Genomic DNA, 115343 nt, shown 5'->3' on the forward strand with positions numbered 1-115343 from the left:
ATCTGAATCTAATTATTTATAAATAATTAGATTCAGATAAATATGTAATATTAAAAATAACAATGAATATATAATAAATAGATTTAAAAATTAGTTTGAAATAGCTTATCTTTAATAGTATAGTTATCTTTCTTGCAGATGCATATATAATAATTTTAATAAAAATAAAATGTAGACGCATATAAAATATAGTGTAGAATAAAATATTATTCATTATTATACAAATAAACTGAAAAATCATTTTAAATTAAAACAATGATAATAAATGTAAAATTATGTTTCCACAAACATAATTACATATTGTGAATTAAAATCAATTTAATAATTAATACCATTTCTTTACACATGCTGTTAAAAGAATGAAATGTATAAATATAGAATTATACATAGTTAAATAATTGATGTTCATTATCAATTGAAATGCAATTGACTGGGATAGGGCAGAAATTTAAAATTCAACTATGCTCCAAACTGCTAGCTAAACTATATATACTAAGGTATACTATTCTTAGCGGTTTTATATATGTTAGCTATAGTGAAGAATCTATATAAAAATACAGATAATACTTATGAGTTATATATCTATATAACAAAACTTATAATATTAATAAAAAAAAGAAGGATTTTACCCCTTTTATATAGAATATTATAATCGCGAAATATAAATTTCGCGAAGTTGTTGTTATTTTTAGGCTAAGGAGGTACATATTTTCAATGAAATATAATATTCAACAATTATATGATCCTAATCTTCCTCAAAGATTAAATGATTTTTTAAATTATCTTAGAACTATAAAAGGAAAATCAGAAAATACAATTGAAAGTTATAAATTGGATTTGATTATGTTTTTTAGATTTTTAAAATTATACAAAGGTATGGTTCCTGGAGAAACAGAATTTAATGATATAGAAATAAGCAATATAAGTGATGAAGACATTAAGAATATATCATTAACGGATTTGTTCGCTTTTGTATCCTTTGCAGAGAATTATAGAAATAATGGTAGCTATGCTAAAGCTAGAAAAGTAGCTACATTAAGATCTTTCTTTAAATTTTTACAAGGTAAAGTTAAAATCATAAAGGAAAATCCAGCCCTAGAGTTGGAAAGTCCTAAAATAAGTAAAAGAAATCCTGTATATTTAACATTAGATGAGAGTAAAAGACTATTATCTTCTATAGATGGTAAGTTTAAAGAAAGAGATTTATGTATAGTAACTATGTTCTTAAATTGCGGGTTAAGACTTTCAGAATTATGTGGTATAAACATATCTAATATTAAAAATGATGTTTTAACTGTTATAGGTAAAGGAAACAAAGAAAGAACTGTTTACCTTAATAAAGCCTGCATTAAAACTTTGAATGATTATTTAAGCGTAAGAAAAGAAATGGGAGAAAAAATAGTTGACAAGGATGCTCTATTTTTAAGTAAAAATTATACAAGGATAAATAAACGTTCTGTAGAGATGTTAGTAAAGAAGTATGTAAAAAAATCAGGCTTAGATGGAGAAAAATATTCTCCTCATAAATTAAGGCACACGGCTGCTACATTAATGTACAAGCATGGTGGTGTTGATATAAGAAGCTTACAAATGATATTAGGCCATGAAAACATATCTACAACCCAAATTTATACTCATGTAGATAGTGATAGATTAAGAGAAGCAGTTAAATCTAATCCTTTAAGTGATGAATAAAGCAAACTTTATAAAGCACTTTAAAACCTTGTATTATATAGGTATTTTAAAGTGCTTTATCTTAGATTTTACAATTCCAACATCCCTTCTTCTACTGTTGTATAAGAAGCTCTTGTTTTTCTATTTATTTTCTCTAATTTTTATAAGCCCTGGAAATTCTTCATAGGCTACCTTTTTCAATCTAGATTCATCCTCCATCAGTTCACTTAATCCATCTACATCTTCTATATATTCTATTTGTACTCCATCTACATTTTCTATGGCATATAGTCCCTGCTCTTTAAAATTTTCATCATAGTCCCTTAGTAATTCTGTATCCTGTAGGATTTCATTTTCTAGATCCTGCTCAAATTTTTTTGAGGATTCTAACTCCTCTTCATCTTCTTTTAGTACCTTCTTTAAGGCTTCTTTATCTACAAAGTTTTTATCCTCTTTTATTTCATCAATCTTTATAGCTTGAGTATCTATTCCTTCTCTTTGTAAGCATTCTCCGCAATTATCGCATTTTTTATTTGTGTTCAAATCACAAATTTCACATTCACCACAGTCAGTACATTTTTTAGTATAATTAAAAATACAAGTTTCTCTGTTCATATATTTACACTCTACCTTTCTTTATGGTATCTTATTACAAATTATAAATTTATTATATTGGTTATTATTATACTTAAAAGTTATTCCTCATAATAAAAACACTTATTATTATGAGAAATTTATATCTTCTATAAAAACACTCTTACTATTATAGCAAAAATATAGTTTATATGCATTAAAAAACCCTTTATAATCATAAGCTATATTATAAATTATTTGAACATTAGTTTGCAGCTTTCCATTTTTATGGTATAATTTAATTATTATTTAAGTAATGAGGTGTGATTATGAATAAAAGCCGAATTGACAAACAAAATGAAGTTTATAACTTTATAAAATTACAAATTAAAGAAAAAGGCTATCCTCCTTCTGTAAGAGAAATTTGCAAGGCTGTAGGTTTAAGTTCAACTTCATCAGTGCATTTTCATCTTAAAAGATTAGAAAAAGAAGGTTTGATAAAAAGAGATAGCAGCAAAACTAGAGCCATAGAAATTGTTGATCCTACCTCAAAAAAAGAAGTTATAAATGTACCTATTGTAGGAACTATAACTGCAGGAAATCCTATTTTGGCTATAGAGAATATAGAAGATGTATTTCCATTACCTATTGATTATGTAAAAAACACAAAGGATTTATTTATGTTAAAGGTATCTGGAGAAAGTATGATAGAAGCTGGAATATTAGATGGTGATTTAGCTATTATTGAAAAAACCGATTCTGCAAATAATGGAGATATTGTGGTTGCTCTAATAGACAACGACGCTACTTTAAAAAGATTTTTTAAAGAAAGTTCTTATATAAGACTTCAACCTGAAAATAAAAGTATGAAACCTATAATTTTAGAGGATTGTAAAGTTCTTGGAAGATTAGTAGGAATATATAGAAAGTATTAATAACATTGTTATTTTGATAAATAAATGTGTATTAAAAATAAATTGCTTTTAAAAAGGATTGTTAATAAAAATAATTCCTAGAAGTATTAAGTAAATAACTTCTGGGAACTATTTTTATATTAATTCTGCTTTTTCTATTATATTAAACTTATATATTAAACTTAATATCCCCAAGGTAATTCTGGTTAATTTACATGTTAAAATTTATTATTTTAATATTTTTGATAGAGAAATTAAAATACCTATTTTAGCATGATCAAAAGTAAGTCCACCCTGTAGATATGCTATAAAAGGATCTCTTATAGGTGCATCTGCAGATAATTCTATGGAAGACCCTTGAATAAATGCTCCTGCAGCCATAATTACTTGATCTTTATAGCCTGGCATATCCCACGGCTCACAAGAAACAAAGGAATCTACAGGAGAACCTTGTTGTATTCCCTTGCAAAAATTTATAAGCTTTTCTTTATCATTAAATTTAATAGCTTGAATTATATCGCTTCTATCATCATTATATTTTGGAAGCACTTCAAAACCAGCTAATTCCATTATCCTTGAACAAAATACCGCTCCTTTAACAGCCTCCATAGATATATGTGGTGCTAAAAATAGTCCTTGGTACATTTGCCTAACTACTCCAAAGGTAGAACCACATTCTCCTCCTATGCCAGGAGTGGTTAATCTATAGGCAGCTTGAGTTACATACTTTTCCCTGCCAGCTATATATCCACCAGTAGGTGCTATTCCTCCACCTATATTTTTTATTAAGGATCCTGCTACTAAATCTGCGCCTACATCCGTTGGTTCTTTAGTATCTATAAATTCACCATAACAGTTATCTACAAAACATATAACTTCTTTTTTTATGGATTTTACAAAAGAAATTAGTTTTTCTATTTCAGGTATAAGGAGAGCTTTTCTCCATCCATAACCTGTTGAACGTTGAATATGTATAAGTTTTATTGAAATATCCTCTTTTAATATCTTTTCTATTTCTTCATAGTTTATAGAGTGATCTTCTTTTAAATTTACTTGTTTATATTTAACTCCAAAATTTTTTAAAGAACCTATGTTCTCTTCCCCTTCTATGCCTATTATATTGTGTAATGTATCATAGGGTTTTCCACATACAGATAACATAGTATCCCCTGGTCTCAAATTTCCAAATAGAGCAGCTCCAATAGCGTGAGTGCCATTTACAAAATGTGGTCTTACTAAAGCGCTTTCTGTGTTAAATATCCTAGCATAAACTCTATCTAAGGTATCTCTTCCTATATCTCCATATCCATACCCTGTAGAATTTGTGAAATGAGATTCACTAACTCTTTCTTCCTGAAGAGCATTTAAAACTTTTAGTTGATTAAATTCTCTTATTTCATCATATTTTTGGAACTCATCTTTAATATCTTCTATAGCCTTTTCATATAAATTTAAAGCTTTAGGATTTATGTCATATATGTTTTTTAGAGTATCTTTTGTTATATGTAGCATTTCTATTTCCATCCTCCTCTATATGTAAGAAAAATAATAAGTATGTATTATTATCTAACATTGTATATATTAACATATAAAAAAAGAATAGGCAATTAACCTATTCTTTATCTTTATAATCATCTCCGTTAGGATTTTGTACAAATAATAAGGGCTTTGCTGGATTAATTGTAGATATAGCATGTTTGTATATCATCATTTGTTTACCATCTGAATCTAATATTACTGTAAAGTTATCAAAGCCTTTAACAAATCCTTTTAATTGAAATCCATTTGTTAAGTATATGGTAACAGGAATTCTATTTTTTCTAGCACCATTTAAAAATATATCTTGTAGATTATTAACAACTTTAGTCATATAACCTTTCCCTCCTAAAAAAATTACAAATAATTAGAAACTTATTCTTATATAATTCTATAAATAAATTAAAAATCCTTTTAATTTTATTTATATTTTACCATTTTTATAATTTTATCTACTATTTCCTCCTCAGATCTATATTTATCTTTATCTATCCATATAGATCTTTTATCTTTTCTAAACCAAGTTAGTTGTCTTTTAGCATAATTTCTGCTCCCTTTTTTTATTAAATAAATAGCTTCATCTAGTGAAATATCGCCCTTTAAATAAAATAGAATTTCTTTATAACCTATGCCTTTCATAGATTGCATATCTGGAGTATATCCCATAGATTCTAATTTTTTTACTTCTTCTATTAAGCCTTTATTCATCATTATATCCACTCTTTTGTTAATTCTTTCATATAGTACTTCTCTATTCATATTTAAAACAAAGTAGTTTATGTTATAAGGTATATTATACAATTTTTTTTCATTTTCTTTTGTATATTCACTTATAGATTTACCTGTGATTTTGTAAACTTCTAAGGCTCTAACAACTCTTTTTAAATCGTTAGGATATAATTTTTCATAGGATTTTCCATCTATATCTTTTAGCAGGCTATGAACATATTCTTTTCCTTTATCTTCTGATAATCTAATGAGATATTCTCTATAATCTTCGTCTCTATCTGCATCTGTAAAATCATAATTATAGATTAAAGAATTAATATATAAACCTGTGCCTCCTGCTATTATAGGAAGTTTCCCCCTACTCCATATATCTTTTATACATTTTTCTGCTAAAGTTTTAAAGGAGGATACATTAAATTCTTCATGAGGTGCTACTACATCTATAAGATGATGAGGTATACCCTTCATTTCCTCTTTGGTTATTTTAGCTGAACCTATATCCATGTATTTATAAATTTGCATAGAGTCAGCGGATATTATTTCTCCATTTAGTTTTTTTGCAAGTTTTATAGAGATATCTGTTTTCCCTACTGCTGTAGGACCTGCAAGTATTAATAAGTCTATCATTTTTACTTATCCCCCTTATTGTATTCTTTTAAATTTTTTTTCTAAATCTTTTAATGTAAATTTAATCATAGTAGGTCTTCCATGGGGACAAGTGTATGGATTATCTAATATAAGCATATCTTCTATTAATTTTTTTATTTCCTCCTCTTTCAAGGTGTCATTTGCTTTAACTGCGGATTTGCATGCTAGTGTAGCAATAGCATTGTATTTTATTGTAGAAGTTTCTTTAGATTTCATATTTTTTAAGTTATAAAGTATATCCATAAAAAGATTTTCTACATTGGGTTTACCTAAAATTAAAGGCACTTCTTTTATATTTATAGTATATTCTCCAAAAGCTTCCACTGAAAAACCTGAGTTTTTAAAAATATATTTGTTTTCTTCGTATATGTTAAATTCATCTTCTGATAGTTCTATAACTACAGGCGATAATAAAATTTGGCTTATTACATATCCCTTTTCTATTTCGGATTTAAATTTTTCAAATAGCACCTTTTCATGAGCTGCATGCTGATCTATTATATAAAGTTCTTTATCCCTTTCTATTAATATATATGTATTATTAAACTGTCCTATTATTTTCATATCTATATAAAAATTAGTAGGCTTATTTTCTTTAATATTTATAGATGAGGACGTTGTATCATTCTCATTTAGATATAGGGTATTGGGATTCTTATTATCTTGCTTTGATGAACTTTCTTCTTTGTTATTATTTGAATTTAAGTATTCAGTATTATTTTTGTTATAATATACTTCATCTTGTTTAGAAATAGAAGAATTATTATTAATTTCAAATATATTTTTTCCTTCAATGTTTTCATCTTTAGTAGGTTCTATATTGTTAGGTTTAGTTGAACTATTTATATTATTACCAAAAATATGAATTTTATTATTGTTATTTAAATCTATTGGTATTTGTACTTCTTCTTTTTCTGTTTTTATAGTTTCACCCATAGATTTTTCAGAATCATATATATTAATATCTTCTTTATTAAAGAAATTTGTAAATGATTCTTTTAATTCTTCTTTTATAGCTTCATGAACTGCATCAAATATAGCCTTAAACATAGCCCTCTCATCTTTAAATTTGACTTCTGATTTAGTAGGATGTACATTTACATCAATATATTCTGGGAAAATATCTATAAATATTACAAAGAAAGGGTAGCTATTTACTGTTAAAAAAGATTTAAAAGCGTTTTCTACCGCAGCAGTTATAAATTTACTTTTAACATATCGCTTATTTACAAATATACTTTGATTCGTTCTGCTTTTACGGCTTATTTCAGGCTTACCTATAAATCCATATACAGATATTATATCCTTATGACTTTCGAAGTTTATAAGATTTTCACTGATTGTTTTGTTGTATACACATCGTACGGAATCCTTTAGATTTCCGGTACCGTAACTTTTTATACTTTGCTTTCCTTTGTTTATTAAATTAAAAGATATATCTGGATGAGCTAATATAAACCTATTTACTATATCTGATATAGCAGTGCTATCGCTTCTTGTACTTTTCAAAAATTTAAGTCTTGCGGGTACATTATAAAATAAATCAGAAACCTCTATAGTTGTACCAACATTGCAACCTGTATCCTTTAAGTATTCTATTTTGCCACCTTCTATATATATTTCTTTACCAAAATTGTAGGAAGCAACCCTACTTTTAAGTTTAGTTTTTGATACGGAGGAAATACTAGCTAGTGCTTCACCTCTAAAGCCCATAGTACTTATTTTATATATATCTTCTATGGAATTTATTTTACTTGTAGCATGAGGAAGAAAAGCATTTTTTATATCAATAGGATAAATACCTTCTCCATCATCTATTATTTTTATAAGTTTTTGTCCCCCATCTTCTATTTCTATGGTTATATTTTTAGCATTGGCGTCTATACTATTTTCTACTAATTCTTTTACTACAGAAAAGGGCCTTTCTATAACTTCTCCTGCAGCTATCTTATTTGTAGTTTCTAAATCTAATAAATTTATTTTTCTCATTTAAATCACCACATAGCTTATATTTTATTATATAGATTAGTACCACTTATAAGTGGTACTAGGTTAGTAAAAATCTAAAGATCATGAGATTTTTGTATGTACTAATATATAGTTTTTTAAAATTTAATAATACAACTATCCTTTAATCTATATCTTTTGTTTTATTTATTATATCATATAATTTATTAAAACCTTCCATTGGAGTCATATTAAGTATATCTATATTTTTAATTTCTTCAATTACTTTATCTTTTTTTATATATTCAAAATTTATTTGAAAAGAATCCATTGCTACTTCTTTTTTTATAGACTTTTCATCATTTTTTTTATAGTTCATTTGTTTTTTATTACAAGAAGGATTCTCTTTAGTAATCTCATCCTCTATTATAGTAGTGGTATTAGTTTCAGATAAAGTATCATGTTGTATTCCACTCTCAAGATTATTTTTAGTACTTAAAGTATCCCTTGATGCTTCTATATAATCTTTGTTTTTATATTCTTTAGAAGGAGTAATATTAAGGGAGTTTTCTTCATTACTACCTTCAATATGTTGTAATATCTCCTTAGCTCTATTTATCACAGGAGAAGGTAAGCCAGCTAGTTTAGCAACTTCTATACCGTAGGATTGATCTGCTCCTCCTCTTATTATTTTTCTTAAAAACACTATTTCATTTTCTAATTCTGATACGGATACAGAATAATTTTTAACACCCTCAATATTGTCTTCAAGTTTTGTAAGTTCATGATAGTGAGTTGCAAATAGAGTTTTGCATCTTAAATTTTTATTATTACATATATATTCTATAACAGACCAGGCTATGCTTAAACCATCATAGGTGCTGGTTCCTCTACCCACTTCATCTAAAAGCACCAAACTTTTTGAGGTAGCATTTTTTAGTATATTAGAAACTTCCCACATCTCTACCATGAAAGTACTTTTACCTGCAGCTAAATCATCTGAGGCGCCTATTCTTGTAAATATCTTATCACATATAGAAATATTAGCCTTCTTAGCAGGAACAAAGCTACCTATTTGGGCCATAATTGTAATTAAGGCTACCTGTCTCATATAAGTAGATTTCCCTGCCATATTAGGACCAGTTATTAATATAAGTTGATTCTCTTTTGTATCTATTAAGCTATCATTAGATATAAATTCACCTTTAGGTATAACTTTTTCTACTACAGGATGTCTTCCCTCTTCTATAAGAATTTCATCTTTAGCATTTATGTTAGGCTTTATATAATTATTTTCTAAGGCTACAGTAGCTAATGAGCATAAGCAATCTATATCAGATATTATTCTTGCAGTTTTTTGCATTCTATCTATATTTTCTTCTATAAAATCTCTTATTTTAGTAAAAAGTTTATATTCTATATCTATAAGTTTTTCTTCTGCCCCTAATATTTTTTCTTCCATTTCTTTAAGCTCAGGAGTAATATATCTTTCAGCATTGGCTAGAGTTTGTTTTCTTATATATCTTCCCTCTGGCACTGAACTTAAATTTGCTTTTGTAATTTCTATAAAATAACCAAATACTTTATTATAACTAACCTTTAATGATTTTATACCTGTTTCTTCTTTTTCTTTTTGTTCTAAAGAAGCTATCCATTTTTTACCGTTGCTTTTTGCTTCCCTTAGGGAATCCACTTCTTCATTAAATCCTTCTTTTATTATATTGCCTTCTTTTACAGATAAAGATGGGCTATCTAATAAAGATTTGTCTAGCAATTCATGAATATCTTCTAAAGTATCTATATTTTGTTCCATATTTAAAAATAAATCGCTTTTAAAATTTGCTAAGTATTCTTTTATATAAGGAGTCTTACCTATAGAGCATTTTAAAGATATAAGTTCCTTTGCATTAACACTTTTAGAAGCTACTTTCCCTACTATTCTTTCTATATCATATATAGATCTTAGATCTTCTTTTAAATCTTCCTGAAGAGATATATTATTTAATAATTCTTCTACAGCATTTAATCTATCTTCTATAGGGTTTTTATTTATAAGTGGTTGTTCTATCCATCTTCTTAATTGCCTTCCACCCATAGCTGTATTAGTTTTATCTAATACCCATAAAAGAGATCCTTTTTTAGTTTTTTCTCTTAAATTTTCTGTTATCTCCAAATTTCTTCTTGAATTTACATCTATAGTTAAATAGTCTACTATGCTATAATAGTCTATTTTATTAATGTTAGATAATATATTCTTTTGGGTATGAAATATGTAATATAAAAGACCATTAGCGGATTTTTTTACTATGGTTTCATATTCATCTTCATTAAAATTACTAAATTGATCCTTTAAATTATTATCTATATTATAACTAAAATTTTCTTCTTTTATTTTGCTTATAGAGATATTAGGAAATCTTTCTTTTATAGTATGTATAAAGTCTTCCTCTGTATTTTCATCTAAAACTATTTCACGAGGAGCAAATTTTGATATTTCATCCAATACTACAGCTTCTTTAAAATTGCTATGAGTTGAGTTAAATTCACCTGTGGATATATCCGCAAAGCTCATAGAACACATATTATCATCTAAATAAAAGCTCATTATATAATTGTTTTTATTCTCTTCTAAAAATGAAGAATCAGTATAAGTTCCTGGTGTAATTATTTTTATAATTCCTCTTTTTACTATACCTTTAGAGGCGGAAGGATCCTCCAATTGTTCACAAATAGCTATTTTATAGCCTGCACTGACTAATCTACCTATATATGTATTAGCAGCATGATATGGAATACCACACATAGGAGCTCTTTCTTCTAGACCACAATCTCTTCCTGTTAATACTAGCTCTAGTTCTTTTGAGGCAACTTTAGCATCCTCAAAAAACATTTCATAAAAATCTCCTAATCTAAAGAACAATATACAATCTTTGCAGCTTTCTTTTACCTCTAAATATTGTTTCATCATTGGAGTTAATCCCATATTTTTTCCTCCTTAAAATATTTCTTTTAATTTAATCTTTTAAAAAAAGCTCTTATTAAGAGCTTTTTAATTTATATTTAAATTTCTTCTCCTGTTAATGAAAAAGAGTTTGCTTTTGTTATTTTAACATTAACAAGTTTTCCTATGGATTCTTTATTACCAATAAAGTTAACAAGTTTTCCTGCTCTTGTTCTACCCATTAGTTTATTTTCATCATTTTTACTAGTACCCTCTACTAAAACTTCTTCTATTTTTCCTTCATAGGCTTTGTTCTTTTTAGCACTTATTTCATTAACTACTTCTACTAATCTATTAAATCTTTTGTGTTTAACATCTTCAGGTACTTGATCGTCAAACTTAGCAGCTGGAGTTCCTTTTCTTATGGAATATAAGAAAGTAAAAGCAGAATCATATTCTACTGTCTTTACTAAGCTTAATGTTTCTTCAAAGTCTTTTTCAGTTTCTCCAGGGAATCCTACTATTATATCAGTAGAAAGAGCTACATTAGGTATAAGTTTTTTTATTTTAGATACCACATCTAAATATTTTTCTCTATCATAATGTCTATTCATTTTTTTCAGCATATCACTAGAGCCAGACTGTACAGGAAGATGTATTTGTTCACATAGTTTATCACATTTAGCAATAGCTTCTATAACATCATCAGTTAAGTCCTTTGGATGAGAAGTCATAAATCTTACTCTTTCTAATCCTTCTATAGTATTTACTCTTTTTAAAAGTTCTGCAAAAGTAACATTAGGTTCTAGATCCTTACCATAGGAATTTACATTCTGACCTAGTAAAGTTATTTCCTTATAACCTTTAGAAACTAAATTCTTTATTTCATCTTCTATGTTTTCAGGAGTTCTACTTCTTTCCCTTCCTCTTACATAGGGAACTATGCAATAAGTACAGAAATTATTGCAACCGTACATTATGGTAACAAAAGCCTTCATACTATTTTTTCTATCTATTGGCATGTTTTCTATTATACTATCTTCTTTTTCTTGTATTTTCAATACAGATGTATGTTTTTTCTTAACTTCATTTAAATAATTTGAAAAGTTATGAAGATTATGCGTTCCTATTATAATATCTACAAAAGGAAATTTCTTTTTAATAGTTTCTGCCATACCTGCTTGTTGCATCATGCAACCAGTTACAGCTATAATTAAATTAGGATTTTTAGCTTTTAAGCCTTTAAGTATCCCTAAATTGCCATATACTTTAAGCTCTGCATTTTCTCTAACACAACAGGTGTTAAATATAATTACATCTGCTTCTTCTCTTTCTTCAGTTCTTATATAATTTTCTCTTTTTAACATGCCTGAAAGTTTCTCTGAATCCTCTTCATTCATCTGGCAACCCCAGGTTTCTATGAAAAATTTTCCTATAATATTTATATCTTTTGTATTTAATATTTCATTCACTATTTATTCACCTCATAAATTTAAAAAATTTGACTTATATATTATACTWTATTTTATTAATAATTTCTAATGTGATACTATATAATATAAAGAAAGTTATATAAATTAAATTTATTGTAATAATAATTCAAATTATATGATAAATTTATAACATCTAAATTTTTTTTTGGAATTAATAAGTTATTTAACTTTATAATATATTATAAAAAATCAAAAAAATATTTATTATAGAATATATTTAGATTAAAATTCGCTACATTATAAATGATAAAAGAATCATTAAGTGTTATTTAATGACAAATTAAGACAAAATATTATGAGGAAATATGATAAAACTTTAACATCAATGGGTTTTTTTAAAAATTTTTTTGATTTTTTATATATTGAAAAGAAGGATATAATAAGTGTTTGTAGAATAGATATATCTATAAAGGTATTGATTAACCTATTATATTTTTGGAGGGATTTGCTAATGAATATACGTTTTTCAGAAAGAGCATCAGGATTAAAAGCATCAGAGATAAGAGAACTATTAAAATTAACTGAAATGCCAGAGATAATTTCCTTTGCAGGAGGATTACCAGCACCAGAATTATTCCCTGTAGAAGAAATGAAAGGTATAATGGAAGAAGTATTAGATACTCAAGGAAGAGCAGCATTACAATATAGCTCTACTGAAGGTTACAAACCATTAAGAGAAATCATAGCTAATGAAAGAATGAAACCAGCTGGTGTAAACGTTTCTTATGAAAACATTGCTATAACTAATGGTTCCCAACAAGGTATAGAATTTTCAGCTAAAATTTTCTTAAATGAAGGAGATATAGTTGTTTGCGAAAGTCCTAGTTATTTAGGTGCTATAAATGCGTTTAAATCCTATAGACCTAAATTTGTTGAAATACCTATGGACGATAATGGAATGATTATAGAGGAATTGGAAAAAGCTTTAGCAGAAAATAAAGGCAAAGTTAAAATGATATATACAATCCCTGATTTCCAAAATCCTACTGGGAGAACTATGCCAGATGATAGAAGAAAGAGAATAGCAGAATTAGCTGCAGAATATGAAATACCTGTAATAGAAGATAATCCATATGGAGATCTTATCTATGAAGGAGAAAGACATCCATCTATAAAGAGTTTTGATAAAGAAGGATGGGTTATTTATCTTGGGACTTTCTCTAAAAATTTCTGTCCTGGATTAAGACTTGCATGGGTTTGTGCTGAACCTGAAATATTAGATAAATATATAATTGTAAAACAAGGTGTTGATTTACAGGCTGGTACATTAGATCAAAGAGCAACAGCTTTATTCATGCAAAAATATGATTTAAATGAACATATTGAAAAAATTAAAAAAGTTTATGAGAAACGTAGAGATTTAATGCTAGATAGTATGAAAAAATACTTCCCAGCAGGCGTAAAATATACTCATCCTGTTGGAGGATTATTTACATGGGTTGAATTAAGAGAAGATTTAGATGCTAAAGAATTAATGAAAGATGCTTTAGCTGAAAATGTTGCTTATGTACCTGGTGGTTCTTTCTTCCCTAATGGAGGGCATGAAAACTACTTTAGATTAAACTATTCTTGCATGAGTGATGAAAAAATAGTTGAAGGTGTAAAAAGATTAGGTAAAGTTTTAGATAAATATTATAAATAACATTAAGTTATTTTAGTAGAATCTATTTAAATAAAATAAATTATCTCCTTTTAGGTTAAAATAAAACTAGAAGGAGATGATTTATGTGTATGATGTAAAGGTTTTAGAAGAACAGGATTATTCATATAATGATAGATTAAAATATGAATGCATTATAGATAGAAGTTACTACAATAAGATAGTAACAGAAAATACTTTAATTAACTTAAAATCAAGTTATGTTCCAAGAGAAAATATATTTTATTAAATTTTAAATATATTTATTAAATTTTAAACATTTATTAATGGGGGGTAAAAACAATGAAATTTTCAAAAAGAATATCTGACATGCAATTTTCACCAATAAGAAAGCTTGCACCTTATGCAACTGAAGCTAAAAATAAAGGTATCCATGTTTTTCATTTGAACATAGGACAACCAGATATTAAAACTCCAGAATGTTTCACTGAAGGTGTAAAATCTTATGAAGAACCTGTATTAAAATATTCTGACTCTAAAGGTATGGATCCTTTATTAGAAAGCTTTATAAAATATTATAAAGAATGGAATATAAATTTTGAAAAAGATGAATTACTAGTAACAAATGGTGGAAGTGAAGCTATCCAATTTGCATTAATGGCTTTATGTGATGTTGGAGATGAAATTATAATTCCAGAACCATTCTATACAAACTATAACGGTTTTGCTGAATCAGCTGGCGTTAATGTAGTTCCTTTCTTAACAAAAGCAGAGGAAGGATTCCATCTTCCAAAAAAAGAAGAAATAGTAAGCAAAATATCTGATAAAACAAGAGCTATATTAGTTTCAAATCCAGGAAATCCAACTGGTGTTGTTTATACTTATGAAGAATTAAGAATGCTTGCAGATATTGCTAAAGAAAACGATTTATTCTTAATTGCGGATGAAGTTTATAGAGAATTTGTATATGATGGATTAAAATATACATCAGCTATGTACTTAGAAGATGTACAAGACAGAGTTATAGTAATAGATAGTATATCTAAACGTTATAGTGCTTGTGGAGCTAGAATAGGACTTATAGCTTCTAAAAACAAAGAACTTATACATCAAATACTAAAATTATGTCAATCAAGATTATGCGTTCCTACAGTAGAACAAATAGGAGCAGCTAACTTAATAAATACTCCAGAAAGTTATTTTACAGAAGTAAAGGCTGAATATGAAAACAGACGTAATATAATGTTTGAAGGATTAAAAAATATTCCTGGAGTTGTATGCGAAAAACCAACAGGAGCTTTTTACATAGTAGCTAAACTTCCTGTAGATAACGCAGAAGAATTTACTAAATGGATGTTAACTGAATTCAGTCACAATAATAAAACTGTTATGGTAGCTCCAGCAGCTGGATTCTATGCAAGTGAAGGTTTAGGAGAAGATGAAATAAGACTTTCCTATTGCTTAAAGGGCGAAGATTTGAAAGAAGCTATGGAAATATTAAAATTAGCTATAGAAAAATATAATAGCAAATAAAAAATAACCCCTTTGGGGTTATTTTTTATTTGAAGTATTTATTATAAATACATGCTTTTCTTTATATAACAAAAAACCTAGAGATTCATAAAGATTTAATGCTACTTTATTTTCAGAACTTACCCTTATCATTACCTTTTTAAAACCTTTAATTTTTAATTTATTTAAAATATGATTTAAAAGTACTTTCCCATAGCCCTCTTCTCTAAAATTTGGTAATATTCCGAAATTCACAATAAAAGGTATATTATTTTCTAAGATAACTTGGCCATATCCTATATATTCATCATCCTCCTTTATAAAAAAGGATACATCTTTAAGATAATAATCTTGAGATTCATCAAAATATATATCTTCTTTGGTTAGAGGAACTCTATTATTGCTTTTAAAAACTTCATTTTGTATATAACATCTTATTTTTTCATGTTTGTTTATTATAGGATTTTCAAAATTAATATGTTCAGGAGTTTTTATATAATCATTAAACTTTTCCAGATCTAAATATAATTCTAGAACTCCCCTACCCTTTTTAAATCCTATATCCTCTAATATATTATAGTTATAACCGTTATGTTCACAATCATATTCTATAATTAAATTCTCACCTATAGATTTTATGAGATAAGTAGATACTTCCTTTAGATTATCTGTTTTTATAATGTTTAAGGCATTTATATGACATATGTTTTTTATAGTAGTATTTGTCCATATATATCCAATGCATTCTTCCTTTTTATATAGCAATTTTACTCTTTTTTTTAAAAATAATCTTTGTATAAAACTACAGTTATTATATAAAATAAAAAAATCTTCATTTAAAAGATTGAAATTTTTACTGTTTTTGTTTAATTCTTTGAATTTTATAATATTATCCTTATTTAAATTAATACATTTAAACATAATCAGCCTCTTTGTTAATTATTATAGTTACTTATATAGTATAAATCTTAATGAAATTTAAGTCAATTTATACTATATTATTCATACTGTTCTAGATATTTCAAATAACTTTCTAGAAATTCTCTTTGCATAACATCGTATTTTATAATTTTATTTAGTTTTTTCATATACCTAGTTTCTGGCCAATGTTTATGCTTTATATATCGTTTTTTTCCTAATTTCCAGAACTTATGAGGAAATATAATTAAAGATAACATAACTTCTAGATCTTGTTTAGTAAGTTTATTTTCAGAGCTATAAGCTTCTATTATTCTTTTGGCTTTTTCAAAATCCCATTGATAGCTTTTTTTAGTCATAAGTCTTCGTATATACTTTCCTAAATCATTTACTTGTAAATCTATTATTATGCTGTCTAGATCTATTATATAGTATTCTTTGCCCTTTTTAATTATATTTTGATAATAAAAACTATGATGACATAGACTTTTATTTTTTTCAGCTTCCTTAGATAATTTATAATAGTCTGATTTATTTAAAAAGGAAAGTGCTACCATAGCCCTTTCATAAAAACTATCTATATAATCCTTGTAAGTAATATCAAATTCATTTTTAATTTTTTTATTTTCTATATTATTTTTAAATCTATCCATATCAGATATTCTTTTATTAAATCTTTTAGGCCATTTTTTTAGATGACTTTTAACTTCTAGTCTATTTATATCAATTTCTTGGGTAGCTTTATGAAACTGAGCTAAAGTTTTGGCACAATTTTCTGCTTCTACTATATCATTTAGATCGCATTCATCACCATCTATCCATTCTGTAGCATAAAATACCCATTTTTTATATTTTATATAATTTCTATTATCTTTACTCTTATAATAGGAGGCTACATTGTTAAATCCTACATTTTTTAATTCTTCTACAAATATAAACCCATTCCTTATTTTATATTTCCCGTGTCTAGTTCTCTTTAAACATTTATTTCCTGTTGCAGTTTCAACTTTATATACACTTCTTACTTTAGAAAAATCTATAACATTAAAGTTGTATTTACTTAATACTTTATTAATCATTTGTCTTTCTTTTTTAGTAATGTGGCTTTCATCATAATTAATAACTCTTCTATTCCCCATCTAGATTCCTCCCTTAGTATATCTATTAAATTATATTAATAGATATAGGGAATATTACTAAAAATTATAAAACCTATTTAAAACCATGGGTAGAAAATTTAAAGCAAGAACTAATAAAGTTTATTTATATGTTTATTCTATATAGTAAAAATATCTCCATATAAAATAATAGATCATCTTTTAGGATGATCTATATGTTAAGACTTAATCTTTTTTTATATTAACAGGTCCATAGAAAACTCCTCTTTTTATTTCTGTAGCAGTCATATTTTTAGCATTAAGTTTTTCCGTCATGTAACTGCAAGCATCCCATGGATTTACAGTATCTCCACAGGTAAATACATCTACTGCTGCATAGCCTAACTCTGGCCAGGTGTGAATTGTAAGATGAGATTCTGAAATAATAACTACGCCGCTTACTCCTTGAGGATTAAATTTATGAAAAATTACTTCCCTTATTTCAGCACCAGATTTTAGCGCTGATTCTACCATTAAATTTTCTATATAATGTTTATCATTTAATAAGTTAGCTTTGCATCCATATATTTCTGCTAAAATATGACGCCCAAGTCCATTCATTGATTATTACCACCTTTACTAAATCAATAACAAGTAAATTTATTTGTTTAAATTTCTTTATTAGATCATTTTTATCTTTACTTTATACTTGTTTAAAAAAGTTAATTATATACTAATTTAAAATTATAAAAAAATAAAATATATGTATTAATATTTTCATCTAATACATATATTTTATACATTTAAAATAATATTGATTTTAAAAATAAATTTCTAAATAATATTAAAATTCTTCAACGTCTTTTATGCTTAATGCAATTCTTTTTTCAGCTGAATTAACTTCTAGTATTTTAGCTTTAACTTCTTTTCCTAAAGTTAACTCTTCTTCTGGTTTATCTATTCTTTTATTACTTATTTTTGATATATGCACTAGGCCATCTACACCTGGTTCCAATTCTATAAATGCTCCAAAGCTTGCAAATCTAACTACTTTTCCTAATACTATATTTCCTATTGGATATTTTAGCTCTACACTTTTCCAAGGATCTTCTATTAATTTTTTTATGCTTAAAGCTAGTTTTTTATTTTCCTTATCAATATCTAAAATATATACTTTTATTTTATCTCCAACTTTTAATGCATCTTCTGGCCTTTCTACCCTTCCCCAGGATATTTCGGAAACATGTAATAACCCATCTACTCCGTTAATTTCTACAAAAGCCCCAAAATTTGTAAATCTTTTTACTTCTCCTTCTACTATTGTATCTTTTTCTAAAGAGGCCCAGGTTTCTTCTATATGTTCATCTCTAATAGTTTTTAATATCTCTCTTCTTGAACCTACTATTTTAGTTTTATATCTATCTTTTATAAATTCAATAATATTAACTTCTAATTCTGATCCTTTATATTTTTCTAAGTTATCTACATGAGAAAGTTCTATATGAGAAGCAGGAATAAATACTCTAACACCATTATATATACATATTAATCCAGCATCAACGGCATCTTTTACAATAACTTTTATAGTTTGTTTATTTTCAAAGGTTTCTTTTAAATTTTTTAACGCTTTTTCACGATCTAATTCTTTTAAAGATAGTACTACATATCCGTCTTCATTTTTTATTCTAACTATTTTAGCTTCTATTTCATCTCCTACTTTAAATGCCTCTTTTAATATAGATTCTTCATTTAAAGTTACTTCTTCCTTAGGTATAATACCTTCAGATTTATAATTTAAATCAACAAATAATTCATTTTCATTTAAAGAAACTATAGTTCCTTTTACTACTTTTCCAACTACTATTTGTTGCTCTTTTTCATTCATATATTCAAGCATTTCATTTTTTGATACTTCTATTATATTATCATTATTATTCATTTTATTAACGGCCTCCTTTATAATCCAATCTGGTGTAGATGCTCCGGCAGTAACACCTATAATATTTGAGTTTTTATATATGTGCTCAGGTATTTCCTTTGCATTTTCAACATGTATTGTATTTTTGCAATTATTTTTACATATTTCATAAAGCTTAGTAGTATTAGAACTATTTTTACCACCTATAACTACCATACTATCTACTTTTTCAGATAATTTTTTTGCAGCTTGTTGGCGCACTTGTGTTGCATTACATATAGTATTAAAAGCTAATATCTCTCTAGATTTTTTTATTAATATATTAAGGACTTTTTCCCAATTTTCTTGTTTTTCTGTGGTTTGGCACAATACACAAACTTTTTTATCTAAGTTATTTATATTGGAACCATCCTTTGAGATAATAGCAGAATTATTACACCAACCATTTATCCCAATAACCTCTGGATGATTTTCATCTCCAACTATTACTATTTTGTAGCCTTCTTCATAATATTTTTTAGCTTTAATTTGTATATTAGCCACATGAGGGCAGGTTGTATTTATAACATTTAACCCTTTGTCTTTTAAATAGTTTATAGTTTGAAGTGGTACTCCATGTGATCTTATAATAATAGTATCATCTTTGTTAAGTTTATCTACATCCCCTATATTTATAGGTTCTATACCTTTGCCTTTTAAAAGATTAACTACATCATTATTATGTATCAAGGGCCCTAAAGTATAAATTTTACCTTTTAAATTTTCTTTGGTATTTATTGTTGTATCTAAAGCTCTTTTAACACCAAAGCAAAATCCTGCTTTATCTGCTAAAATTACATTCATCTTTTATTCTCCTAACTTTAATGTTTTTAATATTGTTTTTTTCATAGGATTAATAATTATTTCTTAATCTCTTTTTATTATGGTACATATTTTATCAACTACTTCTTCTATAGTAAAATTAGAAGTATCTATCAAAATAGCATCTTTACTTTGCTTTAAAGGATTAATTTTTCTATTGCTGTCTATATAATCTCTTTCTTTAATTTCCTTTAATACATCCTCAAAATCAATATTTATATGCTTTTCTTTTAATTCTTTTAATCTTCTTTTTGCTCTAACTTCCGCACTAGCTGTAATAAAAAATTTGTAAGGAGCATCTTTAAGAACTACTGTACCTATGTCTCGCCCATCCATTATCACATTATATTTTTTGCTTATATTTTGTTGCATGGAAACTAAAAGTTCTCTTACTTCTTCCACTGCTGCATATTTAGATACATTATTATTTATTATAGGCATTCTTATAGCCTCTTCTAAATCTTTTCCATTAACAATTATATTATTACCATTAAAACTTATGTCCATGGAATTAATTAAAGTCTTAAGGCTTTCTATATCAGAGGGTTCTATATTATTTTCTAATGCCATAAGGGTTACTGCTCTATACATGGAACCTGTATTTATGTACATTATATTTAATTTCTTTCCAATAATTTTTGCTATGGTGCTTTTCCCTGCTCCTGCAGGGCCATCTATGGCTATAGATATATTCAACATTATTCCGCCTTTCCTTAATGCATTTTATAATTAACACTATATAATTTTATATTCTATAAAATCTATAAAAATTCCTTTAATTTGGCGAAAACAAATCTTTTCTAAGAGTCTTTGCTCTGCCAAGATAAACATACTCTATATTTTCTTCAATATTTTTATTTTTTTTGTCTATTAGAATTAGAATTCTTATGCATAAAGGCATAGAACCCTCAACATACATTTCATTAAAATGCATTATAGCTACATTTTTTAAGTTAAAATTCTCTCTAATATATTTCCCTGGATAGTCCTTATCTATGTCCTTTGTACAGGATATAAATATAGATAATATATCTTCTATATTTATATTGTTTCTTATTAATATTTCTGAAAAAAGTTTTATTGAAGCTTCTTTAATATATTTTACTTCATTTTTTTCTATAGTTATTGCCCCTCTTATAGACTGCATTAATTTTCACCTACCTTTAAACCGGCTAAATAGCCTGTAGATAGAGCTATTTGTATATTAAATCCACCAGTAAAGGCGTCTACATCTATTAATTCTCCTGCAAAATATAAATTATTTATTATTTTAGATTTCATAGTAGATGGGTCTATATTTAGCACATCAACACCTCCAGAGGTTACTATAGCTTCTTTTATAGATCTTTTTCCTTTTATAGTTAATGGTAAATTTTGTAGCAAATGTACTAAATTTTTTCTTTCTTCTTTTGTAATAGAGTTTACTTTTTTGTTCGGATCTATTTTACTTAAGTTTATTATAATATCTATAAGTCTTTTAGGTAATAAATCATTTAGAGAATTACTAAAATCTTTATTACAATATTTCTTAAAATCCTTTTGTATTCTCTCATCCAGATCATTAGGTGAGAGAGCAGGTTTTAAATTTATAAAAACTTTTAAATTATCTCTATCTATTACACTACTAGCTGTAAGTATAATAGGCCCTGATATGCCAAAATGAGTAAACAACATTTCTCCAAAATTTTTATATAATGTTTTATTTTCAGAATCTATAACTTTTATTTCTACATTTTTTAATGCCAGTCCTTGTAAGTCTCTTATCCACTCTTCTTTTGTCTCTAGGGGAACTAAAGATGGTTTTAATTTTTTTATATTATGGCCTAATTTTTCGGCTATTTTATGTCCATCACCTTCAGAACCTGTTTGAGGATAGGATACCCCACCAGTACATAATATAAAATAATCTCCCTTTATTTTTTCTCCTTTTTCTGTTTCCACATATTTTATGCATGAATCTTCTTTGTGAATTTTTGTTATTCTTTTATTAAGTAATATTTTTACATTTCTTTTTATAAGTTCTTTTTCTAAAGCATATATTATATCTGAAGATTTATCTGAAGAAGGAAATACTCTATCTCCTCTTTCTACTTTTAATTTAATATTTCTATCATTAAAAAATTTAATAGTATCTTCATTTGTAAAAGTATATAAAGGACTATATAAAAAATAAGGATTAGTTGGAATATAATCAAAAAATTCGCTTATATCTTTAGAATTTGTTACATTACATCTCCCTTTTCCAGTTATATATAATTTTTTACCCACCTTTTCATTTCTTTCTATTAATATAACATCATGTTTTTCTGCTGCTTTAATGGCTGCCATCATACCAGCAGGGCCACCACCTATTACTATAATTTTTGACACCTTATCACCTCTAAGTTTTATTTTCTAATACTTATTATATAATAAATTCATTACTATAAATATATATTTTATAATAAAAAGGTATTTATTTCATAGATAACTTTACAATTATAAATTAAGTTTTACTTTATTTTTATAGTACATTTATTTCACATATAGTATTATAATTTGTATATTTAAGAATAAATATTTAAGTATTTTTTAAATTAAAATTTATAAAAATATACTAAAAACGAAAAAAGAGGTTTGATAATTCAAACCTCTTTTTGTATATTTAAGATTAAGATTAATACCAACCTCTTAATTTCATAGCTCCTGCTACTTTCTTAATTGAGTGCATGTAAGCTGCTTCTCTCATTGTAACACTATATTCTTCTTTTATAGCCCAAATTGATTCAAAAGCTTTTACCATAGCTTCTTCTTCTTTAGCTTCTACTTCTGCTTCTGTCCAGTAGTAACCATATAAGTTTTGTACCCATTCGAAGTAAGAAACTGTAACACCACCAGCATTAGTTAATATGTCTGGAGTAACTGTTATTCCTTTTTCTTTTAATATAGCATCTGCATCTGGAGTTATAGGGCCGTTTGCAGCTTCACAAACAAGTTTTGCATTGATTGATGAAGCGTTTTCATGAGTTATAGCATTTTCTAATGCTGCTGGGATTAATATATCTACATTTAATGCCCAGAACTCATCTAAAGATATTTTTTTAGCTCCTGGATAACCTAATAGATTTCCGTTTTCTTTAACATATTCTATCATAGCGTTTCCATCTAAACCGTTTTCGTTATAGATAGCATAAGTTCCTTCTTCTTTGCACCATTCAGCTAAAGCTACAACTGTTCCACCTAATTTTTCGCAGTTTAATACTGTGTGACTTCCAACATTACCTATACCTTGGATAGCTAATTTAGCTTTTTTCATATCTATTCCTAATTTAGCAGCTGCTTCTCTCGCAGTTACTGCAACACCAAAACCTGTAGCTGCATTTCTTCCTAAAGAACCGCCAAATTCAACTGGTTTACCAGTTATAACGCCTATAGCACTTCTTCCTACTAATTTATTATACTCGTCTACCATCCAAGCCATTATTTGACCATTTGTGTTTACATCTGGAGCTGGGACATCTACTTTTTCACCTATTAATTTGTGAATACCGTCTATGTATCCTCTACTTAATCTTTCAAGTTCTCCTTTAGATAAAGTTTTTGGATCAACTATGATTCCACCTTTTCCACCACCATATGGAATTCCTGTTACTGAACATTTAAATGTCATCCAGATTGATAACGCTTTCACTTCATCTAAAGAAACATTTGGATGGAATCTTACTCCACCTTTTGTTGGACCTACTGCATCATTATGTTGAGATCTATAACCTTTGAAAACCTTTACTGAGCCGTCGTCCATTTTAACTGGAATTGAAACTTCAATTACTCTTTGAGGTTCTTTTAATAACTCATATACTGCTGGTTCCATACCTAATTTGTCACAAGCTGTTTTAACTTGTTTTTGTGCATTTTCAAATGGATTTAAATTTTCTTTTGCCATATTGATTACCTCCCAATAGTGAATATAATATTGCAACAAATTTTGCAATGTTACATTTAAAATTTATTTTTAATTACTTTTATATTATATGTATTCTATAAATTTTTAACTTTTCCTTCTTTAAAATAAAAAAATAATTAAATTTTTAGAAAAATAATAAAAAACAGAAAAAAGAGGTCTAAAAGAGATCTCTTTTTTACACAAGCCCTAAAAACAGCTTTTTTATGAATATTTTAGTATTTTTTATCTTTATTGTCCCTGTAAGAATAAACTTCATATTCTTGCCAAATATCTTCAAGGGTACTGAAGGTTGAAGATATTTTGTCTTTTTCTCTTAATCCTACTGCTATAATTAATGCATTTATTACACTAAGTGGGGCAACCAAAGAATCTACAAAGGAAGCCATATTACTTTGAGCTATTAATGTATAATCTGCTTTTGCAGCTAAAGGAGATAATAAACTATCTGTTATAGCCACAACTTTTGCTCCTCTATTTTGAGCAAAAGTTAGAGCTTCTATAGTTCTAGCTGCGTATCTTGGGAACCCTATACCTATAACTAAGTCATTTTCTGATACATTTATCATTTGTTCAAAAATATCACTAATTCCATAAGCAATTATATTTACATTATCTAATATTAAATTTAAATAGAATCCTAAAAACTCTGCTAAAGCAGTAGAACTTCTAAGCCCCAAAATGTAAATTCTTTTAGCTTTAAATATATTGTCCACTACATCTTGAAAAGTATTATGATTAATTTTTTCTAAAGTAGCTCTTATATTTTCCATATCAGATTTTAATACACCTTTTAAAGCAGACTCTTCACTTACATAATCATTTGAAAGTTCTATTCTTTGAACTGTTGTAAGTTTATTTTTTATAAGTTCTTGTAGAGCTTTTTGAAGTTTTGGATATCCAGTAAATCCGAGCTCATTTGCAAATCTAACCACAGTAGATTCACTAACCCCTACGCTTGTTCCAAGTTTTGCCGCAGTCATAAAAGCAGCCTTATCATAATGCTTTAATATAAACTCTGCTATTAATTTTTGACCTTTACTTAATCTTGGAAATTTAACTTGAATTATTCTCATTAAATCTTGTTTGTTTTCTTCCATATATAAATCAAATCCTTTCTTACAGGTAAAAAAAATTATGCATTATCTATTTCAGTTTATCATCTATTGAAAACTTTATCAATAGATGATGCAATTGTTTGTTAATTGAACTATTTAAAACAATTATTATTCGTATATATATATATTTATTTTCTTTGATGTGATATTTAGAATATAAACTTATAATAAATATTGAAGTTATTTTAAATAATCATTGAAACAGCTATTAAGAGTATAATTATAAGTATACTCTTAATCTTTTAAATAATATGAATTATAAGTGTTTTTACATAAAACTATATTTCTTTGAAACTATTTATGATTTTAAAAAATGAATCTTAAAAATATTTGAATGTATTATTGGTAAGTTTTTAACAACCTTATTTACTTTTAGATTTAATTTATATTTTAATTATATAATCTATTTCCTTCTTAGTTAAGTATCTCCACTCACCTAATTTCAAATCACCTTTTGATATATTACCTATAGAAATTCTATCTAAATCTATAACAGGATGACCTATAGATTTACACATTCTTCTTACTTGTCTATTTTTACCTTCGTGAATTTTTATTATTATTTCAGAAGTATCCTTATTTGTTTTAAAAATTTCTAATGCCGCTGGAGCTGTTATGTAATCCCCTATATCTATGCCTTTTTTAAATAACTCTATATGGTCTTTTTTCATAGTTCCTTTTACTTTAGCCTTATAAATCTTTATTTTTTCAAATTTAGGATGAATAATCTTATTGTATATTTCTCCATCATTGGTAAGTATTATTATACCTGATGTGTCCATATCTAACCTGCCTATAGGGTATATTCTTTCTTTAACTTTTACTAAATCTAAAATAGTTTTTCTGCCCTTTTCATCTTTAGCAGTACATAGATACCCTTTTGGTTTATTAAGTAAAATGTAAATTTTATTTTCTTCTGGTTTTATAATATTCCCATCTACTTTTATAATGTCTTTTCCAGATATAATTTTTGTGCCTACTTCTTTTATTTTAATGCCATTTACTTCTACTCGCCCTTCTAAAATAATATCTTCACATTTTCTTCTAGACGCAACGCCACAAGAGGCCATATACTTTTGTAATCTTTCTTCCATATAATCACCTTTATATTATATTTTATTGTAACAATACTAACAATACTATTGTATAGGTTTTATGTAAAAAGTCAAAATTTAAGGAAAGTGCGTTGCACTTTCCTTGTATTATACTAATTTAGGCAATGTATTAGCTCCATGTGGTAATACATAGGTTTTTAGGTGTTCCCCTTTTTCTTTTTTTACTATCTCTAAGGCCTCTTCTAAAGTTTTTACAACTTTAATTTTTGTATTTTTCATAATTTCAGGATCTATATTACTTACTAATATTAAGTTGAATTTTTCTGCTGTATCACAAGCTATATAACTTGTATGTTTAGATATACTATAGTTATCTCTAAGTTCTTTTTCTCTATCTAAGGCATTAGTAAAGTCTGTAAGCATCATTTTAACACCTTCGTCGCCACCTAGTCCTTCACTACATTCTGATAGTATTATAATTGTTCCATTTTCTTTGCAGGCTTCTCTTGAATTAACTATAGTTTTAGAAGATTGATAAAAATTTATATCTTTAGGGAATCCTCCAGCTGTAGATATAACTAAATCTGCTTTTTCTTTTATATCTACTCCATCTATTTTATCTACATATTCTCTCCCTTTATCATGAGCTTTTATGTAATTTCCAGATACTGCAGCGCCTATATTTCCATCTGGACCTATTATTACATTAAACATAAATGTAGGTCTTATAAAGCTTGCAGCTTCTAACATATCATTATGAATTGGATTTTCATATATATTACCTGCACGAACATTAGGATTTTCACCATCACCAAGGTTCCCACATAAGGATAGAGCATGATTAGCCATTACTGTTTCAAAACTACTTATACCTGGTAATATAGCTTTTTTACCGCCGGAATAACCTACTAAAAAGTGATATATTATTGCACCTGTAAGTATTACATGGTCACATTCTAATGCAAGTTTATTAATCATTACAGGAGTGTTGTAAGAGGTCTTACCAACGTAGACTAAATCTTCTTTTTTAGTGCTGATGTGGTCAACTACTTTATAGTTATTATATAATTTTTCACCTATAAGTATTTTATGTTCTTCCTCTGTTTGTTCTCTGTGAGTACCTGTAGAACTTAAGAAAATTATATCTTCATCCTTTACTCCACCTTTTTTAATTTCTTCTACTATATAAGGTAAATATACACTTGATCTTTGCCAAGCTCTAGTTATATCTGGTATAACAATACAAATTTTTTCTCCTTCATGAACAAGTTCCTTTAAAGGTGCACTGCATATAGGGTTTTCTATAGATTCTTTTATTATTTCTTCTTCTGTTTTATCTAAATTCCACTCATTACGATCTATTACCCCTAATAAATCTTCTTCAGATAATGAAAATTTTATAGAATCCTTCCCATATTTTAATCCTAATTGCTGCATAATTAAAACCTCCTTCAAATTATGACAAATTAATTTTAAATTTACACTTTTTATTTAAATGTGTCAAGAGTATGATGGGTAAAGAACATATTATAAAGAACAAAGTACAATAAATAGCGTATAATTGGAAATTACTATGATAACTTTTAAAGGTATAAAATAGAAAGTACTTTTAGGGGAAATTAGCATTTCTTATTTTTATAGCTATTTATTCACTAAAAGTACTTTTATTTTAATCTCTTACCTTTAAAACCTAGGATAATATAATTAATTTATTTTGAACATTCTATCATTATATTTAATATTTCTTTATCTGTTTCTACCATTCCAGGATAAGCTATTCTACCTATATTTTTCATTGTAGTTTCTATGGAATCTGAAACAATGCCACATTTATTTGGTATTACTATATTTTTAATGGCCATTTTAGCACTTAAGAAAGCTGCTTTCACACCAGTGTTCGCTTTTAGTGAACAGGCTGAATTTCCACCGGTACAAATCATTCCTGTAATATTAGAGGTCATATTTTTTATGGTGTTTTCTATTTCTTTTAAACCACCACCTAATAAGTAACAAATTCCGGCGCTAGCTCCAGTACCTGCAGCTACAGCACAGCCACAGAAAGCAGATAGTTTCCCGGAATATTCCTTTATATATATATTTATAATATAGCTCAAAGCTATGGATCTTGCTAGCATTTCATTATTTAAATTCTTCTTTTCTTTTATAGCCAGCAAAGGCAAGGTAGTTATTATACCATGATTGCCACTGCCTGTTATTGTCATAGCAGGTAAAGCAGCACCAGACACTCTAGCATCTATAGCACTGCAAGTAAGTGATTCAGCATATAATTCATAATTATTTTCATCACAGCTTTCTAAAATTAGTTTACCAAGGCCTATTCCTAAACCTTCTAATCCTTTTTTAGATAGTTTCTTGTTCATTTTAATTGATTCTAATAAAAATTCTATTTTTTTATAATTAACAGTATTTACAAAATGCACCATTTCATCTAATTTCATTTCAGTTATTTTTTTAGAGTTTACAGTTTTTCTTGAAAGCTCATTGTTTCTATTTAAAGGATCTTCCTTTTGATATAACACTTTATCATTTTTTTCTACTAAAATTATATTATCGTGTTTATATCTTATTATAGTTCTTCCTACTCCATTATTTGTAGTTACGATAGCTTCTACATAAAGTCCTTCTGTTTCAGATTTTAATTCTATATTAATTTTATCTAACATAGTTTTAGCTTTTTTTACATCTTTTTCTTTTATTTTTCTTAAAGACTCTAAACCGAAGGAAGCATCTCCACCAATAGCCCCTAATAAAGCAGCCATTTCATTACCAAATTCATTTGTTCCTGGAACTGTACAGGAAAAAGCATTTTTAAATAACCCAGGATCTGTTATTACTTTTATATTTTTTATTTCTCCGCCAATTACTTCATAGGCTTTAGCGGTTGATAAAGCTATAGAAGCTGGTTCAGTAACACCAAATCCTGGCACCATCTCTTTTTTTAATATATTTATTATAATATTTTCATCCATAATATCCCTCCAAATATAATATATAGTTTTGTACTAGTAGATTATAGTTCTAATCATATGAGAGTAATATTAGAGTTAAGCTTTCATTTATAAAAATAAAGTTATGTATTTTATATATAAGTTTATTAAATCAGGCTTATATAAATAAAAGCTTCTTAATTATTAATTTCTACAAAATAATGTTAATTTCCTTTGTTAATATTATTTTTAATAGAGAGCCTTTAAGATAGTGATATAGTTATTTTAAAATTCTATATATAAAGATACAGTCCCATATAAATTTTCTTTATATGGGACTGTATCTTTATGGTTTAATCCATTTCCTGTATGCTCATTTTTCTTATATGTTTTGTATGGCTCCATTCTTTATTATTTTTATTTAATATTCCTTGTATGGTTATTGGTATCCAAGTCAGAGTATATATTCCATACAATAAATACCATATAAACATTTTTAAGGATTTTTTTCTGTCTACTATATATAATAATAATATGAAAATGCTTAAATATATTACTGATAAAACAGCTACTTCATATAATTTGGGTTTATTACCTAAAATCAATCCGAATAAAAATACATTTAAAGAATAAGCTGAAAATGTCAAAAACATTCCTTTAGAAAGTTTCTTTTCTAAAAGCATAATAAGAGGAGTAAATAAAAATTGTATTATGCTAAACATCTTCCATATCCAAGGTGAAAATAAATAACTTATTACGAATATATTAGCTCCCCTAGAAGAATTATTTTGTATTAAGGTAAGGATAGCTGATAGTGCAAGTAAAAGAGTAACAAAAGGTTGCACCGTATATAAAGCACAATCTAGGGCAACAAAACTTTTTTCTTTAAAAGCTTTTTTAATAAGTTTTGTAAAAAATCTCGAAGATACATCCGCAAATCCTTGCATCCATCTTTTCCTTTGATTCCAAGATTGTTTTAAAGTAAGGGGTTTTTCATCATAAACTCTAGCATTATGTGCCCAGCCTACTTTGTGTCCATTTAAGACTAATTTGCAGGTAAATTCTAAATCCTCCGTTAAACAAGTAGCACCCCAACCTAATTCTTTTAGGGTTTTTGAATCCATACAGAAACCAGTACCACCTATTTGATTTGATAGTCCTAAATTTGCTCTTGCTAATTGAAATAATCTATTTGCTGTCCAAAAAGCTATAGAATAAGAACCGGTTATCCATGAATCATTAGGATTTTTGCTATCTATGTATCCTTGAACAACTTTATAACCTTTAAGCATTTTGTAATTCATTTCTTTTAAAAAGTTTTTAGAAACTAAATTATCTGCATCGAATATTGCTATAGCATCATAGTCTTTGTCCATATTAAACAATTTAGAAAACATCCATTCTAAAGCATAACCTTTTCCTCGTTTGTCTGGTACATTTCTTTCACAAACATATATTCCATCGTAAGTTTTAGCAATTTTAGCAGTATTATCAGTACAATTGTCCGCTATTATAAAAATATCATACATATTTTTAGGATAGTCTAGAGATTCTAAGCTCTCTATTATTTTGGCTATAACCATTTCTTCGTTATGAGCTGCTACTACTAGCGCAAAGTTTTTTTTAGGTGTGTAATTTTCAGCACCATTGTCCTTTTTTTTATATATACCAAATAAAGATAATATAAGGTAATATAGTGTTATAACAAATACAAAAATTTGAAAAATTAAAGTTAAATCAAAAATAAAATCCTTCATTAGTTTTACCCTTTCTATTTAAATATTTAATAATACTGTCCTTAATTTATTTTTAAAAATTATACCGTTATTCATGATAACACATTTTCGTATAGTTGTTAATCATTAAAAGTATTTTTTATTTCTTAAATTATTCATTTCAATTATATATTAGTCATATTATAAAGTAATATTATATGTAATTTCTGTATAGGATTATTTAAACATATATTTATTTTTATACATATTTATGTTGATCATATTGACTTTATACAGGCTATGTGCTATACTTTATATTGTAATATGATTGATAAACCTTTTGTGTAAATGTATACATAATATATAGTATACTCTATTGAGAATTTAACATTAAATTAAAGGAGTGTTTTTTATGAACAAAAACTTTAATAAAATTCCTAAAAATGTATTGGATCAAGTTGATAGCTTAATAGGTGATTCAGGAATGTCAAAAGAAGAATTTATAAAAAATTTAATTATGACCTATGGCATAAATTCCGAAGCTAATAACTATGCTGAACATTTAAAAGGTTACGATGCTTATTGTGATAGTTTTATAGGCTAATTTTAAAATATTAGCCTTTACCCTTAATATATATAATTATAAAACTAACAAAACAAAAATACCTGCTGTTTTTATAGCGGGTATTTTTGTTTTTTCTTTCCTCATTGAGTATAGAATACTATCTTATTTAACTGATATTAAATAACACTAATAATACAGATAGAGAAATAAGAAGTAATCTTTTATCCAATTTTAAATTTTTCTAGAAGGTAAGAATTCTAAGATTAGAATCAATAAAAAATTTCATGGTACAAAAAATATTATGGTATTTTTGCCTGTTTATAGTTTAAATTTTGATTTTCGTTTGATTTAAATTTAAAAAATCATTATAATATTATTACATAATGCTAAATTATGTAATAATATTTAGGGGGATTAATACAATGTTTACTAAAGAAAATTTTATAAAACTTAATTTTAAAAAGAAGATATTAATATCTTCTCTATCAATTTTTTTAATTTCAATGATTTTGTTAACGGGATTTACCTTTAAAATGGTAAGTGGTAAGTTCCAAAATCAAGTTCAAGAAGATGGCTTAAATCTAGCAAAGCAAGTAAGTTCTCAAATTACTTCATCACAAAGGGCTACAAAGGAAATAGACAAAATTTTAGCAGATAAAGTTTTATCTATTTCAAAAATGGCTATAGAAAACAAAAATATTTCTAATGAATATTTAACTAGCGTTGCTGTAAAGTGCAATATTCAAGAAATAAATGTAACAGATAAAAATGCTAAAATAATATATTCAAATATGCCAGAGAATATAAACTATGTATATCCTTTAGATTATTCTGGACAAGACATATTAAAGGGTAAAAAAGATCAAGTTATTGAAGAAATAAGACAAAATAAGGTAAATCATAATTATTATAAATATTGCGCGTTAGCTATGCCTAATGGTGGCTTAATACAAATAGGTATTAACGCAAATGAAATACATAATATTAATAAGTCAGTAGACCCGCAAATTATATTAGAAAAATTAACAAAAGATAGCAATATAAAATTTGCTTTAATTATGGATAATAAACTTAAAGTTACTCATCATAGTGATAAGAAGAGAGTCGGAAAAGTTTTAACTGATACTGGAAGTAAAAGTGTACTAGATACGGGTAAAAATTATACATCTACATATGATTATAATGGTGAAGAAGTTTATGATGTTATAATGCCTTTAAAAGATGAAACTGGTAAATTATTAGGTGCTATGGATATAGGAGTATCTTTGGCTACTCAAGAAACTGCTCTTAGAAATATACTAATAACTTCTATATTGATAACTTTAGTGACTTTTGTTTTAGCTGGATTAGTAATACTTTATATACTAAAGATGTCTTTAAAGCCACTAGATAATTTATCTAATATAGCTCAAAAGGTCTCCAATGGCGATTTAACAGAAAAGGTTGAAATTATTAATGAAGATGAAATTGGAGAGTTAAGCAAAATATTTAATACAATGATAGATAGTTTAAGAAAAATCACACAAAATATAAATAATTTTTCAGTACAGTTAGCTGGTTCCTCTCAGGAAATTTTATCCTCTGCAGAGCAAACTTCAGCAGTATCACAGGAAATTTCTAGTGCCACTGAAGAAATTGCTTCTGGAGCTGAAAATCAAGTAAAGGCTAGTAATGAATCCTCCCTACTAATGAATGATGTTATGGGAAATATGTATACTTTAAAAGATGAATTTGATGAAATAATATCTTTTTCCAATAATACAAATACATTAGCCTCAAAAGGACAAGAAAACATGTCTAGTATGGTTAGGCAAATGTCAACAATTAAAAACAGTGTGGTAAATTCTTCTAATATAATATATGATTTGCAAAAGAATTCAGAGGAAATAGGAAATATTGTAGAAATAATAAATACTATAGCAGATCAAACTAATTTATTAGCGTTAAATGCTTCTATTGAAGCCGCTAGAGCAGGAGAAGCAGGAAAAGGCTTTGCCGTAGTAGCAGATGAGGTTAGAAAACTTGCAGAAGAATCTATGAACTCTGCTAATAATATTAAAAATTTAATATTGAATACTCAGGATAAAACTAAAGCAGCTTTAAATTCTATAAAAGATGGAGCTTCACAATCAGAAAAAGGTGAAAATATAGTTGCTAACGTAAAAGAATCTTTAGAAGAAATTTTAACTTCATTCTCTAGTGTAAATCATAAGTTTGAAAGTGTAGATTCTATGATTGCAGCTTCCAATGATAGTATTACAACTATGGCATCAAAATTATATGATATAGAAACCATATCTAATACAGCCTCTGCAAATACAGAAGAAGTAGCTGCTTCTACAGAAGAGCAAAGCGCTACCATAGAAGAAATTACTGAATCTATAGAGAAGTTAGTTAGTATGGTAGAAAATTTAAAAGAAAGTGTATCTATATTTAAACTTTAACTAATATAAAATAGAACCTAGATTGAGAAATCTAGGTTCTATTTTATATTCCTATATATATTAGATAAAGTCCTATAGCCAATATAATTATTCCTAATATTATTTTTAATATATTATTTATTCTGTTTGCCTTAGAAGATCCGTTTATAGATTCAACAAATCCTAAGGAGGTTCCTGATAAAATTATTACAAAACAATGACCTATAGAGTATAAAAGTAACATTAAAAATCCTAATAATATATTACCTTTGCTTCCTACAAAAGCTAATATAGCTATTAATATAGGTGTAGAACAGGGAGAAGATAAAACCCCACCTAATATTCCTAAAAAAAAGGCTCCAAGTATTCCTTTTCTCTTTTTAGGCACTTTACACGACTTATTTTTAGATTCTATTACACCTATAAGTTGTAAACCTACGAAAAGCATTATAATTCCTAGTAATAAGTACCATAGCTTCCCTCCAGATGTAAATAATCTTCCTACCAAAGAAGAAATTATTCCTAAGAAGGTAAAGGTGATTATTATACCTAAAGAAAAAAACAAGGAATATTTAAAAGCAGTTTTTTTATCATTTTTGCCATATTTATTTACATAACCTATTATTAGAGGAAGTGAAGAAAGCACACAAGGACTAAAAGAAGAGATTATGCCACCTAAAAAGGATATTATCAAGGCTAAAAAAATATTATTACCCATTAAGTTTACAGCTTTTGTTATAATCTCATTCATATTATTTTACACCCATCTTATTTATTATATCTATAATTTCTTCTTTTGTAAGCATACCCTCATGTCTTAAAAATACTTTCCCTTCTTTATCCAAAAATACTTGTGTTGGAACTACTGAAACTTTATATTTGTCTCCAAATTCAGGATTCTTTGTTAAATCTACTATATGAGTATCCACTTTATCTTTATATTCTTCTTTTACTTCTTTTATAATAGGTGTCATTTTTCTACAAGGTCCACAGGTTGGGGAACTTAATTCTAATAATACAGGCATTTTACCTATATTAGCTTCATAATCAAGGGTTTCTTCTTTTACTGAATCCCTTCCTATGTTTGAATATTCTTCCTTAGGTTTAACAGCTTTAACCCAAGCCATAATTCCTATAATAACAATTAAAATAAATATTATAAATAATTTAATTTCTTTTTTCATGGTTCCTCCTTTATGCTTTATATTGTAATGTAAAAATTTTAAAATAACCTTCAAAGAATATAATTTCTCTGAAGGTTATTTTAATTTTAACATATAATTATTAGAATTGTTAAATTAAACTTCTGTTAACCTATATATGTCTTTTCTTATATGTCTTAAAAGAGGTAGTTCTTCTCTTATTTTATTTTCATAGTCCAAGTCTATTTCTGAAAAAAGTATATTTTCTTCAGCACCTAATCTACCTACTATATTTCCCCAAGGACTAGCAATTAATGAATTACCATAAGATATATAATTGCTGTTTTCATTCCTAGCAGGTGCTACTCCTACCATATAAATTTGATTATCTAATGCTCTACTTTTAAATAAAGTATCCCAATGAGCGGGGCCTGTAGTCATATTAAAAGCTGCTGGAGTAAATATGATTTTAGCTCCTTTAAGTGCCATTATTCTTGAAAGTTCCGGGAATCTTATATCATAGCATATCATCACCCCTAGTTTTCCCCAGGGAGTATCAAAGAGTGTTATTTTATTCCCAGCAGTTAATGTATCAGATTCTTTAAAGGTTACTCCTCCTTTGACATCTATATCAAATAAGTGAATTTTTCTATGCTTAGTTATTAAAGCACCTTTATTATCTACTATCATAGATGTATTATAAACTTTATCCCCTTCTATTTCAGGAATAGACCCTGCTACAATATAAAGATTTAGGTCGTTTGCAGCTTTTTTTATAGCTTTTACAGTTTCTCCCCCATTTTCTTCATTTATTATTTCTCCATAAGGCTTAAAACATTTATTTTCATAAGGGCAATTGAACATTTCCGGTAGAATGGCTATATTACAATTTTCTTCTTTAGCTTTTGTTAGCATTTCTATAGCTTTTTCTATGTTTTTTTTCTTTTCTTTTTGAACTTGCATTTGGCATAAAGCTATTTTTAATTTATTCATAAAACACCTCCAACTTAAATTATTATAAACCTATTAATTTAAGCAAAGTATTAAAAAGTATAAGGTAAATACCATATTAGTTAAATTATAATATGATTTTATTTTTAGTTTTAAATTAACAGGCTATTTATTTTTTTCAGARTTAGGGTTTATGTTTTCTAAAGTACTATCTACAAAAGCATGTTTTACATATTTATTTAATATGGATTCAAAATTTTCTTTATCTGAAGATGGAATATCCCAGTCTCTTCTATCTGTCCTTCCTTTTTTGTTTGAAAAAGTAAAAAATAAAAGATTAGGATGTTTAGGATGCCATTCCCATCTTGTTATATCTTCCCAGTATACAAAATTATATATACTATTATTATATAAACTTTTATTCCCAATACCTTTATCTGTTACTATTTTTAATTTTGTAAAATCATATATACTTATAAGAAAATATATAATTATAAGTAACCCTGTATTAGAAGCAGTACTTTTTATAAAAGCATATAGCATATAAAATACGATACTTACCATAAGTAATAGTATAAAACTTTGTTTCATTGCACTTCTTTTTAAAGTCATTAATTTATTGCCAATATCTTTATCTTGTTTTCTTCCTAATATAAAAGAATAAAAAAACTGAATAACTATAGCTATTACCAAAACTATTTGCAATATTTTTTCAAATTTCAAAGGAATCCCTCCATTATATAGTAAAATTCTTTAAGCATATTTTAATATATTCTACAATTAAAAATAAAAATCCTTTTATTTTTAATTTGTTAAAGTTTTTTGTTTATATGTTTCATATGAGGAAAAGTAGTTCTTCTAAGGAGATTCCACCAGAACCTAAGAAGCATTTTATGAAATATATAGTGTATAGTTTATATTTTATTATTTACTAATAATTATTATGCATATTATCTATAGGAACTTAATGATAATTAAATACATATTTTAATAAAAAAGTTGAATTAAATTAAATATTAAATAATATTTTTAAATTTCAAAATATTTAAATTCTAAAATTAATGTGTTATAATTAATAAATTCTAATTTTATATGTGACTAATAATTATTTTAAAGGAGAGATTTTCAATTGGAACATATTAATTATGACTCATTACTGATACTTTCTTTGCTTGCATTTATAACTCCACTTTTTATAAATGCTTTAAAAAAATATAAGGTTCCCTTTGTAGTGGGAGAACTTTTTGTAGGTATTATAATTGGAAAAAGCTTTTTAAATTTAATACAAATAGACCCTTGGATACAATTTTTATCTAATTTAGGATTAGCCTACTTAATGTTTTTAAGTGGTTTAGAAATTGATGTTCATAGTATAAAAGTTAGTAAAGATAGTAAAGGAGTAAATAATATAATTATTTGTCTTATAATGTCTTTATTATCTATAGTAGTTTCTTTTGTTATATGTAAATTTTTATATTCTTTAGGACTTATTAAAAATTCTATTTTTATGACTTTTTTATTTTCTGCAGCAGCTCCTGGATTTTTAGTACCATTCTTAAAGCAAAAAGGTATATTAAAAACAGAGTTTGGGCAAATACTATTAATATTTTCACTTATAGGAGAGTTTGTAAGCTTAATTGCTATGACTATTATATCTTCTAAGTTAACCTATGGATTAAGTTATAAAAGCTTTTTATTTTTAATAGTTATTATAGTTTCATTTTTAATTTATAGAGTATTAAGTAAATTACAAGGAAAATATGATTTTGCTACTTTGGCAACTAATAATACTCATTTAGAAGTAAGGGCAGCCTTTGCGTTAATATTAACTTTGGTTACTATATCAAATAAAACTGGTACTGAAATAGCTTTAGGCTCATTTTTAGCCGGAGTTATATTTACATTATTGACAGACAAAAGCCATGAGGAAGATTTAAAATATAAATTAGATATTATAGGTTATGGTTTTTTGATTCCTATATTTTTCATAATGGTAGGAGTAAATTTAGATATAACTACTATATTTCAAAATCCTAAAAGTTTAATATCAATTCCTTTACTTATACTAATAATTTATGTAATTAAATTTGTTCCTTCTTTAGTATTAAAATATAAGTTTAATACTAATAAAGCATTATCTTCATCAATTATTTTATCTAGTCAATTAAGTATACTTATAGTTGGAGCTCAAATTGCTTTTAATTTAAAATTAATTCCTCAGGAAGGTTACTCAGCTTTGATTTTAACTGCTGTAGTATCCTGTATGTTGTTTCCTTTTATATTTGATAAAGTTATGAAATATGATGATTTAGAAAAAACTATAGAATCTAATACCAATAAAATTTGTGTAAGAGAAGTAGTTCCAACCAATAAAAAAATATTTAATAAACCTTTGAAAGATTTAAATATCCCTCAAGGTTCTAGAATATTTTTAATTATTAGAGATGAAAAAGAAATACTTCCAGATGGTAATTCTCTGATTTTGGAAGGAGATATGCTAGTAATTGCAGGACTTTCTGATAAATCTTTAGATTTTTTAAAAATATTGAAAGATGAAAATTAGAATGATTATACTAAAGATTAAATTAAAAGGTTATAACTTTTAGAATATCATATTCTAGAAGTTATAACCTTTTAATTATAAAATAAGTTTTATAATTTAGGAAAGCTTATATATAGTTATTTTCAAACAAATACTTTATTTTTCTAATTCATTTAAAGCGTCAACTAATATTGTAGAACTATAAGCCATAGCTGGACCACCACCGAAAGCCATTGCTACTGTTCCAGCTTCTATTATTTGTTCTCTAGTTAATCCTGCATCTAAAGCATTTTTAACATGAGCTGATATACAGTAAGGGCATCTACTATAAACAGATATGGCTATAGCAATAGCTTCCTTTGTTTTTAAATCTAAGGCACCTTCTTTAAATACTGATTGTACAAAATTAGTTAGAGCTTTCATTTCTTGTGGACTAGAGGACGCTAATTCTCCTGCCCCCTTTTGTAGATGTTCTACCATTTGTCTTGGATTTTCTGACATATAAAAATCCCCCTATTTCTATAATATTTTATAATTTATTCATATATTTAACATTATACTTCATTTTTTTACTTTAATTATATATTATAGCGAATTTTTATAATATAAACTTTAACTATAAGTAATCAATATAGAATTTAGTATATAAATAAAGTTCAACTAAAATTTAGAAAGGATTTATCTTATCTAAATTTTAGTTGAACCAATTTAAAGAGTTTGCATGATTTTGTAAATTATTATAAATAACATAGATTTTATTACCAAAGTCATCATTATAGATTCTCTACAATTTTTTCAAAACATTTGAATGGATTTTCTTTATCTCTAAAATAAACTTCTCCTACTATGGAATAACCTAATCTCTCATAAAGGTTTATTGCCACCTTATTTTTTGAATAGGTATCTAATCTTATAGATCTACAATTTTGTTCTTTAGCCTTTTCATCTACAAAGCTCATAATGGCTTTAGCTACACCATTTCCTTGAAATTTTGGGTTCACTGCTAATCTATGTACTACCAAAGGAGATTTATCATCTAGTTTCCAATGAACATTTTTATATTCAGGAGCTTGATCTTTATTTATTGCTATAATAGCCATACAGTTATTTTCTTCTATTATAGTATATAAATCTTCATTTATTATATCCCTTCTTAAGGTCTCCATATCTGGATATTCTCCATCCCATTGATCATTATCGTTTTCTAGCATATGCTTTTTTACAATTGTTAGCATTTTCATTATAAAATTTAAATCTTTTTCCTTAGCTAATCTTAAGTTCATTGTACCCCACCTTTACTTTGAATTATATATAGTTACTTGTATTCATTATTATATTTTAATAAACGTATTTAAGTAAAGAAATTTTTAAAACTTATATATTCTTATTTAAGTTAATATAATAATTGTTATTTAAAAATATTTATCATATTATATCTAAAAATAGAAATGCCACAAGGAATATATCCCTTGTGGCATTTTATACTATTTTATTTTTCTAATAGATCTTCATGTGTCCAACCAGCTTGTCCTTTTTCTAGTATAAGTAGTCTATCTTCTTTTATTCCTTTTTCTTTTAGATAGTTATAAGTTTTTTCTGCTCCACCTTTTCCTTTTGGACATATAATAGCTATTGGATCTTCTGAAGATGTAAGTTTGTCCATAACTTTATCAAGTTTTGCTTTATCTTCATCAGTTTTAACTGGATAAGCGTTAGTTTCTATAGCACCTTTTATATGATGCTTATCAAATTGGTCTTTCACTTGAATATCTAAGATTATAATTTTTTCTTTTTTCTCAATTTTTGATTTTAATTCATCTGCTTTTATGTAATTATATTCTTTAGATGCTTCATCCTTCTTATCATCTTTTTTAGTTTCTTGCTTAGTTTCTTCTTTTGTATCAGCAGTGTTAGATGTACCTTTGCTACAGCCTACAAATACGAAAGAAAATAATGCTACTACTGATAATAATACGGCTATAATTTTCTTTTTCATATTAGAATCCCCCTATATAAATTTAATAAATTGTAAATACATTACCATTTTAGTTTATTAAAGAAAATAATTCCATAAGTATAGTAGAATTTAATAGTTTAACTATCATCTATAAATTTATATTATAGAACTAAATTTAAGATAAAAACAATTTATTACTGTGAAATTATGCTAAATAGTAAGTATAAAATAATTAATATAAAGGGATATGTAATCTACTATAATGAATATATTATTTAAATTTTACAGCAGTACCATAAGCTATAACCTCTGCAGCACCTTGCATTATGTTACTTGTAGCATATCTTATATTTAAAATTCCATCTGCACCTAGAGCCTCTGCTTCCTTTACCATTCTTTTAGTAGCTTTAGATCTAGCTTCATTCATCATTTCAGTATAACTTACAATCTCTCCTCCTACTAAAGTTTTAAGACCACTTAATATATCTTTACCTACATTTTTAGACCATACAATAGATCCTTTAACTATGGATAAAGTTTCTACTTCCTTTCCCGTGATATAATCAGTATTTACTAATATCATCTTTGTTGTCCTCCTTGATTTCTTTAATTCTTTCATACATATTGTATATTAATGCTCCAACTAAAGCTATGAAAGGCAAAACTATAATAATTAATAAAAGTTTAGCCATACTGTTGCCTATACCAAATATAGGTATTAGGAAAGCACTACCATATAATAGAATTATAATAGAAAATATTATAGTTATAATTATAGTGCTAATATATTTTCCCATATATTATCTCCTTTTTTATAATTATGTAAATATATTATAATATTTTATTAATTAAATTACTATATTATTTTTTATTTTTTTATTGTAAAATTATTATAAATATACAGACAATTTATAGAGGGTGGTTATTTTTATGTTAACAATAAACATTTGTGTGGGAAGTGCTTGTCATTTAAAGGGTTCTTATAAAGTTATCACTTTACTCCAAAATTTTATAGAGAAAAACAATTTGAAAGACAAAGTGGAAATAAAGGGTTCTTTTTGTTTAGGTCATTGTACTGAAGGTGTTTCTGTAAATGTTGGAGATAAAATTTATTCTGTAAATGAAGAAAATGCTGAAGAATTTTTTAACAATGTGGTATTGAGGGGGACAGAGTAATGAATTATATAGATATATCCGGTTTAAACTGCAAAAACTGTTATAAATGTTTAAGAGCCTGCCCAGTAAAAGCCATTAAATTTAAAAATGAAAAAGCTGAAATAGTTGAAGAAAGATGTATATCCTGTGGAAGATGTCTTGTGATTTGCCCTCAAAATGCTAAAAAGGATAAACCGGATATAAAACATGTAAAAGAAGCTATAAAGTCTGGGAAGAAAGTTGTGGCTAGTGTTTCTTCAGTATTTGCAGGAGTATTTAATGTGGAGGAAGGCAAGATAGTTTCTGCCTTAAGAGGATTAGGATTTTCTTATGTAGAGGAAACAGCCCTTGGTGGAGAAATTGTTACTGAACTATATAAGGATTATATAGAAACAACTAAATTAAATAATTATATTACAAGCTCATGCCCTTCTATTGTAAATTTAATAGAAAAGTATTTCCCTTCTCTTATAAAATATATGATACCTATTTCCTCTTCCATGACAGCTCATGGGAAAATATTAAAGGAAATTTGGGATAAGGATGCTTTTGTAGTATTTATAGGCCCTTGTATAGCTAAAAAGACAGAATCAGATATTTATAAAAAAGAAAAAGTTGTAGATGCTGTTATAAATTTTGATGAATTGAAGACCTGGTTTAAAGAGTGGAATATAGATTTAAATTCTATGCCTATAGGAGAATTTGATAGAAATGCTTATAAGAAAATCCGTTCTTTTACTTTAAGTGGTGGAATAATAAATTCTATGGAAAATGTAATAGAAAATAATAACTTAATATCAATGTCAATAAGCGGTATTGAGGAATCTATTCAAGTATTAAAAAGCATGGAAATAGGTGAAATATCTAATACATTTTTAGAAATTACTGCCTGTAGAGGAAATTGTGTAGGAGGACCTAACATGGTAAAAAATGAAGTTTCTTACTATACAAGATTAAATAAAGTTAAAAATTATATAAAAAATAGAGAGACTAGTAATACAATAAGATTACTTTCTGTACCAGATAACATTGATTTTTCAACCCCTTTTTTAGATAGACGTTTTGAAAAAAAAGAAGCTTCACAAAAAGAAATCTTAAAAATAATGAAAAGTATGGGAAAACATACAAAGGAAGATGAACTTAATTGTGGAGTATGTGGTTATAATACTTGCATAGAGAAAGCACAGGCTATTTATGAAGGAATGGCAGAAACCAATATGTGTCTTCATTTTATGAGAAATAAAGCTGAAAATTTGACTAATGTAATTTTCGAAAATACAGTTAATTGCATTTTTATTCTAGATGAAAACATGAATGTAAAAGAAATAAATCCTGCTGCTGAAAAAGCTTTTATGATGAAAGCCAAAGATATAAAGGACAAACCTATATCCCTATTAATTAATGATGAGGATTTTAGATATGTTAGAGAAACAGGGAAAAGCATTATAGGTAAAAAGGTACATTATTATAAATACAATGTAATTTTTATTAAAACTATAGTTTATATGCCAAAACAAGATATAGTTTTGGTATCTATGATGGATATTACAAAAGAAGAAGAAAATAAGAAAGAACTATTAAAAGTAAAAGAACAAACCATAGATACAGCTCAAAAGGTAATAGAAAAGCAAATGAGAGTAGCTCAAGAAATAGCTAGTCTTCTCGGTGAAACTACTGCAGAAACTAAGATTACTTTAACTAAATTAAAACAAGTAGTGGAAGGAGATAAAAGTGATATAGAATGAGTTTGTTTGTAGAGGTAGCTTCTCATAGTTTAAATAAATATGGTGAAGAATTATGTGGAGATATGGTAGAAATTGTACGGCTTTCAGATTGCACTATAATAGTATTAGCAGATGGGTTAGGCAGTGGAGTTAAAGCTAATATACTATCTACCTTAACATCTAAAATAGCAGCCACTATGCTTAAAGAAGGTGCTAATTTATATGATACAGTAGATACTATAGTAAATACTTTACCTATATGTAAAGTAAGAAACATAGCCTACTCCACTTTCACTTTAATAAAAATATATAATAATGGAGATGCTTATATTGCAGAATATGATAGCCCTCCAATATTTATTATAAGAAATAATAAATATTTAGACTTCCCTAAAAAAGAAATAATAATAGATTCTAAAAGAGTTTTAGAAAGTAATATAAAATTAAAACCCGGTGATTTGCTTACTGTAGTAAGTGACGGAGTTATTCATGCTGGACTAGGTGAAATACTTAATCTAGGTTGGCAATGGGGAAATGTTAAAGACTATTTAGAAAGAAGATCTCATCAAAATATATCTGCTCAATTTATTGCAAAAGATCTATTAGAAGTATGCTTTGATCTTTATGCTGGGAAACCCGGAGATGATACAACGGTAGTTTCTATAGGTATAAAAAAGCCAGCCTATGTAGATTTATTTACAGGCCCTCCTAAAGATAAATCTAAAGATAAATATGTTATAGAACAATTAATGAAAGCTAAGGGTAAAAAAGTAATTTGTGGAGGAACTGCAGCTAATATACTTCAAAGAGAGTTAAATAGAGAGTTAAAAGTAAATCTAGAACTTATAAATACTGATCTTCCCCCTACAGCTACTATGGAGGGCATAGATTTAATTACAGAAGGAGTGCTTACATTAAGTCGCGCATTAGATATAATAAAAAGTTATTCTAATCCTTTTCATAAAATAGAGGAAAATAAATTAATATTAGGTAAGGATGCAGCTTCTTTGTTGGTTAAAGTATTAATGGAATGTACTCATTTAAATATATGGGTTGGTAGTGCTATGAATCCTGCTCATCAGAATCCAAATTTACCTGTAGACTTAAGTATTAAATTAAAATTAGTGGAAGAACTATCAGAACATATGAGAAAACTAGGTAAAAATGTTACTGTAAATGGAATATAACTTATATATACTAGGGTTAAAACAGTTATCACTAAGGTTACCCTGAATATAGTATAGTAAATTCATCTATCTTAAATATTTCCTTTAGTTAGGAGGAAAACTATGGATTATATAAATTTTAAAAAAGCTAATTGTAAAAATTGTTATAAATGCTTAAGAAGTTGTCCTGTAAAGGCCATAAAATTTAAAAATCATCAAGCAAAAATAGAAATAGAAAGATGTATATTATGTAGTCGTTGTGTTTTAGTATGTCCTCAAAATGCTAGAAAAGTCGTTAATTACCTAGATAAAGTAAAAAAAGCTCTAAATGGAAATAAAAAAATAATAGCATCAATTGCACCTTCTTTTATGGGGAATTTTAATGTATCCTATGGGAAAATAGTAGCTTCACTAAAAGCCTTAGGTATAAAATACGCAGAAGAAACTGCTTTAGGAGCAGATATGACTACTAAGCTATATAAAAGCTTTATAAAAGAAAATAAACAAGATTATTATATTACAACAGCTTGTCCTTCTGTAAATCTTCTTGTTGAAAAATATTATCCAGAGTTAGTGAAATATATGCTTCCTTTTATGTCCCCTATGGCTTGCCATGGTAAAATATTGAAAACAATCTATGGTGAAGATTCATTTACATTATTTATAGGACCCTGTACTGCTAAAAAAGCGGAACATGAAAATTATAATTTTGAAAATAGTATAGATGCTGTTTTAACCTATGAAGAGTATTTGAATTTATTGAAAGAACATAATATAAGTATGGAAAAGTTAGAGCCTTTAGAGTTTGATAATAGATCTTTAGAATTAGGTAGTTATTATCCTATTGCTGGAGGTATTATTAGTAATTTTAAGGATGAGTTAAAGAATAAAAATATAAAATCTTTTTACGTAGATGGAGTATATGCTTGCATAGATATTTTTGAAAGTATGAAAAAGGGATATATAAAAAATTCTTTTATAGAAGCTAGTGCTTGTGTAGGTAGTTGTATAGGCGGTCCTGAAGTTATAACTAATAATCATGAATATTATAATAAGTTAGAAAAGGTTCAAAATTATATTGAAAATAGACAGAATTATATAAAATCTTCCGAGAACAAAACAGATAAACAAAATGTTCTAAAAAATTTCAACTTAAACTTTCATAGAGATTTTGTAGATAAATCTATAAATAAAGAAATACAACATGAAGAAAAAATTAAAAATATATTAAAAACCATGGGGAAATATAGTAAAGAAGATGAACTAAATTGTGGGGTTTGTGGATATAATACTTGTATAGATAAAGCCAATGCTATTTTAAAAGGTATGGCAGAACCTGAGATGTGTCTTCATTTTATGAGAAGTAAGGCTGAAAATATATCCAATATAATTTTTGAGAATACAGTCAATTGTATAATAACGGTAGATTATCAACTGAATATAATAGAAATAAACCCTGCAGCTGAAAAAACCTTTATGTTAGAGAAAAACCTAGTTAAAAATAAATCTATAAACTTCCTGATAAGTGAAGAAGATTTTATTAAAGTTAAAGAAAGTAAAAATAACATTTTAGGTAAAAAAATTACTATTAATAATTATGGGCTAGTATTTATAGAAAGTATTATTTTTATAGAAAAGCAAAACATTTTTCTTCTATCTTTAACTGATATAACAGAAAAAGAGAAAAGTAAAGAGAAACTAAAAACACTTAAAGAAAGTTCTTTTAGTGCAGCAGAAGAAGTAATAGAGAAACAGATGAGAGTAGCTCAAGAAATCGCTAGCCTTTTGGGAGAAACTACTGCAGAAACCAAAATAACTTTAACTAATTTAAAAAGAGTAGTAGAATCCTCGAATGAAGATTAATTTATCTAATTTAAAAGTTTTCTAACCGGTGGAGGCGTTATCCTTGGCTTAATTTCTTATATCCTGTAAGAAATTAAGCCAATTTTTAATTACCTTAAATTAAGAACTATTAAAATTTATTCATTAATTAACTAGGGATTAATTTCAATAAATTTAACATATTCTTGGAAGCATATCTCCTTCTAACATATTTATTATTCGTGTACCACCTAAAAAATTTTCTACATATACTATATTGTATGGCTTTTCCACAAAAGTACCTATTATTTTTGCATTTTCACAATCATCTATTTCTTTTATGATTTTTAACATATCCTCTGCATATTGGTCTTCCACTACCATAATTATTCTTCCCTCACAGGCCATGTATAAAGGATCTAAGCCTAACATCTCATTTATTGCTCTTACTTCTCTTTTTATAGGTATTTTATCTTCCCAAATACATATACCTAAATGATTAGTTAATGTTGCTATTTCATTTAAAGTTGTTGCAACTCCTCCTCTAGTGGGATCTTTCATTATTTTTATATAAGGATAATATTCTTTTAAATTATTGGTTATAGTATTAACTGCTGTACAATCGCTTTTTAAATCTGCTTTTATATTTAAATTATACCTGTCTAAAGCTATAGTTGTTCCATGATCCCCTATGTTTCCTGTAACTATAACTTTATCACCCTTTTCAATATTTTTAATAGCATATTGCCCTTCTATAATTCCTATGCCTGCAGTATTTATAAAAATTTGGTCTACATCCCCTTTTTCTACTACTTTAGTATCCCCTGTTACTATTAAAACTCCAACTTCTTTAGCTGTGTTTCCCATAGATTCTACTATAAGTTCTAGTTTCTTTATAGGAAATCCCTCTTCTATTATAAAAGAACAACTTAAATAAAGAGGTTTAGCCCCAGATACAGATAGATCATTTACAGTACCACATACTGCTAATTTTCCTATATCTCCTCCAGTGAAAAATAAGGGCTTTACCACAAAGGAATCTGTAGTGAAGGCTAACTTACTTTTTTCTATATTAAAAATTCCAGAATCTATACCTTTTATGAGAGTTTCATTACTAAAATGTTTATACATAATCTTTTCTATAAGTTCATGGGTATACTTTCCACCATGCCCGTGACTTAATGTAATAAATTCATCCAATCTATATTTCCTCCTTGTATCTTACAATTACATATTTTAATAGGCTCAGTATCTTTGAAAAGCATTTAAAATAAATTTTTAGTTTATAATTTAATGTTTTTCAAAATTTAAAATTATTATATTTATAAAATATAGAACAAGCGCCCTCTTTAGATACCATACAGGGACCCCTTGAGTCTCGTGGAGTACATTCTTTAGAAAACAAGGTACATTCCTTAGGAGATTTTTTACCTAATATAATTTCACCACATATACAGCTAGAAGATTTTTTATACTGTTCAATTTTTATATTGAATTTTTTTAAAGCATCATAGTCACTATATATATGCTTTAAACCTAAAGCAGAGTTTTTAATTAATCCTATACCTCTCCAGTTTGAATCCTCAGGGGAAAAAACTTCATCTATAAGTTCATTAGCAATTTTATTTCCTTCTTCTTTTACACAGGTCTTATATAAATTTATAAAAGTTTTTTCATTTTTCATATTACCATTTATAATAAAATATATAGAACTTAAAATATCTAAGGGTTGAAATCCTGATATTGCTGCTGGAATATTATATGTATCTCTTATAAAACTAAAATAATTAGCTCCTTTAATAGAAGCTACATGGCCTGGACAAATTAATCCATCTATATCATGATTTTTATCTTTAAATATATGCTCTAATATGGGTTTCATTGTTTTTAAACCTAATAAAAAGCTTATATTTTCTATTTTTTCATGTTTAGCTTTTTTTACTGATAAGGCTATTAAGGGGGCGGTAGTTTCAAAGCCCACTGCTAGAAAAACTACTTCTAAAGATTTATTTTCTTTTGCCATTTTAATAGCTTCTAAGGGTGAGTATACAATTTTTATATTATTATGATCTATTTTTTTATCCATCAAACTATTACTACTGCCTTTAACTCTTACTAAATCTCCAAAGGTAGTTATTAATATATTTTTCTTATTTAAAAGTTCTAAAGCTGCATTTATATAACTTTCATCCGTTACACATACAGGGCATCCAGGACCAGATATGAATTTTACCTTAGGGTATAAAATATCTCTTAGGCCTAATTTACCTATGATATCAGTATGACTACCACACACCTCCATTATTTTTAGAGGCCTTATATTTAAATCTTTTATTTTTCTTATAATTTCATCCATTAATTTGTTAGTATCCATTTGAATTACTCCTTAAAGCTTCTCCTATAATATGTTCTAAATAAGAAAAGTACTCATAATCTATTTTTTCTATAGCACAACCTGCATGAATTAAAACATAGTCATTTATACAAGGGTTTTCTATAAGTTTTATATTTACTTCAATTTCTACACCCATGGTATTTGTTATAGCATAATCTCTATCAATACTTATAATTTTCCCTGGTATTGCAATGCACATTTCTTCTCTCCCTTTCTATAATAGAGTCACCAATAGCTAATTGACCAAGGCTTATTCCTTCATCATTTATAGGAACTTTTTCATTAAAAAATACCTTAAACCCATTATCCTTTAATTTATTGTATATACCTTTTAATAAGTAATTGTTTTGAAAAACTCCTCCGCTTAAAACAACTTTATCTAATTTATATTTAAGTTTATAACTTTTTTTTATTTTACATACCAAATCACAGGTAAAATTAATAACTGTATTATGAAATTTTGAGGATATAGTAGTTAGATCTTTGTTTTCTTCTAAATCTGTAATTATTCCTAAAAGTATATTTTTATAATCTATTTCTAAAACATTATCTATTTTGTTGATGCTATAATCATAATAAAGGGATACAGATTCATCTATTATATTTTCTAATTCTATAGGAGCTTGACCATCATAACTTATGATATTTCTTATACCTGCTAATGAAGCTACTGCATCAAAAAATCTTCCCATACTAGAAGATGTATAGCAATTTATATTATTGAATAAAGCTTTTTTTACTATTTCAATTTTTTCTTCTTCTATGTTTTTAATAATAGAACTATTTTTATAATTTATAGAATGCAAGTAACTTAAAGCACACCTCCAAGGTTCTTTTATGGATTTATCTCCACCCTGTATCTTAACTTTTTTTAGATGACCAACTCTTTCAAAATAGGTTCTGTCACCTACTAAGAATTCTCCTCCCCATATACTATTATCCTTACCAAAGCCTGTACCATCAAATATAACAGCTATAACCCTATCAAATAATGAGTGCTCTACCATACAACTTACCATATGAGCATGATGATGTTGAACTTTAATGGTTTTATTATAGCTTTTATTTTCACAATTAGTATTAAAATTTGGATGTAAATCTTCAACAGCTATTTTAGGATTTATATCTAACAAAGCCTTTAAATGTTTTATAGTATTTAAATGTCTACTATAACAATCTAGATTTTTTAAGTCTCCTATATATTGACTCATGTACACATATCCCTTTTTAGAAAGGCAAAAGGTGTTTTTTTCTTCTGTACCCTTTGCCAATAATTCGTTTTTACTTTCTATATTTAAAGTATAAGGAGCATAACCACGACCTATTCTAATTAAACTTTCTTTATTATTTATAACTTTTACTACAGAATCATCAACAGGAGTATGAATATCTCTATTATGGATTAAAAAATAATCTGCTACAATTTTTAAATTTTCTATAGCCTCACAGTTTTTATATTCCATAGGTATTCCACTTATATTGCCACTAGTAGCTATTATTACATCTAAACCTTCTTTAAATAGTAAATAATGGAGCGGGCTATAAGGCAGCATAACTCCTATATATTTATTTAAAGGAGCTATGTTATCTGGCAATATATTTGTACTTTTTTTCTTTAAAATTAAAATAGGTTTTTTATTGCCTTTTAAAATCTGTTCTTCTAATTTAGATATATAACATAATTCTTTTACGGTTTTTAAATCCTTACACATTATAGCTAAAGGTTTATGAGGTCTTTTTTTTCTTATTCTTAAATTCTCTATAGCCTTTTTATTTTTACCATTACAAACTAAATGAAATCCCCCTATACCTTTTACAGCTACAATGTATCCCTTTTTTATTAATTCTACAGCAGTATAAATGGGATGTCTTTTATAACTTAAATTAGCTAGATTTATATAATTGTTATAAATTTTCTTTTTATTATAATCACCATTATTTATATATTCTTTTGCTTTATTAGTACATATAACTTGTTTTTTATTATTCAATAATATTAAGGAAGGACCACATAAATTACAACAATTAGGCTCTGCATGAAATCGTCTATTGTCTGGAATATCATATTCTTGTCTGCAACTATTACACATAGTAAAATTTTTCATAGTTGTACTTTCTCTATCATAGGGCAAAGATTTTATAATAGAGTATCTAGGTCCGCAATCTGTACAATTAATAAAAGGATGTTCATATCTTTTATTAGTACTTAAATTTAATTCTTTTATACAGTTTTGACAAAGGGCTATATCTGGACTTATAAAATTTGCTGCATTTTTTTCACTAGAACTTTCTTTGATGATAAAGTCCCTATAATTAATAGGTTTCAAAAATTTACATTTCAAGTTTTCTATTTTAGACATAATCGGAGGATTTTTAACTACTTCTAATAAGAAATTTTTAATATTTTCTTTATGTCCCTCTAAATCTATTTCTAACATACTGCCCTTATTTTTCACATATCCTTTTAAATGAAACTCCTTTGCTTTATTATATACAAAAGGTCTAAAGCCCACCCCTTGTACTATACCTTCTATTTTTATTAAATATCGTCTTTTATTATTAACTTTATCTATATGATTCAGATACATCACCTTCTAAGGATTCAATAATAGCTGTTTGTTCATCTATAGGTTGTCTTTCTACAACAATTTCTATATTTTCATCTATTAATTCACTATTGCACTTTGTTATATGATCATATAGATTTTCTTTATTCACATGACTGTTATTATTTACTGTCACTACTAATTTGGTGAGTTTCTCCATTTCGTTTTCTTTGCATAGTTCTTGTACCTTAACCCATATTCTATCTATTAAAAAAGTATCATGCATCTTTTTACTCCCTTTCCCCAATATTTCGTGTATCTTACCACACAAGACTTTATTTTATTTACTTTGTACATAGGCTACATATTAAAAATATATAGTCAGCCTTTTTCTTTATAACATCAAACTTATATCTTATTTTTTTATATAATTATCAATAAAAAATATTATTCATAATCAAATTTTACAGAAATCTAAGGATACCTACTTTAGGTATTTTATTTAAGATTTCTATCATACCTTTATGACATCCTAAAAATTCACTACTTAAATCTTTTCCAGAATAAAGTCCAAAATGAGTTCCACCACCCCAAGTAGCTTCAGAACTTACATCATATACAATACCATTCACTGCTACATAAGCTGGTTTTCCATTACTTCCATCATATTTTTTTAATTCTTCTAATGTAAATTCCTTTTGTCTTTCCATATTGTTACCTTCGCTAGTTCTATTTTGGAGTGTAATTTTATTCGCTTTTAAATCATATGAAAAATTATTATAATAAAACCTGTTATTTTCTGATATTTTGAAGCTGTCCTCACAATGTTTTGTTAGTTTTTTTAGCTCAATTAATTCTTTCTCTATTAAATCTGTATAAAATTTTATTTCTGATAAGTTTGAGCTAAAAAATAGCATTTGACTATAATAAGATATTCTATGACGATAGCTAGAAAGCTTTAAGAATACACAATCATTACATTTCATTTTTTACTCCTTAACACTACTATTAAACGATTATTCAAACAAAAATTTTCAAAGTCTTACTAAAATATACTTATTATTTTATTTATATTACTGCTAATACTTACATTTTCCATTATTATAAAATCAGATATTTTATTTTCTTTCTAATTATAGATATTACTTCATTAGAAATTTTATTCATATTAGCTTTAAGTTCCTTACTGATTTCTAAAGTATAATCTATGTTAGAAACTTCAATAGCTAAAATATATCCCTTAGTTTCTTTATAATAAAGTTTAACTAAATCTATAAAACTATAGCTGTGTTGAGTATATCCCTTTTTGTGTGAAGTATAAGTATCTAGTGGTAAAATTGTTATATCTCCTACCTTTTTACCGTAATACCCTGCGTCTAGTATAAACAAAAAATCATCACCTTCTATATTTGAAAGACAATACTCAAAATCCGTTTCTCCTATTATAACTTCTATATTATTTTCTTTTAAAAATCCATGTATATTTTTAGCTATGTCTATGGCTATACCATCATCACCCATTAAAACATTTCCTATAGCAATAACTTTAATAGCTATACTAAAACCTCCACTTTAATTGGTTCATTATTATTACTTATTAAATGGGTGGCACAGGAAATGCAGGGATCAAAAGAGCGGATTATTCTACCTATTTCTACGGGCTTTTCTACATTATTTATTTTTGAACCTATTAAGGATTTTTCTCCCACACCTCTTGTACCATTTGAATCCTTAGGAGATATATTCCAGGCTGTAGGAGTTATAATGTTATAGTATTTGATGGTTTTATTTTCTATTTTTATAAAGTGTGATAAGGAACCTCTAGTAGTATCTATAAGACCTTCTCCAAAAGCATTATCTGGGATATTATATACAGATTGATTATTAAGTATTAATTGAATTTTTTCTGATATATTAGATAGTATATCTATTATTTTTTTAGTTTCTAGAACACGGGCTATATTTCTATCCATAGAGGAATTACCACCAGTATATTCTCCAGCAATTTTTAATCTAGCTAGAGGGCCTACTTCCATAGGTAAACCATCATATCTAGGCGCCTTTACAAAACTATAAGCTCCTTCTTTCTTTAAATCTACAGTATACTCATTATCCATAATTGGATTTTCTGTTATAGTGTCACTTACATACCAAGCATAACGAATATTTTCTGTTATTTTATTTCTGTCAAAATTTTCTGATTTATTATTTATTATTACTCCTGGTTTTACATAACTTATATTTTTGTCCTCATAGTTATCAAATACACCAAAACTCATAAAATTCCCATAGGTTTTTCCAAGGTTAAAATAGTCAGAGTAATACTTAGCAATTATATTCATATCCTCTAGCATATAGGTATTTACAAACTCTTTTATTGCCTTTAATATGGATTGTATTTTTGTTAATTTGTAAGAATCTATATTTACAGTAACTCCTCCTACAAAGATACCATGAGTATGAGGTGCTTTACCTCCTAATACAGCTAAGGCTTCATGGGCTAATCTACTATACTTTATGCCTTCTTCATAATGAGAACTTATTCTTTCATTAAGCTTTTTAGGTAATCTAAAATCACTATATTCCTGAGGATATATAGGCTTTATATTAGGTAAATTTACATAGCTGGGTATAGTAAAACAATAAAACTGTCTTAGGTGATTTTGTATAAATTCAAATCCATGCATCATATCTCTTATATATAAATCATTTATACTTGGTGTTATATTTAATGCATTTTCTAAAGCTAAAGTAGAAGTCATAGCATGTGCAGTAGAACATATCCCACATATTCTTTCAGTAAAATATATAGCATCTAAAGGAGGTCTTCCTTCTAACATTTTTTCAAAACCTCTAAATAATAATCCGCTGGTTTCACCATCTACAATAATGTTATCTTCTACTTTTACCTTTATTTCTAAAAATCCACTAATCCTAGTTATAGGATCAATAGTGATAGTCTTTCCCATAATGACCTCCCCTTTTTATAATTTAAAATTTAGTTAGTTACCTTAAGCATAAATAATTTAAACTAAAAATTAATATACTTTACTTTTTAAACTATAGAAATTAATACCTAACAAAGGGTTCCATACCATCTGGAAATCTTTCTTGGGCACAGCCTATACAATTTGTGTTGTCTCCAATAGGCCAATTTACATAGCCATTCCATTTTCTTCTCGGGCAATCTGTTCTTGTAACAGGTCCTCTACAGCCTAACTTAAACATACATCCTTCTTCTCCAAATTTTTTTGCAAAGATTCCTTTATCAAAAAAACCTCTTCTTGTACAACTATCATGAATGGTTATACCATAAAATAATATAGGTCTCCCTTTATTATCTAATTCTGGTTTACCGTAAGCTACTAAATGGGCTAAAGTACCTACTACCCAATCAGGATGGCAAGGACATCCCGGCAATTTTATTACTTCTTTATTTATAACAGCTTCTACGCTTTTGCTACCGGAAGGATTAGGCTTAGCCGCAGAAATACCGCCATAAGAGGAACAGGTTCCTACAGTTACTACATATTTTGCTTTTTCGCCTGCCATCTTTACTGCCTCTAATGCGGTGACTGGCTTCCCTTTATAATTAGCAATAATGTTATAATAGCCATTTTCTTTAGTGGATACAGCTCCATCTACTAATAATATAAATTCTGTATTCAATGTATTTAGAAACTGTTCATAGGCAAATTCTCCTTCGGCTCCCATTAAAGCATTATTAAAAGTTAAGTTAACTATATTTTTTAATATATAAATAAGCCCTGGGTTTTCTGCATTTAGAAGAGAAATTATATTTCCAGAGCAACCTGTAACCTCCAACCATATAGCATTTATTTTTTTAGTTCTCCTATGATTAATTAAATCTAAAGCTTCTTTCCAAAGAATTTTTGAGGTGGTATCTTTTCTTTCAATTAATGGGCAAAAGCTATTATTCATTACTCCTCCTAGGAATTTATTGATTGCAATATAAAAAATATGCTCCAATAAATTATATAAATAAGAATTACTTATTATGACATAAAAATATAAATAGAGTTTTTATTGTTACATAATAATATTGTTTAAAGTTATTAATTAGTGATTTATTAAAATTAAATGAGTTTTTTATTACACTATTGTAATGTTTATGTAATATAAATAAATTCCTCTATATGTTTTAACCATATATAATTTTATTCATAAAAGAAATACTTAAAGGAGGATTTATATTATGAAATTAGATAGTTTTAAATTGAAAATTATAGCAATGATACTTATGGTATTAGATCATTTGCCTAAAGCTTTTGATAATACGCCAATATGGTTTGGATGGCTTGGTAGATTGGTAGCCCCTATATTTTTCTTTTTTGTGGCAGAAGGATTTTTTCATACAAAAAATAAGAATAAATATTTAGGAAGATTATTCGGATGGGGAGCTATTATGTTTGCAGGTTCTTCAATATTAAATTATGCTCTACCAGGAAAGGAAACATTGCAAAATAACATATTTTTATCTCTAGGATTATCAGTACTTTTGATGTGTGTTATTGATTATACCAGAAAAAGTAAAAATTATAAATTTGGTATTCCACTAGCTATTATAGTAGGTATATTAGCTATTTTTACAGAAGCATCTCTTGATGGAGTATTAATGACTTTAGTTTTCTACTTTTTTAGAGAGGATAAAATTAAATTATCTATTGGATATATTTCAATTTCTTTGTTTGAATTTATTATGGTTAGCGGTGGAGGACTAACTTATTTGAATTTATTCGTATTAAATTACCAATGGTTAATGATTTTTGCTCTTCCTCTTATTCTTATGTATAATGGCCAAAGAGGACTTAATAATAAGTTCATAAAATATATGTTTTATGCTTTTTATCCTATACATTTATGGATAATTACTATAATATCTCACTTTTTAAAATAATATAAAAAGGTTAGTACTTATACTGTATAATTGTAGATTTTACCTTTGGTCGTTATTTAATATCTACAATTATATTTTTATTTCTGATATAAAAATTAGGTAGGGATAATATTTTGTTACTTAAAATATTAACCCTACCGTATATAAGAATAATTTTATTTATTTTTTAATAAAAATTAGTTTTAAACATTTTCTAACATCACCATGCTTTTCATTGTAAATAAGAACTATAGAACTAACATTAATAATTTAATTATTTATTAGGATTAAATTTAACATATTAAAAGAAGATCCCATTTTAGTTATTTATAAGATAGTTCTTTATTATTTAAAGTCCTTTTATAAAACAAAGAAAAGCACATAATAGTTACTAATGAAGCTACTACATCTGCTATAGGTTCTGCCAATAATACTGCAAATAAATTATCTTTCATGAATAAAGGAAGTATAAATATAAGTGGTATTAATAATATTATTTTTCTAAGCAAAGCTAGTATAAGGGAGTACTTTGCTTGTCCTAATGCTAAAAATGTTTGCTGACAGGCTATTTGTGCACCAAATATACCAATACCTGCAAAGTATATTTTTATACTCCAAGAAGTAATTGTTACAAGTTCTGGTTTGTTATTGAATATGCTTACAAATATTTTTGGAAATAACATTAAAGAGCCCCACATAATAACTGTATAGGAGATACAAGATATTATTAATAACTTAAAGGTTTTTTTTACTCTTTCTATTTTTTTTGCACCAAAGTTATAGCTTATAATAGGTTGAGCACCTTGAGTTAATCCCATAAGGGGAAGAAATAATATTTGCATAATGCTACTCATTATAGTCATTGCTCCTACTGCTAAATCACCACCATAAATCTGTAATTTACTATTCATAGATATAAGTACTAAGCTTTCTGTAGCTTGCATTATAAAGGGAGAAACTCCTAAAGCCATAATAGAAAAAATTACTTTTTTATTTGGAACTAAATATTTTTTTCTTATTTTAATTGTACTTTTCTTTCCAAATAGGAAAAATAATACCCATATAGCAGATATACATTGAGATGTAACAGTAGCTATAGCAGCACCTTTAACCCCTAAATTTAATACAAATATAAATATTGGATCTAAAATTATATTTATAAGAGCGCCAATCATTACTGTCATCATTCCTGTTTTTGCAAAACCCTGAGTATTTATAAATGGATTCATTCCTAGTGCTATTAAAACAAATAATGTTCCTAGAAGATATATGGTTAAGTAATCTTTAGCAAATGTAATAGTTCTAGTACTTGCTCCAAACTTCCAAAGAATAGGTTCTTTAAATATTAAAAATACTATGGTTAATATAATAGACAATGTGACTAACATAGAAAAACTATTACCCATTATTTTCTCAGCATCACTCTTATTATTTTCACCCATTTTAATAGCAGCAAGTGGTGCTCCACCCATTCCTATAAGAGCACTAAAGGCTGAAATTATCATAATGATAGGAAAGGCAACTCCTACTCCTGCCATAGCTAGTTCACCATTAGGCATTCTGCCTATAAATATTCTATCTACTATGTTATAAAGTACATTTACTATCTGTGCAATTATAGCCGGTGCTGCTAGTTTAAATAGTAGTTTTCCTATATTACCTTTTCCTAAATCTATTGTATTTGTGTTCATATAGCTCACTCCTAGTGTGTAAAATTATTTATATCATTAAGTAAAAGTTTATTTAAATTAATATTAACATTATCAAGTATTAATTTAAATGAATTGTAATTCATATTATTATACTATGTATTATAACATTACATTGAAGAAAAATATAAATAAATTTTTTGTTAAAAATAATATRACTTTTATTATAAAAACGTTAATAGAAATAAGTATTTAATATATATTAATATTATATTAGAAAAAACTTTAAAAAAGCATTGTAGTTATATGAGTTTTTTTGCATATAATTATAGTATAGAGATATAACAAAACCTAATTAGTGTTTACTTATGACTATACTAGGTGGTAAAATTATGGTATACTATAAAAAAATTCAAATTTCGTAGAAGTGGATGGCTACGGTGGTTGTACGTTTTCCACCTTGGGCTATAGATGATTTTTCATCATAGCTTAAGGGGGTGGTATTGGATATGCTAGAACTTTTAATAAAAGGAGTTTTTGTGGTTTGTATTATTAGTTTAATATTGAAACACAATCTTTTTATTTCCACTATAAAAATCAAGATTAGATTTCTTGGTTTAGATATAGAAGTTGATAGCAAAGAGAAAAAGCACCCATCCTCCAAAGATTAGTGCCTTTTCCCTTGTTTAACATATTTATATTTTAAAAATCCAATAGCCCTAAAACAACACCATTAAAGTGGTAAGCAGTTGTACCAAATAATAAATTTGGACTTTTGCTTAAAAACGTTCTAGGATCGGCTTAGTGTTCTCAGCACTGAGCCTTTTCTAATTAGAATTTTTAAAAACTTGGTTTTAAAGTTCTGTACTTTTCAGTTTGCCTGCAGATTTTACCTAATATATATTATAACAAAAATTATATAAAAATAAACATAATAACTTAATTAATATAAATATTTTATAACCATAAATATTATATTCATATACAGTACTTTCAGTACTATAAAAATTTAAAAATATATTTAGTACTTTTTATTAATGACCCTAAACTTTATTTATTATAAATCCAAAGAAATTATTACATAAATTCAAAAAGTATAAGAAAATTTTTGAACTGTATTTCATTGCTCTAGACATATATACTTGTAAATTTTTTTATTGAGTATATATTTATATTAATTATTTTCTATGAAACATAGATATTATATTATCATTATATGTTATTAAGAGTACTTTTTCAATGATTTTATTGTCAATATAGTTAAATTATACATTAATGTGTATCTTATTACAATTTATATAATTGCTTTGTAATAATTTTTTTGAAATAATTGTAATATATATAGATTAGTTTGAAAGATCAAATATATACAAAGTTTCATCTTTTATCTCTTTAGATTTAATATCTACTATAGCTTTTAACGTATCTAGTGATGTTATTACTCCCAGATTTCTTTCAATAGCTGCTCTTCTTATGTGGAAACCATCTCTCTTTGAATCATTACCTTTTGTAGGAGTGTTAACCACTAAATCCACTTCACCATTTTTAATTGTATCTATTATATTTGGACACTCTTCTTTAAGCTTTCTAACTTGTTTAACTTCTATGCCTTCTTCCTTTAAAAGTTCTGCTGTTTTAGAAGTTGCTATAAATTTATATCCTAAACTGTGAAGTTTCTTTGCTATTGGTAAAAATTCTTCCTTATCATGATCATTTATAGTAGCAAGGATTGTTCCTTTTTCCTTTTTAATAGACATATTAGCTCCTACAAATCCCTTATACAACGCTTCCTCTAAAGTTTTTCCTACACCTAAAACTTCTCCTGTAGACTTCATTTCAGGTCCTAAACATACTTCAACTTTTGGAAGTTTCTGAGTAGAAAATACTGGAACTTTTACAGAGATTAGATCTGGCTCTTTATATACGCCTAGTCCATATCCTAAATCACTTAACTTTTCACCTAGCATTACTCTAGTTGCTATGTCTACTATAGGAACTTTACTTACTTTACTTATATATGGTACTGTTCTTGATGCTCTTGGATTAACTTCTATTACATAAAGCTTTCCTTCAAACTCAATAAACTGTATATTTATCATACCTTTTATGCCTATTCCTAATGCAAGCTTTTTAGTATATTCAAGTATTTCTTCTTTTATATCCTTGCCTACATTTTGAGTTGGATACATAGTTATACTATCACCCGAGTGTACTCCTGCTCTTTCTAAATGTTCCATTATACCTGGTATTAAAACATCTTCTCCATCAGATATAGCATCTACTTCTATTTCCCTTCCCATTAGGTATTTATCTATAAGTATTGGATTCTTCTTATCCTTTTGGAAAGCATTTGATAGATAGTATACAAGTTCTTTTTCATCATGAGTTATTTCCATTCCCTGTCCTCCAAGTACATAAGAAGGTCTTACAAGCACTGGGAATCCTAACTTTTTGGCTTCTTCTAATCCATCCTCTACAGACCAAATACCTTTACCTTTAGGTCTTGCTATTTGAAGCTTTTCTAATAGTTCATTAAATTTTTCTCTATCTTCTGCCATATCAATTTGATCAGCAGTAGTTCCAAGGGTTGGTATATTCTTTTCTTTTAGGAAGTTAGCAAGTTTTATAGCTGTTTGACCTCCAAACTGTAGAATTACACCATTAGGTTTTTCCTTTTCTACTATATTCAATACATCTTCTTCTGTAAGAGGTTCAAAATATAGTTTATCGGACACATCGAAATCAGTACTAACAGTTTCAGGGTTGTTATTTACTATTATTGTTTCTATGCCCAATTTTTTAAGAGCTTTTACACAATGTACTGAAGCATAGTCAAACTCTATTCCCTGGCCTATTCTTATTGGCCCTGAACCTATAACTATTACCTTTTTATTTTTACTAACTTCAACTTCATCATAAACATCATAAGTTGAGTAATAGTAAGGTGATAAGGCCTCAAATTCTCCACCGCAAGTATCAACCATTTTATAAACTGGATTTATTACCCATATATTTCTAAGTCTATATATATCTTCTGGGCTTACCTTAAGCATATCAGCTATACCTTTATCTGAAAAACCTTTTTTCTTTAATTTATAGAACCATTCTTTATCTAAATCATCTATTTTACTAAGTCTTAATCTTTGTTCTTCTTCAACTATCCATCTGAATTTTTTTATAAAGAATTTATCTATACCTGTTATTTCAGCTACCTTATCCATTCTGTAATCACGTCTAAGCATTTCAGCTAGTGCAAATATTCGCTCATCATCTGGAGATATAACTCTAGTCTTTAATTCTTCCATGCTAAGTTCTCTAAACTTTTTATGCTCTAATGAATACTTTCCTATTTCTAATGAACGTATTCCTTTTAAAAATGCAGCTTCAAAATTGCTTCCTATGGCCATTATTTCTCCTGTAGCCATCATCTTTGTACCTAAAACTCTATCTGCTCCTTGGAATTTATCAAAAGGCCATTTTGGAATTTTAACTACTACATAATCTAAAGAAGGTTCAAAACAAGCATATGTTTTTTGAGTAACTGCATTCTTTATCTCATCTAGAGTATATCCTAAAGCTATTTTAGAAGCCACCTTTGCTATTGGATATCCTGTTGCCTTTGATGCTAATGCTGAGGAACGACTAACCCTTGGGTTTATTTCTATAACTGCATATTCAAAGGAATTTGGATTTAATGCAAATTGTACATTACATCCTCCCTTTATTCCTATTGAGTTTAGTATATTTATAGATGCACTTCTAAGCATTTGATATTCTTTATCAGATAAGGTTTGGCTTGGTGCTACAACTATACTATCTCCAGTATGAATACCTACAGGATCTATATTCTCCATATTACATACAGTTATACAGTTTCCTCTGCTATCTCTCATTACTTCATATTCTATTTCTTTCCAACCCTTAACACTTTTCTCTAAAAGTACCTGGCCTATAGAACTTAGTTGAAGACCTAATGTAAGTATTTCATCTAACTCTTCTTCACTTTCAGCTATTCCGCCGCCAGTTCCCCCTAAAGTATAAGCTGGTCTAACTATAACTGGATATCCTATTTTATTTGCAAAAGCTTTTCCACTTTCCATATCAGTTACAATTTCACTTTGTATAACAGGCTCATTTATTCTGTTCATCATATTTCTGAACAGCTCTCTATCTTCTCCTTCTTTTATGGATTCTATAGATGTACCTATTACAGTAACTCCGTATTTTTTTAATATTCCTTTATCATAAAGCTCTACTGCTAAGTTTAGTCCAGTTTGACCTCCCATTCCTGCAAGAAGACTATCTGGTCTTTCCTTAGCTATAACTTTTTCTACAAATTCCACTGTTAAAGGTTCCAAGTAAACTTTATCTGCAACTTCTTTATCTGTCATTATTGTAGCAGGGTTGCTATTTATAAGTACAACCTCTACTCCTTCTTCTTTTAGTCCTTCACAAGCTTGTGTTCCTGAATAGTCAAACTCTGCTGCTTGACCTATAACTATTGGACCTGAACCTATAACTAAAACCTTTTTTATATCTTTATTTAATAGCATAACTGCTACCTCCTAAATTTCCTGTTCTTATAGTGCATATTTCATGAATTCATCAAATATATAGTCGCTGTCCTTTGGGCCTGGACATGCTTCTGGATGGAATTGGACTGAAAATATAGGTAAAATTTTATGTCTCATTCCCTCTATAGTTCCATCATTTACACTAACATGAGTTACTTCCATATCGCTTGGAAGAACATCCACAAAATATCCATGATTTTGTGAAGTTATATGCACTTTATTTTCTTCTAAGTCTTTCACAGGATGGTTACATCCTCTGTGACCAAATTTAAGTTTTGATGTCTTTCCTCCTAAGCTTAGAGCTAGAAGTTGATGCCCTAAACATATTCCTACAATAGGCTTTTTACCTATAAGAATTTTTATATTTTCTATAACTTCTGTTAAATCTTCTGGGTTTCCAGGGCCATTAGATAAAAATATCAAATCAGGATTTACCTTTAAAACTTCTTCTGACTTTGCATTTGCTGGGAAAACTGTTACATTGCATCCTCTATTTAAGAAAGATTTTATAATATTTTGTTTTATGCCAAAATCCAGTATTGCAACATGATTTCCTTTTCCTGATACTTCATATTTTTCTTTAACTGTAACTTTTTTTACAGCATCTTTATTTGAGAAATCTTTAAGTTTTTCTTTAACTTCTTCATACTCTATATCTTCTAAAGTTATTATACCTTTCATAGTTCCACTGCTTCTTAAGATTTTAGTTAAAGCTCTTGTGTCTATTCCTTCTAATCCTATAACATTGTTTTGCTTTAAATAATCTTCCAATTCTACTTCTGATCTGAAATTATTTGAAAAACTGCATTTTTCTCTAATTATAAATCCTCTAACCTTTGGTGACTTTGATTCCATATCTTCTAAATTTATACCGTAGTTTCCTATTAGAGGATATGTCATTGTAACAATCTGACCATAATAGGATGGATCTGTAAGAACTTCTTGATACCCTGTCATTCCAGTGTTGAATACAACCTCTCCAACACTTTCCTTTAGACATCCAAATGCGTTTCCTTTAAACTCTACTCCATTTTCTAATATAAGCTTTGCTTTCATAAGTGGCCCCCTTTTATTTTTTCAGTAAAAATACACTTTGCAAGGGCTAAACCTAATTTTTAAAACAAAAGGGAAATAAAAAGATTTATGCTAAAAAATAATCTTTTTATTTCCCTTTATATAAATTTTATTTAAATTTAAACCTTTTTTTGCATCACAAAAAAATTCTTTCATAATTATCATACCTCTTTCTGATCTCGCAGGACCAATTTAAAGTGTATTCTTTACTTTAATTTTTTTTATTAATCATTATAATTTATAATTTTTAATCTGTCAATGTATAATACAGGTTTTATTTATCATCTATAAATTCTCCTAATTTATTAGTATTTAATAGACCTTTACATTGTTAAAAATTTGTTTATTTTTTAACTTATGACTATACTAGCTGGTAAAATTATGTTATACTATAAAAGTAAAAAATTTCAAATTCCGTAGAAGTGGATGGCTACGGTGGTTGTACGTTTTCCGCCTTGGGCTATGGATGATTTCTCATTATAGCTTAAGGGGGTGGTATTGGATATGCTAGAACTTTTAATAAAAGGAGTTTTTGTTGTTTATATTATTAATGTAATATTAAAACACAACCTTTTTATTTCCAATATAAAAATCAAGGTTAGATTTCTTGGTTTAGATATAGAAGTTGATAGCAAAGAGAAAAAGCACCCATCCTCCAAAGATTAGTGCTTTTTTCCTTGTTTAACATATTTATAAGTTAAAAATCCAATAGCCCTAAAACAACACCACTAAAGTGGGAAGCAGTTATACCAAATGATAATTCGGATTTCTGCTTAAAAACGTTCTAGGATCGGCTTAGTGTTCTCAGCACTAAGCCTTTTCTAATTAGGATTTTAAAAAGCTTGTTTTAAAAAGTTTGTATTTCTCAGCTTAGGCATAAAATTTATCCAATTTATATTATATCAAAAAGTTTATAAAAATAAACACAATAGCTCTATTAATATAAATATTTTATCGCCATAAATAGTATATTCAAATACATTACTTTCAGTACTATAAAAATTTTAAAAATATATCACTCCTCTTTATTAGTACCCTAAATTTTATTTATTATAAATCTAAGGTAATTATTACATAAATTCAAAAAATATAAGAGAATTTTTATCAAATAATAAGTTTACAAAACTGGACACCAAAAGAGAAGAGATATATTTTATATTGTGTTAAACTTTGAACTAAGGAGGTGATGATATGGAGTGGTTGAAGCAACTAAGCCAAGCAATTGATTACATAGAAAATAATCTAGAAGGTGATATATCTTATGATGAAGCTGCAAAAATTGCTTGCTGTTCAACATATTATTTTCAGCGAATGTTTTCTTACGTAGCGGGTATTCCCCTATCTGATTATATTCGTCGTAGGAGAATGACAAAAGCTGCTTTTGAATTACAGGTAAGTGACACTAAAATCATGGATATTGGTTCAAAGTATGGTTATGTTTCTCCAACATCATTTAATCGTGCATTTCAAAATGTTCATGGTGTTGCACCAACTGCTGCTCGCATGGAAGGAACTTTATTAAACACTTATCCTCCTATTAGTTTTTCTATTAGCATTACTGGAGGTGAAAGTATGAGATATAGAATTGAAAGAAAAGATCCTATTAAAATTGTAGGAATTAGAACTGCACTAAAAGAGTATACAGAAGAAAATTTTAAAATTGTTCCTTCTTTCTGGGATGGAACGTTAAAAAGTAATTTATTTTCACAAATTTGTAAATTAAATAATCAAAACCCTCATGGTATTTTAGGTATAACTGTGTATAAAAATCCTGAAGACATATATTATTATATTGCAGCAGCCACAGATAAACCTGTACCAGAAGGAATGGTGGAATTCAATATACCTGCAGCTACATGGGTTATCTTTGAATGTAATGGGAATTTTAAAGATTCTATTCAAAGAATTTTTAAAAGGTTTCTCACAGAATGGCTTCCCTTTTCTGGATATGAATATGCCAAATTGCCGGATATAGAAATTTACCCTATTAGTGATCCAAAATTAAAAGGCGGACATTCGGAAGTTTGGATCGCAGTTAAGAAGTCAAGATAATACAAATGTATTTAGGAGGAAAATAAATGAATTATAAAATTGAAATCAAGAATATTGAACCCATCAGGGTAGCTTTCATGGGGTACAAAGGAGCTGTTAGCGGAGCGTCAAAAGTGTTTCCTAGCCTGTTTAGAGCCATACAAGGGAAAGTAAATGGTGCCCCTTTTTTCTGCTACTATGAAATGAATCAAGAAACTAAAATGGGAGAAATGGAATTATGCGTGCCTACTGCTGAAACTCCAAAGAGTAATGGTGTTACGGTAAAAAATATGCCACAAGTAAAGGCTGTTTGTGTTACACATGTGGGGTCTTATGAAACAATGTATTATGCATACGAAGCTATTAAGAACTATGCACAAGAAAACAATCTATCTTTACAACCTCCTTTTCGAGAAGTTTTTATAAAAGGACCTGGAATGATATTAAAAGGAAATCCAAATAAATATATTACGGAAATAATATTCCCACTTAAAAAGGAGGAGTAAAATGTTAGCAATTGGAGTTGACAATTTGGTTAAGCAGTACAAAAATGGTGTCAGAGCCTTGGATGACTTAAATTTAAAAGTAATTAATGGAGAAATTTTTTCTCTGTTAGGTCCCAATGGCGCGGGAAAATCCTCTTTGATTAACATTTTGACAACCTTTTACAAACTCACATCTGGAAATGTAACAATTCTGGGTAAAGATTTATGCAAGGATCCTGCCTGGGTTCGTACACAGATTGCTTGTGTTGCACAGCATGTTTCTATTGATGAGCACCTGTCACTTATGGAAAACATGATATTTCAAAGCAGGCTGTATAAAGTAGATGCGCAGGTAGCAAAAGAAAGAATCAATTCTTTGATTGATAGCTTTGAGCTTTCCAGATATCGGAAGTATCCTACCGCATCCTATTCCGGCGGGGTAAAACGCAGACTAGATATTGCCATGAATATGGTATCAATGCCTAAAATTCTGTTTCTGGATGAGCCCACAGTGGGAATGGATGTTGAGTCTAGAAAAGCCCTGTGGAAAATGCTACTGAAAATACGAGATGAATATGGGACAACTATTTTTCTTACTACTCATTATCTTGAGGAGGCGGACCAGTTGAGTGATAGTATTTGTATCATGAAGGATGGTAAGGAACTAGCCCAAGGAACACCTGGTAGCTTACGTAGTTATATTAGGCAAAATATGCTTCGCATCACATTTCCCAGCATCCAGGGAATGAAAAAATATAAAGATTCCCTTAATAGCATGGGGCTCATTAAGTTTATTAATGTGCGAAATAATTCTGTTTTTTTAGGTGTAGATAACAGCAGAATAGCTTTTACAACTGTGAATAAGTGGCTTTTAGATAATAAAGTGGATTTCAATGCAATGGAAATTGTAGAACCTAGTTTGGAGGATGTCTTCTTGTCATTAACGGGTTCAGAGAACAATAGAGAGGAGGAATAACGATGCTAAATATTATGTGGAGAAATATGAAGTGGCGCCTAAAAAACCCAATTTCCATCCTAGTTACCATACTGCAACCTCTTCTTTGGCTTGTTTTGTATAGTGCTGTGGCAAGTCAGACAATGCAAAATATGGGAGTTGGTAATTACACTGCTTTCGTTTTGCCCGGTATCATATTTCTCGTGATCTTTTCTGTAAGTTGTAGCGGTGGTATCATCAATTTCATTATGAAATCTAGCGGTAGTTTTTATAGAAATCTGATTGCACCTGTAAGACGAAGCTCAATTGTGCTTGGCCAAATGTTAGAAGTGATACTGATTTCCTTTATGGAAGTAGGGATTTTATTTGTTGTAAGTCTTTTTTTCTCAGTAAAGATATCATCCAGCATCACCGGGATTGCGCTCATGATACTGCTGATCTTTATGACGGCATTCTTCCTGTCAGGGCTTGCTTATTTCATCAGCCTTTCTTTGCCAAATGAAGTAATATATGAAACAATTATGACTGCTATTATCCTGCCTATATTCTTTTTGAGCACAGCTCTTTTTCCTTTAGAAAATTTGTCTGGAGGTTTGGCTATAGCTGTGAAGCTCAATCCATTTACGTATATTATTAGTGCTCTGCGCAATTTAATATTGGGAGAAATCATTGTGTTTGGGGACATTCTGCCTGTCATACTGCTATTTGCAGTGTTGTGCTGTATTAGCTTTGCACTGGCAATATGGAGACTCAAAAAGGAAACTGCTCACTAATTCAATTCATAACATATTTGTAAATTTAGAGTATAAATCTATAAGAAAGAGGGTATACAGATTTTAAAAATGTAAAATTGCTTACTCTTGTAGCTAATAAAAAATCTTAATTGTAAGAATTCCTTTCTTAAACTAAAATTGTATAATAAAATCCAGAGGATGATTTGAAATAAAATTCAAAGCCATCCTCTTCTTTTCTAATCATAGTTACCCTTTACACTAGTTATATTAGCCCTTTTTATTTTAAATTTTTATATAATTTTAGTTGTTAAACCTAAATTATATTTTTCATATTTAGGCTGATCCTGCATATACTTAAAACATAATGTTTTTAAATTAATTTTAATATCAGTCTTTTTTATGTGTTTTTTTACTACGTTTAGTCCCAGAATTATTTGCTTTTTTTTCTTTTTGTTGTTGACTTGCACAAGATTTATCATGTTTTTCACTCATAGCATTTATTCCTCCTAAAATAAGAATTAAGTTTTAGAATTACAGTACTATTTTCTTCAATATACAAATTATAATGCTATGAAATAAATAGCAAAAAATAGCTAGATTTGATAACTAGCTACTTTTATAGGCTTACTATACAATTTTAGTTGTCCAACTTTCACAATTCCAAGTTTCTGTTACTATATCTTCATAAAATTCTTTTTCGTGGCAAACTAAAAGTATAGAACCTTTATATTCTTTTAATGCTCTTTTTAATTCTTCTTTGGCTTCCACATCTAAGTGGTTAGTAGGCTCGTCCAATATTAGTATATTGGTTTCTCTATTTAGTATTTTACAAAGCCTTACCTTTGCTGCTTCTCCACCGGACAGTACTACTATTTTAGATTCTAATTGCTTCGTAGTTAATCCACATTTTGCTAGGGCAGATCTTATTTCGTATTGAGTAAATACAGGAAACTCTTTCCACACTTCTTCTATACAGGTATTATAATTAGATTCTCTTTCTTCTTGTTCAAAATATCCTATGTATTGATAATCACCTAGAGTAACATCCCCTTCCAATGGTTTTATAGCTCCTAATAAACTTTTTAATAATGTAGTTTTCCCAAGACCATTGGCTCCTACTAAGGCTACCTTTTGTCCTCTTTCCATTTTTATATTTAAAGGTTTTGTTAAAGGTGAATCATAGCCTATAACTAAATCTTTAGTTTCAAATATAACTTTTCCAGAAGCTCTAGCCTGTTTAAAATTAAATTCTGGCTTTGGTTTTTCTTTTGTAAGTTCTATTTTATCTATTTTATCTAATTTTTTTTGTCTAGATCTTGCCATACCTACGGTTGAAACTCTTGCTTTATTTTTTGCTATAAAATCTTCTAGTTTTGATATTTCTGCCTGTTGCCTTTCATAGGCTGCCTCTAGTCGTTTCTTGTTTTCCTCATAAACTCTTCTAAATTCATTATAATCCCCTACATAACGAGTAAGTCTTTTATTTTCTACATGATAAATTAAATTTATTACCTCATTTAAAAATGGTATATCATGGGATATTAAAATAAAGGCATTTTCGTAATTTTTAAGATAACTTTTAAGCCACTCTATGTGATCTTCGTCTAAATAGTTTGTAGGCTCATCTAAAAGTAATATATCTGGATTTTCTAAAAGGAGTTTTGCTAGAAGTATTTTTGTTCTTTGTCCTCCAGATAAATCTGATACATCCTTATCCAAACCTATGTCAGCAATACCAAGTCCCCTTGCTATTTCCTCTATTTTAGCATCTATTATGTAAAAATCATTATGATCTAACATATCCTGTATAGTAGCTGTTCTATTTAGCATTTTTTCCATTTCTTCCTGGGATACATCTCCCATTTTCATGTATAAATCATTCATTTCTTTTTCAAGATTAAATAAATAGTCAAAGGCTTCCCTCAAAACTTCTCTAATGGTTTTTCCCTTTGTAAGATTTAAATGCTGATCCATGTAGCCTACTCTTACATCCTTTGCCCATTGAATTTTACCCTCATCTGGCATTAGTTTTCCTGTTATTATATTCATAAATGTAGACTTACCCTCTCCATTAGCTCCAATAAGTCCTACATGCTCTCCCTTTAAAAGTCTAAAGGATACTTCCTCAAAAATAGCTCTGTCTCCAAATCCATGGCTAATATCCTTAACGGTTAATATACTCATATGTAAAAGTCCTCCTGAAAATATAATCTAAAATAAACTTTAATTTATAAATAAAGCCTTGTCAATAATTTATTTATAAAATAGATTTAATTTCTTTTTAAATCTATTTTGAAAATTTTATTTGCAGAAGTATTAAAACACAAAAATAAGAGAGCCTAAATATTTAAAATGAGGGGTAAAAAGGAGTAAATAAAGGCTCTCTTATTTTTATATTACAAAACCTACAATAAACTATATAATCTAATATAGGTTTTATATTTTAGGAAATTACTTTAAACTTATAACTGATTATAGTTTAAAATCATACTGACACTGTTTTTATTTGGTGTATATTAATGAAAAAATTTGTATTTATTTCATGTTATCTAACTCTATATTTAGTATGAAGAAGTTCATGAGCTTTTTCACCATAAGGTTTACCTAAATATTCTTCATAAAGTTTCTTTATATATGGATTTTCGTGAGACTTTCTTATTTCTTTATTACTATCTTCTTTATATAGGGCTTCTGTTCTTTTTTTCAATATATTTGTATCTCCATAGATATAAGGTTGACCACCACCATCTACACAGCCTGATGGACACGCCATGATTTCGATCATATGATATTTAGACTTTCCATTTCTTATATCATTTAAAAGTTTTCTAGCATTACCTAATCCACTAGCTATAGCTACTTTAACCTCTATATCCTTTATGTTTACTGTAGCTTCTCTTATACCCTCTTCACCGCGAACTTCTATAAATTCTACATCTTTTAAAGTACCTTTAGTAACCCATTCATAGGCAGTTCTTAAGGCTGCTTCCATAACACCACCGGTAGTTCCAAAAATTACTGAAGCCCCTGTAGATTCACCTAGTGGATTATCAAATTCTTCCTCCTGTAGAGAATTAAAATCTATACCCGCTTCTACTATCATTTTAGCTAATTCTCTTGTACTTATAACAATGTCTACATCGGGAATTCCATTTCTCTTCATTTCTTCTCTTTTTGCTTCATACTTTTTAGCAAGACAAGGCATTACAGATACTACTATAATATCTTTAGGATCTACCTTCATTTTTTCTGCTAAATAACTTTTAGCTATAGCTCCAAACATTTGCTGAGGAGACTTACAACTAGATGGTATATCCATTAAATCATTAAAGTTGTGTTCAAAGAATTTTATCCATCCTGGACAACAACTTGTAAGCATTGGAAGTGTTCCGCCATGTTCTAATCTATGAATAAATTCTGAAGCTTCCTCCATAATAGTCAAGTCTGCTGCAAAATCTGTATCAAAAACTTTACTGAATCCTAATTGACGAAGAGCCGCTACCATTTTTCCTGTAACAGTTGTTCCAGGTTCTAATCCAAATTCTTCACCTAAAGCAGCTCTAATAGCTGGAGCTGTTTGTACAATAACAACTTTATCCTTTTGTGATAGAGCATCCCAAACTTTACTTGTATTATTTACTTCTGTTAAAGCCCCAGTTGGACAGACAGAAACACATTGTCCACAGAAGGTACAATTAGTATTTTTTATAGCTTCAGAAAAGGCTGGTGCTACTACAGTTTCAAAACCTCTTCCAATAGCAGATAGAGTTCCTACAGTTTGAACTTCATTACACATAGTTATGCATCTTCTACAAAGTATACATTTATCCATATCTCTAACTATGGAATAACTAGAAATATCTATAGGATACATTGAAATTTCACCTTGATATTTCATTTCTCTTATTCCCATATCTGCAGCTAATTTTTGTAGTTCACATTTTGTGTTTTTCTCACAAAGCAAACAATCTTTTGGATGATCAGATAAAAGTAATTCTACTATGGCTCTTCTAGCTTTTATAGCCCTTATGGAATTGGTTTTTACTATCATTCCTTCCCCTACAGGGGTACAACAGGCTGGCGCTAAGTTTTTTCGCCCTTCTACTTCTACTACACAGACCCTACAGGAACCAGGTTTATTTTCTGTTTTATTATCATTAAGATGAAAATTACATAGAGTTGGTATATTTATATTTAAAAGTTTTGCTGCATCTAATATAGTGGTTCCCTTCTCTACCTTAAGCTCTTTACCATTTATATTTAAAGTTACTAAACTCATTTTATTCACCTCTTTCTTCCTATTTCTTTATAATAGCCCCAACTGGACAAGCACTATAACAATTTCCACATTTAATACATTTTTCTTGATTTATAAAATGTTTTTCTTTAACTTTTCCTATTATACAGGATACTGGGCAACCTCTTGCACATTTAGTACATCCGATACATTTATCAGTAATCTCATAATGGAGTAAATTCTTACAAGTACCTGATGGACATCTTTTTTCATTAACATGAGCTTCGTATTCATCCATAAAATATCTCATAGTACTTAGTACTGGATTTGGTGCAGTTTGTCCTAATCCACATAAGGAAGTATCCTTTATTATATGTGATAATTCATCTAATTTATTTAAATCTTCCTCTGAACCCTTCCCATTGGTTATCTTTATTAAAGTTTCTAAAAGTCTCTTATTACCGATTCTACAAGGGGTACATTTACCACAGGATTCATCCACTGTAAATTCAAGATAAAATTTTGCTATATCTACCATACAATTATCTTCATCCATAACAATCATTCCACCGGATCCCATCATAGACCCTATAGATGTTAGTGATTCGTAGTCTATAGGAATATCTAAAAGCGAAGCTGGAATACATCCACCTGAAGGTCCTCCTGTTTGAACAGCTTTAAATTTCTTACCGTTTTTTATACCTCCACCTATATCATATATTATTTCTCTTAGACTAGTCCCCATAGGAACTTCAACTAATCCAACATTATTTATTTTCCCTGCTAGGGCGAAAACTTTTGTACCATTGGATTTTTCTGTTCCTATGGATTTATACCAATCTGCACCCCTATTTATTATGGCAGGTATATTTGCTAAAGTTTCTACATTATTTACAACTGTTGGCTTATTCCAAAGACCAGCTTCTGCTGGGAATGGTGGTTTATAAGTAGGTTCTCCCCTTTCTCCTTCTATGGAGTGTATTAATGCTGTTTCTTCCCCACATACGAAGGCTCCTGCACCATATTTTATTTCTATATTAAAGTTAAAACCGGTGCCTAAAATATTTTCTCCTAAAAGACCATACTCTTTAGCTTGATCCATAGCTATTTTTAATCTATTTACAGCTAAAGGATATTCTGCTCTTATATATATACGACCTTTGGAAGCTCCTATGGCATAGCCAGCTATGGCCATAGCTTCAATTATGCTATGAGGATCTCCTTCTAATATGGAACGATCCATAAAGGCTCCTGGATCACCCTCATCTGCATTACATATTATATATTTAACATCACTATCATACATTTTTCCAAAACTCCACTTTTTACCTGTAGAGAAGCCACCGCCGCCTCTTCCTCTAAGTCCTGAGTCAGTTATTAATTTTATTAATTCATCCGGTGTCATTTCACTTAAAACTTTTCCTAGGGCTAAGTATCCCTCTGAGCCGATACATTCTTTTATATCTTCTGGATTTATAAGTCCACAATTCCTAAGAGCAATTCTTTTTTGTTTTTTGTAAAAAGACATTTCATCTTGTCTTTTTACTTTTTCTTTAAGGGTTGGTTCTTCATAAAGTAATCTTTCTACTACTTCACCTTTTAATAAATGCTTTTCTGCTATTTCCTTAGCATCTTCTGGTTTTACTTTAACATAAAAAACATTATCTGGATTTATTTTAACTATAGGACCTTTTTCACAGAAACCAAAGCATCCTGTAATAGAAACTTTTACTTCTTCTTGGAGTCCTAATTTGTTTATTTCTTCTTTTAAATTTTCTACAATTTTATCACTGTCAGCTGATTTACATCCTGTACCACCACAAACTAGTATAAGTCTTTCACATTTTTTATTTTCTACTGCTGTTTCTTCTTCATGGGTGGTATGTCTACTTTTTAATAAATCCTTATAGTTTTCATAATAGCTTTTCAATTCTTTATACGAATTAATTTTCTCCATAAATATCCCTCCTACGCCCCATATTCTTCCAATACTTTATCTACTTCATTTTTAGTAAAATGTCCATATACCTTATCATTAATTGTAACCACTGGAGCTAATCCACAGGCCCCTACACATCTTAAAACTTGTAATGTGAATTTGCCATCTTTAGTGGTTTCTCCAACTTTTATATTCAATTTCTTTTCAAATTCTGAAAGTACATCCCCAGCTCCCTTTACAAAGCAAGCTGTGCCCATACAGACATTTATAACATTTTCACCCTTTGGTTCTGTAGTAAAATAAGAGTAAAAAGTAATAACTCCGTAAACCTTTGAAACGGGAATATCTAGCTTTTTAGCTACAAATTCCTGCACTTCATTTGGAAGATATCCAAAAATATGTTGAGCCTTATGAAGCACTTCTATAAGGGATCCTTTCTTATTGGAGATATTGTTTATATATTCTTCTAGTTCTTTGAATTTGATATTTGCTAACTCATTGGAACACATAGGAATCCTCCCCCTTTTTGCTATTTGAAAAATCCATTTATTTTTTATTTTATATTATACTATATATTCTTTAGAAAATTAACATATTTCTGAAAATTAATTGTGGTAAATTTTACTTTTATCAATTTCATTAAGTTTTCATTAATTTCAGGGAGATTTTTTACTATTATTTAACAATCTTTTGCTTAAATCCTTCATTCTTATGTATCATGAATGATAATAAATTAACATAAATTTTGTATAAAGAGATATTTCAAAATAAAATAGATTTAATTTTAACACCGCAAAGATAAAAAATACACTTATAAATCAATTAATTTCCCTAGATTAAGAACTATTAAAGCTTATTCATATATTTAGTATTTGTATTTTTTAATTTGTTATATTAAAATTAAATCTATTTTTATACAACTTAATGATTTTCTTGTATTTTTCAAAGTTTTTTATAGCAAAAGAGATATATTTTATAAAAAATTTGATCTAGTCTAAGAAAGGTTTAATTCTAATAATCTTGGACCAGATAAATTTATTGCTATAGCTCCCAATGGAGCTGTAGTTAAAATTGACAAAACTGCTATTGCTAAAATAATATCTCCTGTTGCTACACCATTGGCTAATGGTACTGCTCCCATAGCTGCTTGAACTGTAGCTTTAGGGATATAGGCTATAACACAAAAGAGTTTTTCTTTTATATTTAAATTTGAACCTTTCAGAGAAATTAATACTCCTATACTTCTTCCTATAAGACCTAAAGCAATAATAATTATACCTAAAAATCCTGATTTAAAAGCTATTACCATATTTACTTCAGCTCCTACAAGAACAAATAAAAGTATTTGAGCAAAAACCCATATTTCATTTAATCCTTTAGATACTTTATCTCCTATACTAGGAATTTTATCAGATATTACAAAGCCTAAAGACATAACCCCCAATAAGCTAGCTATTTCTAATTTACCCTTTAGTAAAGTTTCTATTAAAGTAAGTATAATAGATATACTAAGTATAATTAATATCTTTTTAGTGTTATCTATAGGATACTTTTTAAATATCTTTATAATAATGATTGCTGATAATACACCAATTAATGTACCTAATATTATAGAAACAGGTATTTTTAATATCTGTATGGCTATATTTATATTCTTCCCCGTATATAATCCTAAAAATGTGCTAAATATTGTTATTGCAAAAACATCATCTATAGACGCGCCGGCCAGTATAAGAGTTGGTATACCCTTAGCTTTTCCAAGGCCTTTGTCTATTAAGTTTAACATTTGAGGTACAACTACTGCTGGTGAAACTGCAGCAATAATAAATCCTAATAATCCTCCTTGTATAAAAGAAAAACCTAAAAGTTTTACGGAGGCTATTGCTATAAATAATCCTTCTATAATTCCAGGTATACAACTTAATTTTAGAGCTGTTTTACCAACCAATTTTAATTCGTATTTATTAAGACCTAATCCTGCCCTTAATAAAATTACAATTAAAGCAATTTTTCTAAGATCCGATGAAGTATTTAATATATCTTTGCTTAACCAGTTTAAACCATGAGGGCCTATTATAATACCTAATATTAACATTCCTAAAAGACCTGGTAGATTTAACTTTTCAAAGAGTTTATTTGCAATTAATCCTAATAAAATAATAATAGCTAAACTTCCTGCCATAAAATCTCCTCCCTTAAATTTTTATTACAAACGCAAAAAATCCTACAAATAACAATCATATTATTTGTAGGAGTCATTAGCATTACGCGATTATGGCGAACTCCATCGCCTATTTTTAAATTACTCATTTAATTTACCACAATTTATTATTATAGTCAACAATAAATTCTATTCAATTAGTAATTGTTATATTTTGCACAAACTATTGTTTATTTATTTAACAATTATGTTAACAAATTATTTACTTTTATTAATAAAAATTCTAACTATTTTTACTTAATTTTAAGGCTATATCTAATAATTCTTGTTTTTTATCTATTATGTTTGTCCATTTTTTCGGTAAAGCATCATATCCATAATACGCACCGGCTAGTCCTCCAGTTATTGCCCCTACACTTCCTGCATCTCCACCTAAATTAACTGCTTCACATATAGCTTCTTCTGCTGTAGTTGTATTCATAATACTCCAAATAGCACACATTAATGAATCTACTACAAAAGGGGATGAGTTTAATGAGTATTTATTTATATTTGTTATCTCATAAAATTCATCAAATTCTTTAAGTACTAATTTTAATGCTTCATTTTTATCATATTCTTTTATATAATAATAAATTAATGTATTATACAGAAGACAAGCTCTCTCTCCAATTTTACTTCTATGAGTTAATTGAGATTGTTCTTTTGTTATTTTAACTATTTCATCATAATCTTTATAATATAAAGCTACAGGCAGACTTCTTTTCAAGGCTCCGTTACCAGCAGCTTGCCAGCTAAGTACTTCACTGCTGTGTAAACTAGCTTCATACCAGTCTCTACATTCCAAAAATTTTTCTATGGTACACTTTATAGTAGTGCCTCCATATTTTATTAGATCTTGGTATACTTTCATAAATTCATTTCCTATGCTATCTTTTGGATCTTCTGGATTATTTAATATTCCTTTAGCTACACATAACACCATTAAAGTATCATCTGTTGTACAGCCTGGTTTTAAATCAAAAACCCCACCGCCAACTATTTCTTTTAAATATCCATACTTATGAATTTCTTCTTTATCCATATTTTCTAATGTTATACCTAAAGCATCTCCACAGGCTACTCCAAATAATCCTCCTAGTATTCTAGTTTTTGTATCCATATTAATGCCCTCCATACTAAAAAATAAATTTATTTGTTTTTTATTATATCACATAACTATATCATAAATAGTATTAACAAGATAAAATTCAGAATATTAAAAATTTATTAATATATACTTATGATTTAATTTTTTTAAACGCATTTATAATATTATATAGGTTGTAAAATCTATTACAATATAGTAAAATTTATAAAGCGCATAGGTTATTATTATCTATAATTGGGGGTTAAACAGGTGACGAAAAATAAAAAAATACCATTCTTAGAATTTATACCTATAATAGTGATATCCTTTCTACTTTTAAAATTTATAAACAACATAGAAAATATTTATTCTTTTATGAAATCTTTTTTATCAATATTAGTACCATTTATTTGGGCTTTTGGAATTGCTTATATATTAAATCCATTAATGAAATATTTTCAAAATAAATTTAAATTAAAAAGGATATTTAGTATTATTATAACTTATATAATTGTAATCGGCCTTTTGATACTATTTATAAATACCTTTGTTCCTAAAATTATAAAAAATATTGGGGATCTTTTCGCTCATAGTCCTGATTATATTAATCAAACAATTCAGTGGTTTAATGATAATATAAAATATTCAAAGGTATATGATATGTTAATGGAAAATTCTCAAATAAGCAATAATATACCTAGTTTATTGAATAAAATATCTAATTTAACTAATACATTTATAAATACATTTTTAAATACTACAATAAAATTCACTTCATTTTTAGTTAAGTTTGTATTTGGATTAATTATTTCTATATACCTTTTATTAGATAAGGAAAGTCTTATAGAAAACTTAAAAAAATTTATATTAGCGCTATCTGGTGAAAAAAATTATTCAAAAATTTTGAGTTTCTTCAAAGAGGTAGACATGGTTTTTTCAAAATACATAATAGGTAAATCTATAGATTCTTTAATAATTGGATTAATGTGTTTTGCGGGATTAACAATAATGAAAGTTCCTTATGCTGCTTTAATATCTTTTATTGTAGGAATAACAAATATGATTCCTTATTTTGGTCCTTTTATAGGAATGATACCTGCTTTTATAATAACATTGTTTTTTAATTATATAAAAGCTATTTGGGTGTTAATTTTTATAGTAATACTTCAACAATTTGATGGTTGGTATTTAGGTCCTAAAATTCTTGGCAATCAAGTTGGCTTAAGTCCTATATGGATAATATTTGCAATAACTATTGGCGGAGGAACTTTTGGTGTAATGGGTATGTTTTTATCTGTACCTATTGCAGCCATCATAAAAATTTATTTAGACAAATACATAGAAATGAAATTAAATAAAAAATAAATTAAAACAACAATAAAGGGATATCTCAAAATAAAATAGATTTAATTTTTAGAACTCTAAATATAAAAATTAAATCTGTTTTGAGACATCCCTTTTATTAATGCTTATTTATCAGAGGTGCATTTCTTCTTATTTAAAAACCAATTTTTTATTCCACCCTTAGATAAGTTATTTCCTGCTTTAAGTTTTTTATTATAGATTAATTCATTACCATTTAATATAGAAATAGATCCAAAATCTTCACCTTTTTTAACTTTCCAATTTAACTCTTTAGGCTTATTTATCTTTATAGAATAATCTGCTCCATTTTTAAAAGGAATAATTATATCCTTGTCTGCTATTATGTTTACGGAACCTTCCTCAAAAACAGCCTGATCTAATATATCTCCTTTAGTACATATTTTTTTAAAATCATAATTATTTTTCACATAATCATGTATTTTTGTTGTCTCATTCCATCTAGGAGTGCAGTTTAAAACTACTATTATAATATCATTACCATTGATTTTAGAGGAGGTTACTAAACATTTACCTGCTTTTCCAGTATACCCTGTTTTAACTCCATCCGCTTCAGGTATCTTCCAAAGTATTTTATTTATATTGTGGTAATCTCTTGTAAAACTATATTCTTCTTTTTTTACATCTTTGGAGGATACTATTTTATTAAACAATTCATATTTTTTAGCAGTTGCTGTAGCTAGAGCTAAATCATAGGCTGTAGAGTAATGTTCATCTTTATCTAAACCATGGGGAGTTATAAAGTGAGAATTTAAAAGTCCTATTTCACTAGCATACTCATTCATAAGTTTAGAAAAACCCTCTACACTTCCTGCTATACCCTCAGCTATAGCTATAGCTGCATCATTGCCGGATCTTAACATAAGGCCATAAAGTAATTCTCTTAAGGTTATTTTTTCACCTTTTTTATAGCCTACCGTTGATCCTTTTATTTTATCTGCATTTTCAGAGATTTCTATTTTTCTATCCAAGTCTCCATACTTTAGTGCTACTAGAGTGGTCATTATTTTTGTGGTGCTTGCAATAGGAACTATTTCGTTGGCTGATTTTTCAAATAATACTATTCCCGTATCCTTATCTATGGCAATGGCGCATCTAGCATTAATATAAGGTGGTTTGTTTTTTTGAGATTCTTCTTTCCCGTAAGCTTTTGTTGGTATTAATGTAACTATAAATATTAAAGAAAGTATTAATATAAATTTGTTTTTTAGAGTTTTTTTCATCTTGTTCACTCTCCAGTTATGTTGTATTTATTATTTGTAAAATTTTTTGAAAAATAAATAGTTTTTTAGTTTACTTTTTGATTTAATTTACATAATTTTTTATATGTTTACTTATATAATTGTTTATATTTTTTTATTATTGGCAATAATTTATAATATTTAAATCTCCAGGAGGCTTTTAACATGCTTTTTTTTATTATTTCAATATTTATAATTTTTATACTTATTTTAATCATGCCTTTTAAAATAACAGTTATATATACTGATAAATACTTTAATGTGTATATATATAATTTTAAATGGAAAAAAGAAGAATCTAAAAATATAAAAAAGCAAAATTATATTAATAAAAAAACAAATGAGAAAAAAGATGATAACAAGACAAAAGCTTTAAAAGTAACTTTAGAAAAATGTAATTTTAAACCTAAAGCTAATATCTCTGCTTTTTTAAATTATGATATAGAAGATGCAGCTTATTCAGCTATTATTTATGGGGCGCTGCAAAGTCTAGTACCTTATATTTATAATTATTTACTTAAAATATTTAAACTTAAAAATTTTAAGTTTAATATAACCCCTTTATTTAAAAACAAAAATTTTATAGAGTTTAAATTTAAAGGTATATTTTATATAAGCTTGGTAAAAATTATATATATATACATTTCATTTAAAATAAATTATAAAAATTTAAAAAGGGCATAAAATAAATTTATTAATAAAATTTTTAAAATAAAAAATCTGTTAATAAATTATATGAGGAGGTTTTTTTAATGGATAGTCATCCTATTGAAAATTTAATGAAAAATACCATGGAAAACATAAAAGATATGATAGATGTAAATACAATTGTAGGTGATGCTTTAAATAGTCCCGATGGCACTACAATTGTACCTATATCTAAAGTTTCCTTTGGTTTCGCTTCTGGTGGTTCCGAGTATTTATCTGAAAAGCAAAATGAGAATGACTTAAATTACCCTTTTGGAGGGGGATCTGGAGCAGGTGTTACTGTAAAACCAGTTGCATTTCTAGTAATAAAAGGTGATCAAATAAGACTTTTATCTGTAGATCATAAAAATACTTATGAAAAATTAATAGATAATGTGCCCCAAATAATGGATATGTTAAAAGATAAGTTTGGATGTAATAAAAAGGAAAATGATTCTGAAGAAAATTCTAGCTGTGACAGTAATTTTAATAATCATGAAATCTAAATAAAAGCCCCTAATATATATTTAAGGGGCTTTTATACTACTTTTTAGTTTGTTTTAAGGATTAATCTTCTTCTTTACTAAATTCTTTTAGTAAATCTTCTAAATTAGGAATAGCTTCTATACTATCTAAGCCAAAAAATTTTAAAAATTCTTCCGTAGTACCATATAAAATAGGTTTACCTGGTACCTCCAGTCTACCACATTCTTTTATAATGTTTTTTTCTAACAGGGTATATATAGCTCTATCGCTTTTCACCCCTCTTATTTCGTCTATAGCAACTCTGGTAATAGGTTGTTTATATGCTATGATTGATAATGTCTCTAAAGCTGCCTGAGATAAGGATTGTCTTACATTAGTTTTTAATAGTTTTTCTACATATATGCTATTTTCTGGTTTAGTCACTAGTTGAACAGCTTTATTATATATTAATATTTTTATCCCCCTATCCTTACTAGCATAGTTATTTTTCATTTCATTAAGTAATAAGCTTACTTTATCATGTTTACAATTTAATATAGTTGCTAAATCTTTTATGTTAATAGGTTCTCCACTCATAAATAAAAGAGATTCTATTATAGATTTATATTTGTTTTTTTGTGATACTTCATTTATTTCTAATTGTTCTTCATAATCTTTATTCACCTACAACGCCTCTTTCTATATGTATATCATTAAAATTATTAGATTGGTATACTTGTATTGTTTTTAACTTTATAAGCTCTAGTATAGCTAAAAAAGTTACTACTATCTCCATTTTACAACTACATTCTTTTATAAAATCAGAAAAAAGCCACTTTTCTTTTGAACTTATTTTTTTACCGATATATTCTATCTTATCTTCTATTTTATATTTATCTAATTGTATTTCTCCTTTAAATTCCACATTTTCATTCATTTTATTCGAATATTTACTTATTAAATCATTATATGTATTATATAAGCTTAACATTGTTACATTTTTAAGTAGTTCTTCTGTGGTTGTTTCTTTATTTTTAACTTCTATAATTTCTGGTTTTTTACTAAAGGATGTTCCACTTATCTTTTGACGAGTTTTAAAAAACTCTGCAGCAGCTTTAAATTTTTTATATTCTAAAAGCTTGTCTAAAAGTTCTTTTTGAGGATCATTCTCCTCTTCCTCTTTTTCTTCTTCCACTTTAGGTAATAAATATTTAGATTTTATTTCAATCAGGGTAGCTGCCATAACTATAAATTCTGAAGTTATTTCCAAATCTAACTCTTCCATTCTATTCAAGTACTGTAAATATTGATTAGTTATTTCATATATACTTACATCATATATTTCCATTTTATTCTTTTTAATTAAATGTAGTAATAAGTCAAAAGGTCCATCGAAATTATGTATTTTTATATTTAATGGCATTTTTTATCTCTCCCATATTATCTATTAAAAAATTTTCTTCGTCTAGTAATCCTAAATTAATTTTATATTTTTTCATATACTCTAATATTAATCTTATTTCTTTTCCTTCTTTTATGCCTAATTTTTTTATATCCTGTCCATTCATAGTTAAATCCATTAATTTTATATTTTTCTCATAATTATATACTTTGTATCTAAATTTTGAATTCTAGGCTAATAAAATTCTTTCAAAACTATGAGTTTTACTTGATACTTTATAAATTTCATAGTTATCCTTAGCATTAGATAAACTTAAATCATAAACTTCTTTATTATGTATATATTTATCTATAGACTTTCTCAAATCCCTGTTTAAGAAGGAATTATCTATAAAAATACTTTGTCCATGTTCACCTTTTATTGAATAAAGTACATTTAATATTCTAACATAAATATTAGAATAATCTAATAAAATATTTTCTAATTCTTTTTTCGTAAATTTATTTAGTATATTCATATTTAAGTAAAGCTAACATGAGATAGTCATGTTAGCTTTTACCCTCCTTTTAAATCATATATATTCTTATTATATACCCTTATCTATTAATCTTTCAAATCCACCTTTAAACTGATTAAAAATTCCTGACTTTCTTATATTTCTATCAGATGTTATCTTAACCTTACCTATTAAATTACCATCTGAATAAAACTCACATACACCAACCTCTTCATTTATTTTATATTCTTTCTTATTTTCATCTATAATGCATTTATTAGTTATTTTTGTATTTTTACCTTTTTCTACTATAGCATTTAGTTCTTCACAGGATTTCGCCATAAAATATTTATCCCCTTTAGAATTTAAAGGTATCTTTGATATTACATCTCCTTTTTTAACTATAGTTTTACATTGAAATTTTGAAAATCCGTAATTCATAAGTTTACTAGCATCTTTATTTCTTATTTTATAGGTTGGAGCACCCATTATTACTGCTAACATTCTTACTCCATCTCGTGTTGCTGTAGCTGATATACAATATTTAGCTTCATCTGTAAATCCTGTTTTTAAGCCATCACAGCCCTTAAAGAATCTAACAAGTTTATTGTGATTTACTAATCCTATAGGGCTTTTTCTTCCTTCTGATATGGTTTCCATATATGTTCCTGTATATTTTAATATTTGTTTATGTTTTAATAGTTCTCTTGACATTATAGATATATCATAAGCTGAAGTTTTGTGACCTTCTTCACTAAGTCCAGTACAATTTTTAAAAGATGTATCTTTCATATTTAATTTTTGAGCTCTATCATTCATCATTTTTACGAATGCTTCTTCACTACCTGCTAAGTATTCTCCCATGGCTACTGCAGCATCGTTTCCAGAAGCTATTGCTATTCCTTTTAAAAGTTCTTCAACTGTTCTTTCTTCTCCTACATCTAAAAGCATGGTGCTTCCACCCATTTTTTTAGCATTTTCACTTATGGTAACTTTATCAGTTAACTTTATTTTACCACTATCTACCGCCTCCATTGATAGAAGCATTGTCATAATTTTTGTGACTGATGCTGGAGCAAATTTTTCATGAGAATTTTTTTCATAAATAACCTTTCCTGTTGTAGGTTCTATAAGAAGTGCAGACTTAGCTTCTACATCTAAACTACCTCCTTCATTAGAATCTTTCTCTTCCGTTTTTTCTTCTTTTTTTAAGTCATTTTGTTTACTGTACGCATTTACAGGTGTTACAAATACACCAAAAATAAAAGTTATGGTAATTATTACACTGAAAAAGTAATAAATTTTTCTTTTCATTTATAGTTCCCTCCTTTACAAATATTTTCTCCAGAATTTCATAATATTATCACGGAAAAATTTTCTATAGATAAATAACTAGACTCTGTTAGGAGGAATACTAAAACTAATTATATGTATTTTTTATATAAATCAATTTAAAGAAAAATATCTCATTCTAAAACAATTAATAGCCACATAAGCTAATTTATTCATTAATTTATAATTTGCATAAGCACCTATTGGAGCACCTATACCTGGAATAATTTGAAGCATCTTTGAAAAATCTATATAGTCTCTATACTCTTGCTGAAACTCTCTCCAATTAAAATCATTAATACCCGTTGGCAATTCTTTACTATAACTACTCCAATTTATAATTTTATTATAGGTTTTTCTTCTCTCACTTCCCTCTGAGAAAGCTAATTGGAAAATATATAGAATGTATAATCTTTCTTTATAATCTCTAGCATCAATACCATATATATTAGCTAAGTTAAATAAAAAATTAATTTTAATTGTTAATAATATAGGGAAATCTGCAAGACCTAACATTAATCCTCCTAGTCCTGTACCTGCACCACTAATTGTTGCTGTTTTTCTATATAAATTTAACTTTTCATAAGCTAAATTTTCTCTTTCTTCTAAATTGGCTAATTTAGGAGGCTTAATAGTAACATATTTAGAAGTAAAAAGTACAACCTTTATCATATTTTTAACCCCTTCAGTAATTACTTTATGTGCTTTTTCAGGAATAAAGCTATTAGTTTTATTCTGAACTTTTTTTGTAACTTTATAAACTATAGAATCTCTTTTGGTCATTTCTTTCTTAAACATATTTAATTCATTTATAGCATCTATTTCATATTTAGTCATACAAAATTCTCCTTATTTTTATTTTAAGAACTAATTTTTACATGATGATTACTAAGCCTAATACTCCACTTAAAGCTAATAATTCTATTTATATATTACCTAATTTGTTAGGACCATTAACCTATTTTATATTTAAATATGTTAACGGTCCTAATAAATTATTTTAATTTAAATTTCATATTGACAGGATTATGATCTGTATTTTTAAAATCCATTGAATGAGCTTTTACACGTATAACTTCTATATTATCTGATACTAAAAATCCATCTATAACTGCTGTAAAATTTTCTCCTTTTTTATAAGGAGTGGCGTCCGTTCTAGTGGTTGGAACATTTTTATCCGCTACCCACTTAAATTCCTTTGGTTTAAAGTCATTAGGTATTTTTGGGAGCCAATCTGGCCACTTTTCTGTAGTTTTAAATATTAAAGGATCCGTTCCCGGTATTAAGTGATTCCAATCCCCACCTACTATAATATAATTCCCTTTTTTATATTCTTTTATTATATAATTTCTCAGAAAAGAAAGTTGCTGTTTTCTTATTTTACCACCTTTATCATAAGCAGATAGATGAGAATTTATAAGAACTAATTCTTTATCATTTTCCAGAGAGATTCTAGATTCTAAAAAACATCTATCTAATTCTGCCAATTGTCTTGGCCAACCTTCTTTACCTGGATATTGATATCTAGTGGCTGAATTAACCTTGTACTTAGATAAATTTACTAAGCCTGCATTAACAGTGCCATGTGGCTTTAATACAGGTACTGGTACCCAGGGTGTTTTATAATTTAAAGCCATACTTGAAGAATATGCTTTTAAGTTATTTTTTAAATAATCATATTGATTTATTCTAAAACTTCTAGTTGAATTAGTGTCTACTTCTTGTAAAAATATAAAGGAACTATGATCTTTCTTTAAAAAAGCAGTTATTTCTTTCATATTTTCCATAGTTTTTTCTTTGCTAGATGATCTAGAACCTTTGCCTCCATCCATAAAAAAATCTTGTTCATCATCCATTCCAGCATAGCCTATATTAAAAGTAGCTATAGAAAAACTATCATTTAAATTTAATTTATTCTCTGTTTGTCTTTCAATGGATAACTTAATTTTATCCTCTGGTTTATAATCTGTTACTGTCATAAATAAGATATATCCCCCTACAATTAATATAACTAAAATAATTATGCCCAATAAAACTTGTCCGATTTTTTTCAACTTTAAGCACCATCCTCTTTCTCTTTATATATTCTAAGTATATTTTAACTGGATAAAATTATCAATAAAAAACACAATAAACCTAAGTAACATTCTAAGCTTATTGTGTAAATTTGTATTTCTAAATATTAATTTCTAAATATATTCTGTATTAAATTTCTAATAACTTTACAGATACCCCTTCTAAAGAAGTTAAATCTTTACTTAAATTTTCTATGTCTTCTTTCTTATTATTTAAAAGTTCTAATAAAATTAATCCACACTTTGAACAACTATCATTGGTAGCTTCATGGAGTCCTAATCTTGTTTTTATTATACAACCATTTCTAGTTAAAATCTCTTGAACCTTTGGTGCAATTTCATTTCTAGGAGAAATTTTTATTGCCATAATTGAAAACATATTTACTCCTCCTCTATGTTTATATAATTATAACATTATATAATTGTCGTTTTAATTTAAATCTACTAAAAAAATTAAATACTCTTTTATAGAATGCTTTAATTATATTATTTTACTATATCATATATTAAAGGCAATTCTTCTTTTAAATCTTCTTCTATAACATAATTATTTAATATATCTTTTGCAGCCTTTTCTCCTTTTGTTTTATCATTAGCATAAACATAGGCTATTATATCTCCTTTTTTAACTTTATCTGACCTTTTCTTGTTTAAAACTATACCTACAGCTAAATCTATAATGCTATCCTTTGTAGCTCTTCCTGCGCCTAATTCTGATGCTATTATCCCCATATTTTGAGCGTGAATTTTGTTTATATATCCATTTTTCTCGCAAACTACAGGAATTATATATGCTGCCTTAGGTAATTTATCAGTATTGTCCACTAAAGTATCGTCTCCACCTTGAGATCTAACAAATTCTTTTAATTTTTCTATAGCTAACCCTTTTTCTATAGTCTCTAAAAGCATTTTTCTTGCTTCATCTATAGTATTTGCCTTTTGAGCTAAAATAACCATATTACTTCCTAAAGTTAAACATAATTCTAATAAATCCTTAGGTCCTTTGCCTTTTAGTGTATCTATAGCCTCTTTTACTTCTAAGGCATTACCTATGGCATAGCCTAAAGGTTGATCCATATCTGATAATATAGCTACAGTATTTCTACCTACACTTTTACCTATATTAACCATTTCTTCCGCTAACTCTTTTGCAGTTTCCGGAGTTTTCATAAATGCTCCTTCTCCTACTTTTACATCTAAAACTATTGCATTGGCTCCTGCAGCTATTTTTTTGCTCATTATACTAGAAGCTATCAAAGAAATATTATCTACTGTAGCAGTAACATCTCTTAGCGCATATAATTTTTTATCCGCTGGAGCTAAATCTGCTGTTTGAGCTCCTACAGCTATTTTTATATTATTAACATTATTTATAAATTTATGCTCTGTCATATTTACTGAAAAACCTTTAAAAGATTCTAATTTGTCTATAGTTCCACCAGTGTGACCTAAACCCCTACCAGACATTTTAGCTACAGGTATACCTAGAGCTGCTACCATAGGTGCTAAAACTAAAGTAGTAGTATCTCCCACTCCTCCAGTACTATGCTTATCAACTTTTATTCCCTGTATTTTTGATAAATCCAATATATCTCCGGAGTTAACTATAGCCATAGTTAAGTCTACAGTTTCTCTTCTTCTCATTTTTTGAAAATATATAGCCATTAAAAGAGCTGAAGCTTGATAATCTGGAATATGTCCATTAGTATATTCTGAAATAAAATAATTTATTTCCTCTTTGCTTAATTCTTCCCCATTTCTTTTTTTTAAGATTAAATCATACATTCTCATAATTTATTCCTCCCTATAAAACAATCATTATATAATATAACGCACTGTCTGGAAATAGATTTAATTTTAATATATCTATATTTAGAATTTGTTAATGAAATGAATTAGTTTATGAAATATACTTCTTATCTTTGCGCTGTTATAATTAAATCTATTTTATTTTGAAACAACCTCTTAAGGTTTCACAGTTTAAATATATTAAGTGATTCTTAAGGTCAAGTAGAGGTTGTTTATACAAAACATTTCTATACTTGACCTTAAGAATCACTTATTAACCCATTTTTATTAAAAATTTTATATAACTTCTAATATTGATTTTAGTAAGGATATAAATTTAGATCTTACTTTATTGGATGTTTCTATAACCTCTTGATGGTTTAGTGGCTGCTGTAATATACCTGCTGCCATATTTGTTATACAAGATATTCCTAACACTTTAATTCCACAATGATTTGCTGCTATAACCTCTGGTACTGTAGACATTCCTACTGCATCTGCCCCTAACATTCTTAACATTTTTATTTCTGATGGTGTTTCATATGATGGGCCTGTCATCATAGTATATACTCCCTTTTGAAGAGAAAAACCTAGTTTTTCAGCTTCTTTTTCTGCAAGGAATATTAAGTTTTTATTATATGCTTCTGACATATCTGGAAATCTTGGGCCAATCTCTTCATCATTACTACCTATTAAAGGATTATTAAACGCAAAATTGATATGATCCTTTATAATCATAAGATCTCCAGGAGTGTAATTTTCATTTACTCCACCAGCTGCATTTGTAACAATTATATTTTTTACTCCTAGCTCTTTCATTATATATACAGGAAGTACTACATCACTCATTTTATTTCCTTCATAATAATGTACTCTCCCTTGCATCATTATAACCTTTTTACCCTTTAAAGTTCCTACTACAAATTGACCTTTATGTCCTTTTATAGTTGAAGCCGGCATATTAGGTATATCTGAATATTTTATAATTTCTTTATTTTCTATTTCTTCAGCTAGATCACCTAACCCTGATCCTAGAATAACTCCAATTTCAGGAATTATAGATATGTTATTTTTCACAAAATCTGCACTTTCTTTTATTTTCTTTAAATTCAAAATTAACTCCTCCTTCGTCTTGAAAGCTTTATTAAAATTATGCCCTTGGATGAGCATTTTTATATACTTCTGCTATTTTACTCTTCTTTGATATACTAGAATAAATTTGAGTTGCAGCTAAATCCTTATGACCTAAAAGCTCCTGCACAGATTTTATATCTGCTCCATTTTGAAGTAAATGTACTGCAAAGGAATGTCTTAGTGTATAAGAATCTATCTCTTTATCTATAGATGCTTCTTTTGCATAAAATTTTATTATTTTCCAAAAACCCTGTCTAGTCATTTGAGTTCCCTTTAAATTTAAAAATAAATAATCTAAATTATATACATTTATAGCTGGTCTTACTTCTAAATAATTTTTTAAACACTTTACTGCATAGGAGCCTATAGGTATAATCCTCTCTCTTTTTTTACTGCCTCTACATTTTATATAATTAAACTTCAAATTTATATCATATATATTTAAATTTAAGAGTTCTGTAATCTTAACTCCTGTAGCATACATAAGTTCTAGCATTGCTTTATCTCTTAATCCTTTTTTTGAAGAATCTGGGGAATTCAAAAGTTTGTCCACTTCTTCTACAGAAAGTATTTTAGGTATAGTTCTTTCTATTTTAGGTATTTCATATCCTAGTGTAGGATCCTCAGATGCCATGTTTTTTTTAATTAAATATTTATAAAAGTTTCTTATAGATACTATATTCCTTACTATGGAAGAGGTAGCTCGTCCTTCTCTTTGTAAATATTGAACGAAGGCCATTATAGTAACTGTATCAACAGAAAGTATTTTCTCCTCTCTGCCTTTCACAAATTCACTAAACTTCTCCACATCTCTTCTATAAGCCTCTAACGTATTTTTACTTAAGTTTTTCTTTTGTAAATCTTTTATATAAATTTCTATAATATTTTTCATTTATCATTCCCCTATTTTTTAAGCTTACTTTATTATATTCAACAAATTAATTTAAAAACCTCTTAAAAAATTATTAAAAACTAGTATATAATTATATATAATTTTTATTTTTAAATCTATATTTTTAAATACTAAAGTACTGTTTTCATATACCTTATCTTTTATAAAAAAATTATAAAGAACTATATCTAACGCCTTAGGTAATAGGGAGCAAAAAAATAATAATATTAAAAAACACTTTATTAAAGTAATTATAGTTTTCTTATATTCTATAAACATAACATACAAACCCCTACTCTTGCTACTACTAGCTTTATCATATTAGGTGTTATATAAGATTCCATTAAAAACCCTATAAACATAATTACTACTACAAATACAAAGGAAAAAGAATAGGAGGTAGCTCTTACCCATATTCCATTTTGAAATCCTCTATTATTTTTATCCCTTAATATTTGTATTGAAAATTCCATTGCTAACACTGATGCAAATATTATACAGGGAATATATATTAAATTTTGAGGTAATACACCTAAAAGGGACATCCATATTCCCTTCATTCCTAATCCATTTACAATAAAGCTTGTGGTAAAACCTATTGTGAATCCTTTTATTACATCTATTATGAGAATAACTGGAATTCCTATCATAGTTAATCCTAAAAACCAAATAGCTATAATAAGAGTTATATTATTTTTTATAGCTTCAAATAAAATTGATTTAGAATCTATTCCATTAGATGAAATGCTTTTACTAAAACTCTCTACATAGCTTAAAAGATCACCTTTTTCAAAGGAACCCATATATTTTACTGAATATATACCTAAGACTATACCGGTACAAATACATAAAAGACTTATAATATATAACCAAAAATTCTCTTGAACGTGTCTGTTTATATTACTTAAAAATTTGTTTTCCATAATAAATTTATCCCCCTTTGTTTCTATCTTTCTTATATTTATGACTAACAAAAGAGGGATATTACTACTATTATTAACTTTTAAAAATATTATTTTTTTAATAACATCTAATAAATTCTTTAAGATTACTAATAGATAGATCTTCTACTTATTAATTAAATCTTTTTTAAAAAATTATTTTCTATAGAAAAATATAATTTTTTACTAATTCCTAGATCTAATATCTAGATAAAGTATCCATCATAACTGCGCTTATAGTTTTTCCATCTATTACTTTTCCATCTTTAATATATTCTTTTAATTTTTCTATACTAATTTCCATTAAATCTATAAATTCATCTTCATCCTCTAGGCCATCTTTACCTTTACAAAGGTCAAAAGCTTTATAAATATATATGTATTCATCTGAGAAACCTGGTGATGTAACTATTTTGCCTAAGTATTCCATCTTTTTCGCCTTATAACCTGTTTCTTCTTCTAGTTCCCTCAAGGCTGAACTTTCTATATCCTCTCCCTTTTCTATTTTTCCTGCTGGTATCTCAAATATATCTTTATCTATAGCTTTTCTGAATTGCTTTATTAAAAGTACTGTATCTTCATCTTTATAAGCTAAAATTGCTACTGCTCCTGGATGTTTTACAATTTCTCTAAAAGATTCTTTACCATTAGGTAATTTCACCCTTTGTTTTACAACATTTATTATTTTCCCTTTATATATTTCCTCTTCTTCTAATGTTTTTTCATAAAAATTCATTTCAAACACCTCTTTATGCTTATTTTTAACTTATCTTTATACAATTTAATTATAAATTATTTTTTATTAAAAAACACCTTATATGTACTATATTTTCCAATAGTTCAACTACATATAGATATATTTATTATTTTAACTAATGGTTATCACTACCAAACCAACAACATATTTTCATCGTCAAGTTCATGCCAATGCTTGGCGCACTAAAAAAATAGAAGGGATTAATTTTAGTATCCCCTCTATTTTATATAAATTATAATTTATAAACTTTTAGTTTTATCTTTTTCACTTTTAATAATATACTTTTTCTCATAGGAATTATACATTAATATAGCAACTATGCTAAAGAATATAGGCCCAATAATTGAGAATATTGTATCTGATATATTACCTTTTGTAGCAGGCTCTATAATTGTGAAAAAATTAGCAAAGGCTATGGTAAATGTAACTATAACTGTAGCAACAACTGCACTTTTTTTAGTTTTATAAACTTCAAATGGCTTTTTTATTTCAGTTTTATTTTTAAAAGAAATGAATGCACATGATAAAAACATATAAGGTATAGTCATTGCAACGTTGGTCATAAGAATTAACTTTCCAAAAAACTTAGCTGCTGCATCTCCGCCAAATGATACTAATGCAATAAATATTGCTACAATTATACATTGAACACGCATAGCCTTCAAAGGCATACCATTTTCAATTTTAGCCATGTTTCCAGGCCATAATTTATTTGGAGTACCTTCTATAAGCTGCTTTAGTGGAGAATAGGATAATGTAAAAAATGCTCCAGTTAAAGCCAAGAACATAGAAAGTCCTACAAATCTTGCAATCCAATCTCCCATTAATACTGATGATGCTTCACTAATTCCAAAAGAATGTCCTAATTGATATCCTAAATTATGCATTAGTGCATAGGCTATATTTCCTATGTTTACATCTTTGGAAGCTAAAACACTATTCCAATTTGTAAATATACCACATAAGAATATTCCAATTGAATATCCTACTGCAATTATAATAGCTGCAATAGTAATTCCTTTAGGGAAAGTTACTTCAGCATTTTCAGTTTGATCTACAAGTCCTCCAACAACTTCTATACCACCATAACCAAATATAGCAAAAACTATAAAAGCTAATACAGAAATTGGACTTTGATATGCAGGATTTGGAGATTGTATAAAAGATTTAACAGAAGTTATAGGTTCTGCTAGTTGTCCACCATTGGCTATAAGAACAATTATTGCACTAACTAATAAAACGATATTTAAAAGTGCAACTGCAGTTCCTCCTATAGATGTTACTTTAGTTATTTTCTCTAATCCTTTGGACGCAGTAAAAGTTACAAATATTATCCAAATTATACCTAATACACCTAAAACTTGAGTTGAATTTAATCCTAAAAATGCCCAAGTTGAAGTAGTATCTTTACCAAAAATTGCATTTGAAATTGGAATCCATAGTGTAGAACAAATGTTAACCATCCAAATTATATAGGATGCATACCACATGAAAGTTCCTACAAATGCATATTTCGGTCCTACAGATTTTTCCATCCAGGAATAAATTCCACCTTTCTCATCTTTAAAAGCTGCACCATACTCCGCCATCATGAATGCATAAGGAATAAAGAATGTTATACCGGATAAGATATACCAAGGAATAGCACCATAGCCCATTAAGTAAAAAGATCTAGGCATGTTAGCAAAGCCAAATACAGAAGTAAAGATCATTAATATTAATGGTATCAAAGTTAACTTTTTGGTTGTTTGTGAATTTTGTGACATGTTTTCCACCTCATACTATAATTTTATTTCTTACAATTTAATTATAACCTATTTCTTGACAATTTCAATATTTTGTATTTTTTTCTATTATATTGGTGATTTACATTATTTTATGTTAATTGATCAAATTTATTTTCCATTTTATCTTATATTCATAAATATTTCTCAATATTGTAATTAGTTTTCCAAAATAAGCTTTCAAATTTTATTTAATTATAGTATGCATAAAAATTTTCTATAGGAAACTAATTAATTATAAGTAAATTTAATAACTTTGAATTTAATTTTTGTGATTATATTAATTTTAAAAAATAGTTTTACTTATGTTTTTTTCCCATTATTTAATTTAAATTCATACGATTTATGTCCTGTAGCTTCTTCGCAATTATTTTTTATATCTAGACTTACACTGATAAACTCTCGTAAAAAAGAACCCATTATAAAATATAAAATGGGTTCTTTTTCTTTATTAAATTTAACTCTCTACTCTTGGTTTTGTAGGATCACACTCAGGCTTTTTTATGTTTGAAACCATTGAAAGCTTCATTAAATAGTAACATTCTTCTCTAAACATATGATCAGGTACCAATGGTACAAGAGTTCCAAGTATTTTCTTTTCTATAATACCTCTTTTTAATTCATTTAAGAATTCTTTAAAACAACTCATTGTTTTGTCAACATTATTATTTAGACTATCAAGTGCAGGGAAATTACAAATGCCAGTTCTTGTATAACCATTGTACTCTATAGTCCTTAAATATAAATTATCAAATTCCTTAGAATATTGATTACTCTCTTTAATCAATTCTTTTTCTGTCATATCAAGACCACTAGCTATATTAGATGCATGCCCTGCTCCATCCGGAAGCCATAAAAGATTGAGATGAATAGAGCCTATATTAGGGATATCTCCTTCCATTAATCTAGTTAATATAAATATATATTCATCAACTTCGTTAACCATATGATTAATAAATGTAGGTGGCAACGAAATGGTAATTTTATCGGTAATCTGCCTATCAATTATATCCAGCTTAAACTCTCTAATTTTCATAGCTGCATCATAAGCATGATTGTTTAAAGTAAAAAGTTCTTCTTCTGAAAGTAATTGTTTTGATTTCTTTAATAAGCTATCGAATAAATTTTTAAATCTATTTGCTTGTTCAATAAAAGATACCTCTTTTGGTGAAAATGAGTTTAAAAGGAATCTAGAGTGATCCCCTAAAATCTGTAGCCAAAATTGATGCTCAAACAATGCCATTTCTTTAATATTACTAATGTTCAAAAATATCCTCCAAAATATTGCTAATTTACATCACTTAATATAATATGTTGATAGACAAGATTATGTTACTACTAGATTCATTATTAATTATAAAAAATAGATTCTGCTTTATACTATTGCTCAATTTTATTAATTACAGTTCTTGATTCATTATAAGTATTACTTAATTGTTGTTTAGGTGAATCATAAGGTTTAGCCCAACCTTCATTTACAACTAATTCTGTAAGAGCACTATGACCTCCAACTATTTGATTTAAACCAGCAGAGTATATGGATCTTAATTCTGGAGTACTACTTGTTAATGTGGCATTAAGATATGCATCAGCTGCAGCTTTTCCCGCAGAAAGCATATTTTCAGATATAACTTCATCATTAATATTAATATTATTTTTAATCATATTTTCAATTATCTTTGCCATTTTATTGTACCTCCCTTGGAGTTATTATTTCATTTTCATTAATAAATTGTTGCAATCCTTTTATTCTACCCTCTGATGCTAATACACTAGCTTCCCCTTGTCTTTTTAAGTTATCATCTGTTATTAATGTATTTATTGCTTTTTGTACAATTAATCCATCTTGTTCCATTTTTAATAATGATGTTAAAGATAACACTTCTACTTCTGAAAGTTTTCTCATATTATTACCTCCATTTAATATAATTTTCGCACAATTATATTATTTGATTTTGGGTTAATAATAGTCGTGTTAAATTTATCCATCAAATAAATATCTCAATATAGTTAAATGCTATACCAATATGTATAAAAAAATTTTAAAAATAAAATCTATTTATTTGGGTTTTTTTCATTATTAAATAATAATATAGTAAGATAATATTGCTACTATTATAACTCTACAAAGATAATGATAAAGATATCTTTCTAATTAATTAAACAATCTGATAAGCTCCCGTTTTTAGCTTGTCTCAAACGCTCTACAGCATTATTAATTTTATTTTTGACTAATATATATATATTTGAAATACTGCCTCTCCTAGGCTTAACAATAAAATTTAAGGATACTAATTCTTTAATGTATCTATTAATGGTTATACAACTTCTAGCTAAAGCACAAGCCATATATTTAATGCTAGGATAAACTTCGGTTTTAGAACCATATGCTCATATAACAACGATAAGCACCATCGGAAAGCCTTAAACTATTAATATCAAAATTGGAGGTAATTGTGTAGTTAATCATTAGTATTTACCTCCTCTTTGAATATTTTTTAGCGGACTAAATCTTTGGTATTTCTTCCTAAAATCTTCGTCCATTAAATCTAAATATGCTTTTTCTGTTACAGTTACAGAGCTATGTCCTAAAATCCTAGAAAGAGTATGTTTCTTAAATAATTATTTAATGTAGCATCTGATACTTGTTCTCCTATATCATTTCTTTTATCAATATTAGCTTTAATCATACTATCTGTGCTTGCAACAAAACTATATTTACCTCTATTTCTTGTAAATATAATATATTCTTGAACGATTTCTTTATTAATATCTATAATGTCCTTTTCTTCTTCAAGATATCTCATAAATAAAACTAATGTTTGATTGTATGATTTTATAGTCTTATTAGATAAATTTTTATAACTGCAATATTCTAAAAAATCTTCAATTAAATCAATTATTTTCTTTTATCTTTTTATAACTTTTGGCAAAATAAAAACACCTCCTGTAATATTAGCACTTAAGCTAATGTACAAAAGGCATTCTTATACAATTTAATTTTAAATCTATTGATATAAAGCAATAAAATCCATAGCGATTTTTGCAAGGTTTATCGATATAGAATATCCAACAAACCCATCAACCAAGCGTTTCTAACAAACTCTATTTTTTAGTCTTAATTTATCAGCTACCATTGCAATAAACTCAGAATTTGTTGGTTTTCCCTTTCCATTATTTATAGTATACCCAAATATATTGTTTATAGTTTCAACTTGACCTCTTGACCAAGCTACTTCTATAGCATGTCTTATAGCTCTTTCTACTCTACTTGCTGTAGTATTATATTTTTTAGCTATTGAAGGATATAATTCCTTTGTCACTGCGGATAAAAGTTCCATATCATTAACTACCATAGTTATAGCTTCTCTCAAATACATATATCCTTTTATGTGAGCTGGTACACCTATTTCATGTATAATATCTGTTATTTCTTGTTCTAAATCTGCAGGTTCATTTTTGGATAAGGATATTTTTTCTTGTGAACATGTTTCTGGCATTACTACTGGTCTTCTAACTTCTTCGCTACTTATGGTATTGTTAAACATTTGTCTTATTCTCTTGGTAAAAACATCCATATCAAAAGGTTTAACTACATAATAATCTGCACCTAAATTTATAGCCCTTTGAGTAATCTTATCCTGCCCTACGGCAGACAAAACAATTACTCTTGGCATAGGAGTAATATCTATACTATTTAATTTTTCTAAAACTCCTAATCCATCTAAATGAGGCATTATTATATCTAGTATTATTAAATCTGGCTTTTTTTCTTCCACTAATTTAAGAGCCTCTACTCCATCATTAGCTATACCTGTAACCATTATGTCTCTTTGATTTAGCAAATAATCACTTAATATGTTACAAAATTCCTTATTATCATCCGCGATGATAACATTGATCTTTGTTTCTTCCATATAAACTACTCTCCTTTTTGATAAAATTACCATATCTTAACAAATTATTTATTCGACAAAAGAAATTCAATTCCTCCTTATTTGAGAAAAAATATATAAAAAATAATAAAGTGTAAGATACTCTAATTTCTTACACTTTATATGGTAACACATATATTTTATTTTGTCATAGGATTTCGTCCTTTTATATGTTAATTATTGTAAATTTACTCTTTCTTACTATTAAATTTATGGTTTTTATATAAATTTTCAATTATTTTCCTTCTGCTATTTTATATTCTTATAATTTACAGTAATATTCTTTTAAATTTTTCTAAATCATTTATAATACTTACACTACTAATTTATTATATATAATGTAGCTTATATTAAATATTATTAATTATATTAGTCTTTTAATTCTATATAGAGTTAAATACATTTATTGATTATTATCTAATATGCCTGCATCCTTTAGCATCCATTCTATATATATGCCATATCCTACATCTGGCTTATTAATTAAAACATGAGTAACAGCGCCAACTATTTTATCATTTTGTATTATAGGACTTCCACTCATGCCTTGAACAATGCCTCCAGTCTTTTTAATAAGATTTTCATCTGTAACTTTTATAATCATACTTTTAGGTCCCGGTTTATCCTGAGATAAAAGTTTCTGTATTTCTATATTGTATAAACTAGGCTCTTCACCCTCCAATGTAGTTAATATTTGAGCTGGTCCTTCTTTTATTTCATTTCTTAAAGCTACTTTCATAGGTTTTTCATATTTTTTATTACTTAATTTCGCATTTGCTGTTCCAAATATACCACATTCCGTATTATTTTCTATATTGCCTAAAACTAAATCTTCATCTAAAAATATTCCTTTTAGTTCCCCAGGGTTGCCTTTTATACCTTTTTTTATAGATACTATAGAGGATGGTACTATTTCTCCTGAATCTATAGTAAGTATAGTACCTGTGTCTACATCAGTGATAGGATGGCCTAATGCTGCAAATTTTTTGGTTTTATCATGATAAAAAGTCAGTGTTCCTACACCGGCTGTAGAATCTCTTACCCATAATCCTATTTTATAATTATTATCCTTCTTGCCTTTTTCAGGCTTTACATTTTTTGCTATTTTTTCACCTTTTCTATAAGCCACTATTTTTAAGTCTTTACCTTCACAATTTCTAATTTCCTTTTCTACATCCTCGGAGTTAGTTATTTCTTTCCCATTTATACTTATTATACTATCTCCTATTTGTATACCAGATACAGCTGCAGGGCTTTGTACTTTTCCTTCTTCTGTTTCTATATCTGAAAGGGCTATTACCAAAACTCCCTTTGTATTTAACTTTACTCCAACAGGTTTTCCACCAGGATACAACATAATATCTTTAGAAACGGGTTTTAATGAAACAGATTTTACAGGAACCATTCCTAAAATTTTAACATTCATTTTTTTATTCTTTGATTTTATATCAGAAACTGTGCAATCTGCACTTATATCCTCTGTTAACTTAATAAAACTATCGTTTTTTACTCTTTCTCCCTCTCTTACAAAAATTGTAGTAGGTATGTGATGAATCTTATAATAAGTAAATAAACTTATTAACAGGATAGGAATTAAAAAAAAGCTTAAAAATTTTTTCTTATTTCTGTCCATAACTTTTACCTCCTGTCTTAAAATCTTATTTATTCTTAAATTTCCCCTTTCAAATATAATTATGCTGTAGTATATTTTCTTTAAAATCCAATTCTTTGTACTATATGCTGCAAATAATATTTTTGACATATCTTTTATTCTTAACAAAAAATAAAAAAATATTTACATATAAATATATAAAAGTTTTTTATTGTACATAAAAAAAGCTCTAAATAGATTGTGTTATTAATACAATTTATTTAGAACTTTTCTGAATTTTAAATTTTAACGAGATAATATAATTTAAAATGAACAAAATAACTATAGGATATTTTAGTAATATTTTTCTGTTATAAATTTAATTATTATATTATGAATACATATTAATTTTTATCCTGTTTATACAATTATCAATTATTCTAAGCAAACTTCACTTTTACCTAAGAATCACTTGATAGTTTTTCTATCAACTGTGTCCAATTTAAAAATAATGTTTCTCCATGACAACGCCATTTCATTATAGGTTTTTTATTTAAATTATCTTCTTCAAAATAGTTTTTAGGAATATCTATAGGCTTATTTTTCTCTCTATCTCTAATATATTCTTCATATAATGTATCTCTATCATATTCACAGTGTCCTGATATAAATATTTTTTTAAAATTATTACTTTGCATTAAATATAATCCAGCTTCTTCTGATTCTGAAATTATCTCTATTTCTTTACATTTTTTTATATCTTCTTTTTTTGTATAAGTATATCTAGAATGAGGTACATAAAATTCATCATCAAAACCTTTAGTAATTAAAGAATCTTTTTTGATTATTTTGTGAGAAAAAACCCCAAAAAGCTTTTTATTTAATAAATACTTATTTATACCATAATAATAGTATAAAGCTGCTTGTGCTGCCCAACATATGAATATAGTAGATTTTACTTTTTTATTACAATAATCCATTATATTTTTAAGTTCTTCCCAATAATCTACTTTTTCAAAATCCATAAGTTCTACTGGGGCACCAGTTATAATCATTCCATGAAAATTTTGATTTTTTATTTCATTAAAAGTCTTATAAAATTTATCTAAATGCTCATTATTTGTATTTTTACTTTTATAACTTTCAGTTTTTAAAAAAGTAATCTCTAAATCTACAGAGCTTTTACCTAAAAGTCTTAATAATTGAATCTCTGTATCTATTTTTTTAGGCATTAAATTTAATATTATAAGTTTTAATTTATTTGTATTTTTGCTATAATTTAATTTATCCATTATATTTATATTTTCAGATTTCAATATTTTATAAGCTGGAAGGTTTTTATCTATAATTAAAGCCATATTTTATTTCCTTTGCTAATTAGCCCTTAGCTATGGAATAAAATTATAGTGGTCTTTAATTTTTTAATATTAGGTATACTATCCAGCTTATTTTTTAGATCCTTTTCTTTTTCATTGTAAACTATAGCAAAAATCTCTTTCTTTGAAAAACAATTTTTTGAATATACATATACTTTTTTAAATGACTTATTTATATCACATATAACTTCAGTTCTATATTCAGTAGAGATTCTTATAAACCAATCTTTCTCTTTTGGAAATTCTCTAAAAATTACAGCCTTTTCATCATTAAATAATAAACCTTTCTCTTTTTTATTATTTATTATATTTATAATATCTGAATAAATTGCACTGGCTGTTGGTAATTTACCTGCACCTTTTCCATAGAAAGCTATTTCCCCTATACTGTCTCCCTCTATTATTATAGAATTAAACTCATTTTCTACTCTTGATAAAATACTATTTTTAGATATAATAGCTGGTTTAACAGCTGTATATATACCCTCTTTGAATTTTTCACTTATTCCAATTAGTTTAATAACTCCTCCTAATTTATTTGCCATATCAATATCATATTCATCAATATTATCTATTCCTTCTACATTAAAACTTTCCCAATTGAATTTTTTATTATAGGCTAAATTTGATAATATAGCTAATTTTCTTGCACTATCATATCCTTTTATATCAGCTGTAGGATCAAATTCTGCAAATCCTAATTCTTGTGCAGTAATTAATGCATTTTTAAAAGTACTTCCCTCCTTATGCATTTTAGTTAAAATAAAATTTGTAGTACCATTTAATACAGCCTTAATACTTTTCACATTGTTTCCTACTAAGCACTCTTTCATGGGTCTAAGTATAGGAATTCCTCCTCCTACACTAGCCTCAAAATAAAGTTTAACATTGTTTTCTTTTGCAATTTTTAAAAGTTCATCACCATGTTTTGATATTAAATCTTTATTAGCAGTAACTACATGTTTTTTACTTTTTAAAAAAGTTTTTATATAACCATAAGCAGGCTCTATACCACCTATAGCTTCTACAACAATATTTACATTTTCTTTTATAACTTCCTTTATATCCTCTGTAATTATTGAAAATAATCTGCTATTTTTGTGCTTATTTTTATCTTTAACTAATATTTTAGTTATACTTATATTCTCTTCTCCACTCTCTTTTTTATTTTTCTCTATTAGTTCTACTAATCCAGAACCCACTACTCCATTACCTAAAATAGCAATTGAAACCATATTTATACCTCCTTTATCTAAAAGTTTTAGCTAGATTACTTATATTTTACTCAATGCTTCTGCAAAATCTTTTATTATATCTTCAATATACTCTATACCTACAGATACTCTTATTAAATCTTCTTTTACTCCAGATGCAATTTGCTCTTCATAGGATAATTGTCTATGGGTTGTGCTAGAGGGATGGAGTACACTAGTCCTTGCATCTCCTATGTGTATTACTAAGCTTGCTAATTTTAAATTTTTAATAAATTCCTTAGCCTGATCTGTTCCTCCTTTTATACCGAAAGTTAACATACCACTGGCTCCATTGTTTAAATATCTTTTAGCACTTTCATAACTTTTATCATCCTTTAATAAAGGGTATTTTACCCAAGCTACCTTATTATGCTCCTGTAAAAATTGTGCTAACTTTAAAGCATTTTCACTATGTCTCTCCATTCTAAGATGTAATGTTTCTAATCCTAAATTAAATAAGAAAGCATTAAATGGACTTAAACAAGTTCCTAAATCTCTTAAAAGATTTACTCTTAGTTTAGTTATATAAGCTAGATTTTTAAACTCTTTGGTATAACTTATACCATGATAGGTAGGATCTTTATCTACTAATGAAGAAAATTTTCCATTTTCCCAATTAAAATTTCCTCCATCTATAACAACTCCTCCTACACTAGTTGCATGGCCGTCTATATATTTAGTAGCAGAATGAATTACTATATTAGCTCCATATTCAAAGGGTTTACATAAATAAGGAGTCATTAAAGTATTATCCACTATAAAAGGAACTTCTATTTTTTTAGCCACATTTGAAAATTTATGAAAATCTAAAATATTTACTGAGGGATTACCAATAGTTTCTCCTAATACTATTTTGGTATTATCTTTAGCAAGTTTTAAGATTTCCTCTTCTGATGCTTCCGGTGAAACAAAAGTAGTTTCTATTCCTAATTTCTTTAAAGTAGATGAAAGAAGAGTGAATGTACCTCCATATAAATTTGAGGAGGCTAGTATATGATCTCCTGCACTACAAATGTTTAAAACAGCTAATGTGGTAGCACTTTGCCCAGAAGAAACTGCTACAGCTCCTACCCCACCTTCTAACTGTGCTATTTTTTCTTCAAAAGCAGCCACTGTTGGATTACTTATTCTCGTATACATATGGCCTTCCTCTTTAAGATCAAATAAGTTAGCTACTGTATCTGGATCCTCATATTTGTAAGTGGTGCTTTGAATAATAGGAAGAATTCTTGCCTCCCCTGACTTTGGAGTGTAACCTCCTTGAATACATATGGTTTCTGTGTTCCAATTTTTAATACTCATTTCTTGTCCCCCTTATAATTTAAAATATTTTTAATCTAAAATTAAATTTTTGTATTTAAAAAAGCCATTTCATGAGAAATGACTTTATTAACAGTTACAAATATTAAAATATGGTAACTTTAATCCCTCATCTCTCAGTGAATTCACTGCAGGAATTAGCACATTTCTAGATTTAGCTAGCTGTTGCCGGGCTTCATAGGGCCTGATCCCTCCGCCACTCTTGATAAGAGCTCACTATTTAATTTTAAATATCTTTAGAACTTATTATAACCTTATCTATTATTTTGTCAATACCATTTTAGGAATTTTTTAATATTTCTTCTTTTTTATTGTCCGCTATTTTTATTATTTCCTTTGCATTTTGGAGAGTTATATCTGTAAGATTTGATCCCCCTATCATTCTTCCTATTTCTATTTCTTTATCTTCGTTACTTAGTTTTGTAACTTTTGTATAGGTTTTATCCTCTAATACTTCTTTATGTATATAATAATGATTATCAGACATACAAGCTATTTGTGGTAAATGGGTTATACAAAATACTTGACGACCATGAGATATAGAATACATCTTCTCTCCTACACTTTGTGCTACCACTCCACTTATACCTGTATCTATTTCATCAAATATAACTGAAGGTATTTTATCCTTATCTACAAATACAGTTTTTAAAGCTAACATTATTCGTGAAAGTTCTCCCCCAGATACTACTTTATCTAAATGTTTTAAAGGCTCTCCTGGATTAGTAGACACATAAAATTCTACCTTGTCACAGCCACCCTTAAAAAAACTAGATACTAAATCTACATTAATTTTAAACCTAGTTTTAGAAAGTCCTACATAGCTTAATTCTTTTTTCACCCTTACTTCTAACTCTTCTGCGTATTTAACTCTTATATTATGAATTTGCATGGCTATTTCTTTTAAATTGTCTAATACTTTTTTTCTGTCCTTGTTTAATTTTTCTATTATTTCTTCTGAATTTACCATATCTTCATATTGCTTTTCTATTTTATTTTTATATTCTATAATCTCTTTTATGGTTGTACCATACTTTTTCTTAAGAGTAGATATTTGAAAAAGCCTACTATTTATACGGTCTAATTCATTTTCATCATAATATATATTATCTTTTATATCTCCTATATTTCTTATGGACTCCTCTATTATATAATAAGCCTCTTTTAAGCTTTGACATATATTCGTCACTTTATCTATGTTATTAATAGATTCCATCTCTCTTATAACGTATCCTAAACTATCAAAGGCTGAGGACTCCTCTTCTAATCCCCCATATAATATTCCATAGCTATTATTTAGTACTTTGCTAATTTTTTCCGCGTTTGAAAGTTCTAAAAATTTATTATCTAATTCTTCTTCTTCTCCCTCTTTTAAATTAGCCTCTCCTATTTCTTTAATTTGATATTTTAAGAAGTCCATTAACTTTTCTCTTTCACTTTCATCTCCACCGGATAACTCTTTTATTTTATTTTCTATATTTAAAAGAGTTAAATACTCACCCTTATACCTCTCCATAATAAAACATAATTCTTTTTCACTAAAATAATCTAGATAGTTTATATGATTTTCAGAGCTTAAAAGATTTTGATTTTCATGCTGTCCGTGAATATCTAATAAGGTGCTTGTTATTTCTTTTAAATTAGCTAATAAAACACTTTTCCCATTTACTTTAGCTATACTTTTACCATATTGAAAAGTTTCTCTGGCTATTATTAATATATCCTCAGAATCTATTCCTTGTTCTTTTAATATTCTCTCTGTACTTTCATTCTCAATAGAAAATACTGCTTCTACATAGGTTTTGTTTTCTCCAGTCCTTATTAAGTCTCTATTAAATTTGCCGCCTAAAACATAGCTTATAGCATCTATAAGAATAGATTTACCAGCTCCAGTTTCACCGGTCAATACATTAAATCCTTTATCAAAGGATATAGATAATTCTTCTATAAGTGCAAAATTCTTTATATTAAGTTGAAGGAGCATTTTAAATCCCCCTTATGCAGTAATAATCTTTCTTAATTTCATAGTTATCTCTTGAGCTTTCTCATTGGTTCTTGCCATAACAAATATAGTATTATCTCCAGCTATAGTGCCTGCTACTCCATCGAAACCTAGTGTATCTATAGCCTCCGCTGCTGCTGGAGCAGAGCCTGATATGGTTTTTATTATTATAAGCTTATCAATATTCTCTACATTAATTACTGTTTGCGCAAAGATATTTACAAGTTTATCTGACATATAGCTTTCTGTATGGTTTATGGTAGCATATTTATACTTACCTGTATTCCCCAAAACTTTTATTAGCTTAAGTTCTTTTATATCTCTTGAAACTGTGGCTTGTGTAACATTCATTCCCATTTTCTTTAATTCTTCTGCTAGTTCCTCTTGAGTATCTATATCCTTAGAATTTATTATTTCTAAAATTTTAGCATGTCTTGAAACTTTCATATTATTCACCTTCACATTCTCTAGATCTATAAGATATTTTAGTTCTTAATATTTTAAAATAATCCTTGTCTTTAAATTTTATAAGTCTACATTTATATTTAGATTTACTTATGGTAACCTGATCTACTGTTACTTTTTTATATCTTTGACCATCAATAGTAAGTACAGGATCCTCATATTTCTTTAAAACCTTTATATTAATTTTACTATTTCCATTTAATATTATAGGTCTAATTCCCAAAGAATGAGGACAAATTGGTGTAACTTCTAATACATCTAAATCTGGATATAGTATTGGTCCTCCTGCTGATAATGAGTAAGCTGTAGATCCTGTAGGTGTAGCTACAATGACCCCATCTGCTACAAAAGTTGTATACCATACATCATCTACATATATGCTATATTTCACTATTCGTGATAAATTTCCTTTTGTAAGTACTATATCATTTAATGCTAAAAAATCCTCTTCTTTTTCATTCAAGTCACATTTTAGCATTATTCTATCCTCTATTTTATATTGACCTTTAAATAGATTTTTTATAGCTTTTTTACAATCTTCTAACTCTACCTCTGCTAAAAAACCTAAATGCCCTCTATTTATCCCAAATATAGGAACATCATATTTAGCTAATGCTCTAGCAGTCCCTAAAATAGTACCATCGCCACCTAGTACCATAACTACATCTAATTCTATATTTTCTTCATTATCTAAACCTTTAGAATCATAAAAAACTTTTATTTTAGCTTCACTACATTCCTCATGTATATACTGAAAAATTTTGTCTAAAATGTCTCTACTTATATTCTTATCCGTATTTATATTTATACCAATATTTTTCATCATTTATCACCATTTAAATTATTATGAGCTTTATTTACTATATAATCTATATAGTCCTCTTGAAAATCACTATTTATACCTTTATTTTTTGTCATATATATAAGGTATTCTATATTCCCCTCAGGACCTTTTATTGGAGAGAAATCTAAATTTAATATATTTAGATCTATTTTTTTTGCAAATTGGACTATTTTATCCACTACTTCTTTATGAGTACTACTTTCCCTTACTACCCCTTTTTTACCTACTTTTTCTCTTCCTGCTTCAAATTGTGGTTTTATAAGAGCCATTATTTCTCCCTTTTCATCTAACAAATCCTTTACTACAGGTATTACTAAAGTTAAAGAGATAAAAGATACATCTATACTTGCAAAATTAGCCTTTTCTCCTAGATCCTCTGAAGTTACATATCTTACATTAGTTCTTTCCATACAAACTACTCTAGGATCCACTCTAAGTTTCCAAGCAAACTGTCCATATCCTACATCTATAGAAAATACTTTTTTTGCTCCATTTTGAAGCATGCAATCTGTAAACCCTCCTGTGGACGCTCCTATGTCTAAACATACTTTTTCATTTAAATCTATTCCAAAATTTTTTATGGATTTTTCTAATTTTAGTCCTCCTCGGCTTACATAGGGTAGTTTTTCTCCTCTAAACTCTATATTAGCACTTTCTTTTATTTTTTCTCCACATTTATCTACTCTATTACCATCTATAAATATTTCTCCTGCCATTATACTAGCTTTTGCTCTTTCTCTAGATTGGAAAATTCCTTTTTTTATCAAAAGCAAGTCTAATCTTTCTTTTTTGTCTGCCATAAATAACTCCTTCATATAATATTATATAATCTTTATTATATTTTTAACAATACCCTCTGGATCTAATCCTTCCATTTTATATAATATATCTGTACTACCATGGGGAACAAATTTATCTTTAAATCCCAAATTTAAAACAGTATTATTAGCTTTTAGTTCACTTATATATTGAAGAACTAAAGAACCAAATCCACCCTTTATTACATTATCTTCTACAGTTACTATCTTATATCCTTTTTTTACAAAGTTTTTTATTAATTCTTTATCTATAGGTTTTATAAAATTTGCATTTACAATTGTAGATTTTATTCCACATGATTTTAATTTTTCTCTTGCTATTATAGCATGTTGCACCATTTTTCCCGTGGCTATTATAGCTATATTTCCTTCTTCACAAATTATTTCCCACTTACTCTTTTCCATATTTTTTATAGGTGTCATTTCTAAAGATTTTATATCTCCACCTCTAGGATACCTTATAGCTACTGGCGAATTTTGATTTAATGCCCACTTTAACATTATTCCCATTTCTTCTAAACATTTAGGGGATATTATTGTCATATTAGGCAGAGAGGATAAATATGACAAATCAAAAATTCCTTGATGGGTTTCTCCATCACTTCCTACTATACCTGCCCTATCTATTCCAAAAACCACTGGTAAATTTTGTATACATATATCATGTAATACCTGATCATATGCTCTTTGAAGAAATGTAGAATAAACAGCAAAAACTGGCTTCAATCCTTCTGTTGCTATACCCGCTGCTAAAGTTACTGCATGTTGTTCTGCTATGCCCACATCAAAAAATCTTTTTGGAAAAGTTTCTCCGAATTTTCTAAGGCCAGTTCCATCTTTCATAGCTGCAGTTATAGCTACAATACGTTTATCTTCTTTTCCTATTTTGGTTAATTCCTCTCCAAATACCCCTGAGTAAGTTAAACAGGCTTTAGAATTAACTTCACCACTAGTACAATCAAAAGGTCCTATACCATGAAACTTGTCTGGTTTTTTTTCTGCATAAGCATAACCTTTACCTTTTTTAGTTATAGCGTGTATTAAAACTGGTCCCTTTATATCCTTTGCCATTTTCATAACTTTACTCAATTCTTTTATATCATGCCCATCTATAGGTCCTAAATATTTTATTCCTAAGTTTTCAAAAAACATACCTGGAACAATCATTTGTTTTATACCATTTTTTACTCTTTCCAAAGAACGGGCCATTCCTTTTCCCACATTAGGTATTTTATTTAAAGTATTAGTAACTTCTTTTTTTAATTTGTTATAGGTAGGATCTAATCTTACTTTACTTAAATAGCTAGACATTCCTCCTACATTCTCAGCTATGGACATTTGATTATCATTTAATATAATAATCAAATCTGTTTTATTAAACCCCAAATCATTTAATGCCTCAAAAGCCATTCCACCAGTTAGAGCTCCATCTCCTATTACAGCTATAACTTTATTATTCTCTCCTTTTATATCCCTTGCTCTTGCCATTCCAAGGGCAGCAGATATAGATGTACTACTATGCCCTGTTTCAAATACATCGTAAGGGCTCTCACATCTCTTAGGAAAACCGCTTAATCCTCCATATTGTCTTAATGTATTAAATTCATCCTTTCTTCCTGTTAATATTTTATGTACGTAGGCTTGATGTCCTACATCCCAAATAACTTTATCTTTATTTAAATCGAATACATTAAAAATACTTAAAGTAAGTTCTACCACTCCTAAATTAGAGGCCAAATGACCTCCTGTTTTAGACACATTATCTATTAAAAATTCTCTTATCTCATAAGAAAATTGATTTAACTCGTTTATAGACATGGACTTTATACTATCAAAATCTTGGTATTTATCTAATATGTTTTTCATTTTCATCTATCCTCTTTTAAAAAAATATATTATCCTTGTAACCTTTTCTAATATATCATTACTATTTGTTATAGCAAATCCTTTACCTAAAGCTTTTCCTCCTATAGTTAAAGCCCCTATGGTAACACCTATACTTGTAGTTACTACAGTAGAATTTAAAGTAGAATTTAAAGATAATATTTTATTTGTTATTATTATCCCTATGGAACCACTTACAATACCACAAACGTCTCCTATAACATCATTACAAAAACTTGATACCTTTTCTGCATTTCTAATAAAAGTTACTGCGAGTTTTGCCCCTGGTACTTTATTAGCAGCTTTTGCATGAAAAGGTGTTTCATTGGATGCAGTTACTGCAACTCCTATTATATCAAATATTATACCAATTAATATAATAAAAATTAATATAATAAAAGCTACTAATAAGTTTACATTATCTAGTAGCACATCCGAAACAAGAGATATACTCCCTGAAAAAATAACAGACCATGTAACAATGGTTAATACCCATTTCACATTGACCTTGGAGTCACTCTTCTTATTATCTTTTTTATTATCTTTTTTATTTCCCAATTATAATTCCTCCATGAAAACTAAGTATTAAAAATCACTTTATAAATTATACATTTCAATATGTAATTTTAAAAGGTGGTAGTATATTGAGTAAACCTTGCGGCTTAGGTCCAGTAGGATTTCCCGTAAAACAATCAAAATGTCGCCATTTTGACGGTTTCCCTTTAATGCTTTACCTACCCTGTCACCAGAAATAGGACTGGATTGCCACTTAGTCCGCACTGTAATCCCCAATATACTTCGTATAGAACAGTCTAGGAGATTTCCTCGGCAGTTGGGTATATCTCTAGCCTCTTTTGCAATAGAGGTTTCAGCAAGCAATAGCCTAAAGGTTTGGCCTAACCTTTAGATTTAAACTTAACCTCTCCCCCCACCACTCAAGGCAGGCTACACTGCACATAGCTTCTCGCCACATTGCAGGTTTAATCCATTGTCGTCCATAGGGAATCTCTCCCTATACACAATCAATGGCCTCCACGAAGGTAGGGTCAGTTGTCACATGCCTTTGTGATTGCCCCAGCCTTCTTTCTCCCAGCACCAGCCCACAACTGGGCGTCGTAAGCCAGCACCAGAAGCTTCATCGATGTGCCCTTTAGCGGATTTTTAGCCCCGCCTTCAAAATATACTTACCTGACTAGAATACTGCACCACCTTTATTTATATATACTTTCAAAATAAAAGATTGAATTTCTAATCTAAAAATATTCATTTCGTGTATAAAACATTTTATATTATATCACAGAAAAATATTTATTGCATAGGATTATTTTTTTATTTAAATTAATTTAAAGCTTTATTAATATTAATAGTTTCTATTTAATAAAAACATAGTAATTTCTTTTAAGTTATCTGTGTTTTTCTTTATTTTATTCAATATATCAAAACATTTATTTGTCATTTCAGTGCAAAGTTCATTACATTTATCTATACCATAAACTTTAACAAAAGTAGTTTTGTGATTATCTTCATCACTCTTTGTCTTTTTTCCTAAAGTAGTAGTATCACCTTCTACATCTAATATATCGTCTTTTATTTGAAATGCCAATCCTAAATTATCTCCATATTCCCCTAAAAGTTCTATATCCGTAGATGTAGCAGATCCTAAAATAGCTCCAGCCAATATAGATGCTTTTATTAAAGCACCAGTCTTTTTTTTGTGCATATAATATAATTCATCGAGAGATATAGATTTGTCTTCACTTAATATATCTACTACCTGGCCCCCAATCATTCCATCTACTCCTGCGGCTTTAGCTATGGTATAACATGCTTTTAATGCATTTTCTCCATTTTTTAATGAATACTCAAACATTATATTCATAGCTTCATTTAAAAGTGCATCTCCTGCAAGTATAGCTATAGCTTCTCCAAAAATTTTATGATTGGTAGGTTTTCCTCTTCTTAAGTCATCATTATCCATAGCTGGCAGGTCATCATGTATTAAAGAATAGGTATGTATCATTTCTATGGCAGCAGTTATTGGCATAGCCTTTTTATAATCCTCTTTATACAAAGCATAAGTATTTAAAAGCAATACTGGTCTTATTCTTTTTCCACCAGCCTCTAAACTATAAGCCATAGCTTCATATATTTTTTTGTCATAATTACCTTTATTGTCTAAATATTCTTTTAACCATAACTCTATTTCTTCCCCTATTTTTTTTATCTTATCCATAAAGTTCACCAATCCTTAATATTAATTTTAGCTATAAAGCAAATCTTAATTCAGGTTAAATTATTACTCTATCTTAACTTTGTTTTAATTAATTCAAAGACTTTAAAATTATAAAGTTCTTGGTATAAATATAATATATGTTTATAAACTTTCAAAGTTTTCCTCTTTGTTATCTTCTAAAATCTTTATTTTGCCCTCTGTATCCTTTAGTACTTTATATAACTTATTACACAATTTTATTCCTTCTTCATAACTTTTCATGGAATCTTCTAAAGTTATTTCTCCGTTATCCATACTGTCTACTATAGTTTCTAATTTCTCAATCATATTTTCAAAAGATTCTTTTTTTCTTCCCATATTCCCCTCCTAAATTAGTCTATATATTTAATATTTAATTTTGCCTTACCATCTTTAAAGGTTATGTTTATTTTATTTAATTCCTTTAAAGCTTCTTTTTCTGTTATTAAATTATTTTCTTCATCTTCCACTAGAGTATAGCCTTTTTTTAATACATTTAGTGGATTATGTGCTTCTAGTAAAGAAGATAGTCTGGATAGATTGTTTTTTCCCTTATTTAATTTACCTTTTATCTTCATATTTAATAATTCTTTTAAATTATCTATATTTTTATATTCATTTACTATTATATTAATAGGACTATTAGATTCTATTCTCTGTTTGTATAAATTTAAATAATTTCTTTTTTCTTTTATTATATTTTCCATGGAATTTTTTATATTATACTTATAATTTAAAATCTCTTTTATTAAAACTTCTCTATCAAAAACAGCTATTTCTGCAGCTGCAGAGGGCGTGGGTGCTCTTCTATCACTTACAAAGTCTACAATGGTAAAATCCGTTTCATGACCTACTCCAGTTATTATAGGTTTTTTAGAATTATACACTTCATAAGCCAAATCTTCATTATTAAAGGCCCATAATTCTTCTATAGACCCTCCTCCACGGGCTAATATTATTATATCTACATCTTCAACTTTATTTAATGTTTTTATACCTTCTATAAGAGTTTTACTAGCATCAAGCCCTTGTACTAAGGCAGGATATATTAATAGTTCTATTCCTTTGTTTCTTCTTTTAGTTACATTTATGATGTCCTTTAGAGCTGCTCCTGTAGGAGAGGTTATTATCCCTATTTTTTTAGAAAATTTAGGTATTTCTTTTTTATGTAGTTCACTAAAAAGACCCTCTTCTTTAAGTTTTTCTTTTAATCTTTCAAAGGCTACATAAAGATCTCCTAGGCCCTCTCTTTTAATCTCTTTCACATATAATTGATAGGAACCTTCCTTTTCATATACGGATACATTTCCTAGAGTTACTACATCCATACCATTTTCCGGTACAAATTTCAAATTATATGCATAGCTTTTAAACATTACACAATTTACTTTACTTCCTCCATCCTTTAAGGAGAAATAAATATGACCGCTACTATGAATTTTAAGATTTGATATTTCTCCCTTTACGGAAGCATTATTTAATATAAAGTCAGCATCTAAGGTATTTTTTACATATCTATTTAACTGAGAAACAGTAAGAGTTTTAATATGCATAAACATCTTCCTTTTTATTAATATTAAAAGTGAAAAGCTAAGCTCTTCACTTTTTAAGTATCTATTAATTTTAAATCATTTTACCTAAAACACCATTTATAAAGGTCGCAGCTTTTTCTCCTGAATATTTTTTAGCTAATTCTATAGCTTCATTTACGGATACCTTGCTTGGTATATCCTCTTCAAATTTTAATTCATATGTACATAATCTAAGTATAGATAAATCTACTTTAGATAATCTTTCTATTTTCCAATTTTTTAAATTTCCTTTTATTTTTTCATCTATTTCTTCTTTGTTTTCTTCTATGCCTTTTATTATTCTTTTAACATAATCTATATCCACATCTTTTAAATCTACAGATTCATAATCTTTTTCTTTTGCACTTTCTTCAGATTCTCTAACATCCTTTAAATTTTCTAGAGCCACCTCTAAGTTTTCTTCATTTAATGTAGTTTGAAATAATAATCTCATGGCCACTTCTCTTGATTTTCTTCTATTCATATTTTCCTCCCTAATTTTCTATGTTTAATTTTGTAATTTTCAACTTTAAATACTACTATTATTTACATTTTTTATATTATTATGAATATTGATTCTATACATAGAAACACCCTCTACCTGAGAGGGTGTAATTATTTATTATTCTAAATCAATATCCTCTAATTCTTTATCCATTTTAGGTATCATAACATTTTGAACATGAATATTAACTGAGGATACAGTAAGACCTGTCATAGTTTCTACTGATCTTTTAACATCTTCTTGAACTTTTTGAGCTACTTCAGGAATTTTAACACCATATTCCACAACTACATATAAATCTATAGATGCACTTTCTTCTCCTACATTTACTTTTACACCCTTAGAAATATTTTTCTTTCCTTTAAGTATTTGAGTTATTCCTCCAACTACTCCTGAACTCATCCCTACAATACCCTTTATCTCTGTAGCTGCAAGTCCTGCTATAACGCCTACTACTTCATCAGATATTTTAACTATGCCCATGTCAATTTCATTTTTAATATTTTCTTCCATTTTCCGTACCTCCTAGGTTTTGAGCTATGCAAAACGTAATCTTAGGTTTATTATATCAAAAGGTGTATGTTTTTACAATTATTATTGTTTAGTTTCAATTTCTACTTCCTGTATGTTTGATATACTCATAACCACATTTTTTATATCTCTTGTTTCTTTATCTGTTAATTTATCTTTCCCTTTTATTATTACTCTAGCTTTGTCATTTTCTATGGAGCATATAACATCATCAAATCCTTTACTCTTTAATACAGACTCTATCTTTGATTCATAATTTGAATCCATAGCTAATTTTGTATATTTAGCTGTAGCTTCATCTTTATCTTCCTTTGGAACATTTTTATCATCTATTAAAGATTTTAATGTTTGTAGTGTCTGAGCTGCCTTTTGATCTCTAGTAAGTTTTGTTTCTGCAAAAAAGTCTGATTTACTATTTTCTTTACTTTCTGCTTTATTTGAGTTTTTAGAAGTATTGTTAAAGGAAACAGTACTTCCTTCCTCAGCTCCATTTACATAAAGTGGACTGTTTAATTTTGTTGCAAGCACTCCTGTGCAAATTATGAGTGCTAATAAGGTTACAATTATAACTCCTTGTTTTTTATTCATGGTTTCATTCCCCCCAAATTATAATTCTACAAAATTATATGCATAACATTTAATTAATATACTATTTTTTCATAGGATATACATTTACTTTATTTTCTGCTAGTGAAAACAAATCCACTACCGCCTTTGATATTCTTAATTTAGTTATATTATCCTCTGCCCCCTCTGCCACTATACAAACTCCTGTAATCTTAGGTTTATATTCTTTTACAATAAGAGGTTGTGTTTTATCCCCATTATTGGTTATAACAACGGAGCTTCCTTCATTTTCCTGGGTAGTATTTCTCGTACCTCCCTCCGTATCTTTCTCTACACTCTTATTAGTTGAATTATTTATATTTACAGCTGGTACCTTTTCTTCTCCACTTTCAAAGGTTATCATCACTTCTACCTTTCCTACACCATCTATTTTCTCTAAAGTAGTTTTTAATTTATTTTGAGTTTCTCTTTCATAGTCCTCATTCTCTGTTTCTATTTTTTCTTCCTGAGTTTGTTTATTTTTAGGGTCTTCATTTTTACTCATAACACTGTCCTTTTTAAAAGTACTACCTGCAATTAAAAATAATACTCCAACTAATACTACTATTAGTATGTTTATATTCTTCTTATTATTCTTGGGATTAGTTTCTAACTTTTTAAGCCA

Annotated in this window: 106 protein-coding genes and 2 riboswitches (1 of these 108 running past the window's edge); of the genes, 22 read left to right on the plus strand and 84 right to left on the minus strand. The window is 27.6% G+C overall.

All coding sequences use genetic code 11. The annotated features are described in order from the left end of the window. The first annotated feature begins 714 nt into the window (after positions 1 to 714). Complete coding sequence (locus ACYUEW_RS09940) at positions 715 to 1695, plus strand: tyrosine recombinase XerC (protein WP_003486042.1); 981 nt, start codon at positions 715 to 717, stop codon at positions 1693 to 1695. Positions 1696 to 1815: 120 nt separating this feature from the next. Here the strand turns inward: ACYUEW_RS09940 and ACYUEW_RS09945 are convergent, their stop codons facing one another. Beyond that, positions 1816 to 2289, minus strand: a complete 474-nt coding sequence (locus tag ACYUEW_RS09945) for a hypothetical protein (protein ID WP_003486041.1) — start codon at positions 2287 to 2289, stop codon at positions 1816 to 1818. A gap of 287 nt (positions 2290 to 2576) precedes the next feature. Between ACYUEW_RS09945 and lexA the strand changes: the two genes are divergently transcribed. Further along, positions 2577 to 3182, plus strand: coding sequence for a transcriptional repressor LexA (gene lexA / locus ACYUEW_RS09950; RefSeq protein ID WP_460276678.1), 606 nt, complete (start codon positions 2577 to 2579; stop codon positions 3180 to 3182). A 207-nt stretch (positions 3183 to 3389) separates the two neighbouring features. On the opposite strand, the gene ACYUEW_RS09955 is transcribed toward lexA, so the two are convergent. The 6 genes from ACYUEW_RS09955 to miaB all read right to left on the minus strand — a co-directional run bounded on the left by ACYUEW_RS09955 (position 3390) and on the right by miaB (position 12434). Beyond that, positions 3390 to 4673 carry a methionine gamma-lyase family protein gene (locus ACYUEW_RS09955; protein ID WP_460276715.1) on the minus strand — a complete coding sequence of 428 codons (1284 nt, stop codon included), beginning with the start codon at positions 4671 to 4673 and terminating at the stop codon, positions 3390 to 3392. Between the two features lie 100 nt (positions 4674 to 4773). Then, complete coding sequence (hfq, locus tag ACYUEW_RS09960; protein ID WP_003358923.1) at positions 4774 to 5031, minus strand: RNA chaperone Hfq; 258 nt, start codon at positions 5029 to 5031, stop codon at positions 4774 to 4776. An 86-nt stretch (positions 5032 to 5117) separates the two neighbouring features. Beyond that, positions 5118 to 6053 (minus strand): tRNA (adenosine(37)-N6)-dimethylallyltransferase MiaA, encoded by a 936-nt coding sequence (gene miaA, locus ACYUEW_RS09965; RefSeq protein ID WP_003486033.1) that lies wholly within the window; start codon positions 6051 to 6053, stop codon positions 5118 to 5120. Positions 6054 to 6068: 15 nt separating this feature from the next. Then, on the minus strand, positions 6069 to 8063 hold the full coding sequence (gene mutL, locus ACYUEW_RS09970; RefSeq protein WP_460276679.1) for a DNA mismatch repair endonuclease MutL: 1995 nt from the start codon (positions 8061 to 8063) through the stop codon (positions 6069 to 6071). A 142-nt stretch (positions 8064 to 8205) separates the two neighbouring features. Beyond that, entirely contained in the window at positions 8206 to 11004 is a 2799-nt protein-coding gene (mutS, locus tag ACYUEW_RS09975) for a DNA mismatch repair protein MutS (protein WP_460276680.1), read from the minus strand. Between the two features lie 77 nt (positions 11005 to 11081). Then, positions 11082 to 12434, minus strand: a complete 1353-nt coding sequence (gene miaB, locus ACYUEW_RS09980; protein ID WP_460276681.1) for a tRNA (N6-isopentenyl adenosine(37)-C2)-methylthiotransferase MiaB — start codon at positions 12432 to 12434, stop codon at positions 11082 to 11084. A gap of 472 nt (positions 12435 to 12906) precedes the next feature. On the opposite strand from miaB, the gene ACYUEW_RS09985 reads away from it, so the two are divergent. The 3 genes from ACYUEW_RS09985 (at position 12907) to ACYUEW_RS09995 (ending at position 15588) form a co-directional block, all read left to right on the plus strand. Then, positions 12907 to 14097, plus strand: a complete 1191-nt coding sequence (locus ACYUEW_RS09985; RefSeq protein ID WP_460276682.1) for an aminotransferase-like domain-containing protein — start codon at positions 12907 to 12909, stop codon at positions 14095 to 14097. Between the two features lie 85 nt (positions 14098 to 14182). Continuing rightward, positions 14183 to 14344, plus strand: coding sequence for a hypothetical protein (locus tag ACYUEW_RS09990; protein WP_003486026.1), 162 nt, complete (start codon positions 14183 to 14185; stop codon positions 14342 to 14344). A gap of 53 nt (positions 14345 to 14397) precedes the next feature. After that, on the plus strand, positions 14398 to 15588 hold the full coding sequence (locus tag ACYUEW_RS09995) for a pyridoxal phosphate-dependent aminotransferase (RefSeq protein ID WP_043031910.1): 1191 nt from the start codon (positions 14398 to 14400) through the stop codon (positions 15586 to 15588). Positions 15589 to 15606: 18 nt separating this feature from the next. Here the strand turns inward: ACYUEW_RS09995 and ACYUEW_RS10000 are convergent, their stop codons facing one another. The 13 genes from ACYUEW_RS10000 to ACYUEW_RS10060 form a co-directional block, all read right to left on the minus strand. Continuing rightward, complete coding sequence (locus ACYUEW_RS10000; RefSeq protein WP_003486022.1) at positions 15607 to 16488, minus strand: GNAT family N-acetyltransferase; 882 nt, start codon at positions 16486 to 16488, stop codon at positions 15607 to 15609. A 77-nt stretch (positions 16489 to 16565) separates the two neighbouring features. Next, the gene (locus ACYUEW_RS10005) at positions 16566 to 17624 is read right to left on the minus strand and encodes a CotS family spore coat protein (RefSeq protein WP_003486021.1); all 1059 of its coding nucleotides are present in this window, start codon (positions 17622 to 17624) and stop codon (positions 16566 to 16568) included. A gap of 204 nt (positions 17625 to 17828) precedes the next feature. After that, positions 17829 to 18203: an adenosylmethionine decarboxylase gene (gene speD, locus ACYUEW_RS10010; RefSeq protein WP_106900542.1), complete on the minus strand. Its 375-nt coding sequence runs from the start codon at positions 18201 to 18203 to the stop codon at positions 17829 to 17831. A gap of 223 nt (positions 18204 to 18426) precedes the next feature. Next, positions 18427 to 20343 (minus strand): bifunctional 4-hydroxy-3-methylbut-2-enyl diphosphate reductase/30S ribosomal protein S1, encoded by a 1917-nt coding sequence (locus ACYUEW_RS10015; protein ID WP_045516643.1) that lies wholly within the window; start codon positions 20341 to 20343, stop codon positions 18427 to 18429. 63 nt (positions 20344 to 20406) lie between these two features. Beyond that, on the minus strand, positions 20407 to 21060 hold the full coding sequence (gene cmk / locus ACYUEW_RS10020; RefSeq protein WP_003486015.1) for a (d)CMP kinase: 654 nt from the start codon (positions 21058 to 21060) through the stop codon (positions 20407 to 20409). A 76-nt stretch (positions 21061 to 21136) separates the two neighbouring features. Beyond that, positions 21137 to 21508 carry a chorismate mutase gene (aroH, locus tag ACYUEW_RS10025; RefSeq protein ID WP_003486014.1) on the minus strand — a complete coding sequence of 124 codons (372 nt, stop codon included), beginning with the start codon at positions 21506 to 21508 and terminating at the stop codon, positions 21137 to 21139. Further along, positions 21508 to 22731, minus strand: a complete 1224-nt coding sequence (locus tag ACYUEW_RS10030; protein ID WP_460276683.1) for a BaiN/RdsA family NAD(P)/FAD-dependent oxidoreductase — start codon at positions 22729 to 22731, stop codon at positions 21508 to 21510. Before ACYUEW_RS10030 ends, aroH begins: the two co-directional genes overlap by 1 nt. A 286-nt stretch (positions 22732 to 23017) precedes the next feature. Next, positions 23018 to 24283, minus strand: coding sequence for an NAD-specific glutamate dehydrogenase (gene gluD, locus ACYUEW_RS10035; RefSeq protein WP_003486010.1), 1266 nt, complete (start codon positions 24281 to 24283; stop codon positions 23018 to 23020). A 233-nt stretch (positions 24284 to 24516) separates the two neighbouring features. After that, positions 24517 to 25401 (minus strand): MurR/RpiR family transcriptional regulator, encoded by an 885-nt coding sequence (locus ACYUEW_RS10040; protein ID WP_003486009.1) that lies wholly within the window; start codon positions 25399 to 25401, stop codon positions 24517 to 24519. Positions 25402 to 25802: 401 nt separating this feature from the next. Next, positions 25803 to 26513 carry a pseudouridine synthase gene (locus tag ACYUEW_RS10045; protein ID WP_460276684.1) on the minus strand — a complete coding sequence of 237 codons (711 nt, stop codon included), beginning with the start codon at positions 26511 to 26513 and terminating at the stop codon, positions 25803 to 25805. A 108-nt stretch (positions 26514 to 26621) separates the two neighbouring features. Continuing rightward, on the minus strand, positions 26622 to 27911 hold the full coding sequence (locus ACYUEW_RS10050) for a lactate racemase domain-containing protein (RefSeq protein ID WP_265204374.1): 1290 nt from the start codon (positions 27909 to 27911) through the stop codon (positions 26622 to 26624). A 272-nt stretch (positions 27912 to 28183) separates the two neighbouring features. Then, entirely contained in the window at positions 28184 to 29464 is a 1281-nt protein-coding gene (locus ACYUEW_RS10055) for an L-cysteine desulfidase family protein (protein ID WP_003486003.1), read from the minus strand. 311 nt (positions 29465 to 29775) lie between these two features. Continuing rightward, on the minus strand, positions 29776 to 31179 hold the full coding sequence (locus tag ACYUEW_RS10060) for a glycosyltransferase family 2 protein (RefSeq protein WP_003486001.1): 1404 nt from the start codon (positions 31177 to 31179) through the stop codon (positions 29776 to 29778). Between the two features lie 370 nt (positions 31180 to 31549). Between ACYUEW_RS10060 and ACYUEW_RS10065 the strand changes: the two genes are divergently transcribed. Beyond that, entirely contained in the window at positions 31550 to 31741 is a 192-nt protein-coding gene (locus tag ACYUEW_RS10065) for a ribbon-helix-helix domain-containing protein (RefSeq protein WP_003486000.1), read from the plus strand. A 383-nt stretch (positions 31742 to 32124) separates the two neighbouring features. After that, positions 32125 to 34146 carry a methyl-accepting chemotaxis protein gene (locus ACYUEW_RS10070; RefSeq protein ID WP_460276685.1) on the plus strand — a complete coding sequence of 674 codons (2022 nt, stop codon included), beginning with the start codon at positions 32125 to 32127 and terminating at the stop codon, positions 34144 to 34146. Between the two features lie 43 nt (positions 34147 to 34189). Here the strand turns inward: ACYUEW_RS10070 and ACYUEW_RS10075 are convergent, their stop codons facing one another. The 4 genes from ACYUEW_RS10075 to ACYUEW_RS10090 all read right to left on the minus strand — a co-directional run bounded on the left by ACYUEW_RS10075 (position 34190) and on the right by ACYUEW_RS10090 (position 36941). Continuing rightward, complete coding sequence (locus ACYUEW_RS10075) at positions 34190 to 34876, minus strand: cytochrome c biogenesis CcdA family protein (RefSeq protein ID WP_003485996.1); 687 nt, start codon at positions 34874 to 34876, stop codon at positions 34190 to 34192. A 1-nt stretch (position 34877) separates the two neighbouring features. Beyond that, positions 34878 to 35309: a thioredoxin family protein gene (locus ACYUEW_RS10080; RefSeq protein WP_003485995.1), complete on the minus strand. Its 432-nt coding sequence runs from the start codon at positions 35307 to 35309 to the stop codon at positions 34878 to 34880. A 114-nt stretch (positions 35310 to 35423) separates the two neighbouring features. Then, on the minus strand, positions 35424 to 36260 hold the full coding sequence (locus ACYUEW_RS10085) for a carbon-nitrogen hydrolase family protein (RefSeq protein ID WP_003485993.1): 837 nt from the start codon (positions 36258 to 36260) through the stop codon (positions 35424 to 35426). 123 nt (positions 36261 to 36383) lie between these two features. Beyond that, complete coding sequence (locus ACYUEW_RS10090) at positions 36384 to 36941, minus strand: hypothetical protein (RefSeq protein WP_003485991.1); 558 nt, start codon at positions 36939 to 36941, stop codon at positions 36384 to 36386. A gap of 406 nt (positions 36942 to 37347) precedes the next feature. Here ACYUEW_RS10090 and ACYUEW_RS10095 point away from each other — a divergent pair, with 406 nt between their 5' ends. Next, positions 37348 to 38781, plus strand: a complete 1434-nt coding sequence (locus tag ACYUEW_RS10095; protein WP_043031914.1) for a cation:proton antiporter — start codon at positions 37348 to 37350, stop codon at positions 38779 to 38781. A 135-nt stretch (positions 38782 to 38916) separates the two neighbouring features. On the opposite strand, the gene ACYUEW_RS10100 is transcribed toward ACYUEW_RS10095, so the two are convergent. From ACYUEW_RS10100 to ACYUEW_RS10120, 5 genes are all read right to left on the minus strand, one after another. Further along, positions 38917 to 39261 carry a carboxymuconolactone decarboxylase family protein gene (locus tag ACYUEW_RS10100; protein WP_460276686.1) on the minus strand — a complete coding sequence of 115 codons (345 nt, stop codon included), beginning with the start codon at positions 39259 to 39261 and terminating at the stop codon, positions 38917 to 38919. A 272-nt stretch (positions 39262 to 39533) separates the two neighbouring features. Continuing rightward, positions 39534 to 40043: a GNAT family N-acetyltransferase gene (locus ACYUEW_RS10105; protein WP_043031915.1), complete on the minus strand. Its 510-nt coding sequence runs from the start codon at positions 40041 to 40043 to the stop codon at positions 39534 to 39536. 206 nt (positions 40044 to 40249) lie between these two features. Beyond that, on the minus strand, positions 40250 to 40756 hold the full coding sequence (locus ACYUEW_RS10110) for a rhodanese-like domain-containing protein (RefSeq protein WP_043031916.1): 507 nt from the start codon (positions 40754 to 40756) through the stop codon (positions 40250 to 40252). A gap of 232 nt (positions 40757 to 40988) precedes the next feature. After that, a complete protein-coding gene (locus ACYUEW_RS10115; protein WP_003485980.1) occupies positions 40989 to 41300 on the minus strand; it encodes a YbjQ family protein in 312 nt (103 codons plus the stop codon). Further along, on the minus strand, positions 41281 to 41514 hold the full coding sequence (locus ACYUEW_RS10120) for a hypothetical protein (protein ID WP_043031917.1): 234 nt from the start codon (positions 41512 to 41514) through the stop codon (positions 41281 to 41283). Before ACYUEW_RS10120 ends, ACYUEW_RS10115 begins: the two co-directional genes overlap by 20 nt. A 133-nt stretch (positions 41515 to 41647) precedes the next feature. Here ACYUEW_RS10120 and ACYUEW_RS10125 point away from each other — a divergent pair, with 133 nt between their 5' ends. The 4 genes from ACYUEW_RS10125 (at position 41648) to ACYUEW_RS10140 (ending at position 46625) form a co-directional block, all read left to right on the plus strand. Next, positions 41648 to 41893 (plus strand): (2Fe-2S) ferredoxin domain-containing protein, encoded by a 246-nt coding sequence (locus ACYUEW_RS10125; protein ID WP_003485976.1) that lies wholly within the window; start codon positions 41648 to 41650, stop codon positions 41891 to 41893. Further along, positions 41893 to 43617 (plus strand): [Fe-Fe] hydrogenase large subunit C-terminal domain-containing protein, encoded by a 1725-nt coding sequence (locus ACYUEW_RS10130; protein ID WP_460276687.1) that lies wholly within the window; start codon positions 41893 to 41895, stop codon positions 43615 to 43617. The genes ACYUEW_RS10125 and ACYUEW_RS10130 overlap by 1 nt, the downstream gene beginning before the upstream one ends. Beyond that, complete coding sequence (locus ACYUEW_RS10135; protein WP_043031918.1) at positions 43614 to 44783, plus strand: SpoIIE family protein phosphatase; 1170 nt, start codon at positions 43614 to 43616, stop codon at positions 44781 to 44783. The genes ACYUEW_RS10130 and ACYUEW_RS10135 overlap by 4 nt, the downstream gene beginning before the upstream one ends. A gap of 102 nt (positions 44784 to 44885) precedes the next feature. Next, the gene (locus tag ACYUEW_RS10140; protein ID WP_003485971.1) at positions 44886 to 46625 is read left to right on the plus strand and encodes a [Fe-Fe] hydrogenase large subunit C-terminal domain-containing protein; all 1740 of its coding nucleotides are present in this window, start codon (positions 44886 to 44888) and stop codon (positions 46623 to 46625) included. A gap of 153 nt (positions 46626 to 46778) precedes the next feature. Here the strand turns inward: ACYUEW_RS10140 and hypE are convergent, their stop codons facing one another. From hypE to ACYUEW_RS10185, 9 genes are all read right to left on the minus strand, one after another. Beyond that, positions 46779 to 47783 carry a hydrogenase expression/formation protein HypE gene (gene hypE, locus ACYUEW_RS10145; protein WP_003485967.1) on the minus strand — a complete coding sequence of 335 codons (1005 nt, stop codon included), beginning with the start codon at positions 47781 to 47783 and terminating at the stop codon, positions 46779 to 46781. A gap of 100 nt (positions 47784 to 47883) precedes the next feature. After that, positions 47884 to 48957, minus strand: a complete 1074-nt coding sequence (gene hypD / locus ACYUEW_RS10150) for a hydrogenase formation protein HypD (protein WP_265203981.1) — start codon at positions 48955 to 48957, stop codon at positions 47884 to 47886. Continuing rightward, complete coding sequence (locus tag ACYUEW_RS10155) at positions 48947 to 49177, minus strand: HypC/HybG/HupF family hydrogenase formation chaperone (protein WP_460276688.1); 231 nt, start codon at positions 49175 to 49177, stop codon at positions 48947 to 48949. Before ACYUEW_RS10155 ends, hypD begins: the two co-directional genes overlap by 11 nt. Beyond that, positions 49140 to 51566, minus strand: coding sequence for a carbamoyltransferase HypF (hypF, locus tag ACYUEW_RS10160; RefSeq protein ID WP_460276689.1), 2427 nt, complete (start codon positions 51564 to 51566; stop codon positions 49140 to 49142). The genes ACYUEW_RS10155 and hypF overlap by 38 nt, the downstream gene beginning before the upstream one ends. Next, positions 51544 to 51810 (minus strand): hypothetical protein, encoded by a 267-nt coding sequence (locus tag ACYUEW_RS10165; protein ID WP_042385002.1) that lies wholly within the window; start codon positions 51808 to 51810, stop codon positions 51544 to 51546. Before ACYUEW_RS10165 ends, hypF begins: the two co-directional genes overlap by 23 nt. 178 nt (positions 51811 to 51988) lie before the next feature. After that, positions 51989 to 52510 (minus strand): cytochrome b5 domain-containing protein, encoded by a 522-nt coding sequence (locus ACYUEW_RS10170; RefSeq protein ID WP_460276690.1) that lies wholly within the window; start codon positions 52508 to 52510, stop codon positions 51989 to 51991. 115 nt (positions 52511 to 52625) lie between these two features. Then, positions 52626 to 53060: a hydrogenase maturation protease gene (locus ACYUEW_RS10175; RefSeq protein WP_265202580.1), complete on the minus strand. Its 435-nt coding sequence runs from the start codon at positions 53058 to 53060 to the stop codon at positions 52626 to 52628. 17 nt (positions 53061 to 53077) lie between these two features. Continuing rightward, on the minus strand, positions 53078 to 54493 hold the full coding sequence (locus ACYUEW_RS10180; protein ID WP_265203983.1) for a nickel-dependent hydrogenase large subunit: 1416 nt from the start codon (positions 54491 to 54493) through the stop codon (positions 53078 to 53080). Between the two features lie 100 nt (positions 54494 to 54593). Then, positions 54594 to 55466, minus strand: coding sequence for a hydrogenase small subunit (locus ACYUEW_RS10185; protein WP_030035105.1), 873 nt, complete (start codon positions 55464 to 55466; stop codon positions 54594 to 54596). Between the two features lie 274 nt (positions 55467 to 55740). Here ACYUEW_RS10185 and ACYUEW_RS10190 point away from each other — a divergent pair, with 274 nt between their 5' ends. Beyond that, a complete protein-coding gene (locus ACYUEW_RS10190) occupies positions 55741 to 56442 on the plus strand; it encodes a TraX family protein (protein WP_207130623.1) in 702 nt (233 codons plus the stop codon). Positions 56443 to 56744: 302 nt separating this feature from the next. On the opposite strand, the gene ACYUEW_RS10195 is transcribed toward ACYUEW_RS10190, so the two are convergent. Beyond that, positions 56745 to 58112, minus strand: a complete 1368-nt coding sequence (locus ACYUEW_RS10195; protein WP_460276691.1) for an MATE family efflux transporter — start codon at positions 58110 to 58112, stop codon at positions 56745 to 56747. A gap of 467 nt (positions 58113 to 58579) precedes the next feature. On the opposite strand from ACYUEW_RS10195, the gene ACYUEW_RS10200 reads away from it, so the two are divergent. Next, complete coding sequence (locus ACYUEW_RS10200) at positions 58580 to 58741, plus strand: hypothetical protein (protein WP_460276717.1); 162 nt, start codon at positions 58580 to 58582, stop codon at positions 58739 to 58741. A gap of 675 nt (positions 58742 to 59416) precedes the next feature. Here ACYUEW_RS10200 and carB read toward each other — a convergent pair. Both carB and ACYUEW_RS10210 read right to left on the minus strand, forming a co-directional pair. Then, positions 59417 to 62623, minus strand: coding sequence for a carbamoyl-phosphate synthase large subunit (gene carB / locus ACYUEW_RS10205; RefSeq protein ID WP_460276692.1), 3207 nt, complete (start codon positions 62621 to 62623; stop codon positions 59417 to 59419). 27 nt (positions 62624 to 62650) lie between these two features. Beyond that, on the minus strand, positions 62651 to 63700 hold the full coding sequence (locus tag ACYUEW_RS10210; protein WP_460276693.1) for a carbamoyl phosphate synthase small subunit: 1050 nt from the start codon (positions 63698 to 63700) through the stop codon (positions 62651 to 62653). A gap of 522 nt (positions 63701 to 64222) precedes the next feature. On the opposite strand from ACYUEW_RS10210, the gene ACYUEW_RS10215 reads away from it, so the two are divergent. The 5 genes from ACYUEW_RS10215 to ACYUEW_RS10235 all read left to right on the plus strand — a co-directional run bounded on the left by ACYUEW_RS10215 (position 64223) and on the right by ACYUEW_RS10235 (position 67962). Continuing rightward, positions 64223 to 64384, plus strand: a complete 162-nt coding sequence (locus ACYUEW_RS10215) for a hypothetical protein (protein WP_195745664.1) — start codon at positions 64223 to 64225, stop codon at positions 64382 to 64384. Between the two features lie 525 nt (positions 64385 to 64909). After that, the gene (locus ACYUEW_RS10220; RefSeq protein ID WP_003485939.1) at positions 64910 to 65770 is read left to right on the plus strand and encodes an AraC family transcriptional regulator; all 861 of its coding nucleotides are present in this window, start codon (positions 64910 to 64912) and stop codon (positions 65768 to 65770) included. A 26-nt stretch (positions 65771 to 65796) separates the two neighbouring features. Then, entirely contained in the window at positions 65797 to 66255 is a 459-nt protein-coding gene (locus ACYUEW_RS10225; RefSeq protein ID WP_003485938.1) for a GyrI-like domain-containing protein, read from the plus strand. Position 66256: 1 nt separating this feature from the next. After that, a complete protein-coding gene (locus ACYUEW_RS10230; protein ID WP_460276694.1) occupies positions 66257 to 67210 on the plus strand; it encodes an ABC transporter ATP-binding protein in 954 nt (317 codons plus the stop codon). Positions 67211 to 67212: 2 nt separating this feature from the next. Next, entirely contained in the window at positions 67213 to 67962 is a 750-nt protein-coding gene (locus ACYUEW_RS10235) for an ABC transporter permease (RefSeq protein ID WP_003485936.1), read from the plus strand. A gap of 588 nt (positions 67963 to 68550) precedes the next feature. Here the strand turns inward: ACYUEW_RS10235 and ACYUEW_RS10240 are convergent. From ACYUEW_RS10240 to ACYUEW_RS10265, 6 genes are all read right to left on the minus strand, one after another. After that, positions 68551 to 70107, minus strand: a complete 1557-nt coding sequence (locus ACYUEW_RS10240; RefSeq protein ID WP_460276695.1) for an ABC-F family ATP-binding cassette domain-containing protein — start codon at positions 70105 to 70107, stop codon at positions 68551 to 68553. Between the two features lie 361 nt (positions 70108 to 70468). Further along, positions 70469 to 72202 (minus strand): NADH-dependent [FeFe] hydrogenase, group A6, encoded by a 1734-nt coding sequence (locus tag ACYUEW_RS10245; RefSeq protein WP_085333301.1) that lies wholly within the window; start codon positions 72200 to 72202, stop codon positions 70469 to 70471. 19 nt (positions 72203 to 72221) lie between these two features. Continuing rightward, on the minus strand, positions 72222 to 74117 hold the full coding sequence (locus ACYUEW_RS10250; RefSeq protein ID WP_085333302.1) for an NADH-quinone oxidoreductase subunit NuoF: 1896 nt from the start codon (positions 74115 to 74117) through the stop codon (positions 72222 to 72224). Positions 74118 to 74128: 11 nt separating this feature from the next. Continuing rightward, positions 74129 to 74608 carry an NADH-quinone oxidoreductase subunit NuoE gene (gene nuoE / locus ACYUEW_RS10255; protein WP_003485931.1) on the minus strand — a complete coding sequence of 160 codons (480 nt, stop codon included), beginning with the start codon at positions 74606 to 74608 and terminating at the stop codon, positions 74129 to 74131. 485 nt (positions 74609 to 75093) lie between these two features. After that, a complete protein-coding gene (locus ACYUEW_RS10260; RefSeq protein WP_460276696.1) occupies positions 75094 to 76281 on the minus strand; it encodes a cation:proton antiporter domain-containing protein in 1188 nt (395 codons plus the stop codon). Between the two features lie 60 nt (positions 76282 to 76341). Further along, positions 76342 to 76400, minus strand: a riboswitch (Fluoride riboswitch). A 143-nt stretch (positions 76401 to 76543) separates the two neighbouring features. Further along, positions 76544 to 77422 carry an ADP-ribosylglycohydrolase family protein gene (locus ACYUEW_RS10265; RefSeq protein WP_460276697.1) on the minus strand — a complete coding sequence of 293 codons (879 nt, stop codon included), beginning with the start codon at positions 77420 to 77422 and terminating at the stop codon, positions 76544 to 76546. A 237-nt stretch (positions 77423 to 77659) separates the two neighbouring features. Here ACYUEW_RS10265 and ACYUEW_RS10270 point away from each other — a divergent pair, with 237 nt between their 5' ends. Then, a complete protein-coding gene (locus ACYUEW_RS10270; protein ID WP_030035128.1) occupies positions 77660 to 78754 on the plus strand; it encodes an AI-2E family transporter in 1095 nt (364 codons plus the stop codon). 104 nt (positions 78755 to 78858) lie between these two features. Here the strand turns inward: ACYUEW_RS10270 and ACYUEW_RS10275 are convergent, their stop codons facing one another. After that, complete coding sequence (locus tag ACYUEW_RS10275; protein WP_085333304.1) at positions 78859 to 79995, minus strand: D-alanyl-D-alanine carboxypeptidase family protein; 1137 nt, start codon at positions 79993 to 79995, stop codon at positions 78859 to 78861. A 183-nt stretch (positions 79996 to 80178) separates the two neighbouring features. Here ACYUEW_RS10275 and ACYUEW_RS10280 point away from each other — a divergent pair, with 183 nt between their 5' ends. Both ACYUEW_RS10280 and ytfJ read left to right on the plus strand, forming a co-directional pair. Next, positions 80179 to 80697 carry a DUF2953 domain-containing protein gene (locus tag ACYUEW_RS10280; RefSeq protein WP_043031924.1) on the plus strand — a complete coding sequence of 173 codons (519 nt, stop codon included), beginning with the start codon at positions 80179 to 80181 and terminating at the stop codon, positions 80695 to 80697. A gap of 68 nt (positions 80698 to 80765) precedes the next feature. Further along, complete coding sequence (ytfJ, locus tag ACYUEW_RS10285) at positions 80766 to 81206, plus strand: GerW family sporulation protein (RefSeq protein ID WP_003485921.1); 441 nt, start codon at positions 80766 to 80768, stop codon at positions 81204 to 81206. A 61-nt stretch (positions 81207 to 81267) separates the two neighbouring features. Here the strand turns inward: ytfJ and scpB are convergent, their stop codons facing one another. The 36 genes from scpB to spoIIIAG form a co-directional block, all read right to left on the minus strand. Continuing rightward, positions 81268 to 81849 carry an SMC-Scp complex subunit ScpB gene (gene scpB, locus ACYUEW_RS10290; RefSeq protein WP_003485918.1) on the minus strand — a complete coding sequence of 194 codons (582 nt, stop codon included), beginning with the start codon at positions 81847 to 81849 and terminating at the stop codon, positions 81268 to 81270. Continuing rightward, on the minus strand, positions 81842 to 82588 hold the full coding sequence (locus ACYUEW_RS10295; RefSeq protein ID WP_003485916.1) for a segregation/condensation protein A: 747 nt from the start codon (positions 82586 to 82588) through the stop codon (positions 81842 to 81844). Before ACYUEW_RS10295 ends, scpB begins: the two co-directional genes overlap by 8 nt. After that, positions 82563 to 82745 carry a hypothetical protein gene (locus tag ACYUEW_RS10300; protein WP_003485913.1) on the minus strand — a complete coding sequence of 61 codons (183 nt, stop codon included), beginning with the start codon at positions 82743 to 82745 and terminating at the stop codon, positions 82563 to 82565. The genes ACYUEW_RS10295 and ACYUEW_RS10300 overlap by 26 nt, the downstream gene beginning before the upstream one ends. A 51-nt stretch (positions 82746 to 82796) precedes the next feature. Beyond that, positions 82797 to 83084: a hypothetical protein gene (locus tag ACYUEW_RS10305; protein ID WP_460276698.1), complete on the minus strand. Its 288-nt coding sequence runs from the start codon at positions 83082 to 83084 to the stop codon at positions 82797 to 82799. Between the two features lie 69 nt (positions 83085 to 83153). Beyond that, entirely contained in the window at positions 83154 to 84377 is a 1224-nt protein-coding gene (locus ACYUEW_RS10310; protein ID WP_460276699.1) for a D-alanyl-D-alanine carboxypeptidase family protein, read from the minus strand. 132 nt (positions 84378 to 84509) lie between these two features. Further along, complete coding sequence (locus ACYUEW_RS10315) at positions 84510 to 85232, minus strand: EcsC family protein (protein WP_460276700.1); 723 nt, start codon at positions 85230 to 85232, stop codon at positions 84510 to 84512. Positions 85233 to 85390: 158 nt separating this feature from the next. Then, positions 85391 to 86449 (minus strand): endonuclease/exonuclease/phosphatase family protein, encoded by a 1059-nt coding sequence (locus ACYUEW_RS10320; RefSeq protein WP_460276701.1) that lies wholly within the window; start codon positions 86447 to 86449, stop codon positions 85391 to 85393. A 151-nt stretch (positions 86450 to 86600) separates the two neighbouring features. Continuing rightward, positions 86601 to 86849, minus strand: coding sequence for a CPF_0552 family protein (locus ACYUEW_RS10325; protein ID WP_003485900.1), 249 nt, complete (start codon positions 86847 to 86849; stop codon positions 86601 to 86603). Positions 86850 to 86956: 107 nt separating this feature from the next. Beyond that, entirely contained in the window at positions 86957 to 88261 is a 1305-nt protein-coding gene (locus ACYUEW_RS10330) for a pyrimidine-nucleoside phosphorylase (protein ID WP_043031925.1), read from the minus strand. 294 nt (positions 88262 to 88555) lie between these two features. Further along, positions 88556 to 89371 carry a purine-nucleoside phosphorylase gene (locus tag ACYUEW_RS10335; RefSeq protein ID WP_042384986.1) on the minus strand — a complete coding sequence of 272 codons (816 nt, stop codon included), beginning with the start codon at positions 89369 to 89371 and terminating at the stop codon, positions 88556 to 88558. A gap of 37 nt (positions 89372 to 89408) precedes the next feature. Then, positions 89409 to 90284 (minus strand): site-specific tyrosine recombinase XerD, encoded by an 876-nt coding sequence (gene xerD / locus ACYUEW_RS10340; RefSeq protein ID WP_043031926.1) that lies wholly within the window; start codon positions 90282 to 90284, stop codon positions 89409 to 89411. 269 nt (positions 90285 to 90553) lie between these two features. Further along, entirely contained in the window at positions 90554 to 91207 is a 654-nt protein-coding gene (spoIIM, locus tag ACYUEW_RS10345) for a stage II sporulation protein M (RefSeq protein ID WP_003485890.1), read from the minus strand. A 217-nt stretch (positions 91208 to 91424) separates the two neighbouring features. Next, positions 91425 to 91961, minus strand: coding sequence for an NUDIX hydrolase (locus ACYUEW_RS10350; protein ID WP_043031927.1), 537 nt, complete (start codon positions 91959 to 91961; stop codon positions 91425 to 91427). Positions 91962 to 92221: 260 nt separating this feature from the next. After that, positions 92222 to 93748 (minus strand): glutamate/gamma-aminobutyrate family transporter YjeM, encoded by a 1527-nt coding sequence (yjeM, locus tag ACYUEW_RS10355; RefSeq protein ID WP_003485887.1) that lies wholly within the window; start codon positions 93746 to 93748, stop codon positions 92222 to 92224. Between the two features lie 475 nt (positions 93749 to 94223). Continuing rightward, on the minus strand, positions 94224 to 95033 hold the full coding sequence (locus ACYUEW_RS10360; RefSeq protein ID WP_460276702.1) for a DUF2935 domain-containing protein: 810 nt from the start codon (positions 95031 to 95033) through the stop codon (positions 94224 to 94226). A 113-nt stretch (positions 95034 to 95146) separates the two neighbouring features. Further along, on the minus strand, positions 95147 to 95452 hold the full coding sequence (locus ACYUEW_RS10365; protein ID WP_003485884.1) for a spore coat protein: 306 nt from the start codon (positions 95450 to 95452) through the stop codon (positions 95147 to 95149). 1 nt (position 95453) lies between these two features. Next, the gene (locus ACYUEW_RS10370) at positions 95454 to 95672 is read right to left on the minus strand and encodes a hypothetical protein (protein WP_043031928.1); all 219 of its coding nucleotides are present in this window, start codon (positions 95670 to 95672) and stop codon (positions 95454 to 95456) included. A gap of 682 nt (positions 95673 to 96354) precedes the next feature. Further along, complete coding sequence (locus tag ACYUEW_RS10375) at positions 96355 to 96669, minus strand: site-specific integrase (protein WP_321161473.1); 315 nt, start codon at positions 96667 to 96669, stop codon at positions 96355 to 96357. Positions 96670 to 96861: 192 nt separating this feature from the next. Continuing rightward, positions 96862 to 97683 carry a sporulation transcription factor Spo0A gene (gene spo0A, locus ACYUEW_RS10380; protein ID WP_003358896.1) on the minus strand — a complete coding sequence of 274 codons (822 nt, stop codon included), beginning with the start codon at positions 97681 to 97683 and terminating at the stop codon, positions 96862 to 96864. 421 nt (positions 97684 to 98104) lie between these two features. Then, on the minus strand, positions 98105 to 99334 hold the full coding sequence (gene spoIVB, locus ACYUEW_RS10385; RefSeq protein ID WP_030035150.1) for a SpoIVB peptidase: 1230 nt from the start codon (positions 99332 to 99334) through the stop codon (positions 98105 to 98107). A gap of 419 nt (positions 99335 to 99753) precedes the next feature. Beyond that, positions 99754 to 100650 carry a homoserine O-succinyltransferase gene (locus tag ACYUEW_RS10390; protein WP_265204194.1) on the minus strand — a complete coding sequence of 299 codons (897 nt, stop codon included), beginning with the start codon at positions 100648 to 100650 and terminating at the stop codon, positions 99754 to 99756. Between the two features lie 26 nt (positions 100651 to 100676). Continuing rightward, positions 100677 to 101903: a homoserine dehydrogenase gene (locus ACYUEW_RS10395; protein WP_043031930.1), complete on the minus strand. Its 1227-nt coding sequence runs from the start codon at positions 101901 to 101903 to the stop codon at positions 100677 to 100679. 39 nt (positions 101904 to 101942) lie between these two features. Further along, positions 101943 to 103223: an O-acetylhomoserine aminocarboxypropyltransferase/cysteine synthase family protein gene (locus tag ACYUEW_RS10400; RefSeq protein WP_265204195.1), complete on the minus strand. Its 1281-nt coding sequence runs from the start codon at positions 103221 to 103223 to the stop codon at positions 101943 to 101945. 124 nt (positions 103224 to 103347) lie between these two features. Then, positions 103348 to 103453, minus strand: a riboswitch (SAM riboswitch). 68 nt (positions 103454 to 103521) lie between these two features. Continuing rightward, entirely contained in the window at positions 103522 to 105225 is a 1704-nt protein-coding gene (gene recN, locus ACYUEW_RS10405; protein WP_265204196.1) for a DNA repair protein RecN, read from the minus strand. Positions 105226 to 105237: 12 nt separating this feature from the next. Continuing rightward, positions 105238 to 105690 (minus strand): arginine repressor, encoded by a 453-nt coding sequence (locus ACYUEW_RS10410; protein ID WP_042384979.1) that lies wholly within the window; start codon positions 105688 to 105690, stop codon positions 105238 to 105240. Between the two features lies 1 nt (position 105691). After that, entirely contained in the window at positions 105692 to 106531 is an 840-nt protein-coding gene (locus tag ACYUEW_RS10415; protein WP_030035156.1) for an NAD(+)/NADH kinase, read from the minus strand. Beyond that, a complete protein-coding gene (locus tag ACYUEW_RS10420; RefSeq protein WP_265204197.1) occupies positions 106531 to 107352 on the minus strand; it encodes a TlyA family RNA methyltransferase in 822 nt (273 codons plus the stop codon). Before ACYUEW_RS10420 ends, ACYUEW_RS10415 begins: the two co-directional genes overlap by 1 nt. A gap of 21 nt (positions 107353 to 107373) precedes the next feature. Next, the gene (gene dxs, locus ACYUEW_RS10425; protein ID WP_265204198.1) at positions 107374 to 109236 is read right to left on the minus strand and encodes a 1-deoxy-D-xylulose-5-phosphate synthase; all 1863 of its coding nucleotides are present in this window, start codon (positions 109234 to 109236) and stop codon (positions 107374 to 107376) included. Positions 109237 to 109242: 6 nt separating this feature from the next. Beyond that, a complete protein-coding gene (locus ACYUEW_RS10430) occupies positions 109243 to 109812 on the minus strand; it encodes a hypothetical protein (RefSeq protein WP_003485865.1) in 570 nt (189 codons plus the stop codon). A gap of 802 nt (positions 109813 to 110614) precedes the next feature. Further along, complete coding sequence (locus ACYUEW_RS10435) at positions 110615 to 111487, minus strand: polyprenyl synthetase family protein (RefSeq protein ID WP_460276703.1); 873 nt, start codon at positions 111485 to 111487, stop codon at positions 110615 to 110617. Between the two features lie 141 nt (positions 111488 to 111628). Continuing rightward, complete coding sequence (locus tag ACYUEW_RS10440) at positions 111629 to 111844, minus strand: exodeoxyribonuclease VII small subunit (protein WP_003485862.1); 216 nt, start codon at positions 111842 to 111844, stop codon at positions 111629 to 111631. 14 nt (positions 111845 to 111858) lie between these two features. Then, positions 111859 to 113058 carry an exodeoxyribonuclease VII large subunit gene (gene xseA / locus ACYUEW_RS10445; protein ID WP_460276704.1) on the minus strand — a complete coding sequence of 400 codons (1200 nt, stop codon included), beginning with the start codon at positions 113056 to 113058 and terminating at the stop codon, positions 111859 to 111861. A 70-nt stretch (positions 113059 to 113128) separates the two neighbouring features. Beyond that, positions 113129 to 113560, minus strand: a complete 432-nt coding sequence (nusB, locus tag ACYUEW_RS10450; RefSeq protein WP_003485858.1) for a transcription antitermination factor NusB — start codon at positions 113558 to 113560, stop codon at positions 113129 to 113131. A 138-nt stretch (positions 113561 to 113698) separates the two neighbouring features. Further along, on the minus strand, positions 113699 to 114094 hold the full coding sequence (locus tag ACYUEW_RS10455; RefSeq protein ID WP_003358935.1) for an Asp23/Gls24 family envelope stress response protein: 396 nt from the start codon (positions 114092 to 114094) through the stop codon (positions 113699 to 113701). Positions 114095 to 114175: 81 nt separating this feature from the next. After that, positions 114176 to 114700, minus strand: a complete 525-nt coding sequence (locus tag ACYUEW_RS10460) for a SpoIIIAH-like family protein (RefSeq protein ID WP_003485856.1) — start codon at positions 114698 to 114700, stop codon at positions 114176 to 114178. Between the two features lie 61 nt (positions 114701 to 114761). Continuing rightward, positions 114762 to 115343 carry the 3' portion of a stage III sporulation protein AG gene (gene spoIIIAG / locus ACYUEW_RS10465; protein WP_003485853.1) on the minus strand. The gene runs 15 nt beyond the window's last position, so only the last 582 of its 597 coding nucleotides appear in the window; the start codon falls outside the window, past its right edge — the gene reads right to left on this strand; its stop codon occupies positions 114762 to 114764.

This window comes from Clostridium sp. CTA-1, assembly GCF_054768215.1.

Bases quoted from the DNA above. Each gene is read 5' to 3' on its own strand.
- ACYUEW_RS09940 (WP_003486042.1), top strand. From the start codon at position 715: ATGAAATATAATATTCAACAATTATATGATCCTAATCTTCCTCAAAGA.
- ACYUEW_RS09945 (WP_003486041.1), bottom strand. From the start codon at position 2,289: ATGAACAGAGAAACTTGTATTTTTAATTATACTAAAAAATGTACTGAC.
- lexA (WP_460276678.1), top strand. From the start codon at position 2,577: ATGAATAAAAGCCGAATTGACAAACAAAATGAAGTTTATAACTTTATA.
- ACYUEW_RS09955 (WP_460276715.1), bottom strand. From the start codon at position 4,673: ATGCTACATATAACAAAAGATACTCTAAAAAACATATATGACATAAAT.
- hfq (WP_003358923.1), bottom strand. From the start codon at position 5,031: ATGACTAAAGTTGTTAATAATCTACAAGATATATTTTTAAATGGTGCT.
- miaA (WP_003486033.1), bottom strand. From the start codon at position 6,053: ATGATAGACTTATTAATACTTGCAGGTCCTACAGCAGTAGGGAAAACA.
- mutL (WP_460276679.1), bottom strand. From the start codon at position 8,063: ATGAGAAAAATAAATTTATTAGATTTAGAAACTACAAATAAGATAGCT.
- mutS (WP_460276680.1), bottom strand. From the start codon at position 11,004: ATGGGATTAACTCCAATGATGAAACAATATTTAGAGGTAAAAGAAAGC.
- ACYUEW_RS09985 (WP_460276682.1), top strand. From the start codon at position 12,907: ATGAATATACGTTTTTCAGAAAGAGCATCAGGATTAAAAGCATCAGAG.
- ACYUEW_RS09995 (WP_043031910.1), top strand. From the start codon at position 14,398: ATGAAATTTTCAAAAAGAATATCTGACATGCAATTTTCACCAATAAGA.
- ACYUEW_RS10000 (WP_003486022.1), bottom strand. From the start codon at position 16,488: ATGTTTAAATGTATTAATTTAAATAAGGATAATATTATAAAATTCAAA.
- ACYUEW_RS10005 (WP_003486021.1), bottom strand. From the start codon at position 17,624: ATGGGGAATAGAAGAGTTATTAATTATGATGAAAGCCACATTACTAAA.
- speD (WP_106900542.1), bottom strand. From the start codon at position 18,203: ATGAATGGACTTGGGCGTCATATTTTAGCAGAAATATATGGATGCAAA.
- ACYUEW_RS10015 (WP_045516643.1), bottom strand. From the start codon at position 20,343: ATGAATGTAATTTTAGCAGATAAAGCAGGATTTTGCTTTGGTGTTAAA.
- cmk (WP_003486015.1), bottom strand. From the start codon at position 21,060: ATGTTGAATATATCTATAGCCATAGATGGCCCTGCAGGAGCAGGGAAA.
- aroH (WP_003486014.1), bottom strand. From the start codon at position 21,508: ATGCAGTCTATAAGAGGGGCAATAACTATAGAAAAAAATGAAGTAAAA.
- gluD (WP_003486010.1), bottom strand. From the start codon at position 24,283: ATGGCAAAAGAAAATTTAAATCCATTTGAAAATGCACAAAAACAAGTT.
- ACYUEW_RS10040 (WP_003486009.1), bottom strand. From the start codon at position 25,401: ATGGAAGAAAACAAACAAGATTTAATGAGAATAATTCAAGTTAAATTT.
- ACYUEW_RS10045 (WP_460276684.1), bottom strand. From the start codon at position 26,513: ATGGAAGAAAGATTACAAAAGTATATGGCCTCTTGTGGCGTTGCGTCT.
- ACYUEW_RS10050 (WP_265204374.1), bottom strand. From the start codon at position 27,911: ATGCAGCAATTAGGATTAAAATATGGGAAGGATTCTATAAAATTTTCA.
- ACYUEW_RS10055 (WP_003486003.1), bottom strand. From the start codon at position 29,464: ATGGATGAAAATATTATAATAAATATATTAAAAAAAGAGATGGTGCCA.
- ACYUEW_RS10060 (WP_003486001.1), bottom strand. From the start codon at position 31,179: ATGAAGGATTTTATTTTTGATTTAACTTTAATTTTTCAAATTTTTGTA.
- ACYUEW_RS10065 (WP_003486000.1), top strand. From the start codon at position 31,550: ATGAACAAAAACTTTAATAAAATTCCTAAAAATGTATTGGATCAAGTT.
- ACYUEW_RS10070 (WP_460276685.1), top strand. From the start codon at position 32,125: ATGTTTACTAAAGAAAATTTTATAAAACTTAATTTTAAAAAGAAGATA.
- ACYUEW_RS10075 (WP_003485996.1), bottom strand. From the start codon at position 34,876: ATGAATGAGATTATAACAAAAGCTGTAAACTTAATGGGTAATAATATT.
- ACYUEW_RS10080 (WP_003485995.1), bottom strand. From the start codon at position 35,309: ATGAAAAAAGAAATTAAATTATTTATAATATTTATTTTAATTGTTATT.
- ACYUEW_RS10085 (WP_003485993.1), bottom strand. From the start codon at position 36,260: ATGAATAAATTAAAAATAGCTTTATGCCAAATGCAAGTTCAAAAAGAA.
- ACYUEW_RS10100 (WP_460276686.1), bottom strand. From the start codon at position 39,261: ATGTCAGAAAATCCAAGACAAATGGTAGAACATCTACAAAAGGGGGCA.
- ACYUEW_RS10105 (WP_043031915.1), bottom strand. From the start codon at position 40,043: ATGAACTTAAGATTAGCTAAGGAAAAAGATTTAAATTTTATAATGAAA.
- ACYUEW_RS10110 (WP_043031916.1), bottom strand. From the start codon at position 40,756: ATGAAAAAGAAAATTATAGCCGTATTATTATCAGTAGTAGCATTATTT.
- ACYUEW_RS10115 (WP_003485980.1), bottom strand. From the start codon at position 41,300: ATGATATTAGTAAATACTGATTATATCACGGGAAAGGAAGTAGAAACT.
- ACYUEW_RS10120 (WP_043031917.1), bottom strand. From the start codon at position 41,514: ATGGGAAAATATATTAGCACTATAATTATAACTATAATATTTTCTATT.
- ACYUEW_RS10125 (WP_003485976.1), top strand. From the start codon at position 41,648: ATGTTAACAATAAACATTTGTGTGGGAAGTGCTTGTCATTTAAAGGGT.
- ACYUEW_RS10130 (WP_460276687.1), top strand. From the start codon at position 41,893: ATGAATTATATAGATATATCCGGTTTAAACTGCAAAAACTGTTATAAA.
- ACYUEW_RS10135 (WP_043031918.1), top strand. From the start codon at position 43,614: ATGAGTTTGTTTGTAGAGGTAGCTTCTCATAGTTTAAATAAATATGGT.
- ACYUEW_RS10140 (WP_003485971.1), top strand. From the start codon at position 44,886: ATGGATTATATAAATTTTAAAAAAGCTAATTGTAAAAATTGTTATAAA.
- hypD (WP_265203981.1), bottom strand. From the start codon at position 48,957: ATGGATACTAACAAATTAATGGATGAAATTATAAGAAAAATAAAAGAT.
- ACYUEW_RS10155 (WP_460276688.1), bottom strand. From the start codon at position 49,177: ATGTGCATTGCAATACCAGGGAAAATTATAAGTATTGATAGAGATTAT.
- hypF (WP_460276689.1), bottom strand. From the start codon at position 51,566: ATGTATCTGAATCATATAGATAAAGTTAATAATAAAAGACGATATTTA.
- ACYUEW_RS10165 (WP_042385002.1), bottom strand. From the start codon at position 51,810: ATGCATGATACTTTTTTAATAGATAGAATATGGGTTAAGGTACAAGAA.
- ACYUEW_RS10170 (WP_460276690.1), bottom strand. From the start codon at position 52,510: ATGAAATGTAATGATTGTGTATTCTTAAAGCTTTCTAGCTATCGTCAT.
- ACYUEW_RS10180 (WP_265203983.1), bottom strand. From the start codon at position 54,493: ATGGGAAAGACTATCACTATTGATCCTATAACTAGGATTAGTGGATTT.
- ACYUEW_RS10185 (WP_030035105.1), bottom strand. From the start codon at position 55,466: ATGAATAATAGCTTTTGCCCATTAATTGAAAGAAAAGATACCACCTCA.
- ACYUEW_RS10190 (WP_207130623.1), top strand. From the start codon at position 55,741: ATGAAATTAGATAGTTTTAAATTGAAAATTATAGCAATGATACTTATG.
- ACYUEW_RS10195 (WP_460276691.1), bottom strand. From the start codon at position 58,112: ATGAACACAAATACAATAGATTTAGGAAAAGGTAATATAGGAAAACTA.
- ACYUEW_RS10200 (WP_460276717.1), top strand. From the start codon at position 58,580: ATGCTAGAACTTTTAATAAAAGGAGTTTTTGTGGTTTGTATTATTAGT.
- carB (WP_460276692.1), bottom strand. From the start codon at position 62,623: ATGCTATTAAATAAAGATATAAAAAAGGTTTTAGTTATAGGTTCAGGT.
- ACYUEW_RS10210 (WP_460276693.1), bottom strand. From the start codon at position 63,700: ATGAAAGCAAAGCTTATATTAGAAAATGGAGTAGAGTTTAAAGGAAAC.
- ACYUEW_RS10215 (WP_195745664.1), top strand. From the start codon at position 64,223: ATGCTAGAACTTTTAATAAAAGGAGTTTTTGTTGTTTATATTATTAAT.
- ACYUEW_RS10220 (WP_003485939.1), top strand. From the start codon at position 64,910: ATGGAGTGGTTGAAGCAACTAAGCCAAGCAATTGATTACATAGAAAAT.
- ACYUEW_RS10225 (WP_003485938.1), top strand. From the start codon at position 65,797: ATGAATTATAAAATTGAAATCAAGAATATTGAACCCATCAGGGTAGCT.
- ACYUEW_RS10230 (WP_460276694.1), top strand. From the start codon at position 66,257: ATGTTAGCAATTGGAGTTGACAATTTGGTTAAGCAGTACAAAAATGGT.
- ACYUEW_RS10235 (WP_003485936.1), top strand. From the start codon at position 67,213: ATGCTAAATATTATGTGGAGAAATATGAAGTGGCGCCTAAAAAACCCA.
- ACYUEW_RS10240 (WP_460276695.1), bottom strand. From the start codon at position 70,107: ATGAGTATATTAACCGTTAAGGATATTAGCCATGGATTTGGAGACAGA.
- ACYUEW_RS10245 (WP_085333301.1), bottom strand. From the start codon at position 72,202: ATGAGTTTAGTAACTTTAAATATAAATGGTAAAGAGCTTAAGGTAGAG.
- ACYUEW_RS10250 (WP_085333302.1), bottom strand. From the start codon at position 74,117: ATGGAGAAAATTAATTCGTATAAAGAATTGAAAAGCTATTATGAAAAC.
- nuoE (WP_003485931.1), bottom strand. From the start codon at position 74,608: ATGTGTTCCAATGAGTTAGCAAATATCAAATTCAAAGAACTAGAAGAA.
- ACYUEW_RS10260 (WP_460276696.1), bottom strand. From the start codon at position 76,281: ATGGCAGGAAGTTTAGCTATTATTATTTTATTAGGATTAATTGCAAAT.
- ACYUEW_RS10265 (WP_460276697.1), bottom strand. From the start codon at position 77,422: ATGGATACAAAAACTAGAATACTAGGAGGATTATTTGGAGTAGCCTGT.
- ACYUEW_RS10275 (WP_085333304.1), bottom strand. From the start codon at position 79,995: ATGAAAAAAACTCTAAAAAACAAATTTATATTAATACTTTCTTTAATA.
- ACYUEW_RS10280 (WP_043031924.1), top strand. From the start codon at position 80,179: ATGCTTTTTTTTATTATTTCAATATTTATAATTTTTATACTTATTTTA.
- ytfJ (WP_003485921.1), top strand. From the start codon at position 80,766: ATGGATAGTCATCCTATTGAAAATTTAATGAAAAATACCATGGAAAAC.
- ACYUEW_RS10295 (WP_003485916.1), bottom strand. From the start codon at position 82,588: ATGCCATTAAATATAAAAATACATAATTTCGATGGACCTTTTGACTTA.
- ACYUEW_RS10300 (WP_003485913.1), bottom strand. From the start codon at position 82,745: ATGGATTTAACTATGAATGGACAGGATATAAAAAAATTAGGCATAAAA.
- ACYUEW_RS10305 (WP_460276698.1), bottom strand. From the start codon at position 83,084: ATGAATATACTAAATAAATTTACGAAAAAAGAATTAGAAAATATTTTA.
- ACYUEW_RS10310 (WP_460276699.1), bottom strand. From the start codon at position 84,377: ATGAAAAGAAAAATTTATTACTTTTTCAGTGTAATAATTACCATAACT.
- ACYUEW_RS10315 (WP_460276700.1), bottom strand. From the start codon at position 85,232: ATGACTAAATATGAAATAGATGCTATAAATGAATTAAATATGTTTAAG.
- ACYUEW_RS10325 (WP_003485900.1), bottom strand. From the start codon at position 86,849: ATGTTTTCAATTATGGCAATAAAAATTTCTCCTAGAAATGAAATTGCA.
- ACYUEW_RS10330 (WP_043031925.1), bottom strand. From the start codon at position 88,261: ATGAGAATGTATGATTTAATCTTAAAAAAAAGAAATGGGGAAGAATTA.
- xerD (WP_043031926.1), bottom strand. From the start codon at position 90,284: ATGAAAAATATTATAGAAATTTATATAAAAGATTTACAAAAGAAAAAC.
- spoIIM (WP_003485890.1), bottom strand. From the start codon at position 91,207: ATGGAAAACAAATTTTTAAGTAATATAAACAGACACGTTCAAGAGAAT.
- ACYUEW_RS10350 (WP_043031927.1), bottom strand. From the start codon at position 91,961: ATGAATTTTTATGAAAAAACATTAGAAGAAGAGGAAATATATAAAGGG.
- yjeM (WP_003485887.1), bottom strand. From the start codon at position 93,748: ATGTCACAAAATTCACAAACAACCAAAAAGTTAACTTTGATACCATTA.
- ACYUEW_RS10365 (WP_003485884.1), bottom strand. From the start codon at position 95,452: ATGGCAAAGATAATTGAAAATATGATTAAAAATAATATTAATATTAAT.
- ACYUEW_RS10370 (WP_043031928.1), bottom strand. From the start codon at position 95,672: ATGAGAAAACTTTCAGAAGTAGAAGTGTTATCTTTAACATCATTATTA.
- spo0A (WP_003358896.1), bottom strand. From the start codon at position 97,683: ATGGAAGAAACAAAGATCAATGTTATCATCGCGGATGATAATAAGGAA.
- spoIVB (WP_030035150.1), bottom strand. From the start codon at position 99,334: ATGGACAGAAATAAGAAAAAATTTTTAAGCTTTTTTTTAATTCCTATC.
- ACYUEW_RS10390 (WP_265204194.1), bottom strand. From the start codon at position 100,650: ATGGCTTTAATTATAGATAAAAACCTTCCAGCTTATAAAATATTGAAA.
- ACYUEW_RS10395 (WP_043031930.1), bottom strand. From the start codon at position 101,903: ATGGTTTCAATTGCTATTTTAGGTAATGGAGTAGTGGGTTCTGGATTA.
- ACYUEW_RS10400 (WP_265204195.1), bottom strand. From the start codon at position 103,223: ATGAGTATTAAAAATTGGAACACAGAAACCATATGTATTCAAGGAGGT.
- recN (WP_265204196.1), bottom strand. From the start codon at position 105,225: ATGCTCCTTCAACTTAATATAAAGAATTTTGCACTTATAGAAGAATTA.
- ACYUEW_RS10410 (WP_042384979.1), bottom strand. From the start codon at position 105,690: ATGAAAGTTTCAAGACATGCTAAAATTTTAGAAATAATAAATTCTAAG.
- ACYUEW_RS10415 (WP_030035156.1), bottom strand. From the start codon at position 106,531: ATGAAAAATATTGGTATAAATATAAATACGGATAAGAATATAAGTAGA.
- ACYUEW_RS10420 (WP_265204197.1), bottom strand. From the start codon at position 107,352: ATGGCAGACAAAAAAGAAAGATTAGACTTGCTTTTGATAAAAAAAGGA.
- dxs (WP_265204198.1), bottom strand. From the start codon at position 109,236: ATGAAAAACATATTAGATAAATACCAAGATTTTGATAGTATAAAGTCC.
- ACYUEW_RS10435 (WP_460276703.1), bottom strand. From the start codon at position 111,487: ATGGATAAGATAAAAAAAATAGGGGAAGAAATAGAGTTATGGTTAAAA.
- ACYUEW_RS10440 (WP_003485862.1), bottom strand. From the start codon at position 111,844: ATGGGAAGAAAAAAAGAATCTTTTGAAAATATGATTGAGAAATTAGAA.
- xseA (WP_460276704.1), bottom strand. From the start codon at position 113,058: ATGCATATTAAAACTCTTACTGTTTCTCAGTTAAATAGATATGTAAAA.
- nusB (WP_003485858.1), bottom strand. From the start codon at position 113,560: ATGAATAGAAGAAAATCAAGAGAAGTGGCCATGAGATTATTATTTCAA.
- ACYUEW_RS10455 (WP_003358935.1), bottom strand. From the start codon at position 114,094: ATGGAAGAAAATATTAAAAATGAAATTGACATGGGCATAGTTAAAATA.
- ACYUEW_RS10460 (WP_003485856.1), bottom strand. From the start codon at position 114,700: ATGAATAAAAAACAAGGAGTTATAATTGTAACCTTATTAGCACTCATA.